We start from the raw sequence: 113,217 nt of genomic DNA on the forward strand, positions 1-113,217 counted from the left end.
GGCCCGCTGGATGGCACGGTGTTCAACCGCCAGGCGCTGATCCGCTACTCCATCCCCTTGCGAACCGGGCTGACGTTGCAGGTCGCGGTTGAGAATCCCGAAACGGAAACGGCGCTGCCCGCCAATGCGGCGCTGGTCGACACGGATGACGACCGCCTGCCGGACGTGGTGGCACGGCTGAACTGGAAGTCGACACTGGGCGATTTCGCACTGGCCGGCATCGCGCGCGAATTGCGCACCGATACGCTGGGCCGCGGCGATACCGCCTTTGGCTGGGGCGTTTCCGGGTCCGGGAAAATCCCAATCGGCAAGCGTCACGACCTGCGTTTCATGGCGACCTACGGCCAGGGCATCGGCCGGTATCTGGGATTGGGATATGTCCCCGACGCGATCTACGGCGGCACCGCGACGCAGCTCGAGCGGATCGACAATTTCGCGGGCTTCGCGGCACTGCGTATCGGCTGGACCGATGCGATCCACTCGACGCTGATGGGCAGCTACCAATCGGCCGATTATCCGGCCGGCGTGATCGTCACGGGGCTGGCCAATGCCAAGTCCTATGGCGGCGCTGCCAACCTGTTCTGGTCGCCGGGCAAGGGCTTCGACATCGGCGTCGAATATCGCCACGCCGTCCGCGAACTGGTTTCGGGTGATACCGGTGCGCTCGACCGCATGGAATTCGCCTTCAAATACGGGTTCTGATCGCCCGACGCTTAAAAATACCACCGCTCCACTTGAGAGGATACCGCCATGGCAACGACAACAGGGGACGCATCTCCCCTTGGTCACGTGAAGCAGAGCCAGCCACTGATCATTATCGCATCGTCGCTCGGCGCGGTGTTCGAATGGTATGACTTCTATCTCTACGGGCTGCTCGCGACGATCATCACCGCGCAGTTCTTCTCGGGCGTCAACGAGACGACCGGGTTCATCTTCGCGCTCGCGGCGTTCGCAGCGGGGTTCGCGGTGCGGCCGTTCGGTGCGCTGGTATTTGGGCGGATCGGCGATGTCGTCGGGCGCAAGAACACCTTCCTCGTCACGATGGCGATCATGGGCCTGTCGACGTTCCTCGTCGGCCTGCTCCCGAGCTATGCCTCGGTCGGCGTCGCCGCGCCGATCGCGCTGGTCGTGCTGCGGCTGCTGCAGGGCCTCGCGCTCGGCGGCGAATATGGCGGTGCTGCGACCTATGTCGCCGAGCATGCGCCCGACAAGAAGCGTGGGCTGTTCACCAGCTTCATCCAGACCACGGCGTCGCTCGGTCTGTTCGCCGCCCTGCTGATCGTGATCGGCGTGCGCACGCTCGTCGGCGAGGAGGCGTTCGCGGCTTGGGGCTGGCGCATCCCGTTCATCGTCTCGATCGCGCTGCTCGCAGTGTCGCTCTGGATCCGGATGCAGCTCGAGGAGAGCCCGGTGTTCCAGAAGATGAAGGAAGAGGGCAAGACTTCCAAGGCACCGCTGACCGAGGCGTTCGCCAAATGGGGCAACCTCAAGATCGTGCTGATCGCGCTGTTCGGTGCGGTCGTGGGGCAGGGCGTCGTGTTCTACACCAGCCAGTTCTACGCGCTGTTCTTCCTCGAGAAGAACCTGCGTGTCGACGGGCCGACCACCAACATCCTGATTGCGATCGCGCTGCTGATCGCGACGCCGGCATTCATCTTCTTCGGCTGGCTGTCGGACAAGGTCGGGCGGAAATGGATCATCCTGACCGGCTGTGCGCTCGCCGCACTGACCTATATGCCGTTGTTCCACGCGCTGTCGAAGGCGGCCAACCCCGCGCTCTATGCCGCGCAGCTGTCGTCGCCGGTCAGCGTCGTCGCCAACCCCGACGAATGCTCGGTACAGTTCGATCCGGTCGGCAAGAACAAGTTCGACAGCAGCTCGTGCGACATCGCCAAGTCGTATCTGGCCAAGGCGGGCATTTCCTACACCAACGTCGTCGCACCGGCGGGCACGGTCGCACAGATCCACATCGGCGGCGCGACCATTCCGGTCGTCAATCCGGCGATCGTGACAGGGGCCGATCGTACTGCAGCGATCAAGGCGTTCGGGGCCGAGGTGAAGACCGCACTGACCGCGGTCGGCTATCCCGAAAAGGCGGACCCGGCGCAGATCAACAAGCCGATGGTCGTCGCGATTTTGGTCCTGCTCGTGCTGTACGTGACGATGGTCTATGGCCCGATCGCCGCGCTGCTGGTCGAATTGTTCCCGACGCGAATCCGCTACACGTCGATGTCGCTGCCCTATCATATCGGCAATGGCTGGTTCGGCGGGTTCCTGCCGACCGCGGCCTTCGCAATGGTCGCGGCGACCGGGGACATCTATTACGGGCTCTGGTACCCGATCCTGGCCTGTGCGGTCACCGCATTGGTCGGTCTGGTCTTCCTGCCCGAGACGTTCCGCCGCTCGCTGCACGGCTGAACGCAAGTATCGAGCAGTCCCGGGGTGCGGCAGCCGCCGCACCCCGGACCTGTTTCAGAAGAGCGTCTTGAACAGTCCGGCATTGGTCTTGCCGAGTTCAATGATCGAATCCCCACGACCACTCATCACCGCTTTCGCCATATAGAGCGTGAAGCCCTTCATCTGTTCGAGCGTGATCTTGGGCGGCATCGACAGTTCGGTGCGCGCGGTGACGGCATCGAGCAGCGCAGGGCCCGGATGCGCAAGCACCTCGCGGACGCCCGCCTCGACCTCGCCAGGGTCGGTGACGCGAACGCCGTGGAGTCCGATCGCGCGCGCCATCGCGGCGAAATCGGGATTGTCGAGCGCGACGCCGGTCTCGATCATCCCCGCCGCCTTCATCTCCATTTCGACAAAGCCGAGCGTGCCGTTGTTGAAGACGATGATCTTCACGGGCAGGCCGAGCTGCCGAACGGTCAGCAATTCACCCATCAGCATCGCGAGGCCACCGTCGCCCGACAGGCTGACGATCTGACGGCCGGGATAGGCGGCCTGCGCGCCGATCGCCTGGGGCAGGGCGTTTGCCATCGAGCCATGGTTGAACGACCCGATCAGTCGGCGGCGGCCGTTCATCTCGAGGTAGCGCGCTGCCCAGACGGTCGGGGTGCCGACATCACATGCAAAGACGGCGTCGTCGCTTGCTAGGTAGCTGACGACGCGCGCGACATGCTGCGGGTGGATCACGCCGCTGCCCGGGGTGCCGGTCGCGAGCTCGTCCAGGCCTTTGCGCGACTTGGCGTAATCCTCGCGTGCGTCGCGCAGGAAGGCGCCGTCGCGCTCGCGTGTCAGCAGCGGCAGGACATGGTCGATCGTCGCGCCGACGTCGCCGACCAAGCCGAGGTCTATCGCGGTACGGCGGCCGAGATTTTCGGGCCGCAGGTCGATCTGCGCCACCTTCGCCTTTTCCGGATAGAATTGGCGGTAGGGAAAATCGGTGCCGAGCATCAGCAGCGTGTCGCAAGCCATCATCGCGTCATAGCCGGACGAGAAGCCGATCAGCCCGGTCATGCCGACATCATAGGGATTTTCATATTCGACGAATTCCTTGCCGCCGAGTGCATGGACGACCGGTGCCTGGAGCACGCCGGCAAGCGCGACGAGTTGCGCATGCGCCCCCCGACAGCCGCGACCCGCAAGGATCGTCACCTTGCCGGCGTCGTTCAGCAGCGCGGCAAGGCTGGCGAGCGAGGCCTGATCGGGGATGATCGTGGCCGCTTCGGGCAGCAACGCGGTGCGGGATCGGGCGATAAGGCCCGTGGTCGTGCGCAATGCAACATCGCCCGGCATCGCGACGACCGCGACGCCACGATGGCCGACCGCGGCACGGATCGCTGTGTCGAGCGTGCGCGGCATCTGATCGGCATCGGAGATCGTCTCGCAATAGACGCTGCATTCGCGGAACAGCGCTTCGGGACGGGTTTCCTGGAAATAGTTGGAGCCGATTTCGGCGCTCGGTATCTGCGCCGCAATTGCGAGCACGGGGACGCGGGTCCGGTTGCAGTCGTACAGCCCGTTGATCAGATGCAGGTTGCCCGGCCCGCAGGACCCGGCGCAGACCGCGAGCTTGCCGGTCAGTTGCGCTTCGGCGCCGGCCGCGAAGGCCGCCGCTTCCTCGTTGCGAACGTGCACCCATTCGATCGTTCCGCTCCGCCTGAGCGCTTCGGTGAGGCCGTTCAGGCTGTCGCCGGCCACGCCATAGATTCGCTCGACGCCGGCAAGCTCGAGCGTCTCGACGAACAGGTCGGCGATCAGGGTCTTGGGCATCGGGCGTCTCCGGGTCTCGAAAAAGGGTGAAGGTCGAGGCCTCAACGCGTCCCGGCGGCAAGTGACGCGGCGAAATCGCGGAATCGAACCTGGGAGCGGTACGGCCGGATCGTTGCAGAAATGTAACAAGTTCAAATTTTCGGTTGGAAAACGCGCGCAGATACGATCTCGTTACCCTGAATAGGTTGCATTCAAAATTTGGAAACCCGAGCATGCGCAACGGATCCCGGCAACATGCCGGGCCCATGACAAAGGATTGATTTCGGCACGGCCAGTATTGCGTGAGCAAACGACGTAAATCGTCGATGGACTTGGGGGAAGGATCCGAAAAGGCGCTCACCATTCGGGGGTAGCCTAATGAAGATCGCTCATCATATCTCGCGTCACGCCTTGATCGTTGCCGTTGCTGCTGGGGGGGCATGTTTCGGCCAGTGCCCAAGAGCTTGCCCAGACGACAAACCCCGCCACGGTAGGATCGGCCAGCCCGCCGACAAGTGATGCGTCCGCCGACATCCCCGACGACATCATCGTGACGGGGACGCGTGTGACCGGTATTACTGCCGCCGAAAGCGCGGCGCCGATCAAGGTGCTTGATGCCGACATGATGAGCCATGTCGGCCAGCCCAATCTGAACCAGATCCTGACGCAGCTGGTCCCGTCCTTCACCGCGCAGGCATTTGGCGGCGACACCGCGAACCTGACGCTTTCCGCGCGGTTGCGCGGGCTGAGCCCCAACCACACACTGGTGCTCGTCAATGGCAAGCGCCGGCATGGCACCGCCAACCTTGCGGTGCTCGGCGGGCCCTATCAGGGGGCCGCGACCGCGGATCTCGACCTGATCTCCCCCTCGTCGATCAAGCGGATCGAGGTTCTGGAAGACGGCGCGGCGGCGCAATATGGCTCGGATGCGATCGCCGGGGTGATCAACATCATCCTCAAGGACGGCGGTACGGGCGGCGATGGCTATGCGACCGCGGGCGAGAATTACCAGACGGGCGGGCGGACCTATGCCGGGACGCTGCATCTCGCGACCAAGATCGGCGAGGACGGGTTCCTCAACGTGACCGCATTTCACCGCTATCACGACTTCACGCAGGTCGGCGGGCTCGACCGGCGGGTGACGGACGGTGATGGCAAATTGCTGACCGGCACGACGTCGCCGGCGCTAAGTCCCCTGCAACAGCAACTCTACCCCAATATTTCGGGCTTTCCGTACGTCAATCGCATCAACGGCGATGCGCAATCCCGCCTTACCAACCTGCAATTTAACAGCGCCTACGACTTCGGCGCGGCGGAGGTTTACAGTTTCGGCACCTATTCGAAGCGGATCGCCAGCGCGTACGAAAATCTGCGCGTACCGACGCGGGTCTCGCGGACGGTCGGTGGGGTCACGACCTATTTCGATCCTGACGGCGACAGCCCGGTCAACGGCTTTTCACCGCGCGAAAAGATCCGCGAGGACGACATGGCGTTTACCGGCGGGGTTCGCGGACTGCTGAGCGGTTTCACTTACGACCTGTCGACCAGTTTCGGGCAGGACAAGAACCTGATCTACACCGTCGATTCCGCCAACGCCTCGCTCTACGCGGATACCGGATTTACGCCGACGAGCTTCTATAACGGCTTCTTCAAGGCGACCGAGTTCACCGCGAACGCCGATGTCACCCGCGAGATCGCGGTGGGCATGGCGGCCCCGCTGAACCTCGCATTCGGCGCGGAGTATCGAAAGAACGTGTACGAGATCGGCTCGGGCGATGCCGCATCGATCTACAAGGAGGGCGGGCAATCCTATCCCGGGTTCCGGCCATCCGATGCGGGCGTGAACGGCCGCAACAGCCAGGCGGCCTATGTCGATGTCGCGATGATGCCAATCGACGGGCTGAAGGTCGATGTCGCCGGACGCTATGAACATTATTCCGATTTCGGCAGCAAGTTCATCTACAAGGGGACGAGCCGGTACGACTTTTCGGATTCGTTCGCGCTGCGCGGCACGGTCTCGACCGGGTTCCGGGCGCCGACGCTCGCGGAGTCCTATTATTCCGCGACCAATGTCTCGCCGACGTCCGCGTTCGTGCAGCTGCCGGCCAATTCCGCCGCGGCCAAGCTCTTGGGGTTTGCCAATCTCAAGCCGGAGAAATCGACCAATTTCAGCCTGGGGACCGTGCTGCGCCCGGCACCGCGCCTGACGATCACGATCGACGCCTATCAGGTCAAGATCCGCGACCGCATTCTCGGGACCGGCTCTCTGTACGGCAGCGGTGGTGCGACGAACTTCCCGATCGTGACCGCGGCCATTCGGGCGAATGGCAACATCCTCGACCCGACCGTCAATCAGACCGGGATCAACATCTTCACCAACGGCGCGGACACGCGGACCCGCGGCATCGATCTGGTGGCGAGCTACGTCACCGATCTTGCGGACTATGGCAAAGTGAACTGGATGCTGTCGGGCAATTATAACGAGACCAAGGCGCTCAGACTGAATGCGGCGCCTGCGACGCTCGGCGGCATCCCGCTCTTTGACCAGGAGGCGATCAGCTATCTCGAGACGGCGTCGCCCAAGACCAAGGTGATCGGTTCGATCGTCTATGCGCTCGACAACTTCGGTGCGACGCTGCGCAGGACCGTCTACGGCAAGACGACGGCGTATCTGACCCCGGATGGCGGCGCATATTATAAGCAGACGGTCGGGTCGGCGTTCATCGGCGATGTCGAACTCAACTACGATCTCACCGCCGCACTCAAGCTGTCGGTCGGTGCCAACAACCTGTTCAACAAGCGGCCGCCGACCGTCGGGCTGGTGCCGGGGTCGACCAACTCGCTGGTCAACGACGCCAATGTTCTCGACGGGCCGCTGACGTTCAGTCCCTACGGCATCAACGGCGGCTATTATTACGCGCGCTTCAATATCACCTTCTGACGAGATCGGGCGCGGCGCTCGGCGGCCGCGCCCGAACCTGCCTGCACGTCAGGCGGGGGCCATGACCGACAGGATATCATCGACCTGTGCGGTGGCGAACGCGGTATATTCGTCGCCGATCGCATAGGGCAGCAGGATGCGGCGCCCCTGCAACAGCCCGCCACAGCTATAGGTGACGTTCGGCACATAGCCGCCACGCTGCTCCGCGCTCGGGAACAGGAGCGGGGAGGGCGTGCGCGCCAGCACACGGCTGGGGTCCGCCTTGTCGAGCAGGCATGCGCCGATGCAATAGCCGCGGACCATGCCGACGCCGTGGGTGAAGACCAGCCAGCCCTCGTCGATCTCGATCGGGGATCCGCAATTGCCAAGCTGCACGAATTCCCACGGATATTTCGGTGCCATGATCGGCGTCCCGCGCTCCCAGGTGTAAAGATCGTCCGAGCGGAGCAGCCAGATCGTCTCGCTGTCCTGCCGTCCGAGCATCACGAACTGGCCATCGATCCGGCGCGGGAACAGCGCCATGCCCTTGTAGCCGGTCATGGCGCCGGCGAGGGGGCGCATTTCGAAGGTCCGCATGTCGACGCCGCGGAGCATTTCCTGCTGAACCTTGCGTCCGTCGAACGCGGTATAGGTCCCGATGATGCTGCGAACGCCGTCATGATCGGTAAAATTGACGAGGCGCAAATCCTCGACACCCTGGCGCTGGCTGGGCAGCACGGGAAAGATGACCGTTTCCGACGCATCTTGGCTGTCGTCGCATAAGAGCCGGACCCAGCCATCCTGGTTGCGGTCGATTCGTGGCGGCACACCATGCGGGCTTGCCGGATCGATCACGAGGCGATCGTCGGGGCCCCATTCGCCAGTCCGGAACGTGACCGAGGAAATATGTCCTTCGCCGATGCCGCGCAACGACAGCACGAACTTGACGCCGCCCGTGGCCGATGCGGGTTCGTCGTCGATCCGCGCGATGCTCGGATTGAACAGGGCCGCCGACTCGAACGCATATTCCTGACTGAAATAGGCGCCCAGCAGCAGGGCCTCGTCGGCGTCGATGTCGCCGATATCAAGCTCATCTTGAACCTCGGCAAAGCGGCGGCGGAAGACCTCATCGGCATTGCGATGCCGCTCCTCCATCGGTTTTGCGAGCAGTTCGACCATGCGTTTGCGCAGCGCGGGGTCGAGTGCCATCACCCGCTGCGCCACCGTTTGCGCGCGCGATGGACGGTTGGCCGCAAATGCCTCGGGATAGCTGAAGCTGAACGGGCGGATCACCGTTCGCGAAGGATCGGGCTTGAGTTCGATCTCAAGCTTCTTGAAGACGTTGGCAGCTTCCATGCGCGGACCTTTCATCGGGCGGCGTCCTGCATGCGCACACCCTTGCCCCGTTCAGCGATAGACCGCGCGTTTATATCCATGGATCGCATCGCCGCGGCGGATTTCCCCGTGACCTGCTGCTCTCGGACCTGACCGGAAATCGTCCAACAACTTTGCTATTGATAACCACTCGCAAACTTCTGTAGGGCATGACCATGCAGGCCACCCCGCAGCGCACGCCGGACCTAGGGCGAACGGCAACGTCGCCGCGGCGTCGGTTGCGTCCTGCGGTCGTGCCGATGATTGCCCGGATCGGGACCGCGCTGGTCGGTGGCTATGTTCTTGCCTCGGCGGTCGCCACGCTGATCGCGCGGCTGCTGCCAGTGGACCGTGCCGAGGCGACCAGCTGGGGAATGATCCTCTCGTTCCTGGTCTACGCAATCGCCGCGCTTTGGAGCTTTCACGGGCCACGCGTGATGCGCGTCATGCTCGGCATCTGGGGCGGCAGCGCGGCGATCGGCCTGGCACTGGCCTTGCTCGGGGTCCGCCCATGACGGCTGCCTTGCCGCTGCGGCAGAGCATGGCGTGGATCCATGGGTGGCTGGGACTGCTCGCGGGATGGCTGCTGTTCGCGATGTTCCTGACGGGGACGGCAAGCTATTTCCGGCCCGAAATCACTCAGTGGATGCAACCCGAAATCCGCGCGAGCACGGTGTCGCCTGCGCAGGCGGCGCAAGGCGCGATGACCTATCTGCAGCGGATCGGCGCGGGTGACGACGTCCAGTGGTTCCTCTATCTTCCCGATGCCCGCTCGGCAGTGACGCGCGTGTTCGAGCAGCGGAGTCCGACGTCGACGGCACCGCCACGTCCCGCCGAACTGACGCTCGATCCCCGCAGCGGTGAGCCGGTTCGTGCCCGCGAAACGCGCGGCGGCGAGCATTTCTATCGGTTCCACTTCCAGCTTCAGCTGCCCTATCCCTGGGGGCGCTGGCTGGCCGGACTGTGTGCGATGGTGATGCTCGCGGCGATCGTCTCGGGGGTGATCACGCACAAGCGGATCTTTGCCGATTTCTTCACGCTGCGCTGGAACAAGGGACAGCGCAGCTGGCTCGATGCGCATAACGTCTCGGCCGTGCTTGCGCTGCCCTATCACGCGATGATCACCTATACCGGGCTGATCACGCTGGTGGCGATGTACATGCCGTGGCCGGCGATGGTGAACTACAAGACGCCGCTCGATTACGGGGCGGTCGCATTCGGCATTCCGACCGAACGCGCCGCGACCGGCATTGCCGCGCCGCTGCTGCCGATCGGGCCGATGATCGAGAAGGCCGAAGCGGTGCTCGGCGCGCCTGCGACGCGGGTCGTGGTACGCCATCCGAATGATCGTGCGGCAACGGTGACGGTGTATCGGCATGCCGGCGTGTCGATCAATGCGCGGCTGCCATCGGTGACCTATTCGGGAAGCACTGGGCAAATGCTCGAGCGATCGGGCGGCACCGGGCCCGCGCTGATGACTGCGGGGGTGATGCTCGGTCTACACGTCGCGAGCTATGCGGGTACCGGGCTGCGCTGGGCCTATTGCCTGCTCGGCCTGACCGGCGCCGCGATGGTCGGTACGGGCCTGCTGCTCTGGACGACCAAGCGGCGGCGGCCGGGCGCGGCGCCGTTCCCGGGGCTGACGCTTGTCGAGCGCTTGAACATCGCGGTGATTGCCGGGCTGCCGGTCGGGATGGCAGCGTATCTCCTGGCGAACCGGGTGATTCCTGCCGATGCGGCCGGGCGCGCCGATGGCGAAGTCGCCGCGATGTTCTGGGCCTGGGGCGCGGTCGCAGTCATGCAGCTGGCCCGATCGCCGCGGCGCGCCTGGATCGAGAGCTTCGCGATCGGCGCCATCGCGTTTGCCGCAATTCCGGTCATCAATGCCGTAACGACCGCGCGCGGTCTGCCGGCCTCATTGCGTGGCGACGACCCGGTATTTGCCGGGTTCGACCTGACCATGCTCGCGATCGCCACCGTGCTGGCGATGGCGGCATGGCGTGTCGCGCAACTTCGTCCGGCGGCTCCGGTACGACGTCCTGCCCGTGGAGTGGTTCATGCTTGAAACGATCATCGTTGCACTGGCGGGCTGGATGCTGCTCGCGGCCTCCGCGTTTCGCTATCGCCGGGATCTCGGGATCACCGCACCCGGGACGATACGGCTGTTGCGGATCGCCGCCGCCGCCGCGCTGACGCTGGCGTTCCTGCGGTGCGGGGCGCCGGTCAGCGGCGAACGCGTCGTGCGGTTTCTGGGTGGTGGCTCGATCGCGGCGGTCATCATGGTCGGCACGCTGTCGGTCGCGCCGATGTTCATTTTGCGGCCCGTCGTCCTGATCCTCGGCATGGCGCGTGCCCTACGACCTTCGAAAGACGAACACCGTACCGCTTCGGCCTGACGGCGGAAGCGGTACGGAGGGTGCCGGTCGTTCTCAATCGGCCTGAGGCCTCGATCCGCCACAGTTGTGGCGGATCGCAACCATCCTAGCGATTTACCGTGGCAGCCGGTGCGCGGGGTAGCGTTTGCGCGACGGGTGTGCCGACGGGTGCCGGTGGCGGCGTGACACCGGTTACGGATGGGGCGCAGCCTGGGACGGTGGACGGCGCCATTACACCGGGAGGGGCCAAGTTCGCGCCGCCCGGTGGCGGAGGCGGCGGACCATCGTGGCCGGGACCACCGGGGGCGCGAGGACCACCGGGGCCATGCGGCGGCGGCCCGCCCGCGACGATCCGCCCATTCGGATCGACCAGATAGGAGGCGCGCAGCTGTCCGTTGTCGTAGCGCCCCTGTACCGTCATCGTCGCGCCGGCGGTAACGCCATCACCGTTGCGGCCGGCATCGATCATCGTCCGCCCGGTTGCGTCCTGAAGGACGAAGCGGTCACCGAAGATCTCGACCACACGGCCCTTCACCGTCACCACGCCGCTCGTGCCCGACAGTCGGGCGATCGCGGTCGGCGTGGTGGGGGCCATCTCGATGCCGGGCCGCGTCAGCGATACGGCGCTGGCGCCGCCTGCGACGCCGACTGCGAGCAGGGCGGCAGCGGCGAGCCTCATCCGCGTTCCGCGGTTCAGTGTTTCCATCAAACGGGGCATTCATCGTCTCCTCTTCGTGTCGATGACCGGCTTCTAGGCGCCGCATCCCCACGCCCCGCTGAACTTCCCCGTTCAGTTTGGGTTTAGCGTGCACAGCTAGCGAGGTCGTCATGCGTATATTGCTCGTCGAGGACGATCCCGATCTCGGCCCCGCGCTGGCCAAGGCCTTGCGAGGCGAGAACTGCGCGGTCGATCTTGCCGCAAACGGCGTCGATGCGGGGCATCTGGGCGACACCGAGGCCTATGACGCCGCCGTGCTGGATCTTGGCCTGCCGGGCCGAGACGGCGTCACGATCCTGCGGGACTGGCGGGCGGCGGGGCGCGACCTTCCCGTGCTGATCCTCACCGCGCGCGACGGATGGTCGGACAAGGTGGCGGGGTTCAAGGCGGGGGCCGATGACTTCATGACCAAGCCATTCCGCGTCGAGGAATTGGTCATGCGGCTGCGTGCGCTGGTGCGCCGGGCGGCGGGGCATGGCGCCACGCGGCTCGAATGCGGCCCGCTCGCCTTCGAGACGCAGATCGGCCAGTTCGAGCTGGACGGTTTGCCGATTAAGCTGACTGCGCTCGAATGGCGGGTGCTCTCGGCGCTGATGCTGTCGAAGGACGCCGTGATCGAGCGGTTGGCGCTGATGGAGCGTGTCTATGAGGGCGATGCGGACGTCGATTCGAACAGCCTCGAGGTGATCGTAGGTCGCCTGCGCAAGAAGATCGGCGCGTCGCTGATCGATACCGTGCGCGGTCGAGGTTACCGGCTTGCGACGCCGATACCCCGATGACGCTGATCCCGCGGTCGATTCATGGGCGGATGCTCGGCCTTTCACTGCTCGCCACCCTCGTTGCTCTCGCGGTTGCGGGCGCGGCGATCGCCGGCGTGCTGCAGCGGTTCGTCACCCAGGGGCTCGACCAGCGGCTCGATGCCGAATTGTCCCTGCTTGCCGGTGCGGTCGATGGCGATGGGCGGATCGACCGGGCGCGACTGACACGGCTTCGTGGCCTGCTCGATGCCGGCCCTGGCTGGCAATGGCAGATCAGCGGTCCGGCACAAACAGTGAGTTCCGCCGAATTTCCGACGCTGCGGACGCCCGGCCCGGCACCGCGAGACGCGCTGCGCGGGGAAGGGGAGGCGCGTCCGCAACCACTGGAGGGACGCGACGGGGTCCATGCTCGACAGATTTCGATCGCGACCGACGCGGGGCCGGTGGTGCTGACCGCAGCGGCACCGCGCGACGTCGTCGCCCGACCGATCCAGGCGGCGGTGGTGCCGTTGCTCGCGACGCTCGGCATCCTTGGCATCTTGCTAGGAATTGCGACGCTGGTGCAGGTGCGGATCGGATTGCGACCGCTGCGCGCGTTGCGCGACGGTGTAGCCGCGATGCGCAGGGGGGCCGCCAGTGTGTCCGAAGCGCAGCCCGACGAGCTTCGTCCGCTCGCGATCGAACTGAACGCACTCGCGCGGGACAATGCGGCGGCGCTCGCGACCGCGCGCGCGTCGGCGGCTAATCTGGCGCATGCGCTGAAGACCCCCGTCGCGACGCTTGCGCTAACGGTGCGTGACGATCCGGCCCAGGCGGCGCAGCTTGCACGGATCGACGCAACGATCCGGCATCATCTTGCCCGGGCACGCAACATCGCCGGCGGTCATGCGAGCCGCACCGCACTCGCCCCCGCGATCGCCGATCTGGTGTCGACGATCCGGCGGCTGAGGATGGAACGCGGCGTCGTGATCGATGCCGCGATCGATTCCGCGCTGCACGTCGCGGTCGATGCCGCGGATCTAGACGAGCTGGCGGGCAATCTGATCGACAATGCCGCGCGGCATGCGCGAACGACGGTGCGTGTCGCCGCGAGGGTCGATCAGGGCATGATCCGGCTCAGCGTCATCGACGATGGCCCGGGCATCGCGCTGGCGGACCGTCAGCGGGCGACCGCAGCCGGCGTGCGGCTCGACGAACGCGAGGATGGTCATGGGTTCGGCCTGGCGATCGCGCGCGAGCTCGCGGCGCTGTATGGCGGCGTGCTGGTCCTCGACGATGCCCCAGGCGGTGGGCTCTCGGCTTCGGTCACATTGCCGATCGGTACCGCGGTCTAGGACTAGCCGGAATGCGCGGCGATCAGGTCCGCGGCGTTCGGACCGCGCAGGATGCGGATGCCGTCGTCGCGATATTCGACCAGCCCCATCGCGACAAAGGCGTCGAGCCAGCCCTGCATCGGCCACCAGCCCCAGCGCGCATGGAATATCGTTGCGTTGCGGACGATGTCGTCGAGATGCTGGACGGGCGGATCATAGCTGTCGTGATACTGATGACAGGCGATCGCCCCGCCGACGAAAATCAGCGGGGTTTGTGCATGCTCGGCGCGAAAGCCGAAGTCGGTGTCTTCCGCACCATAGCCAACAAACGCCTCGTCGAAGCCGCCCAGTGCCTTGAACCGCTTCCGGCGGATCGCGAACGCCAGCGACCAGAACAGACCGGGATTGGTTTCGCGCCGCGTGCCCGTGGCGGGAAAACTGCGCACCGGATGTGGCCGCCCTGCCGCCAGCAGGACCTCTTCGTTCCACGTCGAACGTGCGTCGTCGGGCCCGAGATAGCGGATATCCGCGCAGAGCAACGCATCGTCCTTATCGAGCACCGCACCCATCCTGCCGAGACACTGCTTCATGGGGATACAGTCGACGTCGAGAAACAGCAGATGTGCGGACGTCGCGTGCCGCGCCGCAAGGTTGCGTGCGGCGGCGAGCGCGAGGGTGCCGGTCTGGAGCCGGTGGACGTGGACGGGGAAGGGCGCCTCCGGCTGCGCGACCGGGTCGCTGCTCATGTCGACGACAATCAGTTCGGCGGGGGCAACCGCGCTCCGTTTCAGGCCCTCGACCAGCTGGATCAGATGGGGTTCGCGGTCCTTGACGAGGGTCAGGACGGAGAGCGGCGTCATCGCAGGGACCACAGGTCGAGGCGGTACGCGTGGGTCCGTTCCGCACGCTCGATCGCAAAATCGCCGAGCCGGTCGCGCAGCTTGGTGACGGCTGCGTCGCCGGTCTGTGGATAGTCGGTATCGCCCGTCCAGTGCACGAGTATGATCCGGCAATCGGGCGTGGCGCTGGCGCGGATCGCAGCGGCTGCGCGCTCGATATCCGCGTCGTCCCAGTAATAGACGACCTCCGACAGCACGACGAGATCGAACGCGCCTTCGGGTGACTCGGCCGGGAAGCTACAGCGGGTGACCGTGACATTGGACAGTGCGGCGCAGCGCGACCGGGCAAGCTCGACCGCGCGCAGGCTGATGTCGATCGAGGTCAGGGTATCGCACAAAGGCGCAAGCCGCGCGGTCAGCACGCCGTGGGCGCAGCCGATCTCAAGGGCGGAACGATAGCGTCGATCGTCGATCGCGGCGATCGTCGCATCGAACTTTGCGGCTTCATACGGGCTCGAGGCGAGCGACCAGGGATCATCGTCGCCGGTGAAGACGTCGTCGAAATAGCGCGCGTCGAGGCTATGGTCGGGTCGCATGTCGGCTCGCCAGATAGAGGAGATCGGTGCCCGGCATGCGCTGCTGCGCGCGCGGCAGGCGAAAGCCGTCGCCCATCAATCCGGTCAACTGGCTGCGGTGCGCGCGAAGCGCGGCGCTGCGCCGGCCGGTCGGCATCGCCGCGGTGCGGACGACGCGCTTGCCCGCGGGGCGTTCGCCCCAGACGGCATATTCGAAGATCGCGACCGGCCTGCGCGCCGCGTACGCAGCATGCACCGCAAGCGTGAAGCACGCGGCATGATCGCAATGCGGCTCGCCTGCCGCGGTTGTCGCGATCGCGTTGACCGCGTGCCGGCGCAACAGGGCCGCGAGTTGCCGCACGGACCGACGGAACGCGGCGCTTCCGGGGCGGTGCGGGTTTGCATCGTGCCAGTCGAGAAACCGCGGGACGATCCGCCGTTCGCCGGTCAACAGCGCGACGGCATGTCGTGCTTCACTGCGCCGTCGCCGGATAAGCGCGCTACGATCCGCCGGCGTCGGGCAGGGATGCGAACCCGATCCGTCGGTCAGGATCATCACCCCGGCAAGGCGATTGCGCGCCGCCGTATCGACGATCAATGCCCCCGTGCCGAGCGTTTCATCATCGGCGTGCGGCGCGAGCACCAGCCACCGCGCGCTGCGCCAGGGACTTCGGCTCAGTGCAGTCGCGGGGGTCACCACAAGCGGTCACCGGCGCCCCAGACGTCGCGGTCGAGCCAGGCGAGCGCCGCCTGATCGCGCGCATAATCAGGGCCTGCCTGACGCAGATAGAGGCTAAGGTCGCGGCTGATCTTGTCCGCACGCTCACCATCAAACGCGCTGCGCGTACCGAGCAGACGGGCGGCGGCTTCCATGACGTCAAGCGCGGCACGCTCGACGACACCACGCGTCATCTGGACGAAGACGATGGCGTCGGCCTCCTCACGCGCGGCACGTCCCGCAGCCTCGCGGATCCAGAGGTAGGCGGTGCGCGCGGCAACTACCGCCTCGGCGAAGCGCGCACGCTGGACGGGGTCGCCGCGCGCGGCGTCGGACAAGGCGCGCCGGGTCTCGGTCAGCAGCCCCTCCATGCCGCCAAGCTGGACCGCCAGGAACCGCCATGCCCCCGCGGTGAACCGGGGTTCGCGGTCATAGTCGCCCGGTGCGCCTAGCGTCTGCATGACGCCGGCGGGATAGCCCGAACATTCGTAGCGACCACTCATGCTCGCGCGCATGCCGCGCACGCGCCAGCGGGACGCGTCGGTACGCACGGGATCATCGGCCGGGATGACGACGATCGGACGCTGGCCCGCCGCCGGACGCGCGGTGACGATCGCGTAATCGATACCGCCGGCGCCGCTTGCGAAGTGCTTGGCCCCATCGAGCACAGGGCCGTCAGGACCGTCGGTTACCGCGACGCCGGGCGGAGGTTCGGTCGCCCAGACGCCGAACCAGGCGCCGCGGTCGAGTTCGGTATCGAGCCAGGCAAGTTGATCCGCCGATGCATACCAGTCGAACAGTGCGAGCGCATTGACATGGCCCTCGAACAGCCGCCCGACGCTGAGGTCGCCGCGTCCGACCGTCCGCAGCGCATCGAGCAGTTCATCGGGTGCACAATTGGCCTGCCCACCGAGCGCCCGCGGGGCGAACCGCCGGTGCAGGCCGTGGCGGACCAGTGCGGCCATGCTGTCCGCGGGAAACATCGGGGCGGCATCATAACGCTCGCCGCAGGACGCGAGCGTCTCGACGAGGTCGAGGGACGGCGTCGCGGCGGCCGGCCGTGCAGTCGGGCCACTCATCGGTCGAGCCCCAGCGGCATGTCGCAGCGCATTGGCGGGAGCAGGGGTTCATCGCGCGCGACCCCGGAATCACCACCCGGCTGGTCGCGCCGCATCCGTCGCCACGCCGCGCGTGCGCGCCACTGATCGAACGACGGCAGAAAAGTGGGCTCGCCGCGCGCCACGCGATCGGACAGCGCCTGCATATGGTCCGCCATGCCCCCGGTCGCGCGACCGATGGTGCGCGCGGACACACGGGTCCACACACTCATCGGATGACCGAGCCGACCACCTGCCGCGACCGCTGCCTCGACCAGTGCACGGTCTTCCCCGGCGGGGATAGCGGGGACACCGCCCGCCGCACGGTAGAGCGGGGCAAGAATTGCCAGGCTTGCGCCGGTATGATCGCCGTGACGGGGCGCCGGATCCCAGCGGCACGGATCGATGTCGTCCTCGATCGCGCGTACACAGGCCCAGTAGCGGTCGAGCTTGATCTGCATCGCGTCCATGTCCGCCGCGAGCGGTTCGGCATCGTCGACGACGATCCGGCCGCCGACGATATCGAGCCCCGCGTCGATCGCGCGAAGCATCGCCGAGATCCAGTCGGGCGGCGGCCGGGTGTCCGCGTCGGTGGAGATGAGAACGCCGCGATGCGGATCGATGCGTGCAAAGCCGGCCTCCATCGCCAAGCGTCGTGCGGTGCCGGCATGCGCGCGCTCGGGCGGAAGATCGTGGCAGGCTACGGCAAGATGCAGTCGCTCGCCCCAGGCTGCCTGTGCCCGGGCCACCGCGGCGACGCTGTCATCGACGGTGTTGTTGATCAAGATCGAGACGCGGATCGGTCCATCCACGTCCTGTCGCGCGAGGGCGTCGAGCAGAATTGGCAGGCGGTCTGCCTCGTCACGCGCGGGCACGCATACGCAAAAGCGGGCGTCCGTCATGCCGCCCCCGCCAACGTGATCGGATAGTCAGACGCGCGGCCCCGTGCGGCGTGGCGTGTCGGCTGGATCATCTCTTCGTATAAATCCTCATAGCGGTCGATCATGACGTCGGCGTCGCAGATCGCCTCCGCGCGCAGGCGGCAGGCGCGGCGGTCGAGCAGCACCGCCCGCCGCGCGGCATCCGCGAGCGATGCGACATCGTCCGCGCGTGCGAGCGTGCCACAGGACTCGTCGAGGAGCGCCGGAATCGCGCCGCGCGCAAAGGCGGCGACGGGCGTCCCGGACGCGAGGGCTTCGGCGACCACCAGCCCGAACGGCTCCTCCCAGCGGGGCGTGCAGAGGAACGCACTCGCGCCGCCGACGAGCGCGCCGAGTGCCGCATGCTCGAGATGCCCGACATGCGTGACGTCGGCGCCGAGCCGCGGCAGGATCTCGGCTGCATAGTAATCCGGATCGGAGATCGGTCCGGCGATGCGGAGCGGATAGCCTGCCAGCCTCGCCGCGTCGATCGCCAGATGAAGGCCCTTTTCGGCGACGATCCGCCCATACCAGACGAGATAGCGGTCCGGACTTGCGGCAGGTTGGAAGGGGAAGCTCGCAAGGTCGATACCGTTCGGGATCGTCCGGTCGATCGGCGTCACGTGGCTCCACAGACCACGGATCGTATCTGATACGGCAACGAAGCGCATCGATGGTGACTTGCAGAGGCGGATGCCGCTTTCCAGCCAGCAGAACGGGGGTGTGTGCAGCGTCGTGACCATCGGCGTATCGAGCGTTTCCGCCATCGAGACGGGAAGATAGTGGAGCGAGTTGTTGTGGATGACGTCGAACCGTCGATTTCTCAGCATGCTCATCAACCGCAGATAGGCATGGTGTTCGCGGAAGAACGTCACGTCCTGCGCTTCGGCGGTGCCGGTTTCGAGAAGCGAGGTTTCGTCGCAGATTGCCTCGAGCCCCATTGCCGGATCGGATTTCATCGATGCGAATACTGTGACCGCATGTCCACGTCGGCGTAACGCGGTCGCCAACAGGTGCGTATGCATCTCGAGACCGCCAGCAAAAGGCTCGCGGATGGCATATTTGAGATGCGCAATAATTGCGATTCGCATTCCGGCCCCTTCACCAGCGATCACGATCTAAATCGCGTCGATTCGGTGAGAAACGCATCAATTCGGCTTTTATGTCCGCAACTCGGACCTTGTTTGTGCTAATCTATATCAATACTATAGCGGGTCGCGGTCAGGCTGCATGTCGGGATGTGCAGCGACGAAGGCCGGCAGGGTCGCGGCGTTCGTGGCGGCGGTGGCCAGACAGGGGTAGCGTGAGAGATCGACGGCGAAGCGTCCGGCCGCATAGACCTGCGGCACGAGATAGCAGTCGGCCAGCGTCGGCGTGGCGCCAAAGGCATAGCCGTCGCCATGGCGAGCGATCTGTGGCTCGATCGCATCGAATCCCGCGGTCATCCACCGCGTCATCCAGGCCGATACCTGATCGGGCGTCGCGGCGAAATCTGTCCTGAGTGCATCAAGGATCCGCAGATTGTTGACCGGATGAATGTCGCACCCGATCGTCGCCGCAATGCCGCGCACGATCGCGGCCTCGGTCGGATCGGCGGGCAATAGCGGCGCCGCCGGATAGGTCGCGTCGAGCCATTCGAGGATGGCAGGCGACTGCGTCAGGATCGTGCCGTCGCCGATCTCGAGCGCAGGTACCAGCCCTTGCGGGTTGAGCGCGAGATAGGCCGCGTCACGCTGCTCGCCGGTCCTGAGGTCGTGCGTGCGTTGCTCATAAGCGCACTGCTTCAGGTTCAGCCCGATCCGCACACGGTACGAGGTTGTCGACCGCCAATAGCCGTGCAGGATCATGCCGGCAGCACCGCCTTGGGGAAATCGGCCCAGACAGCGTCATAATCGAGCTGGGCATGCTCCAGCGCATGCGGCGTCGGTCGGTAGGGCCAGCAGCTCTCGACCATGAAGGCCATGGTCCCGTCGATCTTGTGCGGCTTGAGATCGGCGTTGGTCGCGGCAGTCCAGCTATCGAGGTCGGGACCGTGGCCTGCCATCAGATTGTGCAGGCTCAGACCGCCGGGCGTGAAGCCGGCCGCCTTGGCGTCATAGGCGCCGTGGATCAGCCCCATCGCCTCGGACATGACGTTGCGGTGGAACCAGGGCGGGCGGAACGTGTCCTCGGCGACCATCCAGCGCGGCGGGAAGACGACGAAATCGGCGTTCGCGCGCCCGGGTACGTCGGAGGGCGAGGTCAGAACGGTGAAGATCGACGGATCGGGATGGTCGAAGCTCACCGTGTTGATCGTGTTGAACCGCGCGAGATCGTAACGCCACGGCGCCAGATTGCCGTGCCACGCCACGACGTCGAGCGGACTGTGCTCGAGCGTCGTGCACCACAGCGCTCCCATGAATTTCTGGATAACCTCGAACCGCGTGTCGCGATCCTCGAACCAGGCGACCGGCGTTTCGAAATCGCGCGGATTGGCCAGCCCGTTCGCGCCGATTGGACCTAGATCGGGCAGACGGAACAGGGCGCCATGGTTTTCCGCGACATAGCCCGTTGCTTGCCCATCGGGTAGCAAAGCCCGGAAACGAACACCGCGCGGGATGAGCGCGATCTGGCCGGGCGCGACCATGATCCGCCCGAGCTCGGTCAGAAGTTCGAGCCGGCCGGACTGCGGAATGAACAGCAGTTCGCCATCGGCATCGACAAAGACCCGCGCCGTCATGTCGCGATTGGCGGCATAGAGATGCACCGCGACGCCCTCCAGATCCGCAGGATCGCGGGTGGCGAGCATCGTCGTCATGCCGTCGATCAGGTCGGTTCCCGCTGGCGGCGGCGCGCTCGGGTCCCAGCGCAGACGGTTGGGCGCCAGCGGACCGTCCTGCGCGCCCGCCGTGAAACGTGCGGCGCCGTCATATCGTACATAGGGCGGATGTTCGGCGGTCGGGCGCATGCGGTATAGCCAGCTCCGCCGGTTCTCGTGACGCGGTGCGGTGAAGGCCGTGCCCGATAGCTGTTCGGTGTACAGCCCGAAGGGAGGTCGTTGCGGCGCATTGCGCCCGACGGGCAGCGCGCCTGCGACGGCCTCGGTCGCGACATGGTTGCCGAAACCCGAAATATAGCCGGTGTCGGCCGGGTCGTTGGCCATCGTAACACTCTCCTCGCGCACCCCTGTTCGACGTGCCGCGGTGGCCGGGGGTTTCGCTCCGAACGATGGCCCCCGGCTAATATGGTGTCAACTGTTACCAGTTTGTACTGCTTTCGCCTCCTGCCGGAAGCGGTGGAGCAGGGGTTCGGTATAGCCATTGGGCTGATCAAGGCCCTCGAAGACGAGCGCGCGGGCGGCGCGATAGGCAAGGCTGGTTGCTTCGTGCCCTGCCATCGGCCGATAGTGCTGATCGGACGCATTCTGCGCATCGACCTTTGCCGCCATCTTCACAAAGGCGGCATCGACGGCGGCGGGCGTCGCGATGCCGTGGAGCATCCAGTTCGCCATATGTTGCGAGCTGATCCGCAGGGTCGCGCGATCTTCCATCAGGCCGATGTCATGAATGTCCGGCACCTTCGAGCAGCCGACGCCCTGATCGATCCAGCGCACGACATAGCCGAGAATGCCCTGCGCATTGTTCTTGAGCTCGTCGCGGATCTCGTCGGGGGACCAGTTATGGCCGTGTGCCAGCGGGATCGTCAGAAGCTTCTCGAGCGGCGTGACGGGCTCGCTCTGTCGTGCTGCCTGCCGCGCGAAGACGTCGACGCGGTGGTAATGCGTCGCGTGGAGCGTCGCCGCGGTGGGCGAGGGGACCCAGGCAGTGTTGGCGCCGGTCATCGGGTGCGCGATCTTCTGGTCGAGCATGTCGGCCATGCGATCGGGCGCGGCCCACATGCCTTTGCCGATCTGAGCGCGACCGCTGAGGCCACAGGCGAGGCCGATCTGGACATTGCGATCCTCATAGGCGGCGATCCAGCCGCTGGCCTTCATCTCGCTCTTGCGGATCATCGGTCCGGCGCGCATCGCGGTGTGCATCTCGTCACCCGTGCGATCGAGGAACCCCGTGTTGATGAACACGATGCGGTCCTTCACCGCGGCGATACAGGCGGCCAGATTGGCCGAAGTGCGGCGTTCCTCGTCCATCACGCCGACCTTGATCGTGTTGCGGTCGAGGCCGAGCAGATCCTCGACCGCGTCGAACAGCCGATTGGTGAAGCCCGCTTCGTCGGGGCCGTGCATCTTCGGCTTGACGATGTAGATCGAACCCTGGCGGCTGTTCCGGAAGCGACCAGTACCGTTCAGATCGTGAAGCGCGATCAGCGCGGTCACGATCCCGTCGAGAATGCCCTCGGGCGCCTCCGTCCCATCGGGCAGATGGATCGCGGGCGTGGTCATCAGATGGCCGACATTGCGGACGAACAACAGGCTGCGTCCCGGCAGGACGATCTCCGACCCGTCCTGCGCGGTGTAGCGGCGGTCGTGCTCCAGCGACCGGGTCAGCGTCCGGCCTCCCTTGTCGAACTGCGCCTCCAGATCGCCCTTCATCAGGCCCAGCCAATTGGCATAGGCCGCGACCTTGTCGTCGGCGTCGACCGCGGCAACCGAATCCTCGAGGTCGACGATCGTCGTGAGCGCGGATTCGAGCCGGACATCGGCGAGTCCGGCGGGGTCGGACGCGCCGATCGGATGGTCGCGATCGATGACAAGCTCGATGTGCAGGCCATTGTGGCGCAAGAGGATCGTGCTGCCGGCATGGCCGCGGAGCTGATCCGGTTGTGCCAGCACGGGCGGGCTGCCGTCCCAGTCGGTCCACGAACCCGTCGCAAGCGGCACGCTGGAATCGAGGAACGCCTTGGCCCAGGCGATCACCTGTGCACCGCGGTCCGGATCATAGCCCCGACCGGACGGCGTTCCGGGGATCACGTCGGTGCCGTAGAGTGCGTCGTACAGGCTGCCCCAGCGCGCGTTTGCGGCGTTGAGGACGAACCGGGCGTTGAGGACCGGCACGACCAGCTGCGGGCCTGCCAGCCGTGCCACCTCGTCATCGACGCGGGTCGAGGTCGCCACGAACGGCGCAGGCTCCTCGACGAGATAACCGATCTCGCGGAGGAAGCGTGCCTGTGCATCCGGATCGACGGGGCGGCCGGCAAGCGCGCCGTACCAGGCGTCGATCTTCGCCTGCAGCGCATCGCGGCGGGCAAGCAGCGCGCGATTTTCGGGTGCGAAGCGGGCGTAGATGTCGGCCATTCCGGACCAGAAGGCGGACGGGTCGACCCCGGTGCCGGGCAGCGCCTGGTCCTCGAGAAAGCGTGCCAGCGGTGCCGCGACACGCAGCCCCGCCTTGTCGATCATGCCTTCTGACGTCGCGCTCATTGCTCTCTCCCTATCTGAAGATCATTCTATACGAACGCCAGGCTGTTCGGTAGACGATCAAGTGTTGAAGCTGTCGATCACCGGGGGAACGAATGGATCCGGATGCCGCCTTGTTTGTCGACGTCGTCGCGGCCGGAAGCCTGAGCGGAGCTGCCCGCTTGCGCGGCATCTCTCCGGCGATGGTATCGAAACGGATCGTCCGGCTAGAGACGCGGCTCGGAGTGCGGCTGCTCAATCGTACGACACGGCGGCTCGAGCCGACGGCGCGAGGCGAGCGGTATCACGCGGACATGGTCGCGATCCTTGCCGCGATCCGGGAGGCCGAGGGGCGGGTGGGCGACCGGGCCGCCGGGCCGAGCGGTCCGCTCCGCGTCAGCGCGCCGACGTCGTTCGGGCGCTTGCATATCGCACCTCGGCTCAAGCCCTTTCTCGATGCGCATCCCGACATCGCGCTCGAACTAAATCTGTCAGACGGTTTTTCGGACCTGCTCGGCGAAGGTATCGACCTCGCGATCCGGATCGCGCCGACGGTCGAGCCGGGTTTTGACGCGCACCGGCTGGGCGACAGCCGCCGGGTCCTGTGTGCCGCACCCGCTTATCTCGAAACGGCGCGCATTCCCGACAGCGCGGCGGCGCTGGGTGACCATCGGCTGCTTGCGGCGCGCGGCCAAATGCCGTGGCGGCTGACGGGGCCTGACGGCGATTTCACGATCGATGCCGCGAGCCACGTGCGCACGAATTCGAGCGAGGTCGTGAGAGAATTCGCGCTGTCGGGCGTGGGGATCGCGCTGCGGTCGCTGTGGGATGTCAGCAGCGATCTGGCGGCGGGGCGGCTCGTTCGCGTCCTGCCGGCAATCGAGGGGAGCGCGGATGTCGGGATCTTTGCGCTGCACCCGCGCGGCGCAGTGCCGTCGTCGGTTGTCGCGCTGCTCGACTATTTGCGGACGCTGTGGACACCGTCACCGCCCTGGGCCGGCTGATCAAGCGCGCTGGTCACCGCGTCGATCCGGCGGAGCATCGCCGTGAACGCGGCGACTTCGGCCGGGTCGAACTGTGCAAAGATCCGCGCCTCCAGATCGCGTGCCTTGGGTGCGACCGCAGCGTAAAGCGTGCGCCCGGCATCGCTGAGCATCAACAGGTGCGAGCGACGGTCGCTGGCATTGGCGCGCCGTTCGAGAAGCCCGCGTTCGACCAGCGCAATCGCCGCGCGGCTTACCGTAACCTTGTCCATGCGCGTGCGGTGCCCGATTTCCGCCTGCGTGATGCCGCCGGTTTCGGCGATGACGGCGACCAGCCGCCATTCGGGGATCGAGAGACCGAACAGCGATTCATAGCTGCGCGCGATCGTGTCGCTGACGAGGTTCGACGTGAACGACAGCCGGAACGGGATGAAGTCGTCGAGCAGCAGTGGGCGGTCGGATGAAGCGGTCATGGCCCGGGATAGTATCAGTTGACACGATCTGCGTAAACGCGCAGTTGGTATCCAACGATACTATAAAGCTGTGAGAGGCTGTCGCATCATGGAGCATATGGACGTCAACCCGATGGGGTTGGATGGTTTCGAGTTCTGCGAGTTCACATCGCCCGATCCGGCGGCGATGGGCAAACAGTTCGAGCAATTGGGTTTCGTGCCCGCGTCCCGGCATCCGACCAAGGCAGTGACCCGCTACAAACAGGGTCGCATTAACCTTTTGCTCAACGCTGAACCGACGGGGCAGGCCGCGACGTTCCGCGCCGACCATGGTCCTTCGGCGAACGGCATGGCGTTCCGTGTTGCGGACGCCAAGGCGGCCTTCGACGCTGCGCTGGCACGGGGCGCGAAGGCGGCCGATGCGTCGCTCGGTGCGCTGGGCGACGAGAGCTACGCGCTGGAGGGGATCGGCGGATCGCTGCTCTATCTTGTTGACCGTCATGGCGGCGCTGGCAGCCTGTACGATGCCTGGGATCAAATCCCGGGCGCGGCGGAGGCCGAGGCGGAGAATTCGGTCGGTCTCGATCTGCTCGACCATCTCACGCACAACGTAAAGCGCGGGCAGATGCGGACCTGGTCGACCTTTTACGGTCAGATTTTCGGGTTCGAAGAGCAGAAATATTTCGACATCAAGGGCAAGGCGACGGGCCTGTTCAGCCAGGCGATGATCGCGCCCGATCGCGCGATCCGGATCCCGCTGAACGAGAGCCAGGACGACCACAGCCAGATCGAGGAGTTCATCCGCGATTATAACGGCGAAGGCATCCAGCATCTCGCGCTGACCACCGACGATATCTACACGACCGTCGAGAAACTGCGGGCTCGCGGCGTCCGGCTGCAGGACACGATCGAGACCTATTACGAACTGGTCGACAAGCGTGTGCCGAACCATGGCGAAGATCTCGAGCGGCTGCGGCGCAACCGGATCCTGCTCGACGGCAATGTCGGCGAAGAGGGGCTGCTGCTCCAGATCTTCACCGAACCGCTGTTCGGGCCGATCTTTTTCGAGGTCATCCAGCGCAAGGGCAATGAGGGGTTCGGCAACGGCAACTTTCAGGCGCTGTACGAATCGATCGAACTCGACCAGATCCGGCGTGGGGTGATCACGGTCGACGCGTGACGACGTCATGACGGACATGCAGGGCCAGCCGGGCGACGACAGTGCCGTGAGCGATGCGCCGTCGCCGGTGCGGCTGTTCGCCACGCCGGCCGGTATCGCGCTCGGGTCGATCGAGGCGATCGCACCCGGCCAGTCGAGAGGCTATGTCGTGCAGATGCGCGCGGGGCGGTTCCACGGTTTTGCGGTTCGGCGCGGTGACGGGGTCGTCGGCTATGTCGACCGCTGCCCGCACGCCGGACTGCCACTGGCGCGCGCCCTCGACGACTATCTGAGCCCGAATGGCGACTTGATCGTCTGTGGGTGGCATTCCGCACTGTTCAGAATCGACGATGGCCGCTGCGTCGGCGGCCCCTGCGTGGGTCAAGCGCTTGCGGTCTGGCCGATCACGGTCGTAGACGGCGTGATCACGACGCTCGGCGCGACGGCTGCGGTCCCTGACCCTCGCTGAGCATCGGGCGAGAACGGTAAAGAGAACAGCCCGGCAAGCCACGGGAACAATACGGTAAGGAGAGTTTCGTGACGCCAGATTTCGACTTCGCGCTGGGCGAAGCCGCGGACATGATCCGCGACACGACGCAGCGTTTTGCGAAGGAGAAGATCGCTCCGCTGGCTGCGAAGATCGATGCGGACGACTGGTTTCCCCGCGAGCTCTGGCCGGCAATGGGCGAGCTGGGGCTTCACGGCATCACCGTCGAGGAAGAGTATGGCGGGCTCGGGCTCGGCTATCTCGAGCATGTCGTTGCGGTCGAGGAAGTATCGCGCGCATCGGCGTCGATCGGCTTGAGCTATGGCGCGCATTCCAACTTGTGCGTCAATCAGATCCGCCGCTGGGGCAATGCCGAGCAAAAGGCGAAATATCTGCCCAAGCTGGTGTCGGGCGAGCATGTCGGAAGCCTCGCGATGTCCGAAGCCGGGGCGGGATCCGACGTCGTGTCGATGAAGCTGAAGGCGGTGAAGACTGAGCGCGGCTATGTCCTGAACGGCACCAAGTTCTGGATCACCAACGCGGCCTATGCGGATACGCTCGTCGTCTATGCGAAGACGGGCGAGGGATCGAAGGGGATTACCGCCTTCCTGATCGAGAAGGACATGCCGGGTTTCGCGATCGGGCAGAAAATCGACAAGATGGGCATGCGGGGCTCCCCGACCGCCGAGCTCGTCTTCACCGATTGCCACGTGCCGTTCGACGCGGTGATGGGACCGGAGAATGGCGGCGTCGGTGTGCTGATGTCGGGCCTCGACTATGAACGCGCGGTGCTTGCGGGCATTCAGCTCGGCATCATGCAGGCCTGTCTCGACGTGGTCATCCCCTTTGTCCGTGAACGCAGGCAGTTCGGGACCGCGATCGGGCAGTTCCAGCTGATCCAGGCCAAGATCGCCGACATGTATGTCGCGTTGAGTTCCGCGCGCGCCTATGTCTATGCCGTCGCGCGATCGTGCGATGCGGGCAAGACGACGCGGTTCGACGCGGCGGGCGCGATCCTGCTGGCGAGCGAGAGCGCGGTGAAGGTCTCGCTGGAATCGATCCAGGCTCTGGGTGGCGCTGGCTATACCAAGGACTGGCCGGTCGAGCGTTTCATGCGCGACGCCAAGCTGCTCGACATCGGCGCGGGAACGAACGAGATTCGCCGGATGCTGATCGGACGCGAACTGATCGGTGCCGCACCCAAGGTGATGCAATGAGCGTGCGGATCAGGTCGCTGCGGGGTGAACGGTGAGCGGGCCCGTCCTCGATACGAAGCTGTCGGTCGACGCCGAAACGTTCCAGGCGAATGCGGCGCACAACCGCGCGCTCGCCCAGCGCCTGCGCGACGACGTTGCGCGCGTCGCGCTCGGCGGGGACGCCCGTTCGCGCGACCGGCACGTTGCGCGTGGCAAACTGCTTCCGCGCGACCGGGTCGAGCGCTTGCTCGATCCGGGTTCGCCGTTCCTCGAGATTGGTCAGCTCGTCGCCAATGGCCTGTATGACGACGCGGTCCCCGGCGCGGGAGTGATCGCGGGGATCGGCCGCGTTGCCGGGCGGCAATGCATGATCCTGTGCAACGATGCGACGGTGAAGGGGGGGACCTATTTCCCGCTGACCGTCAAGAAACACCTGCGAGCGCAGGAAATCGCACAGGAAAATCGTCTGCCGTGCATCTATCTCGTTGATAGTGGCGGGGCGAATTTGCCCCATCAGGCGGAAGTGTTTCCCGATCGCGAGCATTTCGGGCGTATCTTCTACAACCAGGCGCAGATGTCGGCGCTGGGGATTCCGCAGATTGCCTGCGTGATGGGAAGCTGCACCGCGGGCGGCGCCTATGTCCCGGCAATGTCCGACGAGACGATCATCGTCCGCGGGCAGGGCACGATCTTCCTTGCCGGGCCGCCGCTGGTCAGGGCGGCGACGGGCGAGGTGATTTCCGCGGAGGACCTCGGTGGAGCGGACACGCATGGACGACGGTCGGGCGTCGTCGATCATGTCGCGGAATCGGACGACCACGCGCTGACGATCGTTCGCGACATCGTCTCGACTTTGCCGCCACAGGTCCCTGTCACGGTGAACCGGCAACCGGCACGCCCGCCGAAATACGACGCTGAGGGGCTTTACGGTGTCGTGCCGTCCGATGTGCGCGCACCCTATGACGTGCACGAGGTGATCGCACGGCTGGTCGATGGCAGCGAATTCCATGCGTTCAAGGCGCTTTATGGTACCTCGCTGGTGTGCGGGTTCGCACATATCCACGGGCTCCCCGTCGCGATCCTCGCCAACAACGGCGTCCTGTTCAGCGAAAGCGCACAGAAGGGCGCGCATTTCATCGAGCTCGCCTGCCAGCGCAAGGTACCGCTGTTGTTCCTCCAGAACATCTCGGGTTTCATGGTCGGCGGGAAGTATGAGGCGGAAGGCATTGCCAAACATGGTGCAAAGCTCGTGACGGCAGTCGCGACCGCGACCGTGCCGAAGATCACGGTGCTGATCGGCGGCAGTTTCGGCGCCGGCAATTACGGCATGTGCGGACGCGCCTATTCGCCACGTTTCCTGTTCAGCTGGCCGAACAGCCGGATCAGCGTGATGGGCGGCGAGCAGGCGGCCTCGGTCCTCGCCACCGTTCACCGCGACGCGGACGACTGGACGGCGGAGGAGGCGGAAGCGTTCAAGGCGCCGGTTCGTCAGAAATATGAGGACGAGGGGAATCCCTGGTACGCGACCGCGCGGCTGTGGGACGACGGGATCATCGATCCTGCGCAGACCCGCGACGTTCTCGGCCTCGCGCTCGCCGCGACGCTCAACGCTCCTATCGCCGAACGCCCCGCGTTCGGTGTGTTCAGGATGTAAGCCGATGATCCTGCTATCGTTTCTGCTGGCCGCGGGTCAGGTCACACCGGTCCAGCCGATCGTCAAGGGCACCGGCTTGCCGCCAGTCGTGGTGACCGAGGAGGCTGGCGTCATGGTGCCGATCGACGCGATGTTCGCTGCGTTGGCCACCCGCGATGGCCAGGCACTGCTCGCACAGGTACGCCCCGAGGGGGGTGCTACGGCAGTGGAAGAAATGGCCGACGGCACGCGCATCATCCGCCGGACCGGCTGGTCCGACTTCGCCGCCCGTCTGAAGCCCGGACCGGAGCGATATGCGGAACGCCTGACGGATCCCGCCGTGGATATCGATGGCGATATCGCGATGGTATGGTCGCCCTATGTCTTCACCATCGACGGCCGGGTCGCGCATTGCGGGACCGACCATTTCGACATGGTGCGCGACGCGGGCCGGTGGAAGATCCTCAACATCACTTGGTCTAAGCGGACCACCGGATGCCCCGCGCAATGATCGAATCACTGCTCATCGCCAATCGTGGCGAGATCGCCTGCCGCATCATCCGCACAGCTCGGGCGTTGGGAATCCGCACGATCGCGGTCTATTCCGATGCCGATGCGGGCGCGCTGCATGTCAGGCACGCGGACGAGGCGGTGCATATCGGTGCGAGCCCGGCGCGCGAGAGCTATCTGGTCGGAGAGCAGATCATCGCCGCCGCGCTCGCCACCGGCGCTGAGGCTATTCATCCGGGGTACGGGTTCCTGTCCGAGAATGCGGACTTCGCGCAGGCCGTGCTTGATGCAGGGATCCTGTGGGTTGGCCCCGATCCCGACAGCATCCGCGCGATGGGGCTGAAGGATGCCGCGAAGCAGCGAATGATGGCGGCCGGGGTCCCGGTGACGCCAGGCTATCTGGGGGAAGACCAGTCGCCTGATAGGCTCCAGCGTGAGGCGGATGCCATCGGCTACCCGGTCCTGATCAAGGCCGTCGCCGGCGGCGGCGGCAAGGGTATGCGCCGCGTCGACGCGTCCGCCGACTTTGCCGACGCGCTCGCGTCGTGCCAGCGCGAAGCTTCCGCATCCTTCGGCAATACCGACGTGCTGATCGAGAAATATATCCTCTCGCCGCGGCATATCGAGGTGCAGGTGTTCGGCGACCGTCAGGGTAACGTTGTCCATCTGTTCGAACGCGACTGTTCGTTGCAGCGCCGGCATCAGAAGGTGATCGAGGAGGCCCCGGCGCCCGGCATGGATGATGCGACGCGCGCGGCGATCTGCGCGGCGGCGGTGCGCGCGGCACAGGCCGTGAACTATATTGGCGCGGGTACGATCGAGTTCATCGCCGATGCGAGCGAAGGCCTGCGCGCCGATCGGATCTGGTTCATGGAAATGAACACCCGGTTGCAGGTCGAGCATCCCGTCACCGAGGAAATCACCGGACAGGATCTGGTCGAATGGCAGCTGCGGATTGCCAGCGGTGAGGCGTTGCCGCTGCAGCAGCATGATCTTGCGATCCGCGGATGGGCGATCGAGGCGCGGCTCTATGCGGAGGATCCCGCCAAGGGTTTCCTGCCGTCGATCGGGCGGCTCGAGGCGTTCGATCTGGGTGATGCGGCGCGGGTCGATACGGGCGTCGAACAGGGGGCGGACATCTCGCCCTATTATGACCCGATGATTGCCAAGGTGATTGCCTGGGGCGACACGCGTGAAGCCGCGCGCGAGACGTTGGCGGAGGCGCTGGACAAGGCGGTCGTCTGGCCGGTCCGGTCGAATGCGGGGTTTCTCGTCCAGGCGCTCGACCATTCGGAATTTGTCGCGGGAACGCTCGATACCGGGCTGATCGCCCGCGAAGGTGCGGCGCTGATGCCCCCGGCGCAGCCCAGCGAGGAAGCGCTGATCGAGGCCGCGCGCACGCTCGTACGCGCCGAGCCGATGGCGGGCTTTCGTCTCAACGCGGCCCCTTTGAAGGCCGCGCGGTTCCTGCTCGACGACGACGCGGTGACGATCGATCTCGACGGTCGCGGCGTCCATGAACCGGTCGATGCCGCCCTCGTTTCCGATGCCGGGCAGACCTGGCAGTTGCGGCCCTGGCGTGCGTCTGGCGCGGCGATGGGGGCGGCAGCGGATGGCGCGATCTTATCACCGATGCCGGGACGGATCATCGCGGTCGACGTGGCTGTCGGGGACCGTGTCGCAAAGGGGCAGAAGCTCGTGACGCTGGAGGCGATGAAGATGGAGCATTCGCTCGTCGCGCCGTTCGACGGGACGGTTGCCGAACTGACCGCGATCGAAGGCGGGCAGGTGAGCGATGGCATGGTGCTCGCGCGTATCGAGAAGGATGACTGATGGCCGGCCGCTATTTCGACCGATGGGTAGTCGGCGACCGGATCGTCCATGAGATCCGCCGCACCGTCACGGAGACGGACAACCTCCTGTTTTCGACGATGACGCACAATCCGCAGCCGCTGCACCTCGACGCGGAGGCGGCGAAGGCGAGCGAATTCGGCCAGATCCTCGTCAACGGCACCTTCACCTTCGCGCTGATGGTCGGCCTGTCGGTGGGGGACACGACGCTCGGGACGCTCGTCGCCAATCTCGGTTACGACAAGCTCGTGCATCCAAAACCCGTCTTTATCGGCGACACGATGCGCGCCGAGACCGAGGTCGCCGAGCTCAAGCCCAGCCGGTCGCGCCCGAACGCCGGGATCGTCACATTCATGCACCAATTGATCAACCAGCGTGACGAGATCGTCTGTCAGTGCCTTCGCTCGGCGCTGCTGCTGCGGACGTCGGCATGAGGTTGCGCTCGCTGCTATTCGTGCCCGCAGACCGGCCCGAGCGTTTTGCGAAGGCCGCAGCGAGCGGGGCCGATGCCATCATCCTCGATCTGGAGGATTCGGTCTCGCTCTCCCGCAAGGCTGTTGCCCGCGAGGCGGTCCGGGCCGCGTTGCAGGACCACACCGACGTCGTGCGGATGGTCCGGATCAATCCCGTCGACTCGGGGTGGCTGGACGACGATATCGCTGCGGCGAGGGGCGCCGATGCGATCATGCTGCCCAAGGCGACCGGACCCGCGACCGTCCTCGCGCTGGTCGAGGCTTATGGCGATGACTGTCCGCCGATCCTGCCGATCGCGACCGAAGTGCCCGCCGCGATCTTCACACTGGGCGAATATGCGCGGGTCAACGGCCGGTTATGCGGCCTGACCTGGGGCGCCGAAGACCTGCCCGCGGCGATCGGCGCGGCGACCAGTCGGGAGGACGACGGGTCCTATACCGAGCCCTATAAGCTCGTACGATCGCTGCTGCTGTTCGGCGCGCATGCGGCGGACGTAGCGGCGATCGAAACGGTCTATCCAGCAATCGCGGACATTGACGGGCTGGCAGCCTATGCCGCGCGCGGCAGCCGCGACGGCTTCACCGGCATGATGGCGATCCACCCGTCGCAGGTCGCCACGATCAACGCCGCGTTCACGCCGGATGCGGCGAGCGTGGCACGTGCGCATGCCGTCGTCGCAGCGTTTGCGGCGGCTCCCGAGGCCGGCGCGCTGCAGCTTGATGGACGGATGATCGATGCGCCGCACCTGCGCCAGGCGCGGGCGATCCTCGCGAGACTCTAGGCCCATTGGCGGCAGGAATTTTCTGCGCTACCGTCGCCCCGCGAAACCGGTGAAGGCCGGGGTCGCAGATCGCGTCGGTGCCCCTCGGGGCTTCAAAGGGAATGCGGTGCGGGAGGCGAGCCTCCTCATGCCGCGGCTGTCCCTGCAACTGTAAGCGGTGAGCGCGGTGCGCATGTTCCTTCGTTATGAGGGGACGACCACTAGGCCTGAGCGTAAGCGCAGGGCCCGGGAAGGTCGCGTACCGGGCGTCGACCCGCGAGCCAGGAGACCTGCCGGCGCTCGGTCGCTCTTGCCATGGTCCAGGGGATGGCCGCGGCACGGTACTCCGTCTGAGCGACGAACCATGCGGCGGGGGCCGCTTCGGTGCGCGTGGCGGGTGCAGTTCGGCGTACACCCCAAGCGTTGCGCCGGCTGTCCGTGGCATCGGACGGCAGGCCCCGGCCGGTCGCTCGCGACGCCGGGAGTATCGTTTCATGACCAGAGTTTTCGTTTCGCTTGCGGCGCTCGCGACCGCCACGGCCTTTGCATCGCCGGGCGCGGCCGAGCCCGATCCGGTTACTGCGGCGACGGGCGAGGCGGCAGCGGGCGGCGCCGAGCTGGTGGTTACCGCATCGCGATCAGGCGACGCTGTTCCCGCCGATCAGCTCGGGGCGTCGGTGACGGTGCTCGACGCCGCTACGCTCAACCAGCGCCAGACCCGGATCGTGTCCGACGTGTTGCGCGACGTCCCTGGACTGGCGGTCAGCCGGACCGGCGCGGTCGGGGGGACGACGCAGGTCCGGATCCGTGGGTCGGAGGGCAATCACTTGCTCGTGCTGATCGACGGGATCGAAGTGTCCGATCCCTATCAGGGCGAATATGATTTCGGCACGCTGATCGCCGACGAGGCGGCACGGGTCGAGGTGCTGCGCGGCCAGCAGTCCGCGCTGTACGGGTCCGATGCGATCGGCGGCGTCGTCCAGTATCTCACGCTCAGCGGCGCGGAGGCCCCGGGTGTATCACTGCGGGCCGAAGGGGGATCGTTCGGCACATTTTCGGGCGGCGCGCGGGTCGCGGGCGTAGCGGGCAATCTCGACTACGCGCTGTCGAGTTCGACCTATCTCACCGACGGCACGCCGACCGCACGGGGCGGATCGCGCGACATCGGCGCGAAGAGCGTCGGCGCGACGGGCAAGCTCAGCTGGTCGCCCACCGACACGCTGAAGGTCACGGGCGTCGGGCGCTACAGCTATACCGATGCCGACAGCAACGACACGGCATTGAGCGGCCCGCAGTTCGGCACGATCGTCGATACGCCAGGCGCGCGCAGCACGGTCGAGGCATATTACGGGCTCGTCCGGGCCGAGTTGGCGCTGGCGGATGGCCGCTGGACGAATGCGCTCAGCGGCCAGTTTGCCGATACGACACGCCGGGCGCTGGTCGACGATGCCTTGAGCTTTGGCAACAAGGGCCGGCGGTACAAGGGATCGTTCGAAAGCGCCTTCCGGTTCGGCACCGATCGCATCCGGCATCGGCTGACCGCCGCAGTCGATGTCGAGCGTGAGGAATTTCAGACGCTTAGCGCGGCTCCTTCGGAGTTCGTCTTTACGGGACGGCGGCATACCGACAATATCGGGATCGTTGGCCAGTATGACGTCGTCGTCGACGATGCGCTCGCGATCGGCGGATCGGTGCGGCGCGACGAGAATAACCGGTTCGATGACACCACCACCTACCGCGCGCAGGCGAGCTATCGTTTTGCGACCGGAACGCGGGTGCGCGGCGCCTACGGTACCGGCGTGAAGAACCCCGGCTACTTCGATCTCTTCGGCTATTCCGACGGTCGTTACATCGGCAATCCGAACCTCAAGCCCGAAAAGTCAAAGGGGTGGGAAGCCGGGGTCGAACAGGCTTTCGGGGGGGATCGTGCGACGATCGGCGCGACCTATTTCGACAGTCGGCTGACGAACGAGATCTTTACCACCTATCCTGCCCCCGACTTCGTCGCGACGCCCGGCAACCGCAATACGCGATCGACGCAGCATGGCGTCGAGGTGTTTGCCACCGCCCAGCCGATTCCGCAGCTGCGCTTCGACCTCGCCTATACCTATCTGAAGGCGCGCGAGGACGGGGGCGTGGAGATCCGGCGCCCCAACCATATCGGCAGCGTCAACATGACTGCGTTCAGCCGCGACGAGAGCGCCTCGGCGACCCTCACCGTCCGGTATAATGGCCGGCAGCAGGACGATGCCTATACCGATCCGAGCTATGTCCCTGTCCGCGTTTCGCTCCAGGAATATGTCCTCGTCAACCTGAACGCGGCGTACAAGCTGACGCCCCGGCTATCGGTCTTCGGTCGGGTCGAAAACCTGTTCGACGAGCGGTACGAGGAGGTGTTCAGCTATGTCGGTCAGGGGCGCGGTGCCTATGCCGGCGTGAAGGCAGCATTCTGATGCGGAGCGAGGCGGAGCACACGGCGCGGATGGCCAAGAAGAAGGTCGTCCAGGACAAGATCGTCGCGGCCAAGACGATCGAGAAGGGCCTGCTGATGGTCCACACCGGACCGGGCAAGGGCAAGACCACCGCGGCGCTCGGCATGGCGGTGCGGATGATGGGGCATGGGCGAAAGGTCGGGATCGTGCAGTTCGTCAAGGGTGCGATGACGACCGGCGAGAAGGTCATCTTTGACGCCTTCCCCGATTTGGTCGAATTCAAGCCGATGGGCGAGGGCTTTACCTGGGATACGCAGGATCGGGCCCGCGATATCGCCGTGGCGCGCGAAGGGTGGCACGAGGTCCGCCGGATGATCCTCGACCCGAGCTATGCGATGGTCATCGCCGACGAGATCAACATCGTCCTGCGCTACGACTATCTGCCACTCGACGAGGTACTTGCGGGATTCGCAGCGCGACCGGCGATGACGCATGTCGTGGCGACGGGGCGCAACGCGCCCGAGGCGTTGATCGCCGCAGCGGATCTCGTCACCGAGATGGGGCTGGTCAAGCATCCGTTCCGGGGCGGGGTCAAGGCCCAGGCCGGCGTCGAGTTCTAACGGCCGCGGCGAGGACTAGCTGGACGCTGCGTGCGCAACTGCGCCGCGAGGCTTTGCGCGGCCAGCACATAGGCGGGACCTCCGCAGACGGTCCACGCCTCGGGGATGCGCAGACGGGGAATCCCGTCGAGAATCGGATGATGCAGCATTTCGGTGCCCTGATCGGTCACGCGGTCGGTGGCGCTCTCAACGACGAGATAGTCCGGGCGTGCCAGCGCCATTTGTTCGAGCGACAGTTGCGAAAGTGCCGGCTTGCCGAGCCGGGTCGCGAGATTGGCCAGCCCGAGACGCTGCATCAGTTCGTCGACGAGCGTGCCGGTACCCGTCAGGAAACCCCGACGCTGATAATAGGCCGCCGTACGACCACCTCCCGGGGCGCGCGGCAATCGTGCGAGCGCGGTGTCCATCCGGCGGATCAGCGTTTCGCCGCGATCGGGGTGCCCGATGGCTGCGGCGACCTGCCGGACTTGCGTCACGATCGCGGCATAGCTGTCCGCGGGGGGCAGATCGAGCGTCGCGACGTTCCGGCCGGCGAGAACGGCCGTGACCGTCTGGCGTCGGAACGGCGATGCGATCACGAGATCGGGGCGGAGCATCAGGACGTCTTCGGCGCTGCCACGGCTGACGGGCATGGTACGCGCGGCGTTGGCGGCAGCGGACATGTTCGGATCGCGCGCGAACCGGGTCAGTGCGACGATCTGCGCGGGGTCGGCCAGCGCCAGAAGATACTGGTCAGCGCACAGGTTGAGCGAAACGATACGCGCCGGCGGTCGAGGCGCTGCCGCCGCAGCAGATGCGCCAGCGGCAGCGATGATCAGGATGGTCAGGAGACGGCGTCCGCGCATGCGCAAAGCCCTGCCGCAGCGGCCGCTTATGCGCTAGGCGGAAAAGGATGCGGTGGGATCTGGCACTATGGAACGCGTGACGCGTGCGCGATTGGTCGGTAGCCTCGCGCTGCTTGCGCTGCTGGCCGGCGCTACGTCGGTCGCGGTGGGGAGTGCGGCCATCCCGCTGGCGCATGTCGTGCGGGCGCTCAGCGGGCAGGGCGATCCGATCGAACGCGCGATCCTGTTCGAACTTCGTCTGCCGCGCGCGATCCTCGGGCTCGCGGTCGGCGCGATGCTGGGGCTTTCGGGTGCTGCGCTGCAGGGGTTCCTGCGCAATCCGCTGGCCGAGCCATCGGTGCTGGGCGCGTCGAACGGGGCATCGCTGGGCGCGGTGATCGCGCTGTATTTCGGGCTGGCGGAGCTTCATCCGGCGATGCTGCCGATCGTGGCGATCGCTGGGGCGTTCGCGGCGCTGGGGTTGCTGTTCGTGCTGGCGGCCGGGTCGCAAAGCGCCTTGTCGCTGATCCTCGCGGGGATTGCGGTTGGAACGCTGGCGGTCGCGGGGGTCAGTCTGGCGCTCAACCTGTCCCCGAACCCGTTTGCGGCGATGGAGATCATGACCTGGTTGCTCGGGTCGCTTGAAGACCGGTCGTTCAGCCATGTCGCGCTGGCGCTGCCCTGTATCGCAATCGGCATGGTGCTGGTCGCCTGGGACGGCCATGCGCTCGACGCGCTGACGCTCGGCGAGGATGGCGCACGCGCGCTCGGCGTCGATCTGCGAAGGACGCGCGTGCGGATGCTGGTCGGGGTGGCGATCGGGGTCGGCGGGGCGGTCGCGGTATCGGGCGCGATCGGGTTCATCGGCCTGATCGTCCCGCATCTCGTCCGGCCGATGACCGATCGCTCGCCATCGGCGATCCTGCTCCCCTCCGCATTGGGCGGTGCTGCATTGCTGACCTTTGCGGACGTGCTGGTACGCGTGATCCCGACGTCGAACGAACTCAAGCTAGGGGTCGTTACTGCGTTTCTCGGCGTGCCGGTGTTCCTCGTGCACCTCATGCGCGAGCGGCGGCTGTGGTAGCCCTTTCCGCGGACCGCCTCAGCGTCCGCCGTGCCGGGCGGGTCGTGGTCGACGATGTCAGCTTCGCGGCAGAGGGTGGTGCGCTCATCGGGATCGTCGGCCCCAATGGGGCGGGCAAATCGACGCTGGTTCAGGCGCTTCTCGGGCTGGTTCCCGCTACGGGGGAGATCCTGCTCGACGGGGTTCCGCTGGCGGAGCGCTCGCGACGCGAGATTGCACGGACGGTCGCGTATCTGCCGCAGGGTCAAAGTCTTCATTGGCCGCTGAGCGTCGAACGTCTCGTCGCGCTGGGCCGGTTGCCCCATCTCGCACCGTTGTCGCGCATTTCTCAGCAGGATCGTGATGCGATTGCCCGTGCGATGGCGGCGGCGGACGTGACCCCGCTTGCGGCGCGTGTCGCGACCGAGATCTCGGGGGGCGAGCGGGCCCGCGTCCTGCTGGCAAGGGCACTCGCGGTCGAGGCGCCGGCGCTGATCGTCGACGAGCCGCTCGCATCGCTCGATCCCGCGCATCAGATCGCGGTCATGGACATCCTGCGGGCGGAGGCCGCGCGCGGCGTCCTGGTGATCGCCGTGCTGCATGATCTGGGCCTCGCCGCACGCTATTGCGATCGTATCCTCGTGCTCGACGCGGGCCGGCTCGTCGCCGACGGTGCGCCTTCGGCGGTGCTGACGCCGGTTCGGCTGCGTGAGACCTATGGCGTTAGGGCGTGGTTCGGATCGATCGAGGGCGTACCGGTCGTGGTACCGCTGACGCGTGACAGCGCGCAGGGCGATTGACCCGGGCCGCTCGCCCGGCCTATCCCTCTGGCCGCGACAGGTTCCCCGGCGACGGGGATGAAAAGGGAACGGGAGAACCCCGGCTGCCCCTGCAACTGTAAGCGGCGAGCCATCGTGCCAACATGCCATTGGGATCCCGGTCCCGAGAAGGCGGCGCGAAGGGCTGTGACCCGTGAGCCAGGAGACCTGCCCGTCGCAGTCGTCTTTCGTCCGGCCAGGGTGCGCCGAGCGGACGGGGGTAAACCCGCACGACGACATAACCAGCCTGTGGCCTGTGCCGCGGGCGCGTATGTCATGGGGTTTCAATGCCGAATATACTGGTTCCCGCCGAAGACGGTGCGGCCGTCGTCGCCTGCAGCACCTGCCGCGTGTCCACCGATGCGAAGGACGATGCCGAGGGCATGCGGGGCGGTGCGAGACTCGTCGCGGCGTTGCAGGCGGTCCAGGCGAGTGATCCGCGCTATGCCGGGATTGCGGTCCAGGCGATGCCGTGCCTGTTCGCCTGCCAGGACTTCTGCACCATCCACGTCCGCGGGCCCGCGAAGATCGGCTATGTGCTGGGGCGCTTTACCCCGGATGAAGAGGCTGCGCGCGCGATTCTCGATTATGCCGTGCTGCATGCGGAGAGTGCGGAGGGGCAGGTGCCGTTTCGGCAGTGGCCGGCCGGGATCAAGGGGCATTTCATCACCCGGACGCCCCCCGCCGGCTATGTCGCGCAGTGACGCTGTTCCCGACGGTCGCGGCGTTCGAGGCGGCGCTGGAGGCCCTTCCCGTGGCAGACGAAGCCGCGCGAGGGGCCGCATCGCTGCGGCAAACACAGTTGACCAAGCCGCCCGGATCGCTCGGCCGACTTGAAGACCTCGCGGTCTTCATGGCGGGCTGGCAGGGGCGCGAGCGGCCGCGGTTCGAGCGTGCGCGGGCGGCGATTTTCGCCGGAAATCACGGCGTTGCGGTGCACGGGGTGAGCGCTTTCCCGGTCTCCGTGACCGCACAGATGGTCGAGAATTTCCGTCGTGGGGGCGCGGCGATCAATGCGCTGGCGGATGCCGTCGGGCTCGAACTCGTCATCGCTGACATCGATCTGGAAACCCCCACGGCGGATTTCACGACGGGGCCGGCGATGGACGAAGCCGCGTGTCTCGCCGCACTCAACATCGGTGCCGACGTCGTCGTGCCTGGGCTCGACATACTCGTCGTGGGTGAGATGGGGATCGGGAATTCTACGTCGGCCGCAGCCCTGTGTCTGCGCAGTTACGGCGGAACCGCCGCCGACTGGGTTGGCCCGGGGACGGGGGTTGATGTGGCGGGAATCGCGCGGAAAATCGCGGTCGTCGAGGCGGGGATTGCGCGGCATGCTGATTTCCCGCGTACGCCGTTCGAGACGTTGCGGCGGGTGGGGGGGCGTGAAATCGTCGCGATCGCTGGCGCGGTGGTGGCGGCGCGGCTGGCGGGGGTGCCGGTGATGCTGGACGGATTCATTTCGTCGGCGGCGATCGCACCGATCGCGGCGGCGTATCCTAGCATTACAGAGCATTGCATTGCCGGGCATTGTTCGGCCGAGCCGGGGCATGAGCGATTGCTTCAAGCGCTGAAACTCGAGCCTTTACTGAGACTTGGGATGCGGCTGGGGGAGGGAAGCGGGGCGGCGGTTGCGGTGGGAGTGATCCGGTCGGCGTTGGCGGCGCATGACGGGATGGCGACGTTTGCCGAGGCGGGGGTGTCGGTGGCGTGAGTGGGGCGTTCCTGCTTCACCTGTTGCGGCATGGCGCGCCTGAACTGACCGGGCGGATGCTGGGGCGGACCGATAGTCCGGTTACGGCGGAGGGTTTGGCGGCCTGTGTGGCGCGGGTAAAATCACTGTATTTCAAGCAGATCGTCTGTTCTGATCTCATGCGATCGCAGGCTATTGCGGATGCGATCGGGCGGGAGCGGGGGCTGGCTCCAACGACCGATGCGCGGTGGCGGGAGCTGGATTTCGGGGCTTGGGACGGGCTGGCTGCGGCGGAGATCGACGCTGCGGCGTTGCAGCGGTTCTGGGACGATCCGGATGCTGCACCGCCACCGGGTGGGGAACGGTGGAGCAATCTGGTCGCAAGAATTACTGATGCGATAGAAGAACTTACACCCGAAACCTCACTGATCGTGACACATGGCGGGGCGATCCGTGCGGCGTTGAAATCACTGTGCGGGTTCGGGTTGCGCGAGCTCTGGGCGTTCGATTTGCCTTATGCGGCGCTGATTAGTTTGCGGATCTGGCCGGACCGGACGGCGCAAATCGTGGCGCTGCAGACGGATCCGGCTTCGTGAAGCGGCTGATCGTCGCCTTCGGCTTCCTGACGCGCGTGCCGATGCCGCAAGTCACTGCGGACGCTGAGGATTTTGCCGCCGCGATTCGGTGGTACCCGGTCGTCGGGGCGTGCATCGGGGTGGTCGTCGCGGGAGCGGGGTGGGTCGGCGCACAGGTCGATCCATGGACCGGTGCGCTCGCCGCGCTGGCAATTTGGGTAGCGATTACAGGGGCTTTGCACCTGGATGGGCTGGCGGATCTGGCAGACGGGCTGGGTGCCGCGCATGGCAATCGCGACAGGCTGATCGCGGTCATGGCCGATCCGCATATCGGCAGCTTCGGCGTTGTGATGATCGCGCTGCAACTCATTGCAAAGCTTGTATTATTGCATGCTGTTTCGAGTCAGGGATGGGCAGTCGTGATCCTCGTCCCGATGCTCGCGCGGATCGGGCCGTTGTGCTGGGCGCGGTGGGTGCCGCTTCTGCGGGAGGGCGGGCTGGGAGGGATGGTGGCAGGGAAGATCAGGGTGCACGATCTGGTCTTTTGGGGGTGCGTAACAGGGTGTTTAGGGGGGCCTGTGCATGCCGTTGCAGGGGCCCCTGCACTGATCGCGCTATTCGGCTGGTGGCTCATCCGGCGGGTCGGGGGCGTATCGGGGGATTGCCACGGCGCGGGGATCGAATTCGTCGAGACCGGGATGCTAGTCGCGCTCGCCATTGCCGGTCGCGTCTGACCCCGCGAGCTTCGACAATGCGATCAGCGCGTCGATATCGAGACGGCGTTCGAGCGTTTCCGCAATCGCATCGAGCGCAGCGTCGATCGACGCCGCATGGTCGGGGCCGACCGCGTCGACCCCGAGCCGGCTGAGCCAGGCGCGACGCTGATCCGCGAGGCCGAGCAGGCCGTGGACATAGCTGCCGGAGACGAGCCCGTCGGGACTGACCGCACCGTCGCGGCGACCATCGTCGCGGGTCGTGAGCGCGCGCGCGGTGTCGGGGCCGCTGGTCTCGCCGATATGGATCTCATAGCCGTCGAACCGTGCGCCGATCGCGGTGCCGGCGACGCGTTCGAGCGTCTTGGCGGGGGACAGGATCGTCGTGACATCGAGCAGGCCGAGCCCGGGGGCGATACCGGCGGGACCCTCCAGCCCGTCCGGATCGGCGATGCTGCGGCCGAGCATCTGATAGCCGCCGCAAAGCCCGAGCACCGGGCGGCCGCGGCGGCGGTGCGCATGGATGTCGATGTCCCAGCCCTGCGCGCGGAGAAAGGCGAGGTCGGGGATCGTCGCCTTGGAGCCGGCGAGGATGATCATGTCGGCGTCGGGGATCGGTTCGCCGGGCGGGACCATGACCAACGTGACACCGGGGTCGAGCCGGAGCGGATCGAGATCGTCGAAATTGGCGATGCGCGGGGTGATCGGACAGGCGATGACGACCTGGCCGTCCTGCCGACCGTGACCGGGGCGGCGTTCGAGCACGACCGCGTCCTCGCTCGGCAGGCGGGCGGCCTCGGGGAGCCAGGGGATGACGCCATAGCCGCGCCAGCCCGACCGCGCCTCGATCGCGCGATAGCCGTCGTCGAACAGCGCGGGGTCGCCGCGGAACTTGTTGACGAGGAAGCCGTGGATCATCGCGGCGTCGGCGGGATCGATCACCGCGCGCGTGCCGACGAGCGAGGCGATGACGCCGCCCCGGTCGATGTCGCCGATCAGGATGACGGGGACGCCCGCGGCGCGCGCAAAGCCCATGTTGGCGATGTCGGCGGCGCGCAGGTTGATCTCGGCGGGGCTGCCCGCGCCCTCGACGACGACGATGTCCGCCTGCGCACGGAGCCGGTGATAGCTGGCGAGCACGTCGTCCATCAGCCCCGCGCGCCCCTCGCGCCAGCGGCTCGCGCGGAGGATGCCGCGGACCTTGCCGTGGACGACGAGCTGCGAACTGCGGTCGCCTTGCGGCTTGAGCAGGACGGGGTTCATGTCGGTGGTCGCAGCGGTGCGTGCGGCGATCGCCTGGGTCGCCTGGGCGCGGCCGATCTCGCCGCCATCGGCGGTGACGGCGGCGTTGTTCGACATGTTCTGCGGCTTGAAGGGGCGCACGGAGAGGCCACGATTGGCGAGCGCGCGACAGAGGCCGGCGACGAGCACCGACTTGCCGACGTCCGAGCCGGTGCCCTGAAGCATCACCGCACCCACAGCAGCGCCCCCGTGACGAGCCAGAGCAGCAGGCAGGCGCGGCGATAGACCTGCAGCGCGCGGGCGATGTCGGCGGCGGTGGCGGCGGCACGACCGCTGCCGATCCAGGGCTTCAGCTGGGTGACGCCGTCATAGCTGACCGGGCCGGCGAGGCGGAGGTCGAGCACGCCCGCCATCGCCGCTTCGGGCCAGCCGGCATTGGGCGAGGCGTGCTTGCGCGCGTCGCGCCGCATCACGTGCCAGCCACCGGGGCCGGCGAGGCACAGCGAGGCGCCGCTGATCCGCGCGGGGATCCAGTTGGCGAGATCGTCGATCCGTGCGGACGCCCAGCCGAACGCGCGCCAACGTGGCTCGCGGTGGCCGATCAGGCTGTCGGCGGTGTTGATCGCCTTGTAGATCCAGAGCCCGGGAAGCCCGCCGATAAGCAGCCAGAAGAGCGGCGCGACGATGCCGTCGCAGAAGCTTTCGGCGAGGCTTTCGATTCCGGCGCGGGCGATGCCGGCGGAGTCGAGCCGGTCGGTGTCGCGACCGACGATCCGGCCGACCGCGATCCGAGCGCCCTGAACGTCGCCCTTGCCGAGCGCGGCGGCGATCGGCGCGACGTGATCGTTGAGGCTCCTCTGCGCGAGACCGGGGGCGGCGAGGAGGCCGATGCCGAGCCAGGCATAGCCGCCGAGATAGGTCGCGAGCAGCCAGGTCGCGCCCCAGGCGATCCCGCCCGTCACCGCGAGCGTGATCGCGAGCGTCGCGACCCCGGCGATGCGGCGCGTCGCGTCGGGCCATGAGGGACGGTTGAGCGCTTTTTCGAGCGAACCGATGATCGCGGCGATCGCGCCGACGGGGTGGCCGACCCGACGGTAGAGCCGTTCCGGCCAGCCGATCCCGGCGTCGAGTGCGAGGGCGATGAGCGCGACGGGATCAGCCATGCGCGAGCGCCGCGTCGAGACGCGCCAGTGCGGCCGCGTCGGCGGGGACGCCGAGACGCAGCCAGCGGGGGTCATAGGTGAAGGGTCGGGTCAGGATGCCCGCCATATTCAGGCGCTCGAACAGGGGCTTGGCGTCGTCTGTTGCGATGAGGCGGAAGAGCGGGCAGGCGCCCGTCGCGGTGAGTCCGTGGCGGAGGAGCATCGCGTCGAGCGCGGTCGCACGGGTGACGAGCTGTGCGCGGGTGGTCTCGATCCAGGCTCGGTCGGCATAGGCGGCTGTGCCGATCGCGAGCGCGGTGGCGGAGATCGGCCAGCTGCCCAGACGGTCGCGGACCCGCGCGACGATGCCGGGCGGTGCGATCATGAAGCCGAGCCTCACGCCGGCGAGTCCGAAGAACTTCCCGAATGATCGGAACAGGATGACTGGATCTTCTGCGGACAGGTGCGAGGCCAGGCCGGCGTCGGGGAGCATGTCGGCGAAGGCCTCGTCGACGACCAGCCAGCCTGCATTCTCGCCGAGCGCGTTGATCACTGGCCGAAGCGCATCCGGACTGACCAGCCGGCCGTCTGGGTTGTTCGGGTTGGCGAGCAGGATGGTGCCGCCGTGTGTCGCTTCGTCGGTCAGGCTGTCGATCGAGATACGCGCGGGGAAGGCCGCTTCGTGCGTCGCGTAGCTGGGGCCGACATGGCGGGCGGGGGCGGGCAGGCCGAGCGCGCCGAGCAGGCGCAGGCCGATTTCGGTGCCGGGCAGCGCGACGACGCGCGCGGGGTCGGCGCCGAAATGGCGCGCGGCGGCGGCCTCGAGCGTGGCGAGTGCGGCGGGCGAGGGGAGGCTGCGCAGGTCGACCGCGAGATCGGCGGGCGGCTCCCACGCGCAGGGGTTGATCCCGGTCGACAGGTCGAGCCAGGGACGCGGCGCGTGCGGGTACAGCGCCTGCGCGCTGTCGATCCGGCCGCCATGTTCCATCAGCGCGTGCACATGCGTCCCCTGCGCCGGCAATGCCGCGGCGTTGCTGCTGGCCTTCGCCATTCGCCGGGGATAGCGCAAGAGGCGATGGAGGAGACGGTCGTGCAGGGGTTTGGAAAGACGGTGCTGGTCACCGGCGGTGCGCGCTCGGGCAAGAGCCGCCATGCGCAGGCTTTAGCAGAGGCGGCAGGTGGCCACACGCTGGTCTATATCGCGACCGCGCAGGCCTTCGACGGCGAGATGACCGAGCGGATCGCGCGGCATCGCTCGGAACGGGACGAACGGTGGCGGACGGTCGAGGCGCCGCTCGCGCTGGCGGCGGCGATCGTCGAGGCGGATGCGCCGGACGGGGTGATACTGGTCGACTGCCTGACCTTGTGGGCGTCGAACCTGATGCTGACGGAGGCCGATGCGGATACCGCGATCGCCGCGCTGCTGGACGCGATCGGTCGCATCGAGGGGCGGCTGGTGCTGGTCACCAACGAGGTCGGGATGGGGATCGTGCCCGACAATGCGATGGCGCGGCGGTTCCGCGATCTGGCCGGGATGCTCAACCAGCGGGTCGCGGCTGCGGTCGAGACGGTCGATCTCGCGGTGTCCGGGCTGACGATCCGGATGAAGGGATAGGGTGCCCCTCCCCGATATGGGGAGGGGCGGTTAGCGTCAGAACGAGACGCGGGCGCCGAGCGAGGTGACGATCGCGCTGGCGTCGCGGAGCGCGCCGTTGGTGCGGATGATGCTGCCCGCGACCAAGGTGGCGCGGTCGATCGTCGTGTTCTCGAAGTCGACATATTGCGCCGCGGCGTCGACCGCGATGCGCGGCGTCACCTGGTAGGAGGCACCGGCGGCATAGGTCCAGCGATCGGCGTCGGGAACGCGCGCGTCGCGCTGGCCGTCCTGGGTCGGCGTCTTGGTGCGCTGGACACCGCCACGCACGGTCAGCTTGGGCGTGACGTCATAGTCGAAGCCGCCCGCGAGGCTCCAGCTGTCGCGGTAGTTCTCCGGGATCGCCGTGTTGAGCGGTGCGCCGAGATCGATCGTGTCGAACTTGCTCCAGTTGAACGCGATGACCTGGGCGTTGAGCGTCAGCTGGTCGGTGGCGCGGACGCGGCCCGCGACGATGACCTGGCCGGGGGTGTTGAACTCCGCGGTCGCGCCCGAGACTTCGGTATTGCCGCCGGCGAGCGGGCCGAGCAGGCCGGTGACGACGAGGTCGCCCTTCAGCTTGTGACGGATGCTCGACTTGTAGGTGACGCCGACGGTGGCGAAGTCGTTGTGGAGCTGGACGCCCGCGGTCCAGCCGAGATCCCAGCCGTCGCCGCTCAGTTCCTGGCGGCCGTCAGGCTGTGCTGCGGACACGTTGGGCAGCGCGTTGCTGAGGATCGCGTCGGTATATTCGACGTTGAGCGCACCGCCGACGCGGAGCCAGTCGGTCAGCTCGACGCCGATCGAGGGCTGGATGTCGATCGTGCGCAGGCGGGTCTTGTCCGCGCTGTAGCGGGCCCAGCTGTCGGCGTCATAGTTGGTCGTGAAGCTGAACGGCGAGGTGACGACGAGGCCGACCGCGATCCGGTCGGTCAGCGGATAGGCGACCGCACCCGAGGGGACGACGCCCTTGTTGACCGGGTCGCTCGAGTTCGACTGGCCGCTGATCGCGGTGCAGGGCTGGCCGCCCGGGCGGCAGATCTGCGATCCGGTGTCGACCACGTCGCCGCGCGGGATGATCGCGCTGGCGCTGAGCGTCGCGCTGCCGTCGCGGATGCCGGCGATCGCGGCGGGGTTCCACCAGAGCGACGCGGCGCCGGTATCGGCGGCCTCGCCCGAGAATGCACGGCCCGCGCCACGCGCCGACTGCGCCTGGAGATAGAAGGCGTCGGCATAGGCGGTGCTGGCGAACCCGAAAGCGGAGACGAGCGCGGTCACGGCCAGCAACGGGGCCTTGGTACGAAACGACATTTACAAAATTCCTGAACGCTAACTTTTGGGGAGATGAAAGGGACCTAGGATCAGCGGACGCGCGTCCAGGTCTGGGTCTTGCAGAGCGGGAAGAAGACGCAGCCGCGCAGCTTCAACTGGTTCGCGCCGACCGGGGTGATCTTGCCGCTATAGGTCTTGCCGTCCTCGGCATTGTAGACCTGGCCGCTGCTCCAGACGCCGTCCTTGTCGGACTTGAAGCCGCTGAGCATCTGCATGCCCTGGATCGGGCGGCTGCGCAGCGCGGTGTTACTGTTGTTGGCGTCCTTCATCGACGGGTTGGCGCGCAGCGCGTCGGAGGTCAGGATCTTGCCGCAGATCGAGGGGCCGCAGCGCGCGATCTCGACGATGGCGTTGTGCGTCTCGGTCCGCCAGCGGCCGACCACGGTGTCGGCGGTCGCGGGCGCGCCGGCGAGCAGCGCGGCGATCATCATCAGGGACATCGTCTATCCTCTCCTAAGGTTCCGGGGTCGTCGTATGTGTACGATCGTGAATGTCTCGCAAGATCAGCGACGTAAGCGAGACCTTGTTGCCGTATACGGCAGTAATCGTTCCGCCCTTAGTTTTGTACAAAGACAAGTCAAGTCTTCTTACGGATCCGGGGCGGTTAAAAACATGGTCATCGGGGTCACGGCCGTCATTCCCGCGGAGGCGGCAACCCATAGGGGCTGACGGCGCGATCACGCACGCAGGTCAGCCCTTATGGGTCCCCGCCTTCGCGGGGATGACGGGTGTTCAGTTCCGCAGCGGCTTGCCCGTCTGCAGCATGTGGACGACGCGCGCCTGGGTGCGCTGGTCCTTGACGCTCGCCATGAAGGCGGCGCGTTCGAGGTCGAGGAGCTGCGTTTCGGTGACGGTGTCGACGAGGTCGGCCTCGCCGCCGGTCAGCACCTCGGCGAGGCGGTCGGCAACGACGACGTCATAGTCGGTCGCCATGCCCTTCTTGTGGAAGTCGGACACCGCCATCGACAGACCGGTACGACCGCTCGCGCCCGCCAGACGGAAGGTCGGCGGCTCCGGGGCGACATAGCCCTCGACCAGCGCGAGCGCCTTCGCCTTGGCGTCGGCGAGCAGGCGATCGCGGTTCATCGTGATGCCGTCGTCCTTGCGCAGGATCATCATCTCCTTCGCCTCCGCCGCCGACTTGGCGACCTGCGCGGTGGAGACCGCCTGGAACACCTTGGTCAGCGCGGGCATCGGGCCGTTGGGGAGCGTGCGCGACTTGGTCCAGCGGTCGAGCATCTCGCCATTGCCGCCCCAGCCGGGCACCAACCCGACGCCGCATTCGACGAGGCCGGCATAGGTCTCGGCATGCGCCTGCACCGCGTCCGAATGGAGCAGCATCTCGCAGCCGCCGCCGAGCGCCAGTCCTGCGGGCGCGCTGACGACGGGGAAGGGCGCGTATTTCAGCGCCTTGTACGCCTGCTGGCCGCGCGAAACGCTGGCCTCGACCATGTCCCACAGGCCCGCACCGACCGCGAACATCGCCGCGCCGAGATTGGCGCCGGCCGAGAAGTTGCTACCCTCGTTATAGACGACCAGCGCCTTGAAGCGCTCGCGCACGACCGGGATCGCTTCCTCGATGAGCGCGATGACCTGATCGTCGAGCGCGTTCATCTTGGTGTGGAATTCGAGCGCGGCGACACCGTCGCCGACGTCCCAGAGCGACGCCGAGGCGTTGGTCAGGACGGGCTGCGAGCGGAGCTTGATGTCCTCGAGCAACTCGACGCCGTCGGCGCGCGGCACGTCGACATAGTCGCCGTCGGCGGTCAGATACTGGCGGTTGCCGTTCTCGACGCGGTAGAAGGGGCGGTCGCCCGCGGTCGTCAGGATCGCAGGCACGTCGCGGCCTTCGGCAGCGAGACGCTGGGCGAGCAGGCCCGGGCCCATCCGGTCGATCAGCTCGAACGGCCCGTATTTCCAGTTGTACCCAAGCTTCATCGCGTCATCGATCGCGACGATATCGTCCGCCGCCTTGCCGACGAGCATCGCCGCATAGGCCAGCGTGTTGCCGAGGATCGTCCAGGCATAGGTGCCGATCCTGCCGGGCTCGGCGATCAGCGCGGCGAGATCCTTGCCGGTCTTGCCGGGCAGTTCGGCGGGCTTCGCCTCAGGGCGATAGTCGCCGGTCGCGAGGTCGAGCGAGAGCTTGGTGCGCGTCGCCTTGTCGAAGCGGTAGAAGCCGCCCTTGCCCTTGCGGCCGGTGCACCCTTCCGCGATCATCCTGTCGACGAGCGGCATGTCGCGGACCGTGTCGAAATAGGGATCGCCCGCGGGGAGCGTCGACGAGAGGCTCTTCGACAGCAGCGGCATCAGGTCGACGCCGACGAGATCGACGAGCCCGAAGATCCCGGTCTTGGGCACGCCCATCGGACGGCCGCCGATCTGGTCGGCCTCCTCGACGGTCAGCCCCTGATCCATCGCCGCGTTGATCGCGATCGCCAGCCAGTAGGTGCCGATGCGGTTGGCGATGAAGCCCGGCGTGTCCTTCGCGCGGACGATGCGCTTGCCCATGAAGCGATCGACGAAATCCTCGACCTTCCCGGCGACCGCGGCGTCGGTATGCTCACCGCGGACGATCTCGACCAGCCGCATGTAGCGCGGCGGGTTGAAGAAGTGCGTGATGAGGAAGTCGGCCTTGAACTGGTCCGAGCGGCCGTCGACGAGGTGGCCGAGCGGGATCGTCGAGGTGTTCGACGAGACCGCGGTGCCCGGACGCTTGAGCGCCTCGAGCTTGGCATAGAGCGCCTGCTTAGTATCGAGCCGCTCGACGATCGCCTCGACGATCCAGTCGCAATCGGCGACGCGGTCGAGATGGTCGTCGATATTGCCCGTCTCGACCAGCTTTGCCGCACGCTTCGACATGAAGGGGGCGGGGTCGGTCTTGAGCATCTTCGCGACCGCGCCCTTGGCGACCGCGTCGCGATCGTCACCCTCGCGGGGGACGATGTCGAGCAGCAAGACCGGGATGCCGGCGTTTGCGACCTGCGCGGCGATGCCGGCGCCCATCACGCCCGCGCCGATGACGCAGACTTTCTTTACGGCGTTGTCCATCATGCGCGCTCCAGCACCGTTGCGATGCCCTGACCGCCGCCGATGCACTGGGTGGCGAGCGCGTAGCGGCCACCTTCGCGGGCGAGCAAGGCTGCGGCCTTGCCGACGATGCGCGCGCCGGTCGCGCCGAGCGGATGGCCGATCGCGATCGCGCCGCCATCGAGGTTGATCGTTTCGTCCTTGAGCCCGAGGTCGCGGATGCAGGCGATCGCCTGGCTGGCGAACGCCTCGTTGATCTCGACCACGTCGAGGTCGGCGACGGTGATGCCGGCGCGCTCCATCGCCTTTTGCGAGGCGTAGATCGGGCCGAGGCCCATCGTCGACGGCTCGTTACCCGAGACCGCGATTGACTTGATGCGCGCGAGGATGGTCAGGCCGTACCTCGTCGCGAACTCTTCCGAGGTGACGAGGACGGCGGAGGCGCCGTCGGTCAGCGGCGAGGAGGTGCCGGCGGTGACCGAGCCGTCTGCGCTGAACGCAGGCTTCAGGCCGGCGAGCGCCTCGGTGGTGGTGCCGGCGCGGATCGTACCGTCCTGGCTGACCGGGCCGGCCTTGGTCTGGATCGTCACGATCTCGTCCGACAGGCGACCATCGGCGCGCGCGGCGGCGGCCTTGTCCTGGCTCTTCACCGCGAACGCATCCTGCTCGGCGCGGGTGATCTGATAATCGCGCGCGACGTTCTCGGCGGTCTCACCCATGCCCATGTACGCGCCGGCGTTCTTCTTGAAGAGATCGGGGTTGGGGAGCGGGTTGTAGCCGCCCATCGGCACGCGGCTCATCGATTCGAGCCCGGCGCAGATGAACGCGTCGCCAGCGCCGATGTTGATCTGGCCGACCGCGATGTGGATCGCGCTCATCGACGAGCCGCAGAAGCGGTTGACCGTCATGCCGCCGACCGACAGCGGCAGGTCGGCGAGCAGGCCGATCATCCGCGCGACGTTCAGGCCCTGCTCGCCCTCGGGGAAGGCGCAGCCGAGGATGATGTCCTCGATCGCGGCGGGATCGACGCCGGTCTTGTCGAGCAGACCGCGGATCGTCTGCGCGGCGAGATCGTCGGGGCGGACGCGGGCGAGATCGCCCTTGCCGGCAAGGTGGAACGGCGAGCGGGCGTACCCGGCGATGACGACGTTGGTCACGATGATCCTCTCCAATTGCAATCGGTCCGCTTAAGACTTGCGGGCTACCCTTAAGGTGCGATACCTCTCCTATACGTCAAGGTGATGCGGCCTACAATATCAGTCGAGAGCGCACGCCGAAAAGGAGAGAGAGATGCTGGACACCGACGGCCGTGCGATCGGCGTACCGCTAGAAGGCGAAGCGCGTTTGCTGGGCGACATGCTCGACACGGCGGTCCGCCGATTCGGGTCGCGGACGGTGCTGGATTTCCTCGGGTCGACGATGACCTATGCCGAGCTTGGCGACGCGGTCACGCATGCGGCGCGGGGCCTGCAGGATCTGGGCGTGGTGAAGGGGACGCGCGTCGCGCTGTGCCTGCCGAACACGCCTTATTATCCGGTGCTGTTCTTCGCGGTGCTGAAGGCGGGCGGGATCGTCGTCAACGTCAACCCGCTCTATGTCGAGCGCGAGCTGTGCCACCTGCTGAAGGATTCGGGCGCGGAGATCATCGCGACCTGCGACATTACCGAGATCCATGCGCGCGTGCTGAAGGTCGCGGGCGAGACGGGGCTGCGGCATGTCATCACCTGCCCGATCGCGGGCGCGTTGCCGACGCTGAAGTCGATCGCCTACCGGATCTTCAAGCGCGCCGAGATTGCGCGCGCGCCGAACGACGCGCGGCATCGCAGCTTCGACTCGCTGGTGCGCGCAAAGGGCGCGCCCGCGCCGGTCGCGGTGACGCCGGACGAGGTCGCGGTGCTGCAATATACCGGGGGGACGACCGGCGAGCCCAAGGCGGCGATGCTGAGCCACGCCAATCTGGTGTCGAACGCAGACGCGATGATGACGTTCGTCGGCGGCGAGACGCCCGAGCAGGACCGGGTGATGGGGGCGCTGCCGCTGTTCCATGTCTTCGCGCTGACGACGGTGCTGACCTATTCGATCCGCGCGGGCGCGCAGATGATCCTGTTGCCGCGGTTCGAGCTGCAGCAGCTGCTCAAGACGATCGTGCGGACCAAGCCGACCTATTTCCCCGCGGTGCCGACCATCTATGCGGCGATCACCAAGGCGGCGGAAACGCAGCCGATCGACCTGTCGTCGATCCATGCGTGCATCTCGGGCGGCGCGCCGCTGCCCGCCGAGGTGCGTACCGCGTTCGAGGCGGCGACGGGGTCGAAGCTGGTCGAGGGCTATGGCCTGTCGGAGGCCTCGCCGATCATCACCTGCAATCCAATCGAGGGGCTGAACAAGCCGGGATCGGCGGGGCTGCCCTTTCCCGGCACGATCATCGAGATCCGCGACCGCGAGGACCCGACCCGGCTGCTGCCGGTCGGTGAGAATGGCGAGATTTGCGCGCGAGGTCCGCAGGTTACGCAAGGGTATTGGCACAAGCCGGAAGCGAGCGCGGCGCTGTTCGCGGACGGGGCGCTGCGCACCGGCGACGTCGGGCATCTCGACGCGGACGGCTATCTGTTCATCGTCGACCGGATCAAGGACCTGATCCTGTGCGGCGGCTACAATGTCTATCCGCGGGTGATCGAGGAGGCGCTGTACGAGCACCCCGCAGTCGCCGAGGTGGTGGTGATCGGGGTCGCCGACGCCTATCGCGGACAGGCGCCCAAGGCGTTCGTCACGCTGGTCGAAGGTGCGGTCGCAACCCCTGTGGAATTGCGTGATTTTCTGCGCGACAAGATCAGCAAGATCGAGCTTCCCCGCGAGGTCGAAATCCGCGACACTCTGCCCAAGACGTTGATCGGCAAGCTATCCAAAAAGGAACTTGTCGCGGAGGAAGAGGCCAGGCTGGCACGCGCAATGCCGGCCGGGGCGGCGTCGGGGGAGAGGGGAGCGACACCGTGAACGAGCGGCAGGACGATCTTACCGGGATTCAGGACGTGTCGCAGGCGCTGGGGGTCAGCGCGCGGACGCTGCGTTTCTATGAGGACAAGGGGCTGATCGAGCCGTGCCGGATCGGCACGACGCGCGTCTATACGCGGCGCGACGTCGCGCGGATGCAGCTGATCCTGCGCGGCAAGCGGCTGGGATTCTCGTTGCGCGACATCGAGGAGTTCCTCGTTTTGTACGATGCGGATCCGCAGCATGTCGAACAGATGCGTGCGCTTGCCGAACGCTGTCGCCAGCGGATCGACGACCTCCAGCAGCAGCAGGCGGCGATCGCGCAGACGCTGGAGGAACTGGAGAAGATCGAGGCGCAGGCGCTCGAGCGGATCGCGTCCTGACCGGCCTGTAACGCGCAGCGGTTGCACCGCGCGGCGCAGCGCGGCAGGGATGGGCGATGCGTACCATCTCCTCCGCCGTCGGCGTTCGTCTCTATCATCTCGACGATGCGCTCGAGGGCGGGGCGGCGACGACGCTTTTCTACGGCCCGCTCGGCGAGGCGCTGGCGATCGCCGCGCAGCAGAGCGATGAGGTCCAGGCAGGGCTGTACATCGCGACCCAGAACGACGTCGTCGCCTATCTCGACCTCGACGAGTGAGGCTCAGGCGCCCGCGGTGAAGCCGTCGTCGCGGTCGGCGGGAACGGGCGCGCTGACCGCCTTGCAGATCGCGCGGAGTGCAGGCTTCAGCCCTTCCTCGAGCGTCGGGTGATAGAAGGGCATGTCGAGCAGGTCGGTCGCGGTGCGGCCCTGCTGGATCGCCCAGGCGATCAGGTGCGCGCTGTGCTCGACCCCGGGGGCGGCCATCGTCGCGCCGGTGAGCCGGCCGGTGCCCGCCTCCGCATAGAAGCGGATCAGCCCGGCGTTGCGCGCCATGACCTTGGCGCGACCCTGATCCTCGTAGGAGGCTTCGCCGATGACGATGCCGTCCTGGTCGTCGGGGGTGATGTCGCCGATCACCGCGACGGTCGGGTCGGTGAACATGATCGCGAGCGGGACCATCCGCGGGCCGGGGGTGACGTCGGGGAACTGCGCGGCGTTGCGGCCGGCAATCATCCCCTCGGCAGACGCCTCGCCGAGCACGGTGCGGTCGTGATCCGCGTCGCCGGCGATAAAGATCGGCGCGTCGCCGCACTGCATCGTCGTCCTGTCGAAGAGCGGCGTGCCGTGATCGTCGAGCGCGATCCCGGTGGTCTCTAGCCCGAGGCCCTTCAGCCGGGGCGGGCGGCCGGTCGCGACGAGCAGATAGTCGAAGCGGCGGGATCCCGATTGCTCGCCCGACCAGGACAGCCGGACGCCATCGCTGTCGGGTTCGGCCTTCAATTCCATTTCGAGATGGATCGGCAGTTCCTTGTCGAGGATACCGTGGAGCGCCGCCGAGACCTTCTCGTCCTTCAGCGCGGCGAGGCCGGGGGACTGGTCGAACACCATCGTCTCGACCCCAAGCCGGACGAGCGCCTGGGCGAGTTCGAGGCCGATCGGGCCGGCGCCGATCACGCCGACCGAGCCGGGCAAGGTCGGCAGGTCGAAGATCGTCTCGTTGGTCAGCACGCGGTCGCGGACTGCGTCGAAACTGTCGGGGATGTTCGGGTAGGACCCGGTCGCGATCACGACGGTCTTGGCGGTCACGGTGCGGCCGTCGTCGAGGCGGAGCGTGGTCGCGTCGACGAAGCGCGCGCGGGCCTGGACCTTTACGCCGTCGGGGAGCTTGTCGAGCGAGTCGCAGACGCCCGCGACGAACGCGTCGCGCTCGCGCTGGACGCGCGCCATCACCGCGGCCCCGTCGATCCGCGGCTCGGCGGCGATTCCGAAGACCGATGCCTGGCGGACCGCATGCGCAGCGTGGGCGGCGGCGATCAGCAGCTTGGAGGGCATGCAGCCGACGCTGGCGCAGGTGGTGCCCGAGAAGGTCTCGTCGATCAGCAGCGTGCGCGCGCCGTTGCGCCGTGCATTGCGCTCGGCCGCGAGACCGGCGGTGCCTGCGCCGATGATCGCTACGTCACAGGTGAGATCGGGGCCGTTGAGATCTGGGCTGGTGTTCGGCATGATCGACTCCGTCTCCGGAGCATTCCGGTCATGGCAGCGAAACCTTCCAACCGCCTGACCCGTTCCGCATGCCGATCCGATAATCACCACGATCCGAGGACCCGCAATGCTGACCGTCCATCACCTGAATTTCTCCCGGTCTTTCCGTATCTTGTGGCTGCTGGAGGAGCTGCAGCTGCCCTATGAGCTGGTCCGGTACGAGCGGGATGCGAGCTTCCGTGCGCCTGCGTCGCTGAAGGCGGTGCATCCGCTGGGCAAGGCGCCGATCGTGCAGGACGATGACCTGACGCTCGCCGAGAGCGCGTCGATCCTGTCCTATCTCGATCGCAAGTACGGGGGCGCGCGGCTCAGCCCGCCCGAGGGCACGCCCGAGGCGGCGATCCATGACGAATGGCTGCACTATGTCGAGAGTTCGGCGGCGTTCCCGATCATGATGACGGTGATCGGCAAGATGATGGGCGGACTGCCCGAAGGCCTCGGCAAATTCTCCGAGCCCGAGGTCGCCAAGACGTTTGCGTATATCGCCGACGCGGTTGGCGAGGGACCGTATCTGATGGGGGCGAAGCTGACGCTGGCGGATATCCAGATGTCGTATTTGCTCGCGACCGCGGAGAGCGCGGGGCTGCTCAGGGACCAGCCGGAGGTGAGCGCGTATTTCGAGCGGCTGAAGGCGGTGCCGGGCTATCAGAAGGCGATCGAGATTGGCGGGCCGCTCTCGCCACCGCGGCGCTGACGGGGGACGGAACCGGCGCTGCGATACGGCAGCGCCGGTCCCTCCGGTTCAGCGTGCCTTGAAGCGGATCGCCTGACCGCCGCCGGGCGCGAGCGCGAGCGTCAGCGTGTCGCCCTTGCGGACGCGCTTGGTCTCGATCGTGATCGCGTGGCGTGCGGTCGTCTTGTAGTCCGCGCCGGGGCCGTCGCGGTAGATCTGCGCGGTGTAGGTCCGGCCGGCGTCGAGGAAGTCGAGCGCGACGGTGAGCGTCCGGGCATTCTCGTCGGTGACGCTGCCGACATACCAGTCGTTCGACTTGCGGTCCTTGCGCGCGAAGGTGACGAAGTCGCCGACCTCGCCGTTGAGCACGCGGGTGTCGGACCAGTCGGTCGGCACGTCCTTGATGAACTGGAACGCGGCGGGATATTTCGCGTAGTTCTCCGGCGTGTCCGCCGCCATCACGACGGGCGAATAGAGCACGACGTAGAGCGCGAGCTGCTTGGCGATCGTCGACAGGAGATCGCTGTCGTCGGTGCCCTTGAGGCTGAGCACGCCGGGGGTGAAGTCCATCGGCCCCTCGAGCATGCGCGTGAAGGCGAGGTTCGCCTCGTGCTCGGGCGGGTTCTTGCCGGCCCAGCTGTTATATTCCATCCCGCGCGAGCCCTCGCGCGCGATCCAGTTGGGATAGGTGCGGCGCAGGCCGGTGTCCTTGACGGGCTCGTGGCTGTCGATCGACACCTTGTACTTGGCGGCGGTGGTGACGACGCGGGTATAGTGGTTCACCATCCACTGGCCCTCATGCCATTCGCGGTGCTGCGACCCGTCGGGATCGACGCGTTCGATCTGGCCCGCGTCGGTGACATAGCCGGTCTTGATCGCGGGAATGCCGTGATCACGCGCAAAGGCGAAGGCGCGGTCGAGCTGGCCGTCATAATGGCTGGCCGAGCCGCCGGTCTCGTTATGACCGATCAGATAGACGCCCTTCGACTTGGCGTATTTGGCGAGATAGCCGGCGTCGAAATCGGGGGTCGGCGTGTCGAACTGCATCGCGGTGCCGTCGCCGAACCAGTCGCCGTCCCAGCCGACATTCCAGCCCTCGACGAGCACGCCGGGGATTTTGTTCGCGCTGGCGAAGTCGATATAGGTCTTCACATGCGCGGTGGTGGCGCCGTGATTGGGGCCGGTCGCCCAGCTCCACTTGCCGGTGATCATGTTCCACCACACGCCGACGAACTTGCCGGGCTTGACCCAGCTGACGTCGCCCAGCTTGTTGGGCTCGTTCAGATTGAGCTCGATATGGCTCATGTAGAGGCCGGGCGCGTCGTCCGAGAGGATCAGCGTGCGCCAGGGCGTCGCGAACGGGCCGGTCCGCGTGACCTTGGGCGCGCCGGCGCCGGGGGTCAGCACCGCCTTCAGCGTGTTGCCCTCGACCTTGGCGACGTTCATGCCGGCATAGTCGACCAGCGCGGCCTCGTGCAGCGCGACATGCGTGCCGCCCGCGAGCTTCAGCGTGATCGGCGTCGCGGCGGTGCCGACATCGGCGAGCGGCGTGCGGTTGTAGAGATATTCCTCGCGGTTCCATTCGAAGCCGGGCTTCCACCAGGCGGTCGCGTCCTCGGCAAAGGCGAACTGCGTCAGCTCCTCGGCGATGTTGACGGTCTTGAAGTTGGGCTGGTCGGGGAAGACGTAGCGGAAGCCGATGCCGTCGTCCTGAAGCCGGAACACGACGTCGATCGCGCGCTGCAGCCGGTCGGTCTCGCGCAGGCGGACGCGCATCTCGCTATGGTTGTCGCGGATCGTCTTCCACTCGCCCCAGGGCTGCGTCCAGGTCGAGTCCGCCTTGTCGCGGGTGACGGTCTCGATCTTCAGATGCCGGTCGAACTTGGGCGCATCGGTGAAGAGGAAGCCGAGCCGCGACGGCTTGACGATCAGCGTGCCCTTGCGCGTGACGCTGTAGGTCGCATGGCCTTCGCCGTCGGTCGCGACGGTGACCGCGATGCTGCCGTCGGGGGAGGTCGCGATCGCCGAGGGGATCGTCGGGACGGGCTGCGGCTTGATCGTCTCGTTCGTCGTGACCGCGGGAGCGGCCTGATCCTGCGCCATCACGGGTGCGGTCGTCGCGAGCAGGGTCGCAAGTGTGAGCGAGAGGGTCTTCATGATCCGGTCCTTTCGACGATCAGCGCGGCATAGCCGCCCAGTCGTCCTATCGTTGCGTCGTTGATGCTGTCGCGGACGCGCCAGTGTTCGGGGGTAGCGGGGCTCCACGCGACGGGCGTCGCGGCCATGTTGAAGACGCAGAGCAGGATCTGGTCGCCGTCACGGCGTTCGAAGGCGAGCAGCGTGTCGGTGACCTCGGTCAGCACCAGATCGCCGATCGCAAGCGCGGGGATCGCGCGGCGCAGCGCGAGCAGGCGGCGGGTGAGCGCGAGCAGCGAGTCGGGATCGCCCTCCTGCCGGTCGACCGCGAGCTCGGGATGGTCGTTACCGACCGGGAGCCACGGCGACGCATCGGTGAAGCCCGCATGCGGCGCATCGGCCCGCCACGGCATTGGCGTGCGGGCGCCGTCGCGCGACAGCGTCAGCGGCCAGTTGGCGATCGCCTCGGGATCCTGGAGCTGGTCGAACGGCACCTCGACCTGGGTGAGCCCCAGTTCCTCGCCATAATAGAGGAAGATGTTGCCGCGCAGGCAGACAAGCAGCGCGATCTTCATCCGCGCGAAGGCGTCGCGGTGATCGGGGCCGATCCAGCGCGAGACGGCGCGCGGGGCGTCGTGATTCTCGAACGCCCAGCTCGGCCAGCCCATCTCCGCGTCCGACGGCCAGAGCGTGATCGCGTCGGCGACGGTGCTGGGGCGGAGGTCCGACGCGTAGAGGAAGTCGAAGCCATAGGCACTGTTGAGCCGGGTCTGGCCACGGGTGAACAGCTTCATCTCGCGGTCGCTGTCCGCGCCGCCGACCTCGGCCACGGTGAAGCGGTCGCCATAGCCGTCGATCAGCCGCCGCAGTCGTTCGAGAAAGGCGGGTATGTCGGGATGGCTCTGGTTATGGACATGCGCCTGAAAGTCGAAGGGGCGCGTCTTCAGGCTGTTGTCGGTGACCGGCGGATTGTCGGTCAGCGCGGGGTCGTGCATCGCGAAGTTGATCGCGTCGAGACGGAAGCCGTCGACGCCGCGGTCGAGCCAGAATTTTGCGGTGTCGACGATCTCGTCCTGAACGTCCGCGTCATGGAGGTGGAGCTGTGGCTGTTCCTTCAGGAAATTGTGCAGATAATATTGGCGACGGCGCGCGTCCCAGGTCCAGGCGGGGCCGCCAAAGACCGACTGCCAGTTGGACGGCGGGCTGCCGTCGGGCTTGGCGTCGGCCCAGACATACCAGTTCGCCTTGGGGTTGGTGCGCGACGAACGGCTCTCGACGAACCAGGGATGCTCGTCCGAGGTGTGGCTGTAGACCTGGTCGATGATGATCTTCAGCCCGAGCGCGTGGGCGCGCGCGATCAGCGTGTCGAAATCGGCCAGCGTGCCGAAGATCGGGTCGACATCGCGGTAGTTCGCAACGTCATAGCCGAAGTCCTTCATCGGCGATGTAAAGAAGGGCGAAAGCCAGACCGCATCGACGCCGAGGCTCGCGACATAGTCGAGATGGCGGGTGATGCCGGGCAGGTCGCCGATGCCGTCGCCGTTGGAATCCGCAAAGCTGCGCGGATAGATCTGGTAGATGACCGCGCCCTTCCACCAGGGTCGGTGCACGGGCAGGCTCGTATCGTCGGGCATCAGCGGGTCTCCGCGGCGCAGACCGCATAGCCAAAGGCGGGGATGGTCAGCGTGACGCTGCCGGGGGCGGTCGCGCGCGCGGGGCAAGCGCCGGCGAGCGTATCGAAGCGGGTCGAGCGAGTCTCGACCTGGATCGCGCTGGTCAGCGGCTTTGCGCTGGTGTTGTACGCAAGGAGCATCTCGGCGCCGGTCACGGGATCGAAGCGCGAGACCGCGAACAGGCCGGGCGTATCGCCGCGCGCGCGGACGAGCGTGCGGCCGCGGGTCAGCGCCGGGTGCGCGACGCGGAGGCGCGCGAGCTGGGCGATCTGGCGGAACAGCGGGTGGGTCGTACCGAAACTGGGGGTCGCGGTGGTCGCGTCGGTGCCGACGAGGCGGTTGTCGTTATAGACCGCGACCTTCGAGGCGAACATGTCCTCGCGTGCGTCCTGGTCGTCGCCGTCGCCGGCAAAGCCCTGCTCGTCGCCCGAATAGATGGTCGGCACGCCGCGCAGCGTCAGCAGCATCGCATGGCCGAGCTTGACGCGGGCCAGCACCTCGGCCTCGCTCGCGTTCGGGTTGAGGCGGCGGACGTCGCGCGCGAAGCGGCCCTGGTCGTGATTGCCGAGGAAGGTCGGCAGGATCATCGCGGTGTCGGCGCCGTGTTCGTAGAGCGCGTCGCCGTCGAACAAAGCGGCGAGTTCGTTCGTGCCCTTGTTGCCCGCGACGACGTCGGTCACGCCCCAGCGGAAGCCGAAGTCGAGCACCGCGGGCAGCTTGTCGACGCGGGTGAAGCGCGCGAGATAGCCCGGATCCATCGTCCCATAGGCGACCTCGCCGAAGATGTGGAAATTGGGGATGCCGTTCGCCCTGGCGCGGTCGAGCATCGCGGGCGTGAAGGCCTGCCAGAATTCGGGGTTCACGTGGCGCGCGGTGTCGATGCGGAAGCCGTCGACCTTGAACCGGTCGATCCAGCCGCCGAAGATGTCGATCATGCCCGACACGACGCGGGGGTTCTCGGTCGCGAGATCGTCGAGGCCGGAGAAGTCGCCCATCGTCGAGCTCTCGTCGGTGAAGGTCGAGTCGCCGCGGTTGTGGTAATAGATCGGGTCGTTGAGCCAGGCGGGGACCTTCACGGTCCGTTCCTTCGCAGGGACATAGGGCGTGTAGGCGAAGCCGGGGTCGGTCAGCCGCGCGAAGTTCTCAGGCGTGCGGACGGCGTCGCCCGCGAAGCCGGGGTTTATCGCCTTGCCGCGCAGGCCGAGCTTGCGCTGATAGGGGTAGTTGGCGCGGTCGCGATAGGCGCAGGGGGTGCCCTCGGTGCATTCGCGGTACTGGATCACGTCGGCGGTATGGTTGATGATGATGTCCATATAGACCTTCATCCCGCGCGCATGCGCCGCGGTGACGAGCGCGGTCATGTCGGCATTGGTGCCGAGATGCGGGTCGACCTGCGTGAAGTCGGTGATCCAGTAGCCGTGATAGCCAGCGGATTCCTTGCCGGGCGCGCCCTGGACGGGCTTGTTCTTGAAGATCGGGCCGAGCCAGATTGCGGTCGCGCCGAGCTGCTGGAGATAGCCGAGGCGCTTGGTCAGACCCTTGAGGTCGCCGCCGTGGTAGAAGCCCTTGGCGGTCGGGTCGAAGCCGGTGACGCGGCGATCGCCGGTGAGGCCGCCGCGGTCGTTGGCGGGATCGGCATTCTCGAACCGGTCGGGGAGGACGAAATAGATGACCTCGTCCTGCGGCAGCCGCGCGCGATAGTCGGTCGCCGGTACCGGCTTGCGTGCGGCCCGCGATGCCGGGCCGGGGTCTGCGATGGCGGGCGAGAGCGCGAGCAACCCTGCCAGGATGGTGGCGACGCTCTTGATCATCGGATGTCCTTTTCGCACCGGAATCGGTGACGGCGCCACCGGCGCCGGGTCGCCGTCCGCCGGGATGACCCCGGGCGGACGGCGGTATTACAGGTCGTTAGAAGCGGAAGCTTGCACCCAGATAGAACTGGCGCCCGAAATATTGCAGCGTGCCCGTCTGTGCGGTCTGGCCGAAATAGGAGCGGGTCGGCTGGTCGGTCAGGTTGTTAGCCTGCGCGAGCAGCGTCATCCCGGCGAGCGGGCTGCCCTGCGGGAATTCATAGCTCATCTGCGCGTCGAACACGGTCTCGGCGGCATTGGTCACGATCTGCTCGCTGAGGCCGAACTGCGGGGCGACGAACTTCGAGCGGTAGCGCATCGAAACGCGCGTCTGGAAGCCGTTCTTCTCGTAGAAGAGCGTCGGGTTGGAGACGATCTTCGACAGGCCGGGCAGCGACAGCGAGAGCGTGTTGCCGCTGATCGCGTTGGTGATGCTGACGTCGGACTGGTTGTACGAGATGTTGAGCACCGCGCCGAGGCCGTCGAACGGCGCCGGCAGGAAGTCGAACGTCTTGGTGATGGCGCCTTCGAAACCATAGACATAGCCGCCATTGCCGTTGATCGGTGCGAACAGATTGCCGGTCGTGACGACGCTGGTGAAGCCGGTCCCGGCGAGCGGCGGGGTGCTGATGCCGTTGGCGGCGAAGTCGTAGTTCGGGATGACGCCGCCGATCACGAAGCTGCGGACGTCCTTGTAGAAGGCGCCGAGCACGAGCGAGCCGCTGTTGCCGAAATAATGCTCATAGGTGGCGTCGAACTGGTTGGCGCGGAACGGCTGGAGCGCGGGGTTGCCGCCCGACCCGTCGAGCCGCGCCGCGGTGCCGCCGATGCTGACCAGGTTGGTGCTGATCGAGTTGCGGAAGTCGAAGAAGCGCGGACGCGAGATCTGGCGCGAGAGCGACAGGCGGGCCTGGTCGTTCTCGGTCAGGCCGAGGATGAAGTTCGCCTGGGGCAGCCAGTCTGTGAACTTGCGACCACGGGTGTTGAGGTAGCGACCGGTGCCGCCGTCCGAGATCGTCGAGGACGAGCTCTGGTCGGTATGGACGACGCGCAGGCCGATATTGCCCTTGAACGGCAGCGAGCCGGCGATCGTGTCGAAGTTGAGCTGGCCGTAGCCGGCATAGGTCTTCTCGTCGATCGTGAAGCTCTGGTCCTGCGTGAACGCCTGGGTCTGGTCGACGACGCGGTCGGGCCCGAGCTGCGAGTCGAAGATGCTGCCGATATCGGCGACGATGAAGTCGGGGAAGGACGAGAACTTGCCCTTGAAGCCCGCGGTCGTCGAATTCGAGCCGGTCAGCGTGACGGGCGCAGCGAAGCTGAACGCGTTGAAGCTGGTGATCGTCCGCTCCGCCTTGCGGTTGCCATAGCGGCCGCCGACCTCGAACGACTTGAGGAACGGACCGTCGATCTTGAGCAGCGCGCTGCCGGCGAACGCATAGAGGCGGTCGGTGTCCTTCTGCGGGACGATGTAGAAGCCCTCGAACGTGTTCGCGGCCGGGTCGGTGTAGTTGGCGTTGGTCGAGAACGAGCCGACGTTCAGACCGTCGAGCTTGTAGCTGAGCGTCGTCGGCGTCGCGGTCGTGTTGCCGTTGTCGTCGAGACCCGAATTGTTGAAGAAGCTCGAGGCGCGCGAATAGGAGCCGTCGGCGGTCAGCGTGAGCTGGCCGATGTCCTTCTGGACGTTGCCGCCGAAGGTGTAGAGCTTGTCGAGGCGGTTCTCGTTCTGCTGGATCGTGCGGGTGCGGATGCCCGAGGCGTTGCCGCCGACGATCGTGTTGCCGATGACGGTCGGGTCGGTGAGGTTGCTGCTGGTCTGCTGCAGGTTCTCGACCCGGATGCCGCGGCGGAACACGTCCGACTTGAAGCGCGAATAATAGCCGTCGAGCAGGACGCGGAACGTGTCGGTCGGCTCATACTGGACGCTGCCGAGGACGCCGTCGCGGGTCTCGTTGCCGCCCGACTGGACCGCCTCGAAGCCATAGCCGATCGCGTCGGCGCGGCCGTTGCCGTCGAGGTCGCGGATCGCCGGGCTGCCGTTCTGGCCGGTCGCGGTGTAATCATAGCCGACGAAGCGCGTCGCGACGTTCGCCTGCTTCAGACGGGCATACCCGACCGCGAGGCCGAGCGTGTCGTCGAGCAGCTTGGTCTGGATCGAGGCGCTGCCGCGATAGCCGAATTCGCTGGCGTCGGGGTTCTGGCCGGCGCGGTCGTTATAGACGCCACGAACGTTGACGCTGACGAGCGTCTTGCCGGGAATGCTGAGCGGGCGCGCGGTGCTGAGCTCGACCTTGCCGGCGACGCCGCCCTCGATCTGCGAGGCCTTGGGGCTCTTGTAGACCGCGGCCTGGTTGATGAGTTCGGACGGATACTGGTCGAATTCGATGACGCGGTTGCCCGAGGTCGCGACCTGTTCGCGGCCGTTGAGCGTGGCGGAGACGAGATCCTGGCTGAGGCCGCGGATGTTGATCGCCGACGCCTGGCCGCCGGTACGCTGCGAGGTGACGCCGGGCAGGCGGGCGAGCGACTCGGCGATCGAGACGTCGGGCAGGCGGCCGATATCCTCTGCCGAGACGATCTCGGCGACGACGTCGAGGTTGCGCTTGACCGCGATCGACGAGCGCAGGCTGGCGCGGAAGCCGGTGACGACGATGTCGTCGCTGGACTCTGCTGCGGGGCCGCTGCTCGGGGCGGTGGCGTCCTGCGTCGCGACGGTCGGGGCGGGCGTAGAGGGTGCGCTCGACACGGTGTTGTCGGCGGAGGCCGGGGCGGGATCGGTCGCGACCTGCGCGTCGGCGACCGACGCGGCGAAGAGCGCCACGGCGAGCGCGGTGCCGCTGGCCGATAGGGTGAAAAGGTGATGCGCGGCAGATGCCGGGAAACGCTTGGACGTCGTCATGTTCAACTCCCCTGAAAGCCCCGCTGCATCTTTCGCGCCGTGGGCCGTGTGTGGCGTTCCAATGGAATTCCGCCCCGCGAAAGCCAATCAATCGACATACGTATTCAGTGCGGCCGTTCCGGCCGTGTTGCCGATTTGCCACGGATCGCGGGGGCCAATGCGTTGACGTTGCGGGCAAACTGGAGTGATGATTGCGACGGCGACGCCGTCCGAGCGCCCCCGAGAGGATCCCTGTCTTGAGTGCCCAGCGCAAATCCACGTCGTTCGACATCGCGCAGGCCGCGGGCGTATCGCAGCCGACCGTGTCGCGCGCGCTGCGTGGCAGCCCGACGGTCAGCCCGGCGACGCGGCAGCGGATCGAGGCGATCGCCAAGCAGCTGAACTATACCGTCGACCGCAGTGCATCGAACCTGCGCAGCGGCAAGACGCGGACGATCGCGCTGCTGCTGTTCCGCGATCCGACGCCCGACGAGACCGAGGTCAATCCGTTCTTCCTGGGCATGCTGGGCGCGATGATGGGGGCGTGTGCCGATCATGGCTATGACCTGCTCGTTTCGTTCCAGAATTTCTCGTCCGACTGGCATACCGATTACGAGGACAGCCACCGCGCCGACGGGCTGATCCTGCTCGGCTATGGCGATTATGCGGATTATCGAGCGCGGCTCGATCACCTCGTGGCGCAGGGGACGCATTTCATCCGCTGGGGATCGGTGCGGCACGACCAGCCCGGGCTGACCGTCGGGTGCGACAATGTCGCGGGCGGTGCGGAGGCGACGCGGCACCTGATCGCGCAGGGGCGGACGCGGATCGCGTTCCTGGGGGATGCGACCGATCATTATCCGGAATTCTACGACCGCCACCGCGGCTATCTCGCGGCGCTCGAGGAACATGGCCTACATGCCGATCCGCACTTGCAGGTCGACGCGATCACCACCGAGGAAGACGGCACGCGCGCGGCGCAGGCGTTGCTCGCGCGCGGGGTCGCGTTCGATGCGATCGTCGCGGCGAGCGACCTGATCGCGCTGTCGGCGATGCGGGTGCTGGCGGGGGCGGGGCGGATCGTGCCCGACGACGTCGCGATCGTCGGGTTCGACGACATTCCCGCCGCCAGCCTCGCCAATCCGCCGCTGACGACGGTGGCGCAGGACACGGTGCTGGGCGGCCGGCGGCTGGTCGAGATGCTGCTAGCGCGGATCGACGATCGGCCTGTGACGAGCATCGTGCTGCCGACGCAACTGGTCGTACGGCGCTCGTCGGGCGAGGCTGCGGCGTGACGCGCGAGAAGCCGCGTCAGGGTTTCTGGGGTCTGTGGAACATCTCGTTCGGGTTCTTCGGGATCCAGATCGGTTTCGCGCTGCAGAATGCGAATGTCAGCCGGATCTTCCAGTCGCTCGGCACCAGCGTCGACGATCTTGCCTTTCTGTGGATCGCCGCGCCGCTGACCGGGCTGCTCGTCCAGCCGGTGATCGGGCATTACAGCGACCGGACCTGGGGGCGGCTCGGGCGCCGGCGACCCTATTTCCTGGGCGGTGCGGTGCTGGCGACCATCGCGTTGCTGGGGATGCCGAACGCGCCTGTGCTGTGGGTTGCGGCGGCGCTGCTGTGGATGCTCGACGGATCGCTCAACGTCGCGATGGAGCCGTTCCGTGCGTTCGTCGGCGACATGCTGGGCAGTCGGCAACGGACCGCGGGCTATGCGTTCCAGACCGGCTTCATCGGCGCGGGCGCGGTGATCGGCAGCCTGGCGCCTTTGATCCTGACCGACGTCTTCCACGTCGCCAACACCGCGGCGGGGGGCGGGATCCCGCCATCGGTGCGCTATGGCTTCTATCTGGGTGCCGCGGCGCTGTTCTGCGCGGTGCTGTGGACGGTGCTGACGACGAAGGAATATTCGCCCGACGAGATGGCGGCGTTCGAGCATGTTGGCGGCGCGGTCGAGGCGGGGCCGGCGATAGCGGCACCGGTCGGATCGGGCGCGCGGCTGGCGCCGGTGTGGATCGCGCTGGGGGCGATCGTGATCGCGGCGGTGGCGCGGTTCGGGCTCGACAAGCCGGTCTATCTGCTCGGCGCCGGGCTGATCGCGTTCGGTATCGCACTGCTGGTCAGCGCCGCGCTCGTCCGGTCGGGTAGAGAGTCCAATGTTCTCAGCCAGATCGTCGGCGATCTTGCGACCATGCCGCAGACGATGAAGCGGCTCGCGCTCGTCCAGTTCTTCACCTGGTCGGCGCTGTTCATCATGTGGATCTACACCACGCCGATCGTCACGCAGCGCGCGTTCGGGACGACCGACACGGCGAGTGCGGCGTATAATGACGGCGCGAACTGGGTCGGGGTGCTGTTCGCGGTGTATAACGGCGTGGCGACGGTGTGGGCGTTCGTGATGCCGTGGCTCGCGGGGCGGATCGGGCGGCGCAATGCGCATATCCTCGGCCTGCTGAGCGGGGCGGCGGGGTTCGGGTCGTTCCTGCTCCTGCGCGATCCGCATGCGCTGATCGGGTCGATGGTGCTGATCGGGATCGCCTGGTCGTCGATTCTGACGATGCCCTATGCAATGCTGTCCAACGCGCTGCCGCAGGCCAAGCTGGGCGTTTACATGGGGCTGTTCAACATCTTCATCGTGCTGCCGCAGCTGATCGTGTCGTCGGTGATGGGGCAGGTGATGCGGACGGTGTTCCCGGGCGATCCGGTCTGGGCGATGCTGATCGCGGCGGGGGTGATGGGCGTCGCGGCGCTGGCGATGCTGCGGGTGCCGCGGGACGCCTGAGATACTGCCCTCCCCCTGGCGGGGGAGGATCAGGGGTCAGCCGCCGAAGCCGCCGCGGCCGCCAAAGCCGCCGCCGAACCCGCCGCGCGAGATCACCGAGCTGCGGGTCTGGACCCGCGCGGGAGCACGCGCCGTGGTAGGCGTAAAGGCGTCCGAGCCGACGCGGGTGCGGCCGGTGACGTAATCGCGGCTGATGCGGCCGCCGGCGCCGCCATAATAATTGCCCTGACGATCGCGGTACATCGGTGCGCCGCGATAGCCATAGCCGCCGTTGAGCGCCTGGCCGATGATGAACCCGGTCAGCAACGGCGTGAAGAAGCTGCCGCCGCTGCCATTGTTGCGCGGTTCGCACTGCGCGGCACCGAACTGCTCCTCGCAGGTCTGCTTGTCCTCGAACCGTGGTGCGGTCTTGGCGGCGTCGGTCTTGGCCTGTTCATAGGCGGTGTCGCACTGCGCGGCGGGGATCGCCCCCGCCGAGCGGCATTCGGCGACCGAGGCATAGCTCTGCGCGTCGACGGGCTTGCCGCCGACATCGCCGTCGCAGGCGGTCAGCGAGATGCCCGAGCCCGCGATCAGGCCGGTGAGGACGATCGAGCTGGAACGCTTCATGTCTTTGCCTCTCAGTTCGTCATGCAGGCGGCATTGAGGATGCCGACGCAGAGCGAGATGCTGCCCATATAGGTGGCGGCGGCGATATCGCCCCGCACGATCCGGTCGTGAATGTCGCGCATCACGAGGCGGCGGACGACGAGCGCGGCGACGATCTGGATCACGCCTGCGAGCACCGCCCACACCGCGAACTCGACCAGCGTGACGGTGTGCGTCAGCGCGGAGGCGAGCGGGAGGACATAGCCGAGCAGCGCCGCGCCCAGCGTGATCGCCGCGGCGGTATTGCCGTCGCGGATCAGCGCCTTCTCGTTATAGGGCGTGGTCGCCTGGAAGATGATCTTGAACGCGATGGTGAAGAGCCCGGCCGCGACGAACGCGATCAGGAAGGCCGCCGCGCTGGCGCCGAAGCTGTAATAGTCGATCATCTGAATCCCCCGGAACGCTGATGCGACGATGCTAGGCGCGGAACTCGCCGAGTTCCAGTGCGACGCCGAGCATGATCTCGAACGAGACCTCGCCCGCCTCATTCTCCTGGTCGATCGCGAGCAGCAGTTCGCGTCCGTCGTCGCCCGGCAGGTCGCGGCCGAACAGCATGCAGGTCTGGAAGATGCGGCGGTCGACGATGCCGTCGCGGTCGTCGTGGAGATCCTCCCAGAAGGTCACCGGTTCCTGCTCGCTCGCCTCGGGGCCGAACCAGACGCGGTCATAGTCGGGGAGCCCCTCGGCGGTGAAGCTGCGCGCCTTGAGCCGGGACTTCCAGGCGGGGCGTTCGGCGGCGGAGGAGGGGTAGGCGCTGTCCCAGGGCGCGAAGATCGTGACGTCGGTCACGTCCTGCCCCGCGCGGTCGTTCGAGACCGCCTGGAACATGATGTCGTCATCGGTGTAGAACCGGTGGACGAACCCGCCCTCGTTGAGGTCGACGAGACCCTGCGCGACGATCACCAGCGTGTCGCGGTCGAACGGGAACAGCAGCTCCGACCCGAACCGGCGCCAGGCGAGCGGGTCGACGATCACCGTGCGGCCGAGCGTGACGTTGCGGATGACGGGAAGTCCGGAGCCTTCAAGCGGTTGCTTGCGGCCGAACAGGCGATCGAACATGCAATCCTCACGTTATGGTTCGGCCTGTGCATAGGCGAAAGCGGCGATGCTCGCAAAGCGCCATTGGCGCGCCCTTCGCCGACGCCTATGTGTGCGGGCACGCGACAAGCACGGGAGTTCTTGCATTGACCGACATCTGGACCGTCCGCAGCCTGAAGGCCGCGCTCGATACGTCCGAGCCTGCGAAAACGGGGGAGTTGAGCGTCCGTATCGTCGAGGGGGCGGATCCGATCCTGCTCGTCACGATGCACGAGCATGGCGACCTCGAACTGTTCGTCAATGTCAGCGAGGCGCAGATCTCGGCCTCGACCCTGCTCTGGCCGTGCGACGAGCAGGAGGACCAGGCGGCGTTCAACGCGTTCCTGCTGAAAACGCAGAAGCTGGTGCCGCTGTCGAACTTCGGGATCGGCAGCGTCGAGGGGCGCGATTATTATGAACTGTTCGGCGAACTCGCGACGTCGAGCCGGCTCGACACGATCGTGATCGAGCTGCGCACGCTGGCCGAGAACGCGATCGATGCGGCCACCGACCTGCGCAACGCGCAGATCCCCGCCGCCTGACCCAAAGCATCATACGGAGAGACTGGCATGGCCATCTGGAGCAAGATTTTCACCCTCGGCCGGGCGGGCGCGCATGAAGCCGGCGCGGCGGTCGTCGACGCGAACGCCCTGCGGATCCTCGACCAGGAAATCCGCGACGCGGACAAGGCGCAAGGGAAAGCGCGCGACGACCTGGCCGGGCTGGTCGCCCGCCGTCGCATCCTCGAGACTGAGGTCGAGAGCTTCCGCGCGCAGGCCGCGAAATACGAGGCCTCGGCGCGGATCGCGGTCGAGAAGGGCAATATGGATCTCGCGCGGCAGGTCGCGCAGCGGATCGCCGATCTCGAACAGGACATCGCGCTGAAGAGCCCGCAGGTCGAGGACATGCGCGCCGCCGAGGAGCAGATCCACACCGCGGTCGCGCAGACCGACCGCAAGATCGAGCAGCTCCGCCGCGAGGTCGAGGTCGTCAAGGTCAACGAGTCGGTGCAGAAGGCACAGGCGACGGTCGCATCGGGCAGCATCGGCGCGGGCAACAAGCTGGGCTCCGCGGCGGACAGCCTCGCGCGGATTCGCGAGCGGCAGGCGATCCGCGGCGAGCGCATCAAGGCGGCCGGCGAGCTGGAGGATCGGCGCACCGGCGCGGATCTCGACGAGAAGCTGCGCCAGGCGGGGATCCTGCCGGGTCAGTCGTCCGCGGACGACGTGCTCGCCCGGCTGACCGCGCCCAAGACCGACCAGCTCGGGCAGACGCTGCGGATCGAGCAGCGCGACGACAGCAAGACGCAGGACAACTGATGCGCCGGATCGCGGTCGACCCGCGCGGCGACTGGCGCGAACGGGCCGACGCGATCGGGTTCGTCTATCACGGCACGGCGGTCGGCGACGCAATCGAACCCTATTGGGACGAGAGCGCCGCCTATGCCTTCACGCTGGCGGAGATCGAGGAGGATCTCGAACCCGCGGCCGAACAGATGCACGCGATGTGCCTCGAACTGGTCGACGAGGTGGTCCGAGACCAGCAGCTGATGGAGCGGCTCGCGATCCCGCGCGAGCAGTGGAATTACGTCGCGGAGACGTGGCGGACGCGCCAGCCGTCGCTCTATGGCCGGTTCGACTTCGCCTATGACGGGACGGGGCCGGCCAAGCTCTACGAATATAATGCCGACACGCCGACATCGGTGTTCGAATGCGCAACGTTCCAGTGGATGTGGCTCGAAGACCTGCTCGCGAGCGGGGCGATGCCGGCGGGGACCGACCAGTTCAACAGCCTGTTCGACAAGCTGCGCGAACGCTTCCGCGCGCTGTTCCCGAGCGGTGGCTTCGTCCATTTCGCAGCCGATGCGACCGCGATCGAGGACCGGCAGACGGTGCGGTTCTTCGAGGATCTGGCGAGCCAGGTCGGGATCGAGCCCAAGTTCGTCGAGATGAAGGATATCGGCCTCGCCGCCGATGGCCGGTTCGTCGACCCCGAAGGCTTCGAAGTGCAGGCGGCGTTCAAGCTCTATCCGTGGGAGTTCATGCTGCGCGAACCCTATGCGCCGAACCTGTCGCGCGCGGACGTGCGCTGGATCGAGCCGGCGTGGAAATCGATCCTGTCGAACAAGGGTATCCTGCCGCTGCTGTGGGAGCGGCATCCCGGGCACCCGAACCTGCTGCCCGCGTTCTTCGACGGCGATCCGGCGGCGAAGATCCTGGGGCCGCGCCATGTCCGCAAGCCGCTATTCTCGCGCGAGGGTGCGAATGTCGAGATCGTCGGCGGGGAGGGCGGCACGCCCGCCATTCTCGACCAGGGCTATGGTGCCGAAGGGGCTATCCTCCAGGCCTATGCGCCGCCGCCGGTGTTCGACGGGCGGCATCCGGTGATCGGGGCGTGGATCGTCGGCAACGAAGCCGCGGGGATCGGCGTTCGAGAGGATGAGACGGTGGTGACGCGCAACATGGCGCGCTTCGTCCCGCATATCATCGAGGCGAATGATGACTGACGTACGTGAGCTGCCGCCATTGCCGCCGATCGAGCGGCTGGTCGAACTGATGTTCGACGCCGCGCGGATGGGGCGGGACGAGATGATCCCCGCGCTGCTGCAGGCGGGGGTCGATATCGAGGTTACCGATGCGCGGGGGTACACGCCGCTCGTGCTGGCGAGCTACAATGCGCAGGAGTCGACGACGCGGCTGCTGCTCGACGCGGGCGCGCGGGTCGATGGCGATCCGGCGAGCACCGCCAATACCGCGCTGATGGGGGTGTGCTTCAAGGGCTATACGCCGATCGCGCGGATGCTGATCAAGGCGGGGGCGGACGTGAACCGGCGCAACGGCGTCGGGCAGACCGCGCTGATGATGGCGGCTCTGTTCAATCAGGGGGCGATCATCGACCTGCTGATCGAACAGGGTGCGGATCCGGCGGTGGTCGATGCGGCGGGGAACAGCGTGGCGTCGCTGGCGATGTCGCAGGGGAATGCGGCGCTGGCGGCGCGGTTTGCTGAGGGTTCGCACGGGTTGGGATCCGCCGCCTGAACGTCGTCATCCTGACGAAAGTCAGGATCCAGAGCCATGAAGGTGCCGCCCGTTACTCTGGATCCTGACTTTCGTCAGGATGACGGGAAGGGGGTGGGTCCGGACGTTCCTTAGGGTGACGGGTGGGTTTGGCCGTCGTCATCCGCGTGCGTCTGCGGGAGGACCGCGCCGACATGCGTCTGGCCGCGGGCTTCGGCGAGGCGCATCTGGCGTTCGCGTTCGGCATAGCCGGCGCGCTGGGTCGCGTCGCGGGCGTCGTGGCAGGCGGGGCAGCTGATCCCCTCGACATAAAGCGGCGAGGCGCGGTCGGCGGGGCTGACGGGCATGCGGCAGGCGTGGCACAGGCCGTGCGTGCCGGGGGCGAGGCCGTGGCCCACCGCGACGCGCTGATCGAAGACGAAGCATTCGCCCTCCCACAGGCTCTCGGCCTCGGGCACGGTTTCGAGATATTTGAGGATGCCGCCCTTCAGGTGATAGACCTCGTCTAACCCTTCCGCTTTCAGGAACGCGGTCGACTTCTCGCAGCGGATCCCGCCGGTGCAGAACATCGCGATTCTTGGCGGCGGGCCATCGCCGACCAGTTGGTCGCGGTGGTCGCGGAACCAGGCGGGGAAGTCGCGGAAGCTGCGCGTCTTCGGGTCGATCGCGCCTGCAAAGCTGCCGACCGCGACCTCATAATCGTTGCGCGTGTCGATCACGATCGTGTCCGGATCGGCGATCAGCGCGTTCCAGTCGCCGGGCTCGACATAGCGGCCGACATCGCCGAGCGGGTCGATATCGGGTTCGCCCATCGTTACGATCTCGCGCTTCAGCCGGACCTTCATGCGGTGGAAGGGCATCGTTTCGGCGCGCGAATCCTTGACGTCGAGCGCGGCACAGCCGGGCAGTGCGCGGATATGCGCGAGCACGGTGTCGATCGCCGCGTCTGTCCCCGCGATCGTGCCGTTGATCCCCTCGGCTGCGAGCAGCAGCGTGCCCTTCACCCCTTGCGCGCAGCACAGTGCGGCGAGCGGCGGCTTGATCGCGGCGATGTCGGCAAAGGGCGTGAAGCGGTAGAGCGCGGCGACGCGGACCGGTCCGAGGGACTCGGGATGGCTCGCCAGAGGATCGGCGGCGGGTAAGGGGTCGGCAGGCATGGGCAGGACGGTCCGGATCGAAGATGGCGCCGTCGCTGTTACGCCAAGTCGGAGTAGGTGGCGAGCAGGGTTTCGGTCCTGGCGAGGCCCGTGGCGGTGAGCTGGATCACGCCCGCGCTGCAGTCCGGGCGTTCGACCAGGCCCTTTTCGGCGAGCGCGCCGATCCAGCGGTGCGTGCGCGACGGATCGAGCAGAGCGAGCGCGCCCAGCGTTGCCGCATCGATCACCCGACCCTCGGCCTCGGCGAGATAGATCTGCACCAGCACGAGCCAGGCATGGTCGCCGAACAGGTCGTCGCCCAGTTGCTCGCGTCGTCGGCGCAGGCTCCGGTCGACCTTCAGCGCGACCTGCCAGAGCCGTTCGGGCATGACGACGTCGGGCACCGCGGTGAGCGCCTTGGCTTGCGGAAGGTAGAGCGTGCCGACGAGCCGGCCGGCCTCGAGCCCGCGGTCGAGCCGCGAGACATGGACGTCGACCCACACCGCGGCACCGCCGGGCTGGAGATAGCGCTTGCGGATGCAGACCGGGCCCGCGCCGGGGGCGAGCATGGTGACCCGATCGATGTTGCGGACGCGGTCGTCCGGGTGGGTCACGTCGGCATAGGACCGCCCGACGAGTTCGCTAAGCGGCCGCTGCAGCAGGTCCTCGACGGTCTGGTCCATCGTCAGTAGCAGACCGTTCGGGTCCGACAGGGAATGGCCGACGAGCATCGAGGCGAGGGTCCTTTGTAATCCCCCGTTCAGATAGGGCGCGATCACCCTTATATCAAACGTTTACGCCGTGATCGCTCAGCTGGTGACGAAGGTCAGCCCGGCATGCGCGATCAGCCGGTCGCGCAGTTTGGCGCCCATCAGCGCGCCCGGCGTCCAGATGCCGCCATCGCCCGCGACATCGCGGACGAGGCAGATCGCCGCCTCCGCGATCATCTTGCTGGTCGATCCATAGCCCGGGTCGCGGTCGCCCGTCACGACCGTGTCGATGCGGCTGCCATCGGGCATGATCCCTGCGAACAGCAGGTCGTAATGGCCTTCATCGCGTTCGGCCTTGGAGGGGCCTTCGCCGGGCTTCGGGCCCTTGTCGCCGGCGAAGGGATTGAACTTCGCGATCGCCTCCGCCGCGGCCTTGCCCATGTCGCCGAGCCCCGCGACCATCATCTCGTCATAGACGAAGTCCGCGCCATAGGCCTCGCCGAGCAGGAAATTGGTGCGGTGGACGTTCTTGGTGTTGATCGGCGCCATCACGAACGGCGCGACCCAGGTCTGGAGCGTCGAGTCATATTCGGGGATCAGCCCGCTCGGCTGATGCGGCCCGGTGAAGCCGGGGGTGAGTGCGAACGGGCTCGTCAGCAGCTTGACGATACCGGGATCACGCGCGGCGGCGGCGAGCGTCGCCTTGAGGCTGGCCGCGGTGCCACCGGAGAAGGTGCCCTTCATCGTCCGGACGCGGCCCTTCACGCGCGGCGCAGGACTGCCGTAGCGTGCCCTGGCCGCCTCCTGGAGCGTGAGCACGCCGAGATCGAACGGGATGCTGTCGAAACCGCAGGAGAAGACGATCCGGGCGCCGGTGCGCGTGGCCTCTCCCTCGTGCGCGTCGATCATGTGCCGCATCCAGGCGGGTTCGCCGCACAGATCGACATAGGCGGTGCCCGATGCGGCGCAGGCGGCGACGAGGTCGGAGCCGTAGAGCTGATACGGCCCGACGGTCGAGATCACGACGGTCGCGCGCTCGACCATCGCGCGCAGGCTTGCCGGATCGTCCGAGTCGGCGGTGATGAGCGGCGTGTCCGCGGGCGCGCCGATCAGGTCGCGAACCTCCTCGAGCTTGGCGCGCGATCGCCCGGCCATCGCCCAGGTCAGGCCGGTAGGATAGGTCTGGACCAGATATTCGGCGACCAGCCGGCCGGTGAAGCCGGTCGCGCCATAGATGACGATGTCGAAGTCGCGCATGTCCATCTCCCGTTTTGCCGCAAGTCTGCCCCGACCGACGCCGCCTCGCAAGCGAAACGCCGCGTCTCGTCAAGGCGGGGCGGATCTGTCAGGATCGGGCAATGGCCTCCGACCCGAGCATCGTCGCGTTCATCGTCGAGCAGATCGCCGCGGCGGGCGAGGTCGCCGCGCGGCCGGTGTTCGGCGAATATGGCGTCTATTGCGACGGGCGGATGGTGGCGCTGATCTGCGACGACCGGCTGTTCCTCAAGCCGACCCCGGGCGGGCGCGCGTTCGCGGGCAGCGACGGCGCGGCGATCGAGGAGGCATCGCCCTATCCGGGGGCGAAACCCTGTCTGGTGATCGACGCGGATCGCTGGGACGATGCCGACTGGATGGCCGAGATCGTCCGGATCTCGGCCGCCGAGCTGCCGCTGCCCAAGCCCAGGCGGGCGAAATCGCCGAAGGGCTAGGCCGCGTCGTTGAACTGCAGGCTCGCGAGCCGTGCATAGAGGCCGCTGTTGGTCATCAGCGCCCCGTGCGAGCCCTCCTCGACGATTTGACCGTCGTTCATCACGATGATCCGTTCGGCGGCGCGGACCGTCGCGAGGCGGTGCGCGATGACGAGCGTGGTGCGGTTCGCCATGAGCCGTTCGAGCGCCTCCTGGACGAGCCGTTCGCTCTCCGCGTCGAGCGCGCTGGTCGCCTCGTCGAGCAGCAGGATCGGCGCGTCGCGGAGCAGCGCGCGCGCGATCGTCACGCGCTGGCGCTGGCCGCCCGACAGCCGCGCGCCGCCTTCGCCGAGGAAGGTGTCGAGTCCTTCGGGCAGCTTGCGGAGAAATTCGGCGGCGTTGGCGGCCTCGGCGGCGGCCCAGAGCTGGTCGTCGGTCGCGGTCCAGTCGCCATAGCGGAGATTGTCCCGCGCCGACGCACCGAAGATCACGGTTTCCTGTGGCACCATCGCGATCCGGGCGCGGACCGCGGCGGGATCGGCGTCGCGCAGGTCGACGCCGTCGAGCGTCACGCGACCCGCATCGGGATCGTAGAAGCGCTGGACGAGCTGGAACAGCGTGGTCTTGCCCGCGCCCGAGGGGCCGACGACCGCGACCGTCTCGCCCGGTTTGATGTCGAGCGAGAAGCCGTTGAGCGCCGCGACGTCGCGGCGGGTGGGGTAATGGAACCGGACGCCCTCGAAGGCGAGTGCACCGCGCGACGGCTGCGGCAGCGCGACGGGCGTGGCGGGCGGCGCGATTTCGGGCGTCTCGCGGAGCAGTTCGGACAGCCGCCCGGCGGCACCCGCGCCGCGCAGCAGATCGCCGTAAACCTCGGTCAGCGCCCCGAACGCGCCCGCGACGATCCCGCCGGTCAGGACGAAGGCGGCGATCGCGCCGCCGCTGATCCGCCCGGCGGCGACGTCGACCGCGCCTTCCCACAGCACCAGCGTGATCGAGCCGAACAGCAGGCCGATGACGATCGCGGTCATGATCGCGCGCAACAGGATCCGCGCACGCGCCGCGGCAAAGGTCGCGCGCACCGCGTCACCGAAGCGGGTCGCCTCGCGGTCTTCCTGCCCGAACGCCTGCACGACCTTCATCGCGCCGAGCGTCTCGGTGGCGATCGAGCCGACATCGGCGACGCGGTCCTGCGAGGTGCGCGAATAATTGCGGACGCGCTTGCCGAGCAGCGCGATCGGCAGGACGATCAGGGGGATGCCGATCATCAGCAGACCGGCTAGCTTGGGCGAGATCGCGAACAGATAGATCAGCCCGCCGACCCCGGTGAAGGTGTTGCGCAGCGCGATCGAGACGGTGCTGCCGACGACCTGGTCGATCAGCGCAGTGTCCGAGGTCAGCCGCGAGGCGATCTCCGACGGGCGATTTTCCTCGAAGAAGCGCGGCGTCAGGGTGAGCAGGTGACGCTGGACCGTGGTGCGGATGTCCGCGACGACCCGTTCGCCAAGCCACGACACATAATAGAAGCGCACCGCGGTCGCGACCGCGAGCACGACGACGATCATGAGCAGATAGTGGAACGAGGTCCCGACCGATCCGCTCGCGCCCGGGCCGAAGCCGCGGTCGATCACGCGCTTGAAGCCGTAGGGTATGCCGATCGTCGCGGCCGAGGTGGTTACCAGCGCGAGTCCCGCAAAGGTGATCTGGCGCGGGTAGTTCGCGGCGTGTCGCCACACCATTGCAAGGTCGCCGATCCGGCGGGGCGTCTTTTCGTCGAGTATCGGCTTGGCCATGGCGGATCGCCTAGCAGCGGCGGGGGTCACGCTCAACGGCAACCGCATGACGGCCGGGTCGTTGAACAAACGGGACGTGCGCGGCCGAGCGGGACAGAAACGCGTGCGCATCCGATCAATGCCCCGTTGCGCGACGGCATAATTGCGTTACGGAAATGTTAACCCCTATCGGGGTAGAGGATACCGAATGCTCTACGATGCCTATGAATTCCAGCGGTCGATGATGGCAGGCGCCAGCAGAATGGCCAGTTTCGGGGCGGGAATGCTGAACAATCCAGCAAACCCATTCGCCTATTTGGGCGGCGGCGCGGTCGTCGGATCGGCGCTGGAGGTGTTCGCGCACGTCAATGCGACTCGCGGAAAGCCGGCGTTCGGCCTCGACCACACGATCATCGACGGACGCGAAGTCGCGGTCCGCGAGGAGATCGTGCTGCGCAAGGATTTCGGCCAGCTCAAGCGGTTCGTGCGGGAGGGCGTCGAGGGCGGACCCAAGATGCTGATCGTCGCGCCGATGTCGGGGCATTATGCGACTCTGCTGCGCGGCACGGTCGAGCGGATGCTGCCGTTCGCCGATGTGTACATCACCGACTGGCGCGACGCGCGCAGCGTTCCGCTGTCCGCCGGACGGTTCGATCTCGACGATTATATCGATTACGTGATCGCGTTCCTCGAGGCGATCGGCGCGAACGAGGGGCAGGGCGGCACGCATATGCTGGCGGTCTGCCAGCCGTCGGTGCCCTGCTATGCCGCGGCGGCGCTGATGAGCGCGGACGGCAATCCGTGCCGGCCGAAGACGCTGACGCTGATGGGCGGGCCGGTCGATACGCGCGAGGCGCCGACCGCGGTCAACACGCTGGCGACCGAGCGTCCGCATACGTGGTTCGAACAGAATGTCATCGCGACGGTGCCGGCCAATTATCCGGGCGCGGGGCGCAAGGTCTATCCGGGCTTCCTGCAGCTGGCCGGCTTCATGTCGATGAACCTCGGCAACCACATGGTCTCGCACTGGGAGATGTATAAGCATCTCGTCCAGGGCGACGGCGAGAGCGCGATGGCGAGCAAGGGGTTCTACGAGGAATATCGCTCGGTCTGCGACATGACCGCCGAATTCTATCTGCAGACGATCGACGTGGTGTTCCAGTCCCACGCGCTGCCGCGTGGCCTGCTGACGCACCGTGGACGGCCGGTCGATCCGGCGGCGATCACCGATATCGGCCTGTTGGCGATCGAGGGTGAACGCGACGATATTTCGGGGCTGGGGCAGACCAAGGCGGCGCTGTCGCTGGCGACCGCTCTTCCCGAGGCAAAGAAGCGGTATCTGATCGCCGAGGGGGCCGGCCATTACGGGATCTTCAACGGATCGCGCTGGCGCAACACGATCGCGCCGGTGGTCGAGGAGTTCATCACCGCGAACGGATAAGGATCCGCCAGTATAAAGGTCGATCGCGACCGCCGGTGATATAACCTGCGGTCGCGATCGGTAGTTGGGTCAGCCGACCGAGTCGACGACCGCGTGGCTGCTCGACTCGCTCGACGTGATCGTGCCGCCGAACAGCATCTTGACGCGTCCGGTCAGCGAGATGTCGGTTTCCCAGAGTTCCGCGCTGTTGATGTCGAAGCGCAGCAGCGTGAGGTTGGGGTCTTCCTTGCCGCCTGGAAACCAGGCCTCGACCTGGTTGTTCCACAGCTTGTCGATCTGCGTGCGGTCGTTCATCTGCGAGACGGTGCCGGCCATGCACGCGAAGAAATCATGCCCCTTGCCGACGAACTGCGCCATTGCCGCGCCGCCCTTGGCGATGCGGTTGTCGCGACCGGCGAAGAAGAACAGCACGTTTGGCTGATCGTCGTCGAGCTGCGCGGTCATCGGCTCGGAATGCTGGCCGTCGTCGAGGCCGATCATCACGAACGGGCTGGACTTCAGCTTGTCGAGGAAGGTGTTCGCGACTTCCTGCGGGGTATCCTTGTCGGCCATCGTCGTTCTCCTATTGGCTTGGATTGCCACAGAGAACGGGCGGGGCGGAGGATGGTTGCCACCGCCGCCCCGCGAGCATCACAGGACTTCGAACAGGCCCGCCGCGCCCATGCCGCCGCCGACGCACATCGTCACGACGACATGCTTTGCGCCGCGGCGCTTGCCCTCGATCAGCGCATGGCCGGTCGCGCGTGCGCCGGTCATGCCGTAGGGATGACCGATCGAGATCGCGCCGCCGCTGACGTTGAGCAGCTCGTCGGGAATGCCGAGCGTGTCACGGCAATAGAGGACCTGGACCGCGAACGCCTCGTTCAGCTCCCACAGGCCGATATCGTCCATCTTGAGGCCGAAGCGCTTGAGCAGCTTGGGGATCGCGACGACCGGGCCGATCCCCATCTCGTCGGGTTCGGTGCCGCCGACCGCCATGCCGATATAGCGGCCGAGCGGCTGGAGCCCGCGCTGCGACGCGATCTTCTCCTCCATCAGCACCGAGGCGGACGACCCGTCGGACAGCTGGCTGGCATTGCCCGCGGTGATCGTCATGTCGGGGCCCATCACGGGTTTCAGCGACTGGAGGCCCTCGAGCGTCGTGTCGGCGCGATTGCCCTCGTCGCGGGCGATCGTCACCTCCTTGTAGGTGACGTCCTTGGTCTCCTTGTTGACGATCGCCATGTTCGCGGTGACGGGGACGATCTCGGCGTCGTAATAGCCCGCGGCCTGCGCGGCGGCGGTGCGCTGCTGCGACTGGAGCGCATAGGCGTCCATCGCGTCGCGCGTGATGCCGTAGCGCTTGGCGACGACCTCGGCGGTCTGGAGCATCGGCATATAGACGTCGCGGTGCATCGCGAGCAGTTCGGGATCGGGGGCGACGCGCATCTGCGGCGTCTGGACGAGGCTGATGCTCTCGACCCCGCCGCCGATGGTGATGTCCATCTGGTCGGTGATGATCTGCTTGGCGGCGGTAGCGATCGCCATCAGCCCGCTGGCGCACTGACGGTCGAGCGACATGCCGCTGACCGTCGTCGGCAGCCCGGCGCGGAGCAGCGAGGTGCGCGCGATGTTACCCGCCTGATGCCCCTGCTGGAGCGCGCAGCCGAAGACGACGTCGTCGACTTCGCCCCCGTCGATGCCAGCGCGCTCGACCGCGGCCTTGATCGAATGCGAGGCGAGCGTCGGCGCGGGGGTGTTGTTGAACGCGCCGCGATAGGCGCGACCGATCGGGGTACGGGCGGTGGAAACGATGACGGCTGAACGCATGATGCTATCCTTTTTTCTGAAGTCCCCTCCCGCAAGCGGGAGGGGAGCGGTATCAAACGAAAACCTGGCTGATCCATTCGGCGATCAGGGCGGGCTTGTCCTGGCCCTCGATCTCGACCGCGAAGCTGTTGGTCTGCTGCCATTGGCCGGGGCGCTTCTCGTCGAACGACAGCAGCTTGAAGCGGCCGCGGACCTTCGATCCCGACCGGACGGGCGTGAGGAAGCGGACCGAATTGCCGCCGTAATTGACGCCCATCTTCGCGCCCTCGATGGTCGGCGCGTCGGGGATCTTCGACGACAGGAGCGGCATCAGCGAGAGCGTGAGGAAGCCGTGCGCGATCGTCCCGCCGAACGGGGTCTGGGCCGCGCGGGCGGGATCGATATGGATGAACTGATGGTCGCCGGTGGCGTCGGCGAACTTGTCGATCATGCCTTGCGTGACCTCGACCCAGTCGGACAGCGTCTCGGTGCCGACGCGGTTCTGCATCTCGGCGGTGGTGATCGTCGCCACGGCATTCCCCTCCTAGCCTGTTTGGCGCTAAGCGCAGCGACGTCTCTAGGCGTACAGGCTGGCCGACCGCAAGCCTCACCCAACCGGAAGCTGGAAAATGTCGACTGCCGTAACGTCCAATGCCCGTAACACCATGGCAAAGCTGTACCGCGCAAGCGAACCCGATGTTCTAAAACCGCTGCTGGAGCGTGCCGCGCTCGATTCGGATTCGCGAGAGCGGGTGATGGGGCATGCGCTCGGCCTGCTCGCCGACCTTCGCGCGGCGCAGAGCAAGGGCTGGGTGAACCAGTTCCTTCAGGAATATCGGCTGAATTCGTCGGAAGGGGTCGCGTTGCTCTCGCTGGCCGAGGCGTTTCTGCGCGTGCCCGATCCCGAGACCGCGGACCTGCTGATCGCGGACAAGCTGGGCGATGCCGACTGGCGTGCGCACGCGGGCAAGTCGAATTCGAAGCTCGTCAATTCGGCGACCTGGGGGCTGGTGGTCGGCCGCGTGCTGGTCGGCGAGGGCGCGACCGGGCCGCTGCGCCGGCTGATCAGCCGTGCTGGCGAGCCGTTCGTGCGCCAGGCGGTGGGTGCCGCGATGAAGATGATGGGCGAGATCTTCGTGATGGGCCGGACCATCGACGAGGCGATGAAGCGGATGCGGCGGCCCGAGAACAAGGGCTTCACCGCGAGCTTCGACATGCTGGGCGAGGCGGCGCGGACGCATGCCGATGCGCAGCGCTATTTCCAGGCCTATGTTGGTGCGGTCGATGCGGTCGGGCGCGATCCGGCGGCGGGGCATTCGATCTCGGTCAAGCTGTCGGCGCTGCACCCGCGCTACGAGGTCGCGCGGTGGAGCGAGTGCGTGCCCGCGCTGACCGAGATGCTCGAGGCACTGGCGGCGCAGGCCGCATCGAAGGGCATTGCGCTGACCGTCGATGCGGAGGAGTCCGAGCGGCTCGAGATGAGCCTCGACATCATCGGCACGGTCGCCGGGCTGCCGTCGCTGAAGGGCTGGGACGGGTTCGGCATGGCGGTGCAGGCGTATGGCAAGCGCGCGCGGCCGGTGATCGCATGGGCGAACGGGCTCGACCGGATCATGAATGTGCGGCTGGTCAAGGGCGCCTACTGGGACAGCGAGATCAAGCGGACGCAGGTCGAGGGGCTGGCGGACTATCCGCTGTTCACGCGCAAGGCGGCGACCGACGTGTCGTATCTGGCGGTCGCCAAGGACATGCTGGCGGCGGAGAATATCCGGCCGGCCTTTGCGAGCCACAATGCGCTGACGGTCGCGACGATCATGGAATGGGCGGGCAACAGCCGCGATTTCGAGTTCCAGCGGCTGCACGGCATGGGCGACGGGCTGTACGAGCGGCTGGTGCAGGAGAATGGCTATCACTGCCGCGTCTATGCGCCGGTCGGCGGGCACCGCGACCTGCTGGCGTATCTCGTCCGGCGTCTGCTGGAGAATGGGGCGAATTCGAGCTTCGTGCATCAGCTGGCGGACGAGCGGCTGACCGAGGGGGAGATCCTCGCGGATCCGGTGGCGAAGATCGCCGCGGTCGGGGGCAAGCGGCATCCGAGCATTCCGTTGCCGGTCGACCTGTTCGGGGCGGGCGGGCACCGGAATTCGGCGGGGCTCGATTTGAGTGACGTGGATACGCTGGCGGCGACTGTTAAGGTGGTGAATGCGCCGGTCGCTGCGTCAGGGTACCACCCCGGCGAAGGCCGGGGCCCAGTTGGGGGCGGTGGTGTGACGGAGGACGGCGCGTCGTCACGGCAGCTTTCCCAACTGGACCCCGGCCTGCGCCGGGGGGGAGCAGAAGGGTTGGGCGGGGATCAGGTCACGGCCGCCATCACCCGCGCGCATGCGGCGTTCCCGGGCTGGTCGCGGTCGCCCGTCGAGGAGCGCGCGGCGTGTCTCGATCGGCTGGCCGATCTGCTCGAGACGCATCGCGACGAGCTGATGGCGATCTGTGTGCAGGAGGCGTTCAAGACGATCCCCGACGCGATCGGCGAGGTGCGCGAGGCGGTCGATTTCTGTCGTTATTACGCGCAGCAGGCGCGCGCGAAGCTGCAGCCGATCGAGCTGGCGGGGCCGACGGGCGAGCGCAACATGCTGCATATCGAGGGGCGCGGCGTCTGGGCGACGATCGCGCCGTGGAACTTCCCGCTGGCGATCTTCCTGGGGCAGACGGTGGCGGCGCTCGTCACGGGCAATGCAGTGGTGGCCAAGCCCGCGCCGCAGACGCCGCGGATCGCCGCGCGGGCGGTCGAACTCGCGCATGAGGCGGGCGTGCCGGCCGACGTGCTGGTCCTCGTCACGGGCGGGCCGGAGGTCGGTGCGGCGCTGACCGCGGACGCGCGGATCCAGGGCGTGGCGTTCACGGGGTCGACCGCGACCGCGCGCAAGATCGCACGCGCGCTGCTCGAGGACGACAGCCGGCCGATCGTGCCGCTGATCGCGGAGACGGGCGGGATCAACGCGATGATCGTCGATTCGACCGCGCTGCCCGAGCAGGTCGTGGCGGACGTGATCGCCTCGTCCTTCCGCTCGGCGGGGCAGCGTTGCTCGGCGCTGCGGCTGCTGCTGGTGCAGGAGGATATCGCGGACGGCGTGATCGAGATGCTGTCGGGCGCGATGGACACGCTGAGGATCGGCCGTGCGGGCGATCCGGCGACCGATGTCGGGCCGGTGATCGACCAGGCCGCCTATGACCGGCTGATGGCGTATCGCGCGCGGGTGGCGGCGAAGACCGTCAAGACGCTCGACGTGCCCGCAGATGGCCTGTTCGTGCCGCCGACTTTGGTGCGGATCGGTGCGATCGAGGATCTGAACGAGGAGTGGTTCGGGCCGATCCTCCACGTCGCGACCTGGGAAGCGGGCAAGCTGAGCGAGACGATCGCGCGGGTCAACGCCAAGGGCTACGGCCTGACGATGGGGCTGCACAGCCGGATCGCGCGCGCCGCCGAAGTGATCGAGGCCGAGGCGGCGGTCGGCAACCTGTACATCAACCGGTCGATGATCGGTGCGGTGGTCGGATCGCAGCCGTTCGGCGGCGAGGGGCTGTCGGGGACCGGGCCCAAGGCGGGCGGGCCGCGCTATCTCTACCGCTTCTGTGCGGAGCGCGCGGTGTCGGTGGATACGACGTCGGCGGGCGGGAATGCGACGTTGCTGTCGCTGGATGAGGGGGGGATCTGAGGGGGCTTTTCTAGGCCTATTTACCTTCGCCTCGTCATGCTCGCGGAGGCGGGGATCCATAGTGGCTGGCGGTGGGGGGTATCGCGATCCGTTGAGTATATGGATCCCCGCCTTCGCGGGGATGACGGAGGGGGTGGGCTTCCCCCTTGCAGCAGGCGTGCCGCGCTTCGTTCGTCCTCCCCGGCGGAGGCCGGGGCCCAGTTGGGGGACGGGCGTAACGACGGGTGCGTTCCGTTACTGCGGCCTCACCAACTGGGCCCCGGCCTTCGCCGGGGAGGGGTAATGGGTTGGTGTGGCGAGTTCCGTCAGACCCGGGGGCGGCGTCAGGTGGATGGTGTATTCGCGCGCGCCTGTTGCACCTGCGGGAATGGCATCACCATCGACCCGTCCGGGGCGGCGGTGAGGTTGACCTGGGTGGGGAAGGCGATCTCGATCTCGTCGTCGTTGAACCGCTGCAGGATCGCGATGCCGACGGCGGTGCGGCCGTTGTAGAAGCTGGCATAGTCGGGGCCGTCGCTGTCGAACTGGACCTCGAAATCGAGGCTCGATGCGCCGAAGCCGGTGAAGCCTGCACGCACGAAGATCTTGCCCTGCGCCTCGACCACGTCCTTCAGCATGTCGGGGATGCGCGCGCAGATTTCGGCGGGGGTGAAATAGGTAACGCCGATGATGAACTTCGCACGGCGATGGTTGCGCTGCGTGTTGTTGAGGATCTCCTTGTTGAGGAGGTTCTTGTTCGAGATCACGCGCTCCTCGCCGTCGATACCGCGGATGCGCGTCGATTTCAGGCCGATCGCCTCGACGCTGCCCGAGGCGGTGTCGTAGCTGATCGAATCGCCGCGGCGGAACGGGCGGTCGAAGATGATCGCGAGCGCGGCGAACAGGTCGGCGAAGATGCCCTGCGCGGCCAGACCGATCGCGATGCCGCCGACGCCGAGGCCCGCGACGAGGCCGGTCACGTTGACGCCGAGATTGTCAAGCACGACGACCATCGCGACCGCGAAGACGACGAAGGTGACGAGCAGGCGGATCAGCCCCATCGCCGACAGCAGCGCCTCACCCGAATAATGTTCGGACTGGGTGCGGTGCTCGATCGCGCCGAGGATGATCTCGCGCACCCAGACCGCGACCTGGAATACCGCGGCGACGGTGAAGAGGAAGTTGACCGTGGTCGCGACCTCGCCCGGTGCGGCGGAATAGCCGTCGACGAGCTTGGCGGCGAGCATGACGATGAAGAAGTTGCTGGTCCGCGAGACCGCCTTGCCGACGACGATCCCCCAGCCGTTGAGCGCGCGCGGGCGTTCGCATAGCCGGCTGCCGAAGCGGCGTGCGGTGTGGAGCGCGAGGACGATCAGCGCGCCGGCGCCGAACGCGATGAGGATCTGCAGCCAATAGGCCTGGACCCAAGCGAGGCTGGCGGTGACGAAGCCCTGTGCCTGGCTGCCGACATCACTCGCGTTGAAGATGGGGGCTTTAGCGATGCTGTTCGTATTGGACATCTGGATACTCGTCAGGCCGCGACGGTGATGGTCGCGGGGGTGCCGGCCTCGAGAAAGGCGATCAGGCCGCATTCCTCCCGGCTGAGATAGCGCTTGGCGCGCGGCAGGCGGAGCGCCTTGCGGAAGGTCGACTGGCCCTGTTTGACGAGGTCGATCAGGGCGGGGTGAACATAGCTCTTGCGCGCGATGGCATGCGTGTTGCCGAGCCGCGCGACGACCGGCTCGAGCATCGCCTTCAGGCTGAGATCGCGCTCTGCCGAGGCGAGTGCCTCGAACGCGGCGACGCTGGCGGCCCAGGTGCGGAAGTGCTTGGCGGTGAAGTCGGTCCCGGTGACCGCCTGGATATAGGCGTTGACGTCGCTCGACGTGACGGGATGCGCGACGCCGTCATCGTCGAGCCAGGCGAAGAGATGCTGTTCGTCGAGGTCCTGGCATTTCTTCACGAAGCTGCTGAGCGAGCGATCGGTGATTTTGAGCGTGCGCATCTTGCCCGACTTGCCCTTATATTCGAGCCGGAGCGTGGCGCCCTTCACCGCGCCGTGGCGCTTGCGGAGCGTCGTCGCGCCGAAACTTTCGTTCGCGGCGGCATAGGCCTCGTTCCCGATGCGGATATGCCCGCCGTCGAGCAGGCGGAGGACCGCGGCGACGGCGCGGTCGCGGCTGAGCGAGCGTTTGCGCAGATCGGCCTCGACCGCCTTGCGCAGCTTCGGGAGAGCGAGACCGAAATCGGCGCAGCGCTCATATTTCGCGGCGTCCTGCGCCTCGCGGAAGCCGGCGTGATAGCGATATTGCTTGCGACCCTTCTCGTCCCAGCCGACCGCCTGGATATGACCATTGGGCTTCGGGCAGAACCAGGCGTTGCTGTAGGCGGGGGGCAGGCCGACCGCGTTCAGCCGGTCGATCTCGTCACGGTCGGTGATGCGGGTGCCCGATGCGTCCCAATAGCCCCAGCCGGCGCGAATCTTGCGGCGGGAAATGCCGGGCTTGCTGTCATCTGAATATACGAGTCTGCTGGGCAATGCGTCGTTCCTTCCGGCCGACATTCGAAATGTTCGGGCGGGCGCATCGTTCCGGAACGACCGGCGCGGCGCGGGGTTGAGGGGGCACGGGATTTCACTGGAGACATGACATGGCCGATCTTTCCCAGGCACGCATTCTGATCCTCGCCACCGACGGTTTCGAGACCGTCGAGCTGTTCGAACCCAAGAAGGCGCTCGAGGCGGTGGGCGCGAAGGTGACGCTCGCGTCGATCAAGACCGACCCGATCCAGGGCATGAAGGGCGACATCAACAAGGCGGAGACGATCACCCCCGAGCTGACGCTCGACGAGGTTGATACCGACGATTACGACGCGCTGGTGCTGCCCGGCGGCGTCGCCAACCCGGACGCGATGCGCGTCCAGGAGCGCGCGATCGAGATCATCACCGAGTTCATGGAGGACGGCAAGATCGTCGCGGCGATCTGCCATGCGCCCTGGCTGCTGGCCGAGGCGGACGTGATCGACGGGCGCCGGCTGACGAGCTTTCCGTCGATCCGCACCGATCTGGAGAATGCCGGCGCGGACGTGGTCGATGAGGAGGTCGTGGTCGACGACAATCTGATCACCAGCCGCAAGCCCGACGACATCCCCGCGTTCAACAAGGCGATCATCGCCGCGCTTGAGGAAGAGCTGGCGGACGAGCCGGTCGACTGACGCTCGACGGCCAGACACGAAGAGATACCGGGGGTCAGCGTGTTTGCTGGCCCCTTTTTGCTGCTTGTCCGAAGCGGTTGATCCAGGCCTGCGCGGGCCGCTCGACGCCGTGGTACAGCGCGAGGGAGGCGAGCAGGATCGCGATGAGAAGCGCGCCGATCAGGAACGGCGGGACCGCGACCGCGCTGGCGACGAACGCCATCTTGAACGCGGTCCAGAGCAATGAATGGCTGAGATAGGTCGCAAAGCTGATCTCGCCGAGCCGGTGCAGCGGCCATGAGGCGAGCGGGTTGCGGCGCCGGCTCGAGGTCAGCGCGAGCGCGAGCAGCAGCGCCGCGAGTGCGGCCGGCACCGCGACGATCTCGTTCAGAAGGCCGCTAGCAAAGCTCGCAAAGCCCAGGCCGCTGACACACACTGCCGCGATGAGTGCGCGCCGGGGCTGCTCGCGGTGGCGTAGCCACAAAGCTGCGACCGCTGTGCCTGCGCCGAATTCGGTGACGCAGCGCAGGATGCCGAACCAGGGGATCGCCTGGCCGAGCGTCGCCATGCCGTTCGATCGCATCACGTAAGCGAGCAAGCCCAGCGCGACGGCGATCGCTGCGATCAGGCCCGGTGTCGGGACGCGTCGCCAGTCGATGACGAGCGGCAGCAGCGGGAAGACGAGATAGGCGAACATCTCGCTGGAGATCGACCAGGCGGGATCATTCCAGTCGAGCGCGGTGATGCCTAACCAGTCGCGCGTCATCGGCCAGTTCTGGAGCAGAAGGATATGCACCGGCAAGCGGTCGAGCGGGAAGCGCGGGTCAGGGGGGCGTCCGGTCAGCGCCAGCGCGGCGACGATCAGCAGCGCGAAGCCGAGCATGACGAGGTGGAGCGGCCAGATCCGCGCGACCCGGCGGCGCAGGAAGCCGGGGATGGCGCGCCAGCGCTGCACGGCGATCCGGTTGGCATAGCTCAGCCAGATCACGAAGCCCGAGAGAAGGAAGAAGAAGTCGACCGCGAGATAGCCCTTGGCGAGAAACCGCTGCACGCCGTCGGACACGCCGAGCGCGGCGCGGAGATGGAACAGCACGACGAACCAGGCGGCGACGCCGCGCGCGCCGGTCAGCGCCCGGAGTTCGGTCATGCGGGCAGGGGCGTGCGCGTAGGGCGACGCATCGGCCGGAAGCTCGCCTCGCGGCGCTTGCGCCCGAGATAGGTGTCGAGCCCGATCTGTGCGCCGATCAGCATGTAGATGAACGGCTGGAACGCGATGGCGATGAACGCCGCGCCGAGCAGATAGACGAGATGGCCGGTCTGCAATGCGGCGGCGAGCGGGCCGGCCCAGGCGAACTGCCCTTCCGGATCGCGGTAGCGGCGGCGCAAAATCTCCATCCGGACGAGGCCGCCGAGATTAAGGACCAGCCATAGCGCGAGACCGAAATAGCCCTGTTCGCCGAGCATCTCGAAATAGGCGCTGTGATAGGCGCGCGCCTTGTCTTCCTCGACACGACCCGGCGTCGCAGCACCGGTGCCGGCGAGGTCGTAGCGGATGCGGTTGCCGCGATAGGCCTCGAACCCACCGCCGAACGGATGCGATTTGGCATAGTCGATCGTCCACTGCCACACCGCGATCCGGGTCGAGGCGGATTCGTCGGCCTGGTAGGTCTTGATCGTGTTCATGCGGTCGGTGAAGGTCGAGGGCAGGAAGGGGATGGCGATCAGCCCGAGTGCGGTCAGCCCCGCCAGATACAGCGCCTTGCGTCTGACGACGCGGAGCGACAGGACCGCGAGCAGCGCGATGCAGAGCAGACCGGTGCGCGTCGAGGTGCCGACCGGGATCAGCAGGCAGGCGAAGACGAGCGCGACGCAGAAGCCGCGGACGCGCCAGTCGGGTTTGAAGATCGTCCCGTAGCGCATGAACCAGATAATGATCGGGATGATCGCAACCGCGACCGCGCTGATCGTGCTGCCTTCGTAGAGCCCCGAATTATTGTCGACCATCAGGTTCAGCTGACCATAGCCGCCGCCGCCGCTGGCGATCGTCTTGATCCCGCCGACGATGATGATCGAGGCCGCCGACAGGATCATGAACAGCAGCAGCGCCTCGATCCGGAGCCGGGTGCGCAGCGTCAGTGGCAGGAAGGCGGCAAAGGCGAGCGCCTTCCAGACCCAGTCCCATTTGTCCTTCGCCTCGATCGGGAAGTCTGCGGCAAGCGTGGTCGCCCAGCAATAGAGCAGCAGCACGACGATCAGCAGCTGACGCGGCGCGACGCGGGTGTCGCGCTTGTCGTCCGCGATCAGCCAGCCGCCGACCGCCAGCGCGACCGCGATCAGCGAGATGGGGACGGTGTTGAGCAGCAGATAGGTCAGCCGCTGCGGCGAGACGATGTCGATATAGACATAGGCGAGGACGAGCAGGAACGGACGCCGGAACCCGAGCGCGAAGATCGCAGCCAGAAAGCCGATGAAGGCGAGATCACGCACGCGGGCGGCGTCCGGTACCGCGTGCCGCCGGGCGGTCACCGGCGGGCGGGCTGCCACCCTCACGATCGTTGCCGGCTTCCGGCTCGGAATCGAGATCGGCGCGGCGCAGGAGCAGGATCGCGGCGATCATCATCAGGCCGTGCGTCAGGCCCAGCGCGAAATTGTCGATCATCGGCCCGCCTTTCCGTGTCTGCGCGGTCCCGTTGCCGCCTGTGTCCGTCGCCGCGGCATAGGCCATGGCGGTTGACGCGCCGTTAAGCGCTGTCATGGCAACACGCTACTCACGATGCGCATTCTTCATATCCTCGACCACGGCCTGCCCCTGCAGAGCGGCTATACCTTTCGCACGCGGGCGATCCTCAAGGCGCAGGAGGCGCGCGGCTGGACGGTCGCGGCGGTGACCGGGCAGCGTCATGGGTCGGCCGCCGCCGCGGTGGAGTCGGTCGACGGGCTGACCTTTCACCGGACGCCGGCGACGCGCCGGTCGGGGCCGCTGGGGGAGATTGCCGGGATCCGCGCCTTTGCCCGGCGGATCGAGGCGGCGGTCGACGCCTTTCGCCCCGACATCCTGCACGCGCATTCGCCGGTGCTCGATGCGCTGGCGGGGCTGATCGTCGCGCGGCGGCGCAAACTGCCGCTGGTCTACGAGATCCGGGCGTTCTGGGAGGATGCCGCGGTCGGTAACGGCACCGGGGCCGAGGGATCGCTCGCCTATCGGACGACGCGCGCGCTCGAGACCTGGGCGGTCGGCCGTGCGGACGGCGTCGCGGTGATCTGCGAGGGACTGCGCGACGACCTGATCGCGCGCGGGATCGACGGGGGCAAGATCATGGTGTCGCCCAACGGCGTCGACCTGACGCTGTTCGGGGCGGTGCCGCCGCGCGACGACGCGCTGGCGACGACGCTGGGGCTCGACGGCAAGGATGTGGTCGGCTTCATCGGCAGCTTCTATGATTATGAGGGACTGGACGACCTGATCGCGGCGATGCCCGCGCTGGCCGCGGCACGGCCGGACGCGCGGCTGCTGCTGGTCGGGGGCGGGCCGATGGCGGATGCGCTGGCGGCGCAGGCTGCGGCCTCGCCGGTCGCGGACGCGATCCATTTCGTCGGCCGGGTGCCGCATGCGGAGGTCGAGCGCTATTACGGGCTGATCGACATCCTCGCCTATCCGCGCAAGCGGATGCGGCTGACCGATCTGGTGACGCCGCTCAAGCCGCTCGAGGCGATGGCGCAGGGGCGGATGGTGGCCGCGTCGGACGTCGGCGGACACCGCGAGTTGATTCGTGACGGGGATACGGGCACGCTGTTCCCACCCGACGATCCGCCAGCGATCGCGGCGGCACTGGCGGGGATGTTCGACGATCGCGCGGACTGGCCGTCGCGCCGCCAGCGCGCGCGGGCGTTCGTCGAGCGCGACCGTAACTGGTCGTCAAACATTTTGCGTTACGAACCGCTTTACCATCGGCTGATACAGGCCGAATGACGGACCATGGCATGACCGAATTCCATCGACAGTCCCCGATCCGCCACCTTCCCGTCGCCGCAGCATTGCTCGTCGCGGTCGCCGCGATGATTGGCTTCGTCGCGATGCCGGGGACGATGCTCGAGGAACTGGTCTGGCGGACCGGCGTCGCCGCGCTGATCCCCGCCGCACAGCCGCCGCTGGGGACGACGGCGCGCGTCGTCCTCGCGCTCGCCACCGCGGTCATCGGCGCGGCGGTGACCTGGTCGGCGCTGTTCCTGCTGGTGGGGCCGGGGGGTCTGCTGGTGCGTCCGCCGCGTCGCCGCGACGACGGCGTGCCGGTCGTCCGCCGGGCCGATGCGCATCCCGACGCGCCGCCACGCCGGCCGATGACCGCGGCCGATCTCGGCACGCCGATGATGGAGGTGACCGCGGCGAACCCGGTCACGCTCGAGCGATCGATCCCCGCGGACCTCGACCAGCCGCTCGCGGCGTTCGACCCGCATGCGATCCTGCCGGTGCCGATGGCGCCGATCCGGCCGGTCACGCCGCTGGTGCAGGCCGAGGCGGCGCCGGTCGCGTCAGCCGCTCCGGTGGAAGACGATGAGCGGGTCGTAGCATTAGCTGACGAATCCGTCGCGATCGACGAGCCGGTGGAGGCCGCGACGGTCCCGATCATGGTGAGCGAGCCGGTCGCACCGCGGGTCTCGGTGGCTTGGTCAGCGCCATCGTCGGCTCCACCGTCAGTTGGCGCCGTCAACGGTGCGGCGCGCCATGAGCCGCGTCTGGTCGATACGCCGGCGCCGGCTGCATCGCCGTCACCGCCTTCGATCGAGTCGCTGTTGCGGCGGCTGGAGCAGGGTGCGACCCGGCGGCGTCAGGCGACATCGGGCTGACATACCGCGACCGCGTGAAACCGCTGTTGATACGAAGAAACCTCTGATACCGATTGCTCGAAAACGACGGTCGGAGGGGTCATGGCGCAGGTCGCGGATCAATCGAAGTTCGAAGAAGCGGCGCCGCCTGCCGAGCCGGACGGGCAGGCGGGGGCGACCCGCTATGGCTGGTATGTGCTGTCGATCCTGTTCCTGGTCTATGTGCTCAACTTCGTCGACCGGCAGATCATCTCGATCCTTGCCGAGGACATAAAGCGTGATCTGGGGCTGAAGGATCAGGATCTCGGGTTTCTCTACGGGACCGCGTTCGGGGTCTTCTATGCGCTGTTCGGGATCCCGCTCGGGCGGCTTGCGGACAATTGGCACCGGGTCCGGCTGATGACGATCGGCCTGACGCTCTGGTCGGTGATGACGGCGGTGTCCGGCCTGTCGCGGACCGGCGGGCATCTCGCGGCGGCGCGGATCGGCGTCGGCATCGGCGAGGCGACCGCCAGCCCGTCGGCCTATTCGCTGATTTCCGATTATTTCCCCAAAAGGCTGCGTGCGACTGCGTTGTCGATCTATTCGGCCGGGCTTTATGTCGGTGGCGGCTGCTCGCTGTTTATCGGCGGGGCGATCGTGCAGGGCTGGAACCGGGCCTATCCGGGGGGCGGGCCGTTCGGGCTGGTCGGGTGGCAGGCGGCGTTCATGGCGGTCGGTGTGCCGGGTCTGCTGCTCGCGATCTGGATCGCGACGCTGAGGGAACCGATCCGCGGGCATGTCGAGGGGCTTCCCGAACCGGCGCCGCACCCCGCACCGTTTCGCGCCTTCGCCGGCGAGTTGCTGACCATCGTGCCGCCGCTGACGCTGATCGGTGCGGCGATGGGCGGGGTCAGGGCGTTCGTCGTCAACCTCGCCGGGCTGGCGATCGTCACGCTGGCGGTGGTCGGACTGGTTGGAGCGGGCGAGCCCTGGCCGCAATGGGTGGCGATCGGGACCGGCGTCTATGCCGTGTTCTCCTGGGCCTGTGCGCTGCGCCGCCGCGATCCGCCGACCTTCGCGCTGATCATCGGCACGCCCGCGTTCCTGTGCACGGTCGTCGCCTATGGCCTGAACGCGTTCCTGAGCTATGCGGCGAGCTTCTGGGCGGCGCCCTATGCGCTGCGCGTGCTCGGCGCGACGCCGTCGAGCGCTGGGTTCCTGCTCGGCGGGCTGGGCGCGCTTGCGGGGTTTCTCGGGCTGACGATGGGCGGAGTGGTCTCGGACCGGTTGCGGCGGACCAACCCTGCCGGGCGGCTTTTGGTGGTGATCTTCGGCGCGGTCGTGCCGGTGCCGTTCCTGTGCCTCGCCTTTACCGCGTCGGTGCCGCTGCCCTTCTATGCCGGAATCTTCCTCGCGCAGATCACCGCGAGCTGTGCGCTCGGTGCCGCCGCGGCGACAACGCAGGATCTGGTGCTGCCGCGGATGCGGGGAACGGCGACCGCGACCTTCTTCATCGGCACGACGCTGATCGGGCTGGCGCTTGGGCCGTATCTGGCGGGTCGGGTGTCGACGCTCAGTGGGAGCCTGTCGGTCGGGATGCTGTCGCTGCTGGTCAGCGTGCCGATCACGCTGGCCGCGGCGGTCGCGGCGTACCGGCTGGTCCCTGCCGCCGAGGCCTCGCGCGAGGCGCGGGCCCGGGCGGCGGGGGAGGTCGCCTAGCCATGGTCCCTCGCCGAGGATGCCATGGCTAGGCTAAGTGGTTCAGCTCGGCTGGAACACGCCGCAGGCGATGCGGCCGCCGCTGTTGCCGGCGGGGTCGGTCATCAAATCGTCGGGACCGGCATGGACCACGAACGCCGAACCATCGGCATCGAGCAGCCCGGCCATCGTCGCACCCGGGATCGTGACGCCGACCGTGCCGCGGCCGTCGGTGCCGGTGATCAGGTTGGGCAGATCGCCCTCATGCGGCCCCTGCGGGTTCATCGACCCGTGCTTCATCGACGTCGGGTTCCAATGGCCCCCCGCGGTCGTGAAGTCGGGCGCGTCGCAGCGACCGGTCGTGTGGATATGGACGCCGTGCGTGCCCGGCGGCAGCGCCTTGGCGTCGACGGTGAAGCGCAGTCCGCCGGCAACGTCGGTCGCGGTCGCGCGGCCGACATCGACCCCGGCGGCGTTCATCAGCATCGCGCGTGCGCTCTGCCCGCCTGCGATCGGCGTCCCGGTCTCGAGCCCTTTCTGATCGCAGGCCGCCAGCGTGAGCGCTGCTGCACCGACCAGCGCAAATGTTGCAATCCGCATGTCCGTCTCTCCCTATTGATCCGACGCGAACCCGCCAAAGTCGCCGGCGGTTCCGGCGTCGGGTTCGAGCGGCCAGCGCAGCAGTGGTTCGTACCAGGCACCGTCGCGGCCGAGGTGGCTCTGGTACAGCGTCAGATGGGTCATCGCAAACGGCGCGCTGGCGAGCCCGGCATGGCGGGCGATCCAGCCGTCGATCTCCGGCGACGTGCCGAGCGACCGCGGCAGCCGCGCGAGCGTGACGTGCGGCAGATAGGCGCGGCGATCGGGTGGCAGCCCGGCGCGGACCACCGCCTGATCAACCTTGCGGTGCAGCGCGGTGAGCGCGGCGTGCGGGGTGACGCCCGCCCAGAGCGTGTCGGTACGCCCGCGGCTCGCGAACTGACCGACCGCATGCAACGCCACCGTTGGCGCCGCCGGCGTCAGCGACAGGCGGAGCCGGTCGATCTCGGTCACGATGTCGTCGGCCAGACGCGGATCGACCTCGCCGAGGAAGCGCGTCGTGACGTGGAGCTGCTCGTCATCCTGCCAGCGCGCACCGCCGATCCCGTCCATCAGGTCGAACAGCATCTCGCGGATGGGGAGGGGCGGGCGGAGCGCGAGAAACAGGCGTAGCATCGGCGGGATTGATAGCGCCGATCACCCCGAATTGGGAACGTCTCCGCTTGAAAATCGTCCTCCCAGCACCGATGTTGCACGCAAGCGGCATGTGGCCGGATAGAGGAGTTGTAATTTCAATGGCTAATTGGTCTGATCCCCGGCCTCGTGCCGCGCCGTTCGGAGCGACGGCCACCACCCCCGGTTCGGCAGCATATGACGCGGGTCTCCGCTCGTACATGCTGTCGGTCTATAACTATATGGGCTCGGGCGTGCTGCTGACCGGCATCGTCGCGCTTCTGTTCGCCTGGGGCGGTGCATCGTCGCCTGCCGCACAGGTGTTCATGGGCGGCGGTCCGCTGAAGTACGTCATCATGTTCGCGCCGCTCGCGATCGTGTTCGGCATGAGCTTCGGCCAGAACCGGATGAGCACCGCGACGCTGCAGATGCTGTTCTGGGGCTTTGCGATCCTGATGGGTCTGTCGCTGTCGACGATCTTCCTGGTCTATAGCGGCACGTCGATCGCCAGCGCGTTCTTCGCGACCGCCGCCGGCTTCGCAGGGCTGAGTCTGTACGGTTACACCACGAAGCGTGATCTGTCGGCGTTCGGGACGTTCCTGATCATCGGCGTGGTCGGTCTGCTGGTGGCGAGCATCATCAACATCTTCCTCCAGTCGGGTGTCATGCAGCTGGTCATCAGCGGCGGCGGCGTGCTGCTGTTCGCGGGTCTGACGGCCTATGACACGCAGCGTACCAAGAGCCTGTACATGCAGGTCGCGGGTACGGACATGGTCGGCAAGGTCGTGATCATGTCGGCACTGAGCCTGTATCTCGACTTCATCAACATGTTCATGTTCGTGCTTCGCCTGTTCGGCAGCAGCCGCAACTAAGCGCTTCGCACCTTCTCTGAGTGACGGTCCGGCGGGAAACTGCCGGGCCGTTTTTGCATCCTGGCCAGGATTTAAGACCACAATGCGTCTCTCGATCGACGTTCATCTGGATTATGGAATTGCCGGCGACGCCGACGTGTTGCTGCAGATCGAGGCGGCGGCGATGCCCGACCAGCGGATCGAGGAGCAGTCGCTGACGATCTGGTCGGACAGCCCGATCCGCGCGGTCCCGGGCGAGGACGGCATCGGCCAGCGCTGCTGGGCGCGGGGGCATGGCCGGCTGACCGCGGCGTACCGCGCGGTGGTGAAGGTCGAGCGGCCGGTCGTCGCGCTCGGCGCCTATGGCACCACGCCGCCCCGGCTGCTGCCCGGTGACGTCACCGCCTATCTGATGCCAAGCCGCTATTGCCAGTCGGACCGGTTCGAGGGGTTCGTCGCGCGCGAGTTTCCCGGGCTCGACGGCGGCGCGCTGGCGGCGGCGCTGAGTGCCTGGGTCGGCAATGCGCTCGATTACCGGATGGGATCGAGTTCGGGCGAGACGACCGCGCTCGACACCTTCGCGTCGCGGTCGGGCGTGTGCCGCGACTATGCGCATCTGCTGGTCGCGCTCGCACGCGCGGGGGGGATCCCGGCGCGCTGCGTCTCGGCCTATGCGCCGGGGGTCGATCCGCCCGACTTCCACGCGGTCGCCGAGCTCTGGCTCGATGGCGCGTGGCGGCTGGTCGATCCGACGGGGATGGCGTCGTGCGGCGATATCGCGCGTGTCTGCATCGGGCGCGACGCCACCGACATCGCGTTCATGACGGTGTTCGGGCAGGCGACGCTGTGGACGCAGACTGTCCGGGTCCGCGCGCTCGACGACGAAACTGCGTGACCGGTCCGCGACGCGAGTCGCTCGTCGCAGCGGCAGGAACACCGGGCGTGCTGAACCGTTTGCGTCCGTAACGATTTTCACAGGAGTCTCGACATGAACGATATCGACAAACGCGCGCTCGACAGCCTGTCGGTTGCACCGGATGGGCAGGATGGCGATGCTGCCAACGGCCGGACCGACGGCCGCGACCCGCGCCAGGAGGCCGGTCAGGACAAGTCGATCGGCAAGCGGCTGCAGAAGAACCCGTTGAGCAACGATGCGCGTCTCGACAATGCGCTCGACGAGTCGATGGATGCGAGCGATCCGCCCGCATCGACCCAGCCGGTGCACAATCAGGGGCCGGCGCCGTCGTCCGGCTATGATGCGGAAGCAGAACGAAAGCTGGCCGAAAAGAACGGCTGATCTATCGCGGGGTGTGCTCGCGCCTGGCCGATGCCGGGCGCGGGCGGCGCTCCACCGTTCCAAGTTCGATTGTTGCGTAAATACCGCCCCTGGCGAAAAGTTTGATGCCTGGCCTCGACTGGTCGCATTGCGTGTTGCAGCGCAACAGATTTCATGGTCGCTTATACACCGTGACGTGACGATGCGTTAGGGACCGTCCTCTGCCCCAAATGCATGGGAACGCCTGTTACTTGCAGCAAGGCGGGGTGACGATATGGCTTCACGGATGAAACCGGCAAAGGGCATCACGACGCTCGCCGAAATGAAGGAATTCGCCGGCTTTTCCAGCGCGACGCAGCGATATATCCGGCGCTCGCTCGATGTCGGTCTCGACCGCGAGGATGCGATGACGCGCTGGTCGCGCGACGTGGTCGAGGAAGCGAGCATCCGCGCACAGGCGCGGCTCTATGTTGGTCTTGACGATCTTCGCGAACTTCTGCCCGAGGATGCGGGGCTCGGCGGGGCGGACCGGTTTCTGGGAAAACTGGTGACGCTGGCCGCTTTCGATCTGGGGCAGGGGCGGCTGACGAGCTTTTCCGCCTTCCGGTTCCTGTACGAGCGGCTTGCCGGCGCGGATGTGCGACCCTGGTTGCCGTCCGCCTTCTGCGCGGCGGCGGCGTTGCCGCATCTCCATCCCGAACTCCGCCGCAAGCTGCTCCAGTCGATCAGCGAAGCCGCGGCGACCGCGTCGGGCTGGTCGAGCCGGGAACCCGTCTTCTTCCCCTATTGGGTGGAGAAGGTCGACAGCGGGACGTCGCTCGCCACCTGACGGCTCAGCGGCAGGCGCGCCAGCCCATCGCGCCGCGATCCGCCTGATCGAGATGGAAGTGGTCCGCATGCGCGGTGTTGTAATCGGGCGAGAGCGTCGTCGCGAAAAGCTGGCAGGCGCCGTCGCGGACCTCGCGGAGGAAGGCGGCCTTGGCGGTATCGCCTTGCCAGTCGCGGGCTACGGTAATCCGCGTGCCATTGCCTAACCGAAAGCCCGCAATGTCGACCGCGTCGGCGGTCGAGTGCTCGCTCCACGTGCCGGCGTCGCGGCCGTAGATGCGGCGACAGCTATAACTGCCGAAATGGTCGATGCTCGTGACCTTGGTGCCGAAATGCCGTTCGGCCGCGGGCTGGACGACATTCCATTCCCATATCGCGAGCGCCGCGGCGACGGGGCAGGCGACGCCAAGACCCGCGGGCGCGAAGTCGATCCGCCGTGCGCCGCCGGATGTGAACCGGACGCCGTCGCTATAGCCGCATTGGCCTTCACCGCTGCGAGGCGGCAGCGCGGTGTAGCGGACACCGGCACGCTCGAGCGCGGCCCGACAGGCGGGATAGGACTGGGTCAGCGCATTGAGCTTGCGCCCGGTCATCAGCCCGATCGGCTGGCCGAGATCGAGCGGGGTCCAGGGCAGGTCCTGCGGACGACCGCGCAGCGTCGACCAGAGTATCAAGCCGAGGCCCGCGATCACCGCCAGTGCGACGATCCAGCCCAGCGTCCGCCGCACCGCACGCATCAGCCGTGCGCCACACGCGTGACGGGCTCGCTGGTCACCGGATAGCCGAGATCGTCGGGGATGCAGAAATGGTCGATCCCGTCGCGCAGCTCGATCCACGGCGTCACGGTGCGGACCGGTCTGCGCCGCGCGTCGGCGACTGCTTCGTCGAAGCCGGCGAACAGCGCGAGGCGTTCGAGGTTGCGGCGGGTCGGGAAGATCACCTGTGCGCGGCCGGCATCGGCATGCGCGAGGATCTCGGCAGCGGTCGCCCAGAGCAGGCGGACATTCTCCGTCTCGTCGACGCGGGCGGGGGCGGCGTCGGCGGGCAGGCCCGCGAGATAGAAGCGTGTGTCGAAGATCCGGGTCAGATGATGCGCGGGTCGCCACCGCGCGAAATAGGTGAGCATGTGCGGATCACAGCGGAGCCCCAACTCGTCGAGCATCGGCCCCAGTTCCCCTCCGGCATGCAACGCCGCGCGCAGTGTCGCGAGCGTATCGGCGGACGGTGCGGGATGAAGACCGATGGCGAGCCCGACCTCCTCGATCGTCTCGCGGATTGCGGCGATGCGGGCGGCGACCTCTTCGATCATGACCGGATCAGCGGGCTGCGGGATGAGTTGCTCTGCGAGCGTGCGGTCGGCCGGGTCGACCCGGCCACCGGGGAAGACGAGTGCACCGCCGGCAAACGCCATCGATCCCGCGCGCTCGACCATCAGCAGTTCGGGGGCGAGCGACGGGCGATCGCGAAAGATCACCAACGTGGCAGCCGGAATGGCGGGGGAGATCGGTTCGGTCATCGATCTGTGTAACGCGCGAAACCCGGATCGGGCCAGACGGCAGTATAGCGTGATTCAGAGCGCGACCGGCAGAGCGCTCAGAATGGCTTTAACGGTCGGGGAGGGCGATCAGCCCTCCCCGTGGCGCATCAATCGTCGCTGCCGAGCGTACGCTTGGCGGCATCGAGCGCGGCCTTGCCGGTCTTGCGCGAAGTCTTGCCTGCGTCTTCCGCAGCGGCTTCGACCTTCGAACCAGCCTTGCGGCCGAGGCCGATCGACTTCGCCATCGCACGGCGTGCTTCCGAATAGGTCGCAGCGACCATCGGATAGTCGGCCTTCAGGTTGAAACGTTCGCGATACTGCTCCGGCGTCATGCCATGCGTCGTCAGGTGGCGACGCAGTGTCTTGTACTTCTTGCCGTCGATCATCGAGACGATGTGGTCAGGCGATGCAAGCGACTTGCGCGCCGTCACGGCGGGCTCATAGGTCGTCGCCTCGACGGTATCGCCCGTCATCTCTGCGCCGGTCGTGAGCTTGGTCACGGCGGTGTGCATCGACAGGAGAAACGCAGGAACGTCTTCGGCAGCGGTGCGGGTGTTGGGGTTCGCCAGCCAGGCTGCCGTCAGTTCTGCCGCCAGTTCGACGGTATTGATGGTTTCGGTCACACGGGATCCTTGATTGTTGAAAAATTTTCCCCCTCCATTCGCGCGACTACGCGCTATTGGCAGAAAATGACACCCGCAAATATTATTAAAGCGCTCAATTGACCGGGAATTCTGTTCGCGACGTCGAATCCGGGCGCTGATCTTGCGATTTGCTGAGTTTATACGCGCGCCAGACCAACCCTATAGATCCTCACAAATACGCGCATTCGCGGTTGTAGCATGCGTGCGCTCGAAGCGGGTCCGACATCCGGCGCAGTCATCAGATCCGGCAGATCAGGTTGCGGATCGAGACGCCCGATCGGGACGTCGCGATTGGCGGACGCATCTTATCGCGCAGGGGCAGCCGGTCGGCGCGGCGTGATCTTGGTACCGAGCAGGACCAGCCCTTCGGGCCCGACACCGAAGCCGTGCGGAACGCCGGCGGGGATCAGCAGGACGTCGCCGGGGCGGAGCGCGCGGGTCGTGGCGCCCTCGATCCGCGCGCCGTCGGTGAGGCCGGGGTTGACGACATGCGGATCGACCAGGCGTCCACCCGAAAGCAACGTCCCCGATCCCGCGACGACGGTCGCATATTCATTGTCGTCGGGATGCACCGCAGGACGGCCTTCGGCTTTCCAATATTCGAGCGCGACGACGCTGCCGCCGCCGCTGACGAGCGTCTGCATCGCGAAGCCCTGACCCGGTTTCATCGTCGCTTCGAGCGCCGCGACCGCGCGGGGGATATCGGTCGCCGCGGCGAAATCGCGCGCCGCCTCCTGCGCCGGGGCGACCGTGGCGACCGCGACCGTCGCCAGCGCGAGCAGGACGCGCATCACGCCTTGGTGCCCGATGCCAGCCGGATCGTCCGCCCCTCGCGCGCCGAGCGGTAGATCGCCTCGACGATACGCAGGTCGCGCAGGCCCTCCGCACCCGACACGATCGGTTCTCGGCCGGTGCGGATGCAGGTGACGAGATGATCGAGCTGGCCGGCGAACTGGGTGCGGCCCGACGCCGCTGGCGTGACATCGCGCTCGCGCCCGTCGGCGCCCGTCCACATCCTGTTGTCGGCATAGCGGGTCGCGGGTTCGAGCTCGATCCGCCCGCGTTCGCCCATAAACAGGATGTGGTTCTGGTTCGCGCTGTACATCGACTGGCAGCTGGCGATCGCGCCGGACGGGAATTCGAGCGTCCAGTCGATCATGTCCTCGACCTCGCGAAACCGCGGATCGGTGCGATCGGTGGACTCGCGCGCGGTCACCGCGACGGGCTCCTCGCCGGTCATGTAGCGTGCGGCCTGGAGGCTGTAGATGCCCATGTCCATCAGCGAGCCCCCGCCCGCCAGCGCCTTGTTTAGCCGCCATTTCGACGGATCGCGCTGGACGAAGCCGTGTTCGGACCGGACGTAACGCGTCCTGCCCATCGTCCCCGCACGCGCGAGCCGCATCGCCTCGACGTTGCAGGGCTCGAAATGGCAGCGATAGCCGATCATCAGCTTGCGATCCGCCGCCTTGCAGGCCGCGATCATCGCCTCGCATTCGGCGACCGAGACCGCCATCGGCTTTTCGCACAGGACATGCTTGCCGGCGCGCGCGGCGCGGATCGTGTACTCGGCATGCATCGCGTTGGGCAGGCAGATATAGACGATATCGATATCGGGATTGTCGCGGATCCGATCGAAGGTCGCATAGCTGTAGACCGACCGGTCGGGCAGGCCGTGCGCGGCCGCGACGCGGCGCGCCTTGGCGGGGTCACCGCTGACCACCGCGGCGAGCCGGCTGTGCGCGCATTTGGCGAATTCGGGGATGATGACGTCGAGCCCGTAATAGCCCAGCCCGACGATCGCATAGCCGAGCTTGCGCGTCGGGGCGGCCGCCTGCGTGATCGCGGGCACCGCGGCCAGCGCGGTTGCGCCGATGACAAATTCGCGTCGTCCTATCGTCACGATCAGATCCCCATCCTGCAAGCGCTGTCGGCCACCCTGTTCGGCTACCGGCTGTCGCGTGGCCATTACGACCTTGGTCGGTCTTATCGCCGATCCGTGCCGTTGGCGCCATCCGCGCTGGCGCGGTCATCGATCCAGGCCCAGACGTCGCGTACCAGCGTGTCGGGCGTCGCCTGCGCATCGAGCGTGATCGCGGTTTCGTCGGGCCCGGGGCGCTCGAGCGTCGCGCGCTGGCTGTCGAGCAGGCTGGCCGGCATGTAATGCCCCGCGCGCGCGCCGAGCCGTCGCGCGAGTTCCGCCGGATCCGTGTCGAGCAGCACGAACAGCAGCGGGACGCCCGCGGCAGCGACAAGCCGCTCGCGATAGACCCGCTTCAGCGCAGAGCAGGCGGCGACCGCAAAGCCGTCGGCCGCGACCGCATCGCCGATCGCGTGACCGACGCGGTCGAGCCAGGGCCAGCGGTCGGCGTCGTCGAGCGGATGGCCGGCGCGCATCTTGGCGACCGCCTCCGCGCTGTGGAAGCCATCGCCTTCGAGGAAGCGGTGACCCGCCTGATCGGCGAGACGCTGGCCGAGCGTCGACTTGCCGCTGCCGCTGACGCCCATGACGATGATCGCGCAACCGCGCGGGACCGCGTGGGGCATGCCGTCGCCGGAGCGGGCCTGGGGGGAGGGGGTGGTTTGCACAGATCCTGACTCGCGGTTTGAGCGCGTCCGGCGGCGCCTGGTTCCAGGCCTCTATCCGGTCGATCGCGACAATTGGCCATTACGACCATCGTCGCGCCCTTGTCGACCGGCGTCGGTACGGGCATCGAGACCGGCCAATCACAGAGGTCGATGCATGTCCGCTCGCAATCATCATGACGTCCTGATCGTCGGGGCCGGCCATGCCGGTGCGCAGGTCGCGATCGCGTTGCGGCAACGCGGCTATGCGGGGACGATCGGGCTGATCGGTGACGAGACGTCGCCCCCCTATGAGCGGCCGCCACTGTCGAAGGACTATCTGGCCGGCGAAAAGGCGTTCGATCGCATCCTGTTGCGCCCTGCCAGCTTCTGGGGGGAGCGCGGGATCACGCTGATCCCCGGGCGTCGCGTCAGCCAAGTCGACGCGGCCGCGCACTGCGTCAGCCATGTCGACGCGCAGGCAAGCGAGAACGCCGACGAGACGAGCCTGCACTATGGCACGCTCGTCTGGGCCGCGGGGGGATCGCCGCGGCGGCTGGGGTGCGACGGGCATGATCTCGCCAGGGTCCACGGGGTGCGGACGCGCGACGATGTCGACCGGATGATCGCCGAACTGCCGGGCGTCACGCGGGTCGTGGTCGTCGGGGGCGGCTATATCGGGCTGGAGGCGGCGGCGGTGCTGACCAAGCTCGGTAAGCAGGTGACGGTCCTCGAAGCGCAGGACCGGGTGCTTGCGCGGGTGGCGGGGGCGGCGCTGTCGCGTTTCTACGAGGCCGAGCACCGCGCGCACGGCGTCGACCTGCGGACCGGCGTGACGGTGGCGGCGATCGAGGGCGTCGACGGAGCCGCGTCGGGCGTGCGGCTGGCGGACGGTACGGTGCTGCCGTGCGAAATGGTCATCGTCGGGATCGGCATCGTGCCCGCGGTCGCGCCGCTTATCGCCGCAGGCGCCGGTTCGGCGGGCGGTAACGGGGTGATGGTCGACGCGCAGTGTCGCACGAACCTGGCCGATGTCTTTGCGGTCGGGGATTGCGCGGCGCATGCCAGTCGCTTTGCCGGCGGGGACGTGATCCGCGTGGAATCGGTGCAGAATGCGAACGACCAGGCGGCGATCGTCGCCAAGGCGCTGACGGGCGTGGAGGAGGCGTATGGTGCGGTGCCGTGGTTCTGGTCGAACCAGTATGACCTGAAGCTGCAGAGCGTCGGGCTGTCGACGGGGCATGATCTTGCGCTGCTGCGCGGCGACCCGGCGAGCCGCAGCTTCTCGGTGGTGTATCTGAAGGGGGGCCGCGTGGTCGCGCTCGACTGCGTCAACAAGACGCGGGATTATGTGCAGGGGCGCGCGCTGGTCGTCGCGTCGGCGGAGGTCGAGCCGGCGCTGCTGGCCGATATCACGGTCGACCTGAAGACGCTGGTGCCCGTGGATTGACGTCCGACCCGGCGGCGTGAAGCGTGAACCGCGTCATCTCTGACGGGCGGCCGAGCCGGACCGCGAAGCCCGGCCACAACCCGGTGCCGTTGCCGACATAGAGCGTCATCCCCGCGACGTCGTAGCGGCCGGACACGAACCCGCCATTGGCGCGCGCGAATAGCCGGTCGAAGCCGGGCGCGACGCCACCATGCGTATGCCCCGACAGCTGGAGCGCGACGCCGTGTGCCGCGGCGTTGCGCGCATTGCGGGGCTGGTGATCGAGCAGCAGTATCGGTGCCCCCGCGGGCGCGCCGCGCAGCGCGCTGTCGAGATCGGGACCGGGCTGGCCGACCGAGGGGGCGGAGAGATCGGTGAGCCCTGCGAGCACGAGCTGCGCGTCGCCGCGGGACAGCACGGCATGGCTGTTGGGGAGCATGCGGAAGCCGAGTCCGTCGAGGTGCCGCATCCAGGCGGCGTAATCGAAGAAATATTCGTGATTGCCCGACATCGCATAGACGCCGTCGGGGGCGCGGAGCGCGCGCAGCGGGGCGACGTCGGCGCGGCGCATCGCGACCGATCCGTCGATGAAATCGCCGGTAACGACGATCAGGTCCGTGCCCGCCGCATTGGCGCGGGTGACCACCGCCTCGGCCCAGCGTGCGGGGAACAGCCGGCTTATGTGAAGATCGGTGAGCTGGAGGATGCGATACCCCTCGAACTGCGGCGGCAGGTCGGCGATCGTGACCGCGACGTCCTTGACCGGCGGCACGCGCAGCGCGTTCGAGACCCCGATCGCGGAGATCAGTGCCGCGAGCCCCGCGATCGCATAGCGCAGCCCGTCGGGCGCGGCGGTGGTGCTGCGACGCAGGATCGCGGTCGCGAGCGTGCCGATGTCGAGCAGCAGCTGGAGCATCGCGAGCAGCACGATCGCCGCGAACGCCCAGTTGAACAGGATGACGACGCCGCGCGGAAACTCGGGCGCGAAGATCGATCCCGAGGACAGCCGGTTCCAGAAATGGAACTGCGAGGCGACCAGCAGCAGCAGCGCCACGCCGGCCTTGAGCCAGAGCGACATCGACAGCGGCCAGAGCCAGCGGGCAAGGACGACCAGGCAGGGCGTCGCGAAAATGAGATTGAAAATGACGGTCTCCGTTCGTCCCCGCGCCGCCTGTGGGGGAGTTGGCCGTGCGTCGCAAGGCCCGCCGGACCCGCCGGCGCGAGCAGACCGGTCAGCCGCTCGCGGGTGGGCGCGCGGTCGAACGGCGCACCGTCAGTTCCGCCGCGACCGTGATCGGTGCGTCCGGCGGAGGATCGCCCGCCAGCCCGGCGATGATCAGGCTCACCGCGCGCGCCGACGCCTCGGCGATCGGCTGGACGATCGCGGTTAACGGCGGGTGGGCGAGGCGGATGATCGGCGTGTCGTCGAAGCTGATCAGCGATAGATCCTCGGGCACGCGCCGCCCGGTTTCGCGCGCCAGTTCGAGCGTCGCGAGCGTCATCTGGTCGTTGCTGCCGATGATCGCGGTCGGCGGCTCGGAGAGCGCGAGCAGCGTCCGGGCGGCGGCCCGGCCCGAGGCATGGCTGAAATCCCCCGATGCGAGCAGATCGGTGCTGTCGATCCCTGCATCCTCCATCGCCGCGCGCCAGCCATCGACGCGCCAGCCGCTGAGTTCATATTCGGCAGGCCCGGCGATGAAGCCGATCCGCCGGTGGCCGAGCGCGACGAGATGCTCGGTCGCGATCCGCGCCGCGCGCGCGTCGTCCATCATCAGGCGGACGCCGGGCCCTTCGCTGATCGAGCCGATCCGCACGAACCGGATGTCCTGCGCCGCGAGCAGATCGATGATCAGCGGATTGCCCGAATGCGGCGGGGTGAGGATCACGCCGTCGGGCTGCAGCGCCGCGATCGCGCCCAGCAGCTCGCGTTCGATATGATCGCTATGCGTATCGACCAGCTCGACGATCAGGCGATAGCCATGTTCGGCGCAGGTCAGCATCCCGCCGAGCAGCATCTGGTCGACCCAGTCGGTCCCCTGCCGCGCGCGCCAGTCGGCGATCGTGCGTTCGCGGTCGTTGAGCGCGAGGATCAGATAGGAGCGCGAACCGCCCATCCGCTGCGCGGCGATCGAGGGGACATAGCCGAGCCGGTCGATCGACGCCTGCACACGCTCGGCCATTTGCGGGCGGACGCCGGTCTCCTTGTTGACGACGCGACTGACCGTCTGCAGCGAGACGCCGGCGTCCGCTGCAACATGCTTGATCGTCACGGCCTGACGGCGCCTAGCCAAGATGCGGGGATCCCGCCGAGGCGGACGGCGCTGTGCTGCAGTAGTGCGCGACATAGGCGGCATGGTCGGGCAGCGCGTCGACGGTCGCGTTGGTCGTGTCGCGCAGCCCGCCGAGCAGCCGGACAAGTTCGTCGTCGCGCATCTTGGTCGCGATCGGGTGATAGCTCTCCGGGACGATGCCCTGGCCGAGCATCACCTGCACCCAGCTGTTTTCGGCGAACAGTTCGTCATTTTTGCGGAAGACGCGGCCGGTTTCGCGAAACAGTGCGATCTTGTGCGCGAGCGAGTCGGGCACCGGCATCGACGCGCATTGCCGCCAGAAGGCGCTGTCGCGGCGGTTGGTCGCCTTGTAGTGGAGGATCAGGAAATCGCGGATCTGCAGCATGTCGGTATGCTGCTGTTCGTTGAATTCGGCGACGTCGCGCGGGCTGATCCCGGCCGATGGGAACATCCGCAGGAGACGGAGGATGGCGCGCTGGATCAGATGGATGCTCGTCGATTCGAGCGGCTCCATGAACCCGCCGGACAGGCCGATCGCGACACAGTTGCGATGCCATTGCTGGCGTCGCGCGCCGGTGACGAAGCGGATCCTGTTCGGCTCGGTCAGGGTCGGTCCCTCGACGGTGCCGAGCAGACGCTCGAGCGCGGCATCGTGATCGAGATAGCGGCTGCAATAGACGATGCCGTTGCCGGTGCGGTGCTGCAGCGGGATGCGCCACTGCCATCCGGCATCGTGCGCGATCGCACGGGTATAGGGCAGCGCCGGCCGGACGCTCTCGGTCTGGACCGCGATCGCGGAATCGCACGGCAGGAAATGCGTCCAGTCGTCGAACCCGGCATGCAGCGCCTGTTCGATCAGCAGCGCGCGAAAGCCGGTGCAGTCGAGGAACAGGTCGCCCTCGATCCGTGCGCCGGAGTTGAGCGTCAGCGCGGCGATGTCGCCGCTTTCGCCGTTCAGCTCGACCTGCGCGATCCGGCCTTCGACCCGGGTCGTGCCGTCGGCCTCCGCCATCTTGCGCAGGAAGCGGGCGTAGAGGCCTGAATCGAGCTGATAGGCATAGTTCATCCGGCCATCGGGAAGATGCGCGAACTTGCCCTGCAGTGCGGCGCGCAGTTCGAGGCAGTAATCGTCGAACGGCTGATGATGGCCGCGGGTCAGCCCGTGCAGCCAGAAATGCTGGAAGCCCGCGGACCAGTGATCCTTGCCGGTCGTGCCGAACGAATGGAAATAGGTGTCGCCGCGATCCTTCCAATTGTCGAACAGGATGCCGAGCTTGAACGTCGCCTGCGTCTCTCGCATGAACTCGGCTTCGTTGATCCCGAGCAGGCGGTTGAACGTCACGATCGGCGGGATCGTCGATTCGCCGACGCCGACGGTGCCGATCGCCTCGGATTCTACCAGCGTCACCGCGACGGTGCGGCCCATCGTCCGCGCGATCGCGGCGGCGGCCATCCAGCCGGCGGTGCCGCCGCCGGCGATGACGACGCGGTGGATCGGGGGCGTGGTCATCGGCTGAGTGCTCGCAGGAGGAAGGCGCGCAGCTTGCCTGCGCTGTCGGGGGTGAGCGGGGCGAGGACGCCGCGTTCGGGCTCGGGGATATGCGCCGCGACCGCGGGGTCGTCCGAAAAGACATAGTGATCGAACATGGCGCGCCAGTGACGTTTCTCGTCCTCGGGCAGGTCGCGGATCGCGAGCAATGCGTGGTTGAGCGCATCCTGTGGCTGGCCGAGCCAGCGGGGTGTGTCGCGCCACCAGTAGTTCACCAGCACGTTGAAGTCCGAAAGCCCCTCGACATGGTGCCACCACAGGGCCGGAATGTAGAGCGCGTCGCCGGCGTCGAGCTCGGCGACCTGCGCCTGCGCCAAGGCGTCGCGGAAGCCGGGAAAGGCGGCGAAGTCGGGGTCGTGGAAGTCGACCATGCTCACCGCGCGGCCCGCGGGGGTATTGTCGACCGGCCCGAGATAGAGATTGCGGAACTGGTCGCGCGGAAACAGCGTGAAGCGGCGACGACCGACCGCGACGCAGGCGAGGTTATCGGGCGCGTCGTTATGTGCCGCGATCCGCGTCGGCGTTCCCATCCATATGCTCGCGAGCGGTGTGCGGTCGCCGAGATCGACGTGATTGGCCTCGTGCAGTCCGGTGAAGAAATTCTGCATGTCGATCGAGGCGAGATAGATGGACGGTGCGCCGTCGACCCCCTCATTCTCGGTCATCCGCGCAAAGATCTCGGGCAGCGGCGCGCGCATCATCTGGAAGTTCATGCCCTGCATGTCGCCGTAGAACAGCCGGCCGCCACTCTGTGACGCACCGACCGAGACGGCAAAGGGCGTGGGCCGGGCATGGCGTTCGATATAATCGCGCGCCGCGCGTCCCGATTGCTGACCGGCCTCGACCATCGGCCAGTCGGCGACGAGCCCTCGGACGATGAACGGCGTCGTCGCTTCGCGCAACAGCGTGTCGAGCGCCGCCGGCCCGCTGATGTCGACTTCGCGGATCCGCGGCAGGGCAGCGAAGATCCCCGCGGTGCCGGCGTCAGCCATGCGCGAGCCGTCGGTTCTTGCGCGCGACGAGATCCCCGATCTGGCCGAGCGAGGCGAGCGCCATGAAGATCGGCAACAAATGGCCTTCGGCGTGGAGCTCGGCGACGGATGCGGGGTCGAGCGCTTCCAGGCGATCCTCGTCGATGACGTGATAGCCGACCAGGCGGTTCTTCGATCCGTCCTCGAGCGTGACGTCGAGCGTCAGCGGTTCGAGCAGGTCGTGGCGCTGGAGCGCGGCGAAGAACGCGGTCGCGGCGACATAATCCTCGTCGAGCGCGCGCAGTTGATCGGCGATGCGTTCGAGAAACGGCGTCGGGCGACCGGTATCGTCGAACACGCGCATGCCTTCGCCCGCGCCAATCCGCGGGCTCGCCAGGTCGATATGCACCTGGCGCAGCGACGAGCCTTCCGGCCCCCGACCGACGAGGAAGGGCTGGCTGTCGATCGCGAGCGGGCGATAGCGGGCATCCCAGCGCCCGCCCTCGAGAAACAGGTTTTCGCCCGCCTCGAACCCGAATATCGCGAGCGCGGTGAAGCCGTCGCGGGTCTGGTCGCGCTGGAACAGGATCGGATAGTGCGTCTGGACGCGCCGGAATTCGCTGGGGACAGTGATGCACGCCATCACGGCGTCGCCCAGCGCATCCGACCGGTCGGTGCGGATCCGCAGGTCGCTGTGATCTTCGGGCGTCAGGATCGCGTGGTCGGGCATCAGGCTCTCGTTTCCATGGTAGCGCTTGTCATCGCATGCCGCAGGGCATTGAGATAGGCGCGATTGGTCGGCAGGGCGGCGGCGAGCATGCGACCGTGCCGGTCGACCTGCTGCACCAGCATGTCGGCGGCCCCGCGCGCGCCCGTCCGGACAGGCGTGCGGCGCGGCGCGGGAAAGCCCATGCCGTATAGCACGTATTGATAGCTCGCCGCGGGAAAGATCTCGTCGACCATCGGGAAGTCGGCGTGCGACGGGGGCTGGTCGGCCCATAGCTGGAGCAGCTCGGCGAGACGCGGCGGGATCGACCCGGAGTCGCGGTGGTCGCACCAATAGGGTTCGTCGCGCTGGCTGAGGACATAGTGCAGCTTGAGGAACTCGACGATCCGGTCCCAGCGATAGCGGAACAGCGTGTTGAAGCGCGCGGCGTGGAGATCCATCGTGCGGCGCGTGGCCGGGAAATTGTCGAGCAGCGCCTCGACCGAGAGCTCGACGAGCACGATCGCGGATGCCTCGAGCGGTTCGAGGAACCCGGCGGACAGACCGATGGCAAGGCAGTTGCGATGCCAGAAGCGGTCGCGGTGACGCGACTGGAACCGCAGGGGGCGAAAGTCGGGGAGTGGTGCGTCGGGGGCGGTCGCGCGCAGATAGCGGGTGAGCGTGTCGGCCGCCGCGTCGTCGTCGAGATGCGCGGACGAATAGACGCAGCCGATGCCGCGGCGCGCGGGCAGGCCGATATCCCAGATCCAGCCCGCGGCGTGCGCAGTGGCATTGGTCTGCGACGCGATCGCGCTGTCGGCGGCGACCGGCAGCTGGACTGCGAGCGCGCGGTCGTTGAAGAGTTCGCGTCCGCGGTCGATCGTGCCGACGCCGTAATGCTCGCCGATCAGAAGTGCGGCATGACCCGTGCAGTCGAGGAACAGGTCGCCGTCGATCCTGCCCGATGCGCGCGTGCGGACCGCAGAGATGTCGCCATCGGCCACGCCATCGACGCCGACGACATGGTCGCGCAGGTGGCGCACCCCGAGCCGTTCGGTCGCGTGGCGGGCGAGCAGGGCGGCGAACTTGCCGGCATCGAGATGATAGGCATAGTTCAGCGTGCCCGCATAATCGGGCATCGCGCGCTGACGCGGGGCAAGGTCCTGGCTGCAGACGGCATGTTGCGCACAGAGCGCTTCGGCAAAGGCCAGACCGCTGTCGGACCAGGCCGAGGCGAGATCGCGGGGGGCTGCATCGGCGGGGGTCGTGAAGGGGTGGAGATAGCGGTCGTCGGGCGCGCCGGTGCGCCAGCCGTCGAACCGCGAACCCTGTTTGAACGCGGCATCGCAGGCGAGGAGGAATTCGGTTTCGGAGATGCCGATCCGTTCGAGCGTACGGCGCATCGTCGGCCACGTGCCTTCGCCCACGCCGATCGTCGCGACGTCAGGCGATTCGATCAGGGTGACCTGAAGCGGGTACTCCGTATCGCGGTCCGCGCGGGCGGCGATGAGGCACGCGGCGAGCCATCCGGCGGTGCCACCGCCGACGATCACGATCGACGTGATCGCGCGATCCATGTCCAGCCCGTCAGTTTGCATGTCCGATACTGTCATTCTGTGCCGCCCGGGCGCCGAAAAGACCACCCCCCGCGGGGGAGTGGTCGTTCCGTAGGCCGGCGGCGCCGCGGGTCAGAAGTTGAACCGCAGGCCGGCTGCGTAGCGGGCATAGCCCGGCTGCGCGAAGGTGGCGAAATTATCCGAGCGCCGGTGACCGCGACGGCCCTGGCCGGTGAGGTTGATGACCTCGCCGAACACGGCCAGCCCCGTGGTGACCTGATAGCTCGCACTGGCGTCGACCTGCCCATAGGATTCGACATAGAGCGGATCAAAGGCGCCGCCGGCATAGAATTGGCCGCGCCAGTTATAGGCCACACGCGCCTGGATGCCGTTCTTGTCGTAATAGGCGACCGCGTTGGCGCTGTCGCTGAGCCCGGTCAGCGCGAACTGGCCGATGTTCGGATCGAGCGTGTTGTCATATTTCGCGTCGCCGTTGACGATCGTGTAGTTCAGGATGACGCCGAGCCCGGTGTTCCAGAGCCTGTGCTGCAGCGCGAATTCCCACCCGTCGATATTGGCGGTCTGGTCGCTGTTGAACGGCTGGCTCAGCTGGAAGTTGAACAGATCGTCCTCGGGCAGACCGAAGATGTTGCCGTTCAGCAGACCGGAATCGCTGGTGCCCGTGACCTGCGACGAGGCGGGGAAGTTGCGCAGGATGTAGTCGCGAACCTGGAGATTGTCCGTCGTTCCAAGTGCTGCGACCGCCTGACGATAGCGGGGGCCCGAGCCCGGGTTGCGCAGGTTGAACGCGGACGTGTTGACCTGCGTCGTGCCGATGAAGTTCTTCACGTCCTTGTTGAAATAGCCGACCGAGATGTAGCTTTCGGCACCGTAATACCATTCCGCCGACAGATCGATGTTCTTCGACTTGAAGGGGACGAGGTTCGGATTGCCCTGGCTGCCGGTGCCGCCGCCGATGCGCGGGTTCGAGTCGATGTTCAGGCCACCCTGCAGGCTGCCGTAATCGGCGCGCGTGATCGTGTGGCTGTACGACGCGCGCAGCTTGACGTTGCGGAGCGGTTCGATGTCGAAATCGACCGCGGGCAACCAGTTGTGATAGCGGCCCTTCAGCGAGGTGAACGAATTGGCGCCGTAGGTGAGCGCGAATTCGTTGGCGCCCGTCCAGCGGGTGCCGTTCGGGATCGGCACCAGCGCCGACGAGTTCACCTGCGTCTCGTCATAGCGGACGCCGCCGATGAGGTGCGCCGGCATCGAGAACATGTCGAACTTGCCGTTGAACTGAATATAGGGCGAGATCGTGCGTTCGCGGATGCGGCGATCGTTGGTGTAATTGGCAAGACAGGTACCTTCCGCCGCGACGCCCGTCTGCGGTGCGCTGCAGATCGCATATTGCGAGCGCAGCAGTTCGGCCATCTGCTCGAAATTGAACGTGTAGATCGACGGCGGCAGCGCGGGATCGTTCGATCCGGCGACACCCTTGAACTTGTCGGGCAGGCTGGTGAGGTTGAAGAAATCGTCGGGCACGGCCGCCGCGCCGAACGACGCACCGCGCGGGTCGACACCGCCCCAGGTCTCGTTCTGGATGAAGCCGTAAGCCGAGCGCACCTTGTTATCGACATAGGAGAAGCCCCAGTCGATGCTGCTCAGGAAATCGCCGTCATGGTCGTAATGACCCTTCAGCTGGAGCTGGTTGATCTCGTTCTTGAAATAGGCGTTGCGGAACGCGTTGCCGGTCGGCGTGATCAGCGACGCGTTCAGCGGGTCAATCCCGGGATACATCTGGTACGAGATGACCGGCAGGTCCTTCTCGAAATTGATGCTCTGCGACTGGACGCCGAAGATCGCGCCACCGATCGACGTGCTGCTGCCGTAATCGTTGGTCGGCTTCGACACCGCGGTCGAATGATGCGCGTCGAGCGACATCGTGACGTTGCCTGGCGCTTCCCAGGTGAGGTTGCCGCCGAGCGACTTGTTCTCGGACTTGTTCGCGGTCAGCGAGCTGCTGTACGACAGATCCTTGCCGGGCGCGAAATTCTCCGAATAGAAGACCGGGCCAGCCGCGGGGCCATCGGTCCAGGCGCTGCGCGTGTCGCCGAAGTTGAACCAGATGCCGACGCTGCTGTTGCGGACTTCGACCTTGTTGCTCGAATAGGTGAAGTCGAGCGTGGCGGTCAGCGTGTCGGTCGGCTTGGCCTGCAGCACGAGCTGACCATTGATGCGCTCGCGATCGATGTCGACGACATCGTA

The 113,217-nt window shown here is 67.1% G+C and carries 104 protein-coding genes and 2 riboswitches (2 of these 106 cut by a window edge); of the genes, 48 read left to right on the forward strand and 56 right to left on the reverse strand.

Annotated elements, in window-relative coordinates; translation table 11 throughout:
• Together SOM18_RS00930 and SOM18_RS00935 are read left to right on the forward strand one after the other, a co-directional pair.
• On the forward strand, positions 1–702 hold the final stretch of the coding sequence (locus tag SOM18_RS00930) for a DcaP family trimeric outer membrane transporter (RefSeq protein WP_320481162.1). The gene continues 714 nt to the left of window position 1, outside the view; the window shows 702 of its 1,416 coding nt (coding positions 715–1,416); its start codon lies off the left edge, out of view; the stop codon is at positions 700–702.
• A gap of 48 nt (positions 703–750) precedes the next feature.
• The gene (locus SOM18_RS00935) at positions 751–2,418 is read left to right on the forward strand and encodes an MFS transporter (RefSeq protein WP_031395000.1); all 1,668 of its coding nucleotides are present in this window, start codon (positions 751–753) and stop codon (positions 2,416–2,418) included.
• Positions 2,419–2,472: 54 nt separating this feature from the next.
• Here SOM18_RS00935 and poxB read toward each other — a convergent pair whose 3' ends face one another.
• Complete coding sequence (gene poxB / locus SOM18_RS00940; protein WP_031439088.1) at positions 2,473–4,221, reverse strand: ubiquinone-dependent pyruvate dehydrogenase; 1,749 nt, start codon at positions 4,219–4,221, stop codon at positions 2,473–2,475.
• Positions 4,222–4,765: 544 nt separating this feature from the next.
• Between poxB and SOM18_RS00945 the strand changes: the two genes are divergently transcribed.
• On the forward strand, positions 4,766–7,141 hold the full coding sequence (locus tag SOM18_RS00945; protein WP_320481163.1) for a TonB-dependent receptor: 2,376 nt from the start codon (positions 4,766–4,768) through the stop codon (positions 7,139–7,141).
• Positions 7,142–7,189: 48 nt separating this feature from the next.
• Here SOM18_RS00945 and SOM18_RS00950 read toward each other — a convergent pair whose 3' ends face one another.
• Positions 7,190–8,476, reverse strand: a complete 1,287-nt coding sequence (locus SOM18_RS00950; protein ID WP_031439086.1) for a glycoside hydrolase family 130 protein — start codon at positions 8,474–8,476, stop codon at positions 7,190–7,192.
• Between the two features lie 194 nt (positions 8,477–8,670).
• Between SOM18_RS00950 and SOM18_RS00955 the strand changes: the two genes are divergently transcribed.
• The 3 genes from SOM18_RS00955 to SOM18_RS00965 are packed head-to-tail and all read left to right on the forward strand — an operon-like array spanning position 8,671 to position 10,890.
• Positions 8,671–9,009: an iron transporter gene (locus SOM18_RS00955; RefSeq protein WP_128082093.1), complete on the forward strand. Its 339-nt coding sequence runs from the start codon at positions 8,671–8,673 to the stop codon at positions 9,007–9,009.
• Positions 9,006–10,559 (forward strand): PepSY-associated TM helix domain-containing protein, encoded by a 1,554-nt coding sequence (locus tag SOM18_RS00960; protein WP_037528746.1) that lies wholly within the window; start codon positions 9,006–9,008, stop codon positions 10,557–10,559. Before SOM18_RS00955 ends, SOM18_RS00960 begins: the two co-directional genes overlap by 4 nt.
• Positions 10,552–10,890 carry a hypothetical protein gene (locus SOM18_RS00965; RefSeq protein ID WP_031439083.1) on the forward strand — a complete coding sequence of 113 codons (339 nt, stop codon included), beginning with the start codon at positions 10,552–10,554 and terminating at the stop codon, positions 10,888–10,890. The genes SOM18_RS00960 and SOM18_RS00965 overlap by 8 nt, the downstream gene beginning before the upstream one ends.
• Before the next feature lie 85 nt (positions 10,891–10,975).
• Here the strand turns inward: SOM18_RS00965 and SOM18_RS00970 are convergent, their stop codons facing one another.
• Positions 10,976–11,587 carry a hypothetical protein gene (locus SOM18_RS00970; protein WP_128082095.1) on the reverse strand — a complete coding sequence of 204 codons (612 nt, stop codon included), beginning with the start codon at positions 11,585–11,587 and terminating at the stop codon, positions 10,976–10,978.
• 110 nt (positions 11,588–11,697) lie between these two features.
• Here SOM18_RS00970 and SOM18_RS00975 point away from each other — a divergent pair, with 110 nt between their 5' ends.
• Positions 11,698–12,366, forward strand: a complete 669-nt coding sequence (locus SOM18_RS00975; RefSeq protein WP_031439081.1) for a response regulator — start codon at positions 11,698–11,700, stop codon at positions 12,364–12,366.
• Positions 12,363–13,679: a sensor histidine kinase gene (locus SOM18_RS00980; protein WP_031439080.1), complete on the forward strand. Its 1,317-nt coding sequence runs from the start codon at positions 12,363–12,365 to the stop codon at positions 13,677–13,679. Before SOM18_RS00975 ends, SOM18_RS00980 begins: the two co-directional genes overlap by 4 nt.
• A gap of 2 nt (positions 13,680–13,681) precedes the next feature.
• On the opposite strand, the gene SOM18_RS00985 is transcribed toward SOM18_RS00980, so the two are convergent.
• The 9 genes from SOM18_RS00985 to SOM18_RS01025 all read right to left on the reverse strand — a co-directional run bounded on the left by SOM18_RS00985 (position 13,682) and on the right by SOM18_RS01025 (position 23,163).
• Positions 13,682–14,518 carry a glycosyltransferase family 2 protein gene (locus SOM18_RS00985; protein WP_320481164.1) on the reverse strand — a complete coding sequence of 279 codons (837 nt, stop codon included), beginning with the start codon at positions 14,516–14,518 and terminating at the stop codon, positions 13,682–13,684.
• Positions 14,515–15,093: an SAM-dependent methyltransferase gene (locus SOM18_RS00990; RefSeq protein ID WP_031439078.1), complete on the reverse strand. Its 579-nt coding sequence runs from the start codon at positions 15,091–15,093 to the stop codon at positions 14,515–14,517. The genes SOM18_RS00985 and SOM18_RS00990 overlap by 4 nt, the downstream gene beginning before the upstream one ends.
• Positions 15,077–15,769 (reverse strand): PIG-L deacetylase family protein, encoded by a 693-nt coding sequence (locus SOM18_RS00995; protein WP_235188245.1) that lies wholly within the window; start codon positions 15,767–15,769, stop codon positions 15,077–15,079. The genes SOM18_RS00990 and SOM18_RS00995 overlap by 17 nt, the downstream gene beginning before the upstream one ends.
• Positions 15,766–16,869, reverse strand: coding sequence for an acyl-CoA dehydrogenase family protein (locus SOM18_RS01000; RefSeq protein WP_042466288.1), 1,104 nt, complete (start codon positions 16,867–16,869; stop codon positions 15,766–15,768). Before SOM18_RS01000 ends, SOM18_RS00995 begins: the two co-directional genes overlap by 4 nt.
• On the reverse strand, positions 16,866–17,789 hold the full coding sequence (locus tag SOM18_RS01005; protein ID WP_031439075.1) for a glycosyltransferase: 924 nt from the start codon (positions 17,787–17,789) through the stop codon (positions 16,866–16,868). The genes SOM18_RS01000 and SOM18_RS01005 overlap by 4 nt, the downstream gene beginning before the upstream one ends.
• Complete coding sequence (locus SOM18_RS01010; RefSeq protein ID WP_192139079.1) at positions 17,786–18,898, reverse strand: glycosyltransferase family 4 protein; 1,113 nt, start codon at positions 18,896–18,898, stop codon at positions 17,786–17,788. Before SOM18_RS01010 ends, SOM18_RS01005 begins: the two co-directional genes overlap by 4 nt.
• 114 nt (positions 18,899–19,012) lie before the next feature.
• Entirely contained in the window at positions 19,013–19,654 is a 642-nt protein-coding gene (maiA, locus tag SOM18_RS01015) for a maleylacetoacetate isomerase (RefSeq protein WP_031439073.1), read from the reverse strand.
• On the reverse strand, positions 19,651–20,949 hold the full coding sequence (gene hmgA / locus SOM18_RS01020) for a homogentisate 1,2-dioxygenase (RefSeq protein WP_031439072.1): 1,299 nt from the start codon (positions 20,947–20,949) through the stop codon (positions 19,651–19,653). Before hmgA ends, maiA begins: the two co-directional genes overlap by 4 nt.
• Before the next feature lie 87 nt (positions 20,950–21,036).
• Positions 21,037–23,163: a malate synthase G gene (locus SOM18_RS01025; protein WP_235188244.1), complete on the reverse strand. Its 2,127-nt coding sequence runs from the start codon at positions 23,161–23,163 to the stop codon at positions 21,037–21,039.
• A gap of 92 nt (positions 23,164–23,255) precedes the next feature.
• Between SOM18_RS01025 and SOM18_RS01030 the strand changes: the two genes are divergently transcribed.
• Positions 23,256–24,143: a LysR family transcriptional regulator gene (locus SOM18_RS01030; RefSeq protein WP_031439070.1), complete on the forward strand. Its 888-nt coding sequence runs from the start codon at positions 23,256–23,258 to the stop codon at positions 24,141–24,143.
• Here the strand turns inward: SOM18_RS01030 and SOM18_RS01035 are convergent.
• Positions 24,098–24,595 (reverse strand): MarR family winged helix-turn-helix transcriptional regulator, encoded by a 498-nt coding sequence (locus SOM18_RS01035; RefSeq protein ID WP_031439069.1) that lies wholly within the window; start codon positions 24,593–24,595, stop codon positions 24,098–24,100. The two genes, SOM18_RS01030 and SOM18_RS01035, sit on opposite strands and share 46 nt — an antisense overlap.
• A gap of 88 nt (positions 24,596–24,683) precedes the next feature.
• On the opposite strand from SOM18_RS01035, the gene hppD reads away from it, so the two are divergent.
• From hppD to cobO, 10 genes are all read left to right on the forward strand, one after another.
• Positions 24,684–25,754, forward strand: coding sequence for a 4-hydroxyphenylpyruvate dioxygenase (hppD, locus tag SOM18_RS01040; protein WP_031439068.1), 1,071 nt, complete (start codon positions 24,684–24,686; stop codon positions 25,752–25,754).
• Positions 25,755–25,770: 16 nt separating this feature from the next.
• Positions 25,771–26,202, forward strand: a complete 432-nt coding sequence (locus tag SOM18_RS01045) for a Rieske (2Fe-2S) protein (RefSeq protein WP_128082097.1) — start codon at positions 25,771–25,773, stop codon at positions 26,200–26,202.
• A gap of 68 nt (positions 26,203–26,270) precedes the next feature.
• Positions 26,271–27,437: an isovaleryl-CoA dehydrogenase gene (locus SOM18_RS01050; protein WP_031439066.1), complete on the forward strand. Its 1,167-nt coding sequence runs from the start codon at positions 26,271–26,273 to the stop codon at positions 27,435–27,437.
• 31 nt (positions 27,438–27,468) lie between these two features.
• Complete coding sequence (locus tag SOM18_RS01055) at positions 27,469–29,070, forward strand: carboxyl transferase domain-containing protein (RefSeq protein ID WP_031439065.1); 1,602 nt, start codon at positions 27,469–27,471, stop codon at positions 29,068–29,070.
• Between the two features lie 4 nt (positions 29,071–29,074).
• A complete protein-coding gene (locus tag SOM18_RS01060; RefSeq protein ID WP_031439064.1) occupies positions 29,075–29,560 on the forward strand; it encodes a nuclear transport factor 2 family protein in 486 nt (161 codons plus the stop codon).
• Complete coding sequence (locus SOM18_RS01065) at positions 29,557–31,392, forward strand: acetyl/propionyl/methylcrotonyl-CoA carboxylase subunit alpha (protein WP_031439063.1); 1,836 nt, start codon at positions 29,557–29,559, stop codon at positions 31,390–31,392. The genes SOM18_RS01060 and SOM18_RS01065 overlap by 4 nt, the downstream gene beginning before the upstream one ends.
• The gene (locus SOM18_RS01070; protein ID WP_031439062.1) at positions 31,392–31,844 is read left to right on the forward strand and encodes a MaoC family dehydratase; all 453 of its coding nucleotides are present in this window, start codon (positions 31,392–31,394) and stop codon (positions 31,842–31,844) included. The genes SOM18_RS01065 and SOM18_RS01070 overlap by 1 nt, the downstream gene beginning before the upstream one ends.
• Complete coding sequence (locus SOM18_RS01075) at positions 31,841–32,665, forward strand: HpcH/HpaI aldolase/citrate lyase family protein (protein ID WP_031439061.1); 825 nt, start codon at positions 31,841–31,843, stop codon at positions 32,663–32,665. The genes SOM18_RS01070 and SOM18_RS01075 overlap by 4 nt, the downstream gene beginning before the upstream one ends.
• A gap of 58 nt (positions 32,666–32,723) precedes the next feature.
• Positions 32,724–32,956, forward strand: a riboswitch (cobalamin riboswitch).
• A gap of 182 nt (positions 32,957–33,138) precedes the next feature.
• Complete coding sequence (locus tag SOM18_RS01080) at positions 33,139–35,097, forward strand: TonB-dependent receptor plug domain-containing protein (protein ID WP_031439060.1); 1,959 nt, start codon at positions 33,139–33,141, stop codon at positions 35,095–35,097.
• Positions 35,097–35,696: a cob(I)yrinic acid a,c-diamide adenosyltransferase gene (gene cobO / locus SOM18_RS01085; protein ID WP_166747964.1), complete on the forward strand. Its 600-nt coding sequence runs from the start codon at positions 35,097–35,099 to the stop codon at positions 35,694–35,696. The genes SOM18_RS01080 and cobO overlap by 1 nt, the downstream gene beginning before the upstream one ends.
• Here the strand turns inward: cobO and SOM18_RS01090 are convergent.
• Complete coding sequence (locus SOM18_RS01090; protein ID WP_031439058.1) at positions 35,693–36,541, reverse strand: ABC transporter substrate-binding protein; 849 nt, start codon at positions 36,539–36,541, stop codon at positions 35,693–35,695. The genes cobO and SOM18_RS01090 overlap by 4 nt on opposite strands.
• A 67-nt stretch (positions 36,542–36,608) precedes the next feature.
• Here SOM18_RS01090 and SOM18_RS01095 point away from each other — a divergent pair, with 67 nt between their 5' ends.
• From SOM18_RS01095 to cobS, 6 genes are all read left to right on the forward strand, one after another.
• A complete protein-coding gene (locus tag SOM18_RS01095) occupies positions 36,609–37,604 on the forward strand; it encodes a FecCD family ABC transporter permease (protein ID WP_031439057.1) in 996 nt (331 codons plus the stop codon).
• Positions 37,598–38,383, forward strand: coding sequence for an ABC transporter ATP-binding protein (locus SOM18_RS01100; RefSeq protein ID WP_031439056.1), 786 nt, complete (start codon positions 37,598–37,600; stop codon positions 38,381–38,383). The genes SOM18_RS01095 and SOM18_RS01100 overlap by 7 nt, the downstream gene beginning before the upstream one ends.
• A 21-nt stretch (positions 38,384–38,404) precedes the next feature.
• Positions 38,405–38,591, forward strand: a riboswitch (cobalamin riboswitch).
• A 106-nt stretch (positions 38,592–38,697) separates the two neighbouring features.
• Positions 38,698–39,105: a DUF1636 domain-containing protein gene (locus SOM18_RS01105; protein WP_031439055.1), complete on the forward strand. Its 408-nt coding sequence runs from the start codon at positions 38,698–38,700 to the stop codon at positions 39,103–39,105.
• Positions 39,102–40,115, forward strand: coding sequence for a nicotinate-nucleotide--dimethylbenzimidazole phosphoribosyltransferase (gene cobT, locus SOM18_RS01110; protein ID WP_031439054.1), 1,014 nt, complete (start codon positions 39,102–39,104; stop codon positions 40,113–40,115). Before SOM18_RS01105 ends, cobT begins: the two co-directional genes overlap by 4 nt.
• Entirely contained in the window at positions 40,112–40,690 is a 579-nt protein-coding gene (locus SOM18_RS01115) for a histidine phosphatase family protein (RefSeq protein WP_031439053.1), read from the forward strand. Before cobT ends, SOM18_RS01115 begins: the two co-directional genes overlap by 4 nt.
• The gene (cobS, locus tag SOM18_RS01120; protein WP_031439052.1) at positions 40,687–41,403 is read left to right on the forward strand and encodes an adenosylcobinamide-GDP ribazoletransferase; all 717 of its coding nucleotides are present in this window, start codon (positions 40,687–40,689) and stop codon (positions 41,401–41,403) included. The genes SOM18_RS01115 and cobS overlap by 4 nt, the downstream gene beginning before the upstream one ends.
• Here cobS and SOM18_RS01125 read toward each other — a convergent pair.
• From SOM18_RS01125 to SOM18_RS01135, 3 genes are read right to left on the reverse strand one after another with little or no spacing between them, the layout of a single operon-like run.
• Positions 41,371–42,861, reverse strand: a complete 1,491-nt coding sequence (locus tag SOM18_RS01125; protein ID WP_320481165.1) for a cobyric acid synthase — start codon at positions 42,859–42,861, stop codon at positions 41,371–41,373. The two genes, cobS and SOM18_RS01125, sit on opposite strands and share 33 nt — an antisense overlap.
• Entirely contained in the window at positions 42,849–43,787 is a 939-nt protein-coding gene (cbiB, locus tag SOM18_RS01130) for an adenosylcobinamide-phosphate synthase CbiB (RefSeq protein ID WP_320481166.1), read from the reverse strand. Before cbiB ends, SOM18_RS01125 begins: the two co-directional genes overlap by 13 nt.
• The gene (locus SOM18_RS01135; RefSeq protein WP_320481322.1) at positions 43,780–44,754 is read right to left on the reverse strand and encodes an aminotransferase class I/II-fold pyridoxal phosphate-dependent enzyme; all 975 of its coding nucleotides are present in this window, start codon (positions 44,752–44,754) and stop codon (positions 43,780–43,782) included. The genes cbiB and SOM18_RS01135 overlap by 8 nt, the downstream gene beginning before the upstream one ends.
• A gap of 87 nt (positions 44,755–44,841) precedes the next feature.
• Between SOM18_RS01135 and cobU the strand changes: the two genes are divergently transcribed.
• Positions 44,842–45,381: a bifunctional adenosylcobinamide kinase/adenosylcobinamide-phosphate guanylyltransferase gene (gene cobU / locus SOM18_RS01140; RefSeq protein ID WP_200874034.1), complete on the forward strand. Its 540-nt coding sequence runs from the start codon at positions 44,842–44,844 to the stop codon at positions 45,379–45,381.
• A 36-nt stretch (positions 45,382–45,417) separates the two neighbouring features.
• On the opposite strand, the gene SOM18_RS01145 is transcribed toward cobU, so the two are convergent.
• The 4 genes from SOM18_RS01145 to SOM18_RS01160 form a co-directional block, all read right to left on the reverse strand.
• On the reverse strand, positions 45,418–46,710 hold the full coding sequence (locus SOM18_RS01145; RefSeq protein WP_320481167.1) for an OmpP1/FadL family transporter: 1,293 nt from the start codon (positions 46,708–46,710) through the stop codon (positions 45,418–45,420).
• A gap of 50 nt (positions 46,711–46,760) precedes the next feature.
• The gene (locus tag SOM18_RS01150) at positions 46,761–47,171 is read right to left on the reverse strand and encodes a DUF2147 domain-containing protein (protein ID WP_031395134.1); all 411 of its coding nucleotides are present in this window, start codon (positions 47,169–47,171) and stop codon (positions 46,761–46,763) included.
• A gap of 292 nt (positions 47,172–47,463) precedes the next feature.
• Positions 47,464–49,782, reverse strand: coding sequence for a 3-hydroxyacyl-CoA dehydrogenase/enoyl-CoA hydratase family protein (locus SOM18_RS01155; protein WP_031440673.1), 2,319 nt, complete (start codon positions 49,780–49,782; stop codon positions 47,464–47,466).
• Positions 49,782–50,918, reverse strand: a complete 1,137-nt coding sequence (locus tag SOM18_RS01160) for a thiolase family protein (protein WP_031440674.1) — start codon at positions 50,916–50,918, stop codon at positions 49,782–49,784. Before SOM18_RS01160 ends, SOM18_RS01155 begins: the two co-directional genes overlap by 1 nt.
• 133 nt (positions 50,919–51,051) lie before the next feature.
• Between SOM18_RS01160 and SOM18_RS01165 the strand changes: the two genes are divergently transcribed.
• The 3 genes from SOM18_RS01165 to SOM18_RS01175 are packed head-to-tail and all read left to right on the forward strand — an operon-like array spanning position 51,052 to position 53,392.
• Complete coding sequence (locus tag SOM18_RS01165) at positions 51,052–52,755, forward strand: long-chain-fatty-acid--CoA ligase (RefSeq protein ID WP_042467071.1); 1,704 nt, start codon at positions 51,052–51,054, stop codon at positions 52,753–52,755.
• Positions 52,752–53,135 carry a MerR family transcriptional regulator gene (locus SOM18_RS01170; protein ID WP_031440676.1) on the forward strand — a complete coding sequence of 128 codons (384 nt, stop codon included), beginning with the start codon at positions 52,752–52,754 and terminating at the stop codon, positions 53,133–53,135. The genes SOM18_RS01165 and SOM18_RS01170 overlap by 4 nt, the downstream gene beginning before the upstream one ends.
• A gap of 56 nt (positions 53,136–53,191) precedes the next feature.
• Complete coding sequence (locus SOM18_RS01175) at positions 53,192–53,392, forward strand: hypothetical protein (protein ID WP_031440677.1); 201 nt, start codon at positions 53,192–53,194, stop codon at positions 53,390–53,392.
• Between the two features lie 3 nt (positions 53,393–53,395).
• On the opposite strand, the gene SOM18_RS01180 is transcribed toward SOM18_RS01175, so the two are convergent.
• On the reverse strand, positions 53,396–54,838 hold the full coding sequence (locus tag SOM18_RS01180; protein ID WP_031440678.1) for a dihydrolipoyl dehydrogenase: 1,443 nt from the start codon (positions 54,836–54,838) through the stop codon (positions 53,396–53,398).
• A 106-nt stretch (positions 54,839–54,944) separates the two neighbouring features.
• Between SOM18_RS01180 and SOM18_RS01185 the strand changes: the two genes are divergently transcribed.
• Positions 54,945–55,571 carry a glutathione S-transferase family protein gene (locus tag SOM18_RS01185; RefSeq protein ID WP_209567065.1) on the forward strand — a complete coding sequence of 209 codons (627 nt, stop codon included), beginning with the start codon at positions 54,945–54,947 and terminating at the stop codon, positions 55,569–55,571.
• 48 nt (positions 55,572–55,619) lie between these two features.
• On the opposite strand, the gene SOM18_RS01190 is transcribed toward SOM18_RS01185, so the two are convergent.
• From SOM18_RS01190 to SOM18_RS01205, 4 genes are all read right to left on the reverse strand, one after another.
• On the reverse strand, positions 55,620–57,707 hold the full coding sequence (locus tag SOM18_RS01190; RefSeq protein ID WP_031440680.1) for a glycoside hydrolase family 97 protein: 2,088 nt from the start codon (positions 57,705–57,707) through the stop codon (positions 55,620–55,622).
• A complete protein-coding gene (locus SOM18_RS01195) occupies positions 57,704–59,320 on the reverse strand; it encodes an alpha-glucosidase (protein ID WP_031440681.1) in 1,617 nt (538 codons plus the stop codon). The genes SOM18_RS01190 and SOM18_RS01195 overlap by 4 nt, the downstream gene beginning before the upstream one ends.
• On the reverse strand, positions 59,320–61,170 hold the full coding sequence (locus tag SOM18_RS01200; RefSeq protein WP_031440682.1) for an alpha-amylase family glycosyl hydrolase: 1,851 nt from the start codon (positions 61,168–61,170) through the stop codon (positions 59,320–59,322). The genes SOM18_RS01195 and SOM18_RS01200 overlap by 1 nt, the downstream gene beginning before the upstream one ends.
• Before the next feature lie 97 nt (positions 61,171–61,267).
• Positions 61,268–64,105 carry a TonB-dependent receptor gene (locus SOM18_RS01205; protein WP_052380922.1) on the reverse strand — a complete coding sequence of 946 codons (2,838 nt, stop codon included), beginning with the start codon at positions 64,103–64,105 and terminating at the stop codon, positions 61,268–61,270.
• A gap of 236 nt (positions 64,106–64,341) precedes the next feature.
• Here SOM18_RS01205 and SOM18_RS01210 point away from each other — a divergent pair, with 236 nt between their 5' ends.
• Positions 64,342–65,379, forward strand: a complete 1,038-nt coding sequence (locus tag SOM18_RS01210; RefSeq protein ID WP_107045869.1) for a LacI family DNA-binding transcriptional regulator — start codon at positions 64,342–64,344, stop codon at positions 65,377–65,379.
• A complete protein-coding gene (locus SOM18_RS01215) occupies positions 65,376–66,869 on the forward strand; it encodes an MFS transporter (RefSeq protein WP_031440684.1) in 1,494 nt (497 codons plus the stop codon). The genes SOM18_RS01210 and SOM18_RS01215 overlap by 4 nt, the downstream gene beginning before the upstream one ends.
• 36 nt (positions 66,870–66,905) lie before the next feature.
• Here SOM18_RS01215 and SOM18_RS01220 read toward each other — a convergent pair whose 3' ends face one another.
• From SOM18_RS01220 to SOM18_RS01230, 3 genes are read right to left on the reverse strand one after another with little or no spacing between them, the layout of a single operon-like run.
• Positions 66,906–67,478: a DUF1190 domain-containing protein gene (locus SOM18_RS01220; RefSeq protein ID WP_037529576.1), complete on the reverse strand. Its 573-nt coding sequence runs from the start codon at positions 67,476–67,478 to the stop codon at positions 66,906–66,908.
• An 11-nt stretch (positions 67,479–67,489) separates the two neighbouring features.
• Positions 67,490–67,903 (reverse strand): DUF350 domain-containing protein, encoded by a 414-nt coding sequence (locus tag SOM18_RS01225; protein WP_031440686.1) that lies wholly within the window; start codon positions 67,901–67,903, stop codon positions 67,490–67,492.
• A 31-nt stretch (positions 67,904–67,934) separates the two neighbouring features.
• Positions 67,935–68,576, reverse strand: a complete 642-nt coding sequence (locus SOM18_RS01230; protein ID WP_031440687.1) for a DUF2491 family protein — start codon at positions 68,574–68,576, stop codon at positions 67,935–67,937.
• Between the two features lie 125 nt (positions 68,577–68,701).
• On the opposite strand from SOM18_RS01230, the gene SOM18_RS01235 reads away from it, so the two are divergent.
• Genes SOM18_RS01235 through SOM18_RS01250 form a run of 4 tightly spaced genes read left to right on the forward strand, consistent with a single transcriptional unit; the run spans position 68,702 to position 71,632 of the window.
• Positions 68,702–69,136 carry a YjfI family protein gene (locus tag SOM18_RS01235; RefSeq protein ID WP_031393897.1) on the forward strand — a complete coding sequence of 145 codons (435 nt, stop codon included), beginning with the start codon at positions 68,702–68,704 and terminating at the stop codon, positions 69,134–69,136.
• A gap of 27 nt (positions 69,137–69,163) precedes the next feature.
• Complete coding sequence (locus SOM18_RS01240; protein ID WP_031440688.1) at positions 69,164–69,913, forward strand: PspA/IM30 family protein; 750 nt, start codon at positions 69,164–69,166, stop codon at positions 69,911–69,913.
• Positions 69,913–71,100: a glutathionylspermidine synthase family protein gene (locus SOM18_RS01245; RefSeq protein ID WP_031440689.1), complete on the forward strand. Its 1,188-nt coding sequence runs from the start codon at positions 69,913–69,915 to the stop codon at positions 71,098–71,100. The genes SOM18_RS01240 and SOM18_RS01245 overlap by 1 nt, the downstream gene beginning before the upstream one ends.
• Positions 71,093–71,632 (forward strand): ankyrin repeat domain-containing protein, encoded by a 540-nt coding sequence (locus SOM18_RS01250; RefSeq protein ID WP_031440690.1) that lies wholly within the window; start codon positions 71,093–71,095, stop codon positions 71,630–71,632. Before SOM18_RS01245 ends, SOM18_RS01250 begins: the two co-directional genes overlap by 8 nt.
• Before the next feature lie 110 nt (positions 71,633–71,742).
• Here the strand turns inward: SOM18_RS01250 and SOM18_RS01255 are convergent, their stop codons facing one another.
• From SOM18_RS01255 to SOM18_RS01265, 3 genes are read right to left on the reverse strand one after another with little or no spacing between them, the layout of a single operon-like run.
• Positions 71,743–72,768, reverse strand: a complete 1,026-nt coding sequence (locus SOM18_RS01255; protein WP_081874287.1) for a rhodanese-related sulfurtransferase — start codon at positions 72,766–72,768, stop codon at positions 71,743–71,745.
• Positions 72,769–72,806: 38 nt separating this feature from the next.
• Positions 72,807–73,526 (reverse strand): PAS domain-containing protein, encoded by a 720-nt coding sequence (locus tag SOM18_RS01260; RefSeq protein ID WP_320481168.1) that lies wholly within the window; start codon positions 73,524–73,526, stop codon positions 72,807–72,809.
• A gap of 30 nt (positions 73,527–73,556) precedes the next feature.
• Positions 73,557–74,714, reverse strand: a complete 1,158-nt coding sequence (locus tag SOM18_RS01265; protein ID WP_031440693.1) for a saccharopine dehydrogenase family protein — start codon at positions 74,712–74,714, stop codon at positions 73,557–73,559.
• A gap of 101 nt (positions 74,715–74,815) precedes the next feature.
• On the opposite strand from SOM18_RS01265, the gene SOM18_RS01270 reads away from it, so the two are divergent.
• Positions 74,816–75,166 (forward strand): TfoX/Sxy family protein, encoded by a 351-nt coding sequence (locus SOM18_RS01270; protein WP_031440694.1) that lies wholly within the window; start codon positions 74,816–74,818, stop codon positions 75,164–75,166.
• On the opposite strand, the gene SOM18_RS01275 is transcribed toward SOM18_RS01270, so the two are convergent.
• Entirely contained in the window at positions 75,163–76,938 is a 1,776-nt protein-coding gene (locus SOM18_RS01275) for an ABC transporter transmembrane domain-containing protein (protein ID WP_031440695.1), read from the reverse strand. The two genes, SOM18_RS01270 and SOM18_RS01275, sit on opposite strands and share 4 nt — an antisense overlap.
• 187 nt (positions 76,939–77,125) lie before the next feature.
• Here SOM18_RS01275 and SOM18_RS01280 point away from each other — a divergent pair, with 187 nt between their 5' ends.
• The gene (locus SOM18_RS01280; RefSeq protein WP_031440696.1) at positions 77,126–78,358 is read left to right on the forward strand and encodes a polyhydroxyalkanoate depolymerase; all 1,233 of its coding nucleotides are present in this window, start codon (positions 77,126–77,128) and stop codon (positions 78,356–78,358) included.
• A 69-nt stretch (positions 78,359–78,427) separates the two neighbouring features.
• Here SOM18_RS01280 and SOM18_RS01285 read toward each other — a convergent pair whose 3' ends face one another.
• The 3 genes from SOM18_RS01285 to SOM18_RS01295 form a co-directional block, all read right to left on the reverse strand.
• The gene (locus SOM18_RS01285; RefSeq protein ID WP_031394543.1) at positions 78,428–78,910 is read right to left on the reverse strand and encodes a pyridoxamine 5'-phosphate oxidase family protein; all 483 of its coding nucleotides are present in this window, start codon (positions 78,908–78,910) and stop codon (positions 78,428–78,430) included.
• A gap of 78 nt (positions 78,911–78,988) precedes the next feature.
• Positions 78,989–80,167: an acetyl-CoA C-acyltransferase gene (locus tag SOM18_RS01290; RefSeq protein ID WP_031394542.1), complete on the reverse strand. Its 1,179-nt coding sequence runs from the start codon at positions 80,165–80,167 to the stop codon at positions 78,989–78,991.
• Positions 80,168–80,219: 52 nt separating this feature from the next.
• Positions 80,220–80,678, reverse strand: a complete 459-nt coding sequence (locus SOM18_RS01295; RefSeq protein ID WP_031440697.1) for a MaoC family dehydratase — start codon at positions 80,676–80,678, stop codon at positions 80,220–80,222.
• Positions 80,679–80,811: 133 nt separating this feature from the next.
• Here SOM18_RS01295 and putA point away from each other — a divergent pair, with 133 nt between their 5' ends.
• Positions 80,812–83,862 carry a bifunctional proline dehydrogenase/L-glutamate gamma-semialdehyde dehydrogenase PutA gene (gene putA, locus SOM18_RS01300; protein ID WP_235188367.1) on the forward strand — a complete coding sequence of 1,017 codons (3,051 nt, stop codon included), beginning with the start codon at positions 80,812–80,814 and terminating at the stop codon, positions 83,860–83,862.
• 323 nt (positions 83,863–84,185) lie between these two features.
• Here putA and SOM18_RS01305 read toward each other — a convergent pair whose 3' ends face one another.
• A complete protein-coding gene (locus SOM18_RS01305) occupies positions 84,186–85,361 on the reverse strand; it encodes a mechanosensitive ion channel family protein (protein WP_031440699.1) in 1,176 nt (391 codons plus the stop codon).
• Between the two features lie 11 nt (positions 85,362–85,372).
• A complete protein-coding gene (locus SOM18_RS01310) occupies positions 85,373–86,404 on the reverse strand; it encodes a DNA topoisomerase IB (RefSeq protein WP_042467075.1) in 1,032 nt (343 codons plus the stop codon).
• An 86-nt stretch (positions 86,405–86,490) separates the two neighbouring features.
• Between SOM18_RS01310 and SOM18_RS01315 the strand changes: the two genes are divergently transcribed.
• A complete protein-coding gene (locus SOM18_RS01315) occupies positions 86,491–87,054 on the forward strand; it encodes a type 1 glutamine amidotransferase domain-containing protein (protein ID WP_031394328.1) in 564 nt (187 codons plus the stop codon).
• 34 nt (positions 87,055–87,088) lie between these two features.
• On the opposite strand, the gene SOM18_RS01320 is transcribed toward SOM18_RS01315, so the two are convergent.
• Genes SOM18_RS01320 through SOM18_RS01330 form a run of 3 tightly spaced genes read right to left on the reverse strand, consistent with a single transcriptional unit; the run spans position 87,089 to position 89,788 of the window.
• Positions 87,089–88,180 carry an acyltransferase family protein gene (locus SOM18_RS01320; protein ID WP_031440701.1) on the reverse strand — a complete coding sequence of 364 codons (1,092 nt, stop codon included), beginning with the start codon at positions 88,178–88,180 and terminating at the stop codon, positions 87,089–87,091.
• On the reverse strand, positions 88,177–89,520 hold the full coding sequence (locus SOM18_RS01325; protein WP_031440702.1) for a putative O-glycosylation ligase, exosortase A system-associated: 1,344 nt from the start codon (positions 89,518–89,520) through the stop codon (positions 88,177–88,179). The genes SOM18_RS01320 and SOM18_RS01325 overlap by 4 nt, the downstream gene beginning before the upstream one ends.
• The gene (locus SOM18_RS01330) at positions 89,513–89,788 is read right to left on the reverse strand and encodes a hypothetical protein (protein WP_152555482.1); all 276 of its coding nucleotides are present in this window, start codon (positions 89,786–89,788) and stop codon (positions 89,513–89,515) included. Before SOM18_RS01330 ends, SOM18_RS01325 begins: the two co-directional genes overlap by 8 nt.
• A gap of 18 nt (positions 89,789–89,806) precedes the next feature.
• Between SOM18_RS01330 and SOM18_RS01335 the strand changes: the two genes are divergently transcribed.
• From SOM18_RS01335 to SOM18_RS01345, 3 genes are all read left to right on the forward strand, one after another.
• Positions 89,807–91,003: a TIGR04063 family PEP-CTERM/XrtA system glycosyltransferase gene (locus tag SOM18_RS01335; protein WP_192008719.1), complete on the forward strand. Its 1,197-nt coding sequence runs from the start codon at positions 89,807–89,809 to the stop codon at positions 91,001–91,003.
• 11 nt (positions 91,004–91,014) lie between these two features.
• A complete protein-coding gene (locus SOM18_RS01340) occupies positions 91,015–91,878 on the forward strand; it encodes a hypothetical protein (RefSeq protein ID WP_320481169.1) in 864 nt (287 codons plus the stop codon).
• 81 nt (positions 91,879–91,959) lie between these two features.
• The gene (locus SOM18_RS01345; protein WP_037531736.1) at positions 91,960–93,558 is read left to right on the forward strand and encodes a spinster family MFS transporter; all 1,599 of its coding nucleotides are present in this window, start codon (positions 91,960–91,962) and stop codon (positions 93,556–93,558) included.
• Positions 93,559–93,600: 42 nt separating this feature from the next.
• On the opposite strand, the gene SOM18_RS01350 is transcribed toward SOM18_RS01345, so the two are convergent.
• A complete protein-coding gene (locus SOM18_RS01350; protein ID WP_037531737.1) occupies positions 93,601–94,137 on the reverse strand; it encodes a superoxide dismutase family protein in 537 nt (178 codons plus the stop codon).
• A gap of 12 nt (positions 94,138–94,149) precedes the next feature.
• A complete protein-coding gene (gene thpR, locus SOM18_RS01355) occupies positions 94,150–94,752 on the reverse strand; it encodes an RNA 2',3'-cyclic phosphodiesterase (RefSeq protein WP_042467069.1) in 603 nt (200 codons plus the stop codon).
• Between the two features lie 119 nt (positions 94,753–94,871).
• Between thpR and SOM18_RS01360 the strand changes: the two genes are divergently transcribed.
• The 4 genes from SOM18_RS01360 (at position 94,872) to SOM18_RS01375 (ending at position 97,705) form a co-directional block, all read left to right on the forward strand.
• Positions 94,872–95,621: a Bax inhibitor-1/YccA family protein gene (locus SOM18_RS01360; RefSeq protein ID WP_320481170.1), complete on the forward strand. Its 750-nt coding sequence runs from the start codon at positions 94,872–94,874 to the stop codon at positions 95,619–95,621.
• Positions 95,622–95,703: 82 nt separating this feature from the next.
• On the forward strand, positions 95,704–96,495 hold the full coding sequence (locus tag SOM18_RS01365) for a transglutaminase-like domain-containing protein (RefSeq protein ID WP_031393946.1): 792 nt from the start codon (positions 95,704–95,706) through the stop codon (positions 96,493–96,495).
• Positions 96,496–96,588: 93 nt separating this feature from the next.
• Positions 96,589–96,897, forward strand: a complete 309-nt coding sequence (locus tag SOM18_RS01370; RefSeq protein WP_031440667.1) for a hypothetical protein — start codon at positions 96,589–96,591, stop codon at positions 96,895–96,897.
• Positions 96,898–97,162: 265 nt separating this feature from the next.
• Positions 97,163–97,705, forward strand: coding sequence for a hypothetical protein (locus SOM18_RS01375; RefSeq protein WP_031440666.1), 543 nt, complete (start codon positions 97,163–97,165; stop codon positions 97,703–97,705).
• Positions 97,706–97,709: 4 nt separating this feature from the next.
• Here the strand turns inward: SOM18_RS01375 and SOM18_RS01380 are convergent, their stop codons facing one another.
• The 6 genes from SOM18_RS01380 to SOM18_RS01405 form a co-directional block, all read right to left on the reverse strand.
• Entirely contained in the window at positions 97,710–98,441 is a 732-nt protein-coding gene (locus SOM18_RS01380; protein ID WP_031440665.1) for an extensin family protein, read from the reverse strand.
• Positions 98,441–99,220 (reverse strand): NUDIX hydrolase, encoded by a 780-nt coding sequence (locus SOM18_RS01385; protein WP_031440664.1) that lies wholly within the window; start codon positions 99,218–99,220, stop codon positions 98,441–98,443. The genes SOM18_RS01380 and SOM18_RS01385 overlap by 1 nt, the downstream gene beginning before the upstream one ends.
• Positions 99,221–99,348: 128 nt before the next feature.
• Positions 99,349–99,864, reverse strand: a complete 516-nt coding sequence (locus tag SOM18_RS01390) for a MucR family transcriptional regulator (protein ID WP_320481171.1) — start codon at positions 99,862–99,864, stop codon at positions 99,349–99,351.
• 326 nt (positions 99,865–100,190) lie between these two features.
• Positions 100,191–100,676 (reverse strand): cupin domain-containing protein, encoded by a 486-nt coding sequence (locus SOM18_RS01395; protein WP_320481323.1) that lies wholly within the window; start codon positions 100,674–100,676, stop codon positions 100,191–100,193.
• Positions 100,676–101,785, reverse strand: a complete 1,110-nt coding sequence (locus tag SOM18_RS01400) for a Gfo/Idh/MocA family protein (protein ID WP_235188365.1) — start codon at positions 101,783–101,785, stop codon at positions 100,676–100,678. Before SOM18_RS01400 ends, SOM18_RS01395 begins: the two co-directional genes overlap by 1 nt.
• Before the next feature lie 83 nt (positions 101,786–101,868).
• The gene (locus tag SOM18_RS01405) at positions 101,869–102,429 is read right to left on the reverse strand and encodes a gluconokinase (protein ID WP_235188364.1); all 561 of its coding nucleotides are present in this window, start codon (positions 102,427–102,429) and stop codon (positions 101,869–101,871) included.
• Between the two features lie 196 nt (positions 102,430–102,625).
• Here SOM18_RS01405 and SOM18_RS01410 point away from each other — a divergent pair, with 196 nt between their 5' ends.
• Positions 102,626–103,897, forward strand: a complete 1,272-nt coding sequence (locus tag SOM18_RS01410; RefSeq protein WP_320481172.1) for an NAD(P)/FAD-dependent oxidoreductase — start codon at positions 102,626–102,628, stop codon at positions 103,895–103,897.
• Here the strand turns inward: SOM18_RS01410 and SOM18_RS01415 are convergent.
• The 7 genes from SOM18_RS01415 to SOM18_RS01445 all read right to left on the reverse strand — a co-directional run.
• A complete protein-coding gene (locus SOM18_RS01415) occupies positions 103,860–104,954 on the reverse strand; it encodes a metallophosphoesterase (protein ID WP_320481173.1) in 1,095 nt (364 codons plus the stop codon). The genes SOM18_RS01410 and SOM18_RS01415 overlap by 38 nt on opposite strands.
• A 154-nt stretch (positions 104,955–105,108) precedes the next feature.
• Positions 105,109–106,167 (reverse strand): LacI family DNA-binding transcriptional regulator, encoded by a 1,059-nt coding sequence (locus SOM18_RS01420; protein ID WP_031439276.1) that lies wholly within the window; start codon positions 106,165–106,167, stop codon positions 105,109–105,111.
• Positions 106,160–107,677 carry a tryptophan halogenase family protein gene (locus SOM18_RS01425; RefSeq protein WP_320481174.1) on the reverse strand — a complete coding sequence of 506 codons (1,518 nt, stop codon included), beginning with the start codon at positions 107,675–107,677 and terminating at the stop codon, positions 106,160–106,162. The genes SOM18_RS01420 and SOM18_RS01425 overlap by 8 nt, the downstream gene beginning before the upstream one ends.
• Complete coding sequence (locus SOM18_RS01430; protein WP_031439278.1) at positions 107,674–108,708, reverse strand: cupin-like domain-containing protein; 1,035 nt, start codon at positions 108,706–108,708, stop codon at positions 107,674–107,676. Before SOM18_RS01430 ends, SOM18_RS01425 begins: the two co-directional genes overlap by 4 nt.
• Complete coding sequence (locus SOM18_RS01435; RefSeq protein WP_320481175.1) at positions 108,701–109,417, reverse strand: SapC family protein; 717 nt, start codon at positions 109,415–109,417, stop codon at positions 108,701–108,703. The genes SOM18_RS01430 and SOM18_RS01435 overlap by 8 nt, the downstream gene beginning before the upstream one ends.
• Entirely contained in the window at positions 109,417–110,970 is a 1,554-nt protein-coding gene (locus tag SOM18_RS01440; RefSeq protein ID WP_031439280.1) for a tryptophan halogenase family protein, read from the reverse strand. The genes SOM18_RS01435 and SOM18_RS01440 overlap by 1 nt, the downstream gene beginning before the upstream one ends.
• Positions 110,971–111,081: 111 nt before the next feature.
• Positions 111,082–113,217: the 3' portion of a TonB-dependent receptor gene (locus SOM18_RS01445; protein ID WP_031439281.1), read on the reverse strand. It continues 921 nt past the right edge of the window; only the last 2,136 of its 3,057 coding nucleotides appear in the window; its start codon lies beyond the right edge, outside the window; its stop codon occupies positions 111,082–111,084.

Origin of the sequence: Sphingomonas sp. CFBP9019 (assembly GCF_034045155.1) — a bacterium.
Classification (GTDB): Bacteria; Pseudomonadota; Alphaproteobacteria; order Sphingomonadales; family Sphingomonadaceae; genus Sphingomonas; species Sphingomonas aerolata.

Bases quoted from the DNA above. Each gene is read 5' to 3' on its own strand.
- SOM18_RS01065 (WP_031439063.1), top strand. From the start codon at position 29,557: ATGATCGAATCACTGCTCATCGCCAATCGTGGCGAGATCGCCTGCCGC.
- SOM18_RS01430 (WP_031439278.1), bottom strand. From the start codon at position 108,708: ATGGCTGACGCCGGCACCGCGGGGATCTTCGCTGCCCTGCCGCGGATC.
- SOM18_RS01035 (WP_031439069.1), bottom strand. From the start codon at position 24,595: ATGACCGCTTCATCCGACCGCCCACTGCTGCTCGACGACTTCATCCCG.
- SOM18_RS01270 (WP_031440694.1), top strand. From the start codon at position 74,816: ATGGCCTCCGACCCGAGCATCGTCGCGTTCATCGTCGAGCAGATCGCC.
- SOM18_RS01415 (WP_320481173.1), bottom strand. From the start codon at position 104,954: ATGTCGCTCTGGCTCAAGGCCGGCGTGGCGCTGCTGCTGCTGGTCGCC.
- SOM18_RS01135 (WP_320481322.1), bottom strand. From the start codon at position 44,754: ATGGAACATGGCGGCCGGATCGACAGCGCGCAGGCGCTGTACCCGCAC.
- SOM18_RS01060 (WP_031439064.1), top strand. From the start codon at position 29,075: ATGATCCTGCTATCGTTTCTGCTGGCCGCGGGTCAGGTCACACCGGTC.
- SOM18_RS01195 (WP_031440681.1), bottom strand. From the start codon at position 59,320: ATGCCCGACGATACGAGCCTGCCCGTGCACCGACCCTGGTGGAAGGGC.
- SOM18_RS00990 (WP_031439078.1), bottom strand. From the start codon at position 15,093: ATGCGACCCGACCATAGCCTCGACGCGCGCTATTTCGACGACGTCTTC.
- SOM18_RS01185 (WP_209567065.1), top strand. From the start codon at position 54,945: ATGCTGACCGTCCATCACCTGAATTTCTCCCGGTCTTTCCGTATCTTG.
- SOM18_RS01075 (WP_031439061.1), top strand. From the start codon at position 31,841: ATGAGGTTGCGCTCGCTGCTATTCGTGCCCGCAGACCGGCCCGAGCGT.
- SOM18_RS01395 (WP_320481323.1), bottom strand. From the start codon at position 100,676: ATGCGCGTCCTGCTCGCGCTGGCGACGGTCGCGGTCGCCACGGTCGCC.
- SOM18_RS01220 (WP_037529576.1), bottom strand. From the start codon at position 67,478: ATGAAGCGTTCCAGCTCGATCGTCCTCACCGGCCTGATCGCGGGCTCG.
- SOM18_RS00960 (WP_037528746.1), top strand. From the start codon at position 9,006: ATGACGGCTGCCTTGCCGCTGCGGCAGAGCATGGCGTGGATCCATGGG.
- SOM18_RS01255 (WP_081874287.1), bottom strand. From the start codon at position 72,768: ATGCCTGCCGACCCCTTACCCGCCGCCGATCCTCTGGCGAGCCATCCC.
- SOM18_RS01205 (WP_052380922.1), bottom strand. From the start codon at position 64,105: ATGACGACGTCCAAGCGTTTCCCGGCATCTGCCGCGCATCACCTTTTC.
- SOM18_RS01320 (WP_031440701.1), bottom strand. From the start codon at position 88,180: ATGACCGAACTCCGGGCGCTGACCGGCGCGCGCGGCGTCGCCGCCTGG.
- SOM18_RS01025 (WP_235188244.1), bottom strand. From the start codon at position 23,163: ATGAGCGCGACGTCAGAAGGCATGATCGACAAGGCGGGGCTGCGTGTC.
- cobO (WP_166747964.1), top strand. From the start codon at position 35,097: ATGCGGAGCGAGGCGGAGCACACGGCGCGGATGGCCAAGAAGAAGGTC.
- hmgA (WP_031439072.1), bottom strand. From the start codon at position 20,949: ATGGCCAACGACCCGGCCGACACCGGCTATATTTCGGGTTTCGGCAAC.
- maiA (WP_031439073.1), bottom strand. From the start codon at position 19,654: ATGATCCTGCACGGCTATTGGCGGTCGACAACCTCGTACCGTGTGCGG.
- SOM18_RS01410 (WP_320481172.1), top strand. From the start codon at position 102,626: ATGTCCGCTCGCAATCATCATGACGTCCTGATCGTCGGGGCCGGCCAT.
- SOM18_RS01440 (WP_031439280.1), bottom strand. From the start codon at position 110,970: ATGGATCGCGCGATCACGTCGATCGTGATCGTCGGCGGTGGCACCGCC.
- SOM18_RS01030 (WP_031439070.1), top strand. From the start codon at position 23,256: ATGGATCCGGATGCCGCCTTGTTTGTCGACGTCGTCGCGGCCGGAAGC.
- hppD (WP_031439068.1), top strand. From the start codon at position 24,684: ATGGAGCATATGGACGTCAACCCGATGGGGTTGGATGGTTTCGAGTTC.
- SOM18_RS01000 (WP_042466288.1), bottom strand. From the start codon at position 16,869: ATGAGTGGCCCGACTGCACGGCCGGCCGCCGCGACGCCGTCCCTCGAC.
- SOM18_RS01280 (WP_031440696.1), top strand. From the start codon at position 77,126: ATGCTCTACGATGCCTATGAATTCCAGCGGTCGATGATGGCAGGCGCC.
- SOM18_RS01180 (WP_031440678.1), bottom strand. From the start codon at position 54,838: ATGCCGAACACCAGCCCAGATCTCAACGGCCCCGATCTCACCTGTGAC.
- SOM18_RS01315 (WP_031394328.1), top strand. From the start codon at position 86,491: ATGGCCGATCTTTCCCAGGCACGCATTCTGATCCTCGCCACCGACGGT.
- SOM18_RS01365 (WP_031393946.1), top strand. From the start codon at position 95,704: ATGCGTCTCTCGATCGACGTTCATCTGGATTATGGAATTGCCGGCGAC.
- SOM18_RS00980 (WP_031439080.1), top strand. From the start codon at position 12,363: ATGACGCTGATCCCGCGGTCGATTCATGGGCGGATGCTCGGCCTTTCA.
- SOM18_RS01285 (WP_031394543.1), bottom strand. From the start codon at position 78,910: ATGGCCGACAAGGATACCCCGCAGGAAGTCGCGAACACCTTCCTCGAC.
- SOM18_RS00985 (WP_320481164.1), bottom strand. From the start codon at position 14,518: ATGACGCCGCTCTCCGTCCTGACCCTCGTCAAGGACCGCGAACCCCAT.
- SOM18_RS01250 (WP_031440690.1), top strand. From the start codon at position 71,093: ATGACTGACGTACGTGAGCTGCCGCCATTGCCGCCGATCGAGCGGCTG.
- SOM18_RS01305 (WP_031440699.1), bottom strand. From the start codon at position 85,361: ATGTCCAATACGAACAGCATCGCTAAAGCCCCCATCTTCAACGCGAGT.
- SOM18_RS01435 (WP_320481175.1), bottom strand. From the start codon at position 109,417: ATGCCCGACCACGCGATCCTGACGCCCGAAGATCACAGCGACCTGCGG.
- SOM18_RS01370 (WP_031440667.1), top strand. From the start codon at position 96,589: ATGAACGATATCGACAAACGCGCGCTCGACAGCCTGTCGGTTGCACCG.
- SOM18_RS01070 (WP_031439062.1), top strand. From the start codon at position 31,392: ATGGCCGGCCGCTATTTCGACCGATGGGTAGTCGGCGACCGGATCGTC.
- SOM18_RS01175 (WP_031440677.1), top strand. From the start codon at position 53,192: ATGCGTACCATCTCCTCCGCCGTCGGCGTTCGTCTCTATCATCTCGAC.
- SOM18_RS01095 (WP_031439057.1), top strand. From the start codon at position 36,609: ATGGAACGCGTGACGCGTGCGCGATTGGTCGGTAGCCTCGCGCTGCTT.
- SOM18_RS01330 (WP_152555482.1), bottom strand. From the start codon at position 89,788: ATGACAGCGCTTAACGGCGCGTCAACCGCCATGGCCTATGCCGCGGCG.
- SOM18_RS00955 (WP_128082093.1), top strand. From the start codon at position 8,671: ATGCAGGCCACCCCGCAGCGCACGCCGGACCTAGGGCGAACGGCAACG.
- SOM18_RS01010 (WP_192139079.1), bottom strand. From the start codon at position 18,898: ATGCGAATCGCAATTATTGCGCATCTCAAATATGCCATCCGCGAGCCT.
- SOM18_RS01405 (WP_235188364.1), bottom strand. From the start codon at position 102,429: ATGCCCCACGCGGTCCCGCGCGGTTGCGCGATCATCGTCATGGGCGTC.
- SOM18_RS01225 (WP_031440686.1), bottom strand. From the start codon at position 67,903: ATGATCGACTATTACAGCTTCGGCGCCAGCGCGGCGGCCTTCCTGATC.
- SOM18_RS01275 (WP_031440695.1), bottom strand. From the start codon at position 76,938: ATGGCCAAGCCGATACTCGACGAAAAGACGCCCCGCCGGATCGGCGAC.
- SOM18_RS01425 (WP_320481174.1), bottom strand. From the start codon at position 107,677: ATGACCACGCCCCCGATCCACCGCGTCGTCATCGCCGGCGGCGGCACC.
- SOM18_RS00975 (WP_031439081.1), top strand. From the start codon at position 11,698: ATGCGTATATTGCTCGTCGAGGACGATCCCGATCTCGGCCCCGCGCTG.
- SOM18_RS01310 (WP_042467075.1), bottom strand. From the start codon at position 86,404: ATGTCGGCCGGAAGGAACGACGCATTGCCCAGCAGACTCGTATATTCA.
- SOM18_RS01165 (WP_042467071.1), top strand. From the start codon at position 51,052: ATGCTGGACACCGACGGCCGTGCGATCGGCGTACCGCTAGAAGGCGAA.
- SOM18_RS01200 (WP_031440682.1), bottom strand. From the start codon at position 61,170: ATGATCAAGAGCGTCGCCACCATCCTGGCAGGGTTGCTCGCGCTCTCG.
- SOM18_RS01245 (WP_031440689.1), top strand. From the start codon at position 69,913: ATGCGCCGGATCGCGGTCGACCCGCGCGGCGACTGGCGCGAACGGGCC.
- SOM18_RS01090 (WP_031439058.1), bottom strand. From the start codon at position 36,541: ATGCGCGGACGCCGTCTCCTGACCATCCTGATCATCGCTGCCGCTGGC.
- SOM18_RS01265 (WP_031440693.1), bottom strand. From the start codon at position 74,714: ATGCGCGACTTCGACATCGTCATCTATGGCGCGACCGGCTTCACCGGC.
- SOM18_RS01345 (WP_037531736.1), top strand. From the start codon at position 91,960: ATGGCGCAGGTCGCGGATCAATCGAAGTTCGAAGAAGCGGCGCCGCCT.
- SOM18_RS01335 (WP_192008719.1), top strand. From the start codon at position 89,807: ATGCGCATTCTTCATATCCTCGACCACGGCCTGCCCCTGCAGAGCGGC.
- putA (WP_235188367.1), top strand. From the start codon at position 80,812: ATGGCAAAGCTGTACCGCGCAAGCGAACCCGATGTTCTAAAACCGCTG.
- SOM18_RS00970 (WP_128082095.1), bottom strand. From the start codon at position 11,587: ATGCCCCGTTTGATGGAAACACTGAACCGCGGAACGCGGATGAGGCTC.
- SOM18_RS01240 (WP_031440688.1), top strand. From the start codon at position 69,164: ATGGCCATCTGGAGCAAGATTTTCACCCTCGGCCGGGCGGGCGCGCAT.
- cbiB (WP_320481166.1), bottom strand. From the start codon at position 43,787: ATGGCTGATCCCGTCGCGCTCATCGCCCTCGCACTCGACGCCGGGATC.
- SOM18_RS01190 (WP_031440680.1), bottom strand. From the start codon at position 57,707: ATGAAGACCCTCTCGCTCACACTTGCGACCCTGCTCGCGACGACCGCA.
- SOM18_RS00935 (WP_031395000.1), top strand. From the start codon at position 751: ATGGCAACGACAACAGGGGACGCATCTCCCCTTGGTCACGTGAAGCAG.
- SOM18_RS01150 (WP_031395134.1), bottom strand. From the start codon at position 47,171: ATGTCCCTGATGATGATCGCCGCGCTGCTCGCCGGCGCGCCCGCGACC.
- SOM18_RS01360 (WP_320481170.1), top strand. From the start codon at position 94,872: ATGGCTAATTGGTCTGATCCCCGGCCTCGTGCCGCGCCGTTCGGAGCG.
- SOM18_RS01340 (WP_320481169.1), top strand. From the start codon at position 91,015: ATGACCGAATTCCATCGACAGTCCCCGATCCGCCACCTTCCCGTCGCC.
- cobU (WP_200874034.1), top strand. From the start codon at position 44,842: ATGGAGGAGACGGTCGTGCAGGGGTTTGGAAAGACGGTGCTGGTCACC.
- SOM18_RS01230 (WP_031440687.1), bottom strand. From the start codon at position 68,576: ATGTTCGATCGCCTGTTCGGCCGCAAGCAACCGCTTGAAGGCTCCGGA.
- SOM18_RS01005 (WP_031439075.1), bottom strand. From the start codon at position 17,789: ATGACGGACGCCCGCTTTTGCGTATGCGTGCCCGCGCGTGACGAGGCA.
- SOM18_RS01350 (WP_037531737.1), bottom strand. From the start codon at position 94,137: ATGCGGATTGCAACATTTGCGCTGGTCGGTGCAGCAGCGCTCACGCTG.
- poxB (WP_031439088.1), bottom strand. From the start codon at position 4,221: ATGCCCAAGACCCTGATCGCCGACCTGTTCGTCGAGACGCTCGAGCTT.
- SOM18_RS00965 (WP_031439083.1), top strand. From the start codon at position 10,552: ATGCTTGAAACGATCATCGTTGCACTGGCGGGCTGGATGCTGCTCGCG.
- thpR (WP_042467069.1), bottom strand. From the start codon at position 94,752: ATGCTACGCCTGTTTCTCGCGCTCCGCCCGCCCCTCCCCATCCGCGAG.
- SOM18_RS01380 (WP_031440665.1), bottom strand. From the start codon at position 98,441: ATGCGTGCGGTGCGGCGGACGCTGGGCTGGATCGTCGCACTGGCGGTG.
- SOM18_RS01155 (WP_031440673.1), bottom strand. From the start codon at position 49,782: ATGGACAACGCCGTAAAGAAAGTCTGCGTCATCGGCGCGGGCGTGATG.
- SOM18_RS01375 (WP_031440666.1), top strand. From the start codon at position 97,163: ATGAAACCGGCAAAGGGCATCACGACGCTCGCCGAAATGAAGGAATTC.
- SOM18_RS01385 (WP_031440664.1), bottom strand. From the start codon at position 99,220: ATGACCGAACCGATCTCCCCCGCCATTCCGGCTGCCACGTTGGTGATC.
- SOM18_RS01080 (WP_031439060.1), top strand. From the start codon at position 33,139: ATGACCAGAGTTTTCGTTTCGCTTGCGGCGCTCGCGACCGCCACGGCC.
- SOM18_RS01290 (WP_031394542.1), bottom strand. From the start codon at position 80,167: ATGCGTTCAGCCGTCATCGTTTCCACCGCCCGTACCCCGATCGGTCGC.
- SOM18_RS01045 (WP_128082097.1), top strand. From the start codon at position 25,771: ATGCAGGGCCAGCCGGGCGACGACAGTGCCGTGAGCGATGCGCCGTCG.
- SOM18_RS00950 (WP_031439086.1), bottom strand. From the start codon at position 8,476: ATGGAAGCTGCCAACGTCTTCAAGAAGCTTGAGATCGAACTCAAGCCC.
- SOM18_RS01145 (WP_320481167.1), bottom strand. From the start codon at position 46,710: ATGTCGTTTCGTACCAAGGCCCCGTTGCTGGCCGTGACCGCGCTCGTC.